Source organism: Candidatus Acidiferrales bacterium, assembly GCA_035515795.1.
Classification (GTDB): Bacteria; Bacteroidota; Ignavibacteria; order Kryptoniales; family JAKASW01; genus JAKASW01.
On record DATJAY010000011.1, the window covers coordinates 1 to 115,343 of the forward strand.

93 protein-coding genes (1 of these 93 running past the window's edge) are annotated in these 115,343 nt (G+C 46.5%); 70 read left to right on the forward strand and 23 right to left on the reverse strand.

What is annotated here, in order from left to right; genetic code table 11:
- Positions 1 to 485 precede the first annotated feature (485 nt).
- The 9 genes from VLX91_05375 to VLX91_05415 all read left to right on the forward strand — a co-directional run bounded on the left by VLX91_05375 (position 486) and on the right by VLX91_05415 (position 16,579).
- Complete coding sequence (locus VLX91_05375) at positions 486 to 2,867, forward strand: ABC transporter permease (protein ID HUI29625.1); 2,382 nt, start codon at positions 486 to 488, stop codon at positions 2,865 to 2,867.
- Positions 2,868 to 2,937: 70 nt separating this feature from the next.
- Positions 2,938 to 3,171 carry a hypothetical protein gene (locus VLX91_05380; GenBank protein HUI29626.1) on the forward strand — a complete coding sequence of 78 codons (234 nt, stop codon included), beginning with the start codon at positions 2,938 to 2,940 and terminating at the stop codon, positions 3,169 to 3,171.
- A gap of 87 nt (positions 3,172 to 3,258) precedes the next feature.
- Positions 3,259 to 5,625 (forward strand): ABC transporter permease, encoded by a 2,367-nt coding sequence (locus VLX91_05385; protein HUI29627.1) that lies wholly within the window; start codon positions 3,259 to 3,261, stop codon positions 5,623 to 5,625.
- A gap of 107 nt (positions 5,626 to 5,732) precedes the next feature.
- Positions 5,733 to 8,093, forward strand: coding sequence for an ABC transporter permease (locus VLX91_05390; GenBank protein HUI29628.1), 2,361 nt, complete (start codon positions 5,733 to 5,735; stop codon positions 8,091 to 8,093).
- Between the two features lie 81 nt (positions 8,094 to 8,174).
- Positions 8,175 to 10,589, forward strand: coding sequence for an ABC transporter permease (locus VLX91_05395; GenBank protein HUI29629.1), 2,415 nt, complete (start codon positions 8,175 to 8,177; stop codon positions 10,587 to 10,589).
- A 149-nt stretch (positions 10,590 to 10,738) separates the two neighbouring features.
- On the forward strand, positions 10,739 to 11,425 hold the full coding sequence (locus VLX91_05400) for a nitroreductase family protein (GenBank protein ID HUI29630.1): 687 nt from the start codon (positions 10,739 to 10,741) through the stop codon (positions 11,423 to 11,425).
- A 174-nt stretch (positions 11,426 to 11,599) separates the two neighbouring features.
- Entirely contained in the window at positions 11,600 to 13,618 is a 2,019-nt protein-coding gene (locus VLX91_05405; GenBank protein ID HUI29631.1) for a hypothetical protein, read from the forward strand.
- Between the two features lie 96 nt (positions 13,619 to 13,714).
- The gene (locus tag VLX91_05410) at positions 13,715 to 16,105 is read left to right on the forward strand and encodes an ABC transporter permease (protein ID HUI29632.1); all 2,391 of its coding nucleotides are present in this window, start codon (positions 13,715 to 13,717) and stop codon (positions 16,103 to 16,105) included.
- A gap of 24 nt (positions 16,106 to 16,129) precedes the next feature.
- Positions 16,130 to 16,579 carry a DUF2141 domain-containing protein gene (locus VLX91_05415; GenBank protein ID HUI29633.1) on the forward strand — a complete coding sequence of 150 codons (450 nt, stop codon included), beginning with the start codon at positions 16,130 to 16,132 and terminating at the stop codon, positions 16,577 to 16,579.
- A gap of 26 nt (positions 16,580 to 16,605) precedes the next feature.
- Here VLX91_05415 and VLX91_05420 read toward each other — a convergent pair whose 3' ends face one another.
- Entirely contained in the window at positions 16,606 to 18,519 is a 1,914-nt protein-coding gene (locus VLX91_05420) for a GDSL-type esterase/lipase family protein (protein HUI29634.1), read from the reverse strand.
- A 341-nt stretch (positions 18,520 to 18,860) separates the two neighbouring features.
- Between VLX91_05420 and VLX91_05425 the strand changes: the two genes are divergently transcribed.
- The 6 genes from VLX91_05425 (at position 18,861) to VLX91_05450 (ending at position 26,190) form a co-directional block, all read left to right on the forward strand.
- Positions 18,861 to 19,931, forward strand: a complete 1,071-nt coding sequence (locus VLX91_05425; GenBank protein ID HUI29635.1) for a beta galactosidase jelly roll domain-containing protein — start codon at positions 18,861 to 18,863, stop codon at positions 19,929 to 19,931.
- A 447-nt stretch (positions 19,932 to 20,378) separates the two neighbouring features.
- Positions 20,379 to 22,616: a TonB-dependent receptor gene (locus VLX91_05430; GenBank protein ID HUI29636.1), complete on the forward strand. Its 2,238-nt coding sequence runs from the start codon at positions 20,379 to 20,381 to the stop codon at positions 22,614 to 22,616.
- 30 nt (positions 22,617 to 22,646) lie between these two features.
- Positions 22,647 to 23,432: a hypothetical protein gene (locus VLX91_05435; GenBank protein HUI29637.1), complete on the forward strand. Its 786-nt coding sequence runs from the start codon at positions 22,647 to 22,649 to the stop codon at positions 23,430 to 23,432.
- Positions 23,433 to 23,530: 98 nt separating this feature from the next.
- Positions 23,531 to 24,097 (forward strand): isoprenylcysteine carboxylmethyltransferase family protein, encoded by a 567-nt coding sequence (locus VLX91_05440; protein HUI29638.1) that lies wholly within the window; start codon positions 23,531 to 23,533, stop codon positions 24,095 to 24,097.
- A gap of 237 nt (positions 24,098 to 24,334) precedes the next feature.
- On the forward strand, positions 24,335 to 25,441 hold the full coding sequence (locus tag VLX91_05445; GenBank protein ID HUI29639.1) for a sensor histidine kinase: 1,107 nt from the start codon (positions 24,335 to 24,337) through the stop codon (positions 25,439 to 25,441).
- Positions 25,438 to 26,190, forward strand: a complete 753-nt coding sequence (locus tag VLX91_05450) for a LytTR family DNA-binding domain-containing protein (protein ID HUI29640.1) — start codon at positions 25,438 to 25,440, stop codon at positions 26,188 to 26,190. The genes VLX91_05445 and VLX91_05450 overlap by 4 nt, the downstream gene beginning before the upstream one ends.
- Positions 26,191 to 26,326: 136 nt before the next feature.
- Here VLX91_05450 and VLX91_05455 read toward each other — a convergent pair whose 3' ends face one another.
- Positions 26,327 to 28,468: a prolyl oligopeptidase family serine peptidase gene (locus VLX91_05455; protein HUI29641.1), complete on the reverse strand. Its 2,142-nt coding sequence runs from the start codon at positions 28,466 to 28,468 to the stop codon at positions 26,327 to 26,329.
- 164 nt (positions 28,469 to 28,632) lie between these two features.
- Here VLX91_05455 and VLX91_05460 point away from each other — a divergent pair, with 164 nt between their 5' ends.
- From VLX91_05460 to VLX91_05555, 20 genes are all read left to right on the forward strand, one after another.
- Positions 28,633 to 29,277, forward strand: coding sequence for an NAD(P)-dependent oxidoreductase (locus tag VLX91_05460; GenBank protein ID HUI29642.1), 645 nt, complete (start codon positions 28,633 to 28,635; stop codon positions 29,275 to 29,277).
- A 31-nt stretch (positions 29,278 to 29,308) separates the two neighbouring features.
- Complete coding sequence (locus tag VLX91_05465; protein ID HUI29643.1) at positions 29,309 to 29,716, forward strand: DoxX family protein; 408 nt, start codon at positions 29,309 to 29,311, stop codon at positions 29,714 to 29,716.
- A 78-nt stretch (positions 29,717 to 29,794) separates the two neighbouring features.
- On the forward strand, positions 29,795 to 30,727 hold the full coding sequence (locus tag VLX91_05470; protein HUI29644.1) for an ABC transporter ATP-binding protein: 933 nt from the start codon (positions 29,795 to 29,797) through the stop codon (positions 30,725 to 30,727).
- Positions 30,724 to 32,037, forward strand: coding sequence for an ABC transporter permease (locus VLX91_05475; protein HUI29645.1), 1,314 nt, complete (start codon positions 30,724 to 30,726; stop codon positions 32,035 to 32,037). Before VLX91_05470 ends, VLX91_05475 begins: the two co-directional genes overlap by 4 nt.
- A gap of 117 nt (positions 32,038 to 32,154) precedes the next feature.
- Entirely contained in the window at positions 32,155 to 32,937 is a 783-nt protein-coding gene (locus VLX91_05480) for a PhzF family phenazine biosynthesis protein (GenBank protein ID HUI29646.1), read from the forward strand.
- Between the two features lie 15 nt (positions 32,938 to 32,952).
- Positions 32,953 to 33,645, forward strand: coding sequence for a GNAT family N-acetyltransferase (locus tag VLX91_05485; GenBank protein ID HUI29647.1), 693 nt, complete (start codon positions 32,953 to 32,955; stop codon positions 33,643 to 33,645).
- Positions 33,646 to 33,690: 45 nt separating this feature from the next.
- Positions 33,691 to 33,888, forward strand: a complete 198-nt coding sequence (locus VLX91_05490; protein HUI29648.1) for a YqaE/Pmp3 family membrane protein — start codon at positions 33,691 to 33,693, stop codon at positions 33,886 to 33,888.
- 22 nt (positions 33,889 to 33,910) lie between these two features.
- Positions 33,911 to 34,375, forward strand: a complete 465-nt coding sequence (locus VLX91_05495) for a hypothetical protein (protein ID HUI29649.1) — start codon at positions 33,911 to 33,913, stop codon at positions 34,373 to 34,375.
- Positions 34,376 to 34,655: 280 nt separating this feature from the next.
- A complete protein-coding gene (locus tag VLX91_05500) occupies positions 34,656 to 35,306 on the forward strand; it encodes a TetR/AcrR family transcriptional regulator (protein ID HUI29650.1) in 651 nt (216 codons plus the stop codon).
- Positions 35,307 to 35,500: 194 nt separating this feature from the next.
- Complete coding sequence (locus tag VLX91_05505; GenBank protein HUI29651.1) at positions 35,501 to 36,550, forward strand: efflux RND transporter periplasmic adaptor subunit; 1,050 nt, start codon at positions 35,501 to 35,503, stop codon at positions 36,548 to 36,550.
- Positions 36,551 to 36,599: 49 nt separating this feature from the next.
- The gene (locus VLX91_05510; protein ID HUI29652.1) at positions 36,600 to 39,743 is read left to right on the forward strand and encodes an efflux RND transporter permease subunit; all 3,144 of its coding nucleotides are present in this window, start codon (positions 36,600 to 36,602) and stop codon (positions 39,741 to 39,743) included.
- Positions 39,744 to 40,146: 403 nt separating this feature from the next.
- Entirely contained in the window at positions 40,147 to 41,178 is a 1,032-nt protein-coding gene (locus VLX91_05515; protein ID HUI29653.1) for a LacI family DNA-binding transcriptional regulator, read from the forward strand.
- Between the two features lie 152 nt (positions 41,179 to 41,330).
- A complete protein-coding gene (bioB, locus tag VLX91_05520; GenBank protein HUI29654.1) occupies positions 41,331 to 42,323 on the forward strand; it encodes a biotin synthase BioB in 993 nt (330 codons plus the stop codon).
- A gap of 42 nt (positions 42,324 to 42,365) precedes the next feature.
- Positions 42,366 to 43,925: a hypothetical protein gene (locus VLX91_05525; GenBank protein ID HUI29655.1), complete on the forward strand. Its 1,560-nt coding sequence runs from the start codon at positions 42,366 to 42,368 to the stop codon at positions 43,923 to 43,925.
- A 1-nt stretch (position 43,926) separates the two neighbouring features.
- Complete coding sequence (locus tag VLX91_05530; protein ID HUI29656.1) at positions 43,927 to 45,078, forward strand: 8-amino-7-oxononanoate synthase; 1,152 nt, start codon at positions 43,927 to 43,929, stop codon at positions 45,076 to 45,078.
- Positions 45,075 to 45,701, forward strand: coding sequence for a dethiobiotin synthase (gene bioD, locus VLX91_05535; GenBank protein ID HUI29657.1), 627 nt, complete (start codon positions 45,075 to 45,077; stop codon positions 45,699 to 45,701). The genes VLX91_05530 and bioD overlap by 4 nt, the downstream gene beginning before the upstream one ends.
- Complete coding sequence (gene bioA, locus VLX91_05540) at positions 45,702 to 46,985, forward strand: adenosylmethionine--8-amino-7-oxononanoate transaminase (protein ID HUI29658.1); 1,284 nt, start codon at positions 45,702 to 45,704, stop codon at positions 46,983 to 46,985.
- A gap of 48 nt (positions 46,986 to 47,033) precedes the next feature.
- Complete coding sequence (locus VLX91_05545; GenBank protein HUI29659.1) at positions 47,034 to 47,690, forward strand: hypothetical protein; 657 nt, start codon at positions 47,034 to 47,036, stop codon at positions 47,688 to 47,690.
- A 39-nt stretch (positions 47,691 to 47,729) separates the two neighbouring features.
- Positions 47,730 to 48,245: a hypothetical protein gene (locus tag VLX91_05550; GenBank protein ID HUI29660.1), complete on the forward strand. Its 516-nt coding sequence runs from the start codon at positions 47,730 to 47,732 to the stop codon at positions 48,243 to 48,245.
- 60 nt (positions 48,246 to 48,305) lie between these two features.
- The gene (locus VLX91_05555; GenBank protein HUI29661.1) at positions 48,306 to 49,511 is read left to right on the forward strand and encodes a beta-ketoacyl synthase N-terminal-like domain-containing protein; all 1,206 of its coding nucleotides are present in this window, start codon (positions 48,306 to 48,308) and stop codon (positions 49,509 to 49,511) included.
- 124 nt (positions 49,512 to 49,635) lie between these two features.
- On the opposite strand, the gene VLX91_05560 is transcribed toward VLX91_05555, so the two are convergent.
- The 5 genes from VLX91_05560 to VLX91_05580 form a co-directional block, all read right to left on the reverse strand.
- A complete protein-coding gene (locus tag VLX91_05560; protein HUI29662.1) occupies positions 49,636 to 50,196 on the reverse strand; it encodes a cytochrome c family protein in 561 nt (186 codons plus the stop codon).
- Positions 50,193 to 51,659: a cytochrome c3 family protein gene (locus VLX91_05565; GenBank protein HUI29663.1), complete on the reverse strand. Its 1,467-nt coding sequence runs from the start codon at positions 51,657 to 51,659 to the stop codon at positions 50,193 to 50,195. The genes VLX91_05560 and VLX91_05565 overlap by 4 nt, the downstream gene beginning before the upstream one ends.
- A 2-nt stretch (positions 51,660 to 51,661) precedes the next feature.
- Entirely contained in the window at positions 51,662 to 52,735 is a 1,074-nt protein-coding gene (locus VLX91_05570; GenBank protein HUI29664.1) for a cytochrome bc complex cytochrome b subunit, read from the reverse strand.
- 9 nt (positions 52,736 to 52,744) lie between these two features.
- Positions 52,745 to 53,191, reverse strand: coding sequence for a Rieske (2Fe-2S) protein (locus VLX91_05575; GenBank protein HUI29665.1), 447 nt, complete (start codon positions 53,189 to 53,191; stop codon positions 52,745 to 52,747).
- Positions 53,192 to 53,508: 317 nt separating this feature from the next.
- Complete coding sequence (locus tag VLX91_05580) at positions 53,509 to 55,146, reverse strand: hypothetical protein (protein ID HUI29666.1); 1,638 nt, start codon at positions 55,144 to 55,146, stop codon at positions 53,509 to 53,511.
- A 516-nt stretch (positions 55,147 to 55,662) separates the two neighbouring features.
- On the opposite strand from VLX91_05580, the gene VLX91_05585 reads away from it, so the two are divergent.
- From VLX91_05585 to VLX91_05650, 14 genes are all read left to right on the forward strand, one after another.
- On the forward strand, positions 55,663 to 56,856 hold the full coding sequence (locus VLX91_05585; GenBank protein ID HUI29667.1) for a radical SAM protein: 1,194 nt from the start codon (positions 55,663 to 55,665) through the stop codon (positions 56,854 to 56,856).
- Between the two features lie 7 nt (positions 56,857 to 56,863).
- Positions 56,864 to 57,274: a hypothetical protein gene (locus VLX91_05590; GenBank protein HUI29668.1), complete on the forward strand. Its 411-nt coding sequence runs from the start codon at positions 56,864 to 56,866 to the stop codon at positions 57,272 to 57,274.
- Positions 57,271 to 57,816, forward strand: a complete 546-nt coding sequence (locus VLX91_05595; GenBank protein HUI29669.1) for a hypothetical protein — start codon at positions 57,271 to 57,273, stop codon at positions 57,814 to 57,816. Before VLX91_05590 ends, VLX91_05595 begins: the two co-directional genes overlap by 4 nt.
- A gap of 2 nt (positions 57,817 to 57,818) precedes the next feature.
- The gene (locus VLX91_05600; GenBank protein ID HUI29670.1) at positions 57,819 to 59,111 is read left to right on the forward strand and encodes a GMC family oxidoreductase N-terminal domain-containing protein; all 1,293 of its coding nucleotides are present in this window, start codon (positions 57,819 to 57,821) and stop codon (positions 59,109 to 59,111) included.
- A 178-nt stretch (positions 59,112 to 59,289) separates the two neighbouring features.
- The gene (locus VLX91_05605) at positions 59,290 to 61,365 is read left to right on the forward strand and encodes a T9SS type A sorting domain-containing protein (GenBank protein HUI29671.1); all 2,076 of its coding nucleotides are present in this window, start codon (positions 59,290 to 59,292) and stop codon (positions 61,363 to 61,365) included.
- Positions 61,366 to 61,420: 55 nt separating this feature from the next.
- Complete coding sequence (locus VLX91_05610) at positions 61,421 to 63,622, forward strand: T9SS type A sorting domain-containing protein (GenBank protein HUI29672.1); 2,202 nt, start codon at positions 61,421 to 61,423, stop codon at positions 63,620 to 63,622.
- Positions 63,623 to 63,932: 310 nt separating this feature from the next.
- Positions 63,933 to 64,628 (forward strand): hypothetical protein, encoded by a 696-nt coding sequence (locus VLX91_05615; GenBank protein HUI29673.1) that lies wholly within the window; start codon positions 63,933 to 63,935, stop codon positions 64,626 to 64,628.
- On the forward strand, positions 64,625 to 64,765 hold the full coding sequence (locus tag VLX91_05620; protein ID HUI29674.1) for a hypothetical protein: 141 nt from the start codon (positions 64,625 to 64,627) through the stop codon (positions 64,763 to 64,765). Before VLX91_05615 ends, VLX91_05620 begins: the two co-directional genes overlap by 4 nt.
- Before the next feature lie 103 nt (positions 64,766 to 64,868).
- Complete coding sequence (locus VLX91_05625; GenBank protein ID HUI29675.1) at positions 64,869 to 65,249, forward strand: endonuclease domain-containing protein; 381 nt, start codon at positions 64,869 to 64,871, stop codon at positions 65,247 to 65,249.
- Positions 65,250 to 65,485: 236 nt separating this feature from the next.
- On the forward strand, positions 65,486 to 66,400 hold the full coding sequence (locus VLX91_05630; GenBank protein ID HUI29676.1) for a hypothetical protein: 915 nt from the start codon (positions 65,486 to 65,488) through the stop codon (positions 66,398 to 66,400).
- 177 nt (positions 66,401 to 66,577) lie between these two features.
- Complete coding sequence (locus VLX91_05635) at positions 66,578 to 67,378, forward strand: DUF3825 domain-containing protein (GenBank protein HUI29677.1); 801 nt, start codon at positions 66,578 to 66,580, stop codon at positions 67,376 to 67,378.
- A gap of 140 nt (positions 67,379 to 67,518) precedes the next feature.
- A complete protein-coding gene (locus VLX91_05640; GenBank protein ID HUI29678.1) occupies positions 67,519 to 69,069 on the forward strand; it encodes a DUF262 domain-containing protein in 1,551 nt (516 codons plus the stop codon).
- Positions 69,070 to 69,308: 239 nt separating this feature from the next.
- Positions 69,309 to 69,560 carry a hypothetical protein gene (locus tag VLX91_05645; GenBank protein ID HUI29679.1) on the forward strand — a complete coding sequence of 84 codons (252 nt, stop codon included), beginning with the start codon at positions 69,309 to 69,311 and terminating at the stop codon, positions 69,558 to 69,560.
- A gap of 337 nt (positions 69,561 to 69,897) precedes the next feature.
- A complete protein-coding gene (locus tag VLX91_05650; GenBank protein ID HUI29680.1) occupies positions 69,898 to 70,605 on the forward strand; it encodes a hypothetical protein in 708 nt (235 codons plus the stop codon).
- Positions 70,606 to 71,407: 802 nt separating this feature from the next.
- On the opposite strand, the gene VLX91_05655 is transcribed toward VLX91_05650, so the two are convergent.
- Complete coding sequence (locus VLX91_05655; GenBank protein ID HUI29681.1) at positions 71,408 to 71,722, reverse strand: hypothetical protein; 315 nt, start codon at positions 71,720 to 71,722, stop codon at positions 71,408 to 71,410.
- A gap of 99 nt (positions 71,723 to 71,821) precedes the next feature.
- Positions 71,822 to 74,911, reverse strand: a complete 3,090-nt coding sequence (locus VLX91_05660) for a hypothetical protein (GenBank protein ID HUI29682.1) — start codon at positions 74,909 to 74,911, stop codon at positions 71,822 to 71,824.
- A 210-nt stretch (positions 74,912 to 75,121) separates the two neighbouring features.
- Here VLX91_05660 and VLX91_05665 point away from each other — a divergent pair, with 210 nt between their 5' ends.
- The 3 genes from VLX91_05665 (at position 75,122) to VLX91_05675 (ending at position 80,611) form a co-directional block, all read left to right on the forward strand.
- The gene (locus VLX91_05665; GenBank protein HUI29683.1) at positions 75,122 to 76,684 is read left to right on the forward strand and encodes a T9SS type A sorting domain-containing protein; all 1,563 of its coding nucleotides are present in this window, start codon (positions 75,122 to 75,124) and stop codon (positions 76,682 to 76,684) included.
- Between the two features lie 70 nt (positions 76,685 to 76,754).
- On the forward strand, positions 76,755 to 79,250 hold the full coding sequence (locus tag VLX91_05670; GenBank protein HUI29684.1) for a T9SS type A sorting domain-containing protein: 2,496 nt from the start codon (positions 76,755 to 76,757) through the stop codon (positions 79,248 to 79,250).
- A 71-nt stretch (positions 79,251 to 79,321) separates the two neighbouring features.
- Positions 79,322 to 80,611: a hypothetical protein gene (locus VLX91_05675; protein HUI29685.1), complete on the forward strand. Its 1,290-nt coding sequence runs from the start codon at positions 79,322 to 79,324 to the stop codon at positions 80,609 to 80,611.
- Here VLX91_05675 and VLX91_05680 read toward each other — a convergent pair.
- Entirely contained in the window at positions 80,566 to 82,062 is a 1,497-nt protein-coding gene (locus VLX91_05680; protein HUI29686.1) for a recombinase family protein, read from the reverse strand. The genes VLX91_05675 and VLX91_05680 overlap by 46 nt on opposite strands.
- A gap of 170 nt (positions 82,063 to 82,232) precedes the next feature.
- Here VLX91_05680 and VLX91_05685 point away from each other — a divergent pair, with 170 nt between their 5' ends.
- From VLX91_05685 to VLX91_05700, 4 genes are all read left to right on the forward strand, one after another.
- Entirely contained in the window at positions 82,233 to 82,661 is a 429-nt protein-coding gene (locus VLX91_05685; GenBank protein HUI29687.1) for a hypothetical protein, read from the forward strand.
- A gap of 266 nt (positions 82,662 to 82,927) precedes the next feature.
- Positions 82,928 to 83,122 (forward strand): hypothetical protein, encoded by a 195-nt coding sequence (locus tag VLX91_05690; GenBank protein ID HUI29688.1) that lies wholly within the window; start codon positions 82,928 to 82,930, stop codon positions 83,120 to 83,122.
- On the forward strand, positions 83,112 to 83,567 hold the full coding sequence (locus VLX91_05695) for a PIN domain-containing protein (GenBank protein HUI29689.1): 456 nt from the start codon (positions 83,112 to 83,114) through the stop codon (positions 83,565 to 83,567). Before VLX91_05690 ends, VLX91_05695 begins: the two co-directional genes overlap by 11 nt.
- A 282-nt stretch (positions 83,568 to 83,849) precedes the next feature.
- On the forward strand, positions 83,850 to 84,563 hold the full coding sequence (locus VLX91_05700; GenBank protein ID HUI29690.1) for a hypothetical protein: 714 nt from the start codon (positions 83,850 to 83,852) through the stop codon (positions 84,561 to 84,563).
- Between the two features lie 239 nt (positions 84,564 to 84,802).
- Here VLX91_05700 and radC read toward each other — a convergent pair whose 3' ends face one another.
- Positions 84,803 to 85,261: a DNA repair protein RadC gene (radC, locus tag VLX91_05705; protein ID HUI29691.1), complete on the reverse strand. Its 459-nt coding sequence runs from the start codon at positions 85,259 to 85,261 to the stop codon at positions 84,803 to 84,805.
- 176 nt (positions 85,262 to 85,437) lie between these two features.
- On the opposite strand from radC, the gene VLX91_05710 reads away from it, so the two are divergent.
- The 3 genes from VLX91_05710 to VLX91_05720 all read left to right on the forward strand — a co-directional run bounded on the left by VLX91_05710 (position 85,438) and on the right by VLX91_05720 (position 88,049).
- On the forward strand, positions 85,438 to 86,151 hold the full coding sequence (locus VLX91_05710; GenBank protein HUI29692.1) for a hypothetical protein: 714 nt from the start codon (positions 85,438 to 85,440) through the stop codon (positions 86,149 to 86,151).
- Between the two features lie 309 nt (positions 86,152 to 86,460).
- A complete protein-coding gene (locus VLX91_05715) occupies positions 86,461 to 87,243 on the forward strand; it encodes a hypothetical protein (protein ID HUI29693.1) in 783 nt (260 codons plus the stop codon).
- Positions 87,244 to 87,377: 134 nt separating this feature from the next.
- Positions 87,378 to 88,049: a hypothetical protein gene (locus VLX91_05720; GenBank protein ID HUI29694.1), complete on the forward strand. Its 672-nt coding sequence runs from the start codon at positions 87,378 to 87,380 to the stop codon at positions 88,047 to 88,049.
- 97 nt (positions 88,050 to 88,146) lie between these two features.
- Here VLX91_05720 and VLX91_05725 read toward each other — a convergent pair whose 3' ends face one another.
- From VLX91_05725 to VLX91_05735, 3 genes are all read right to left on the reverse strand, one after another.
- Positions 88,147 to 88,716 carry a hypothetical protein gene (locus VLX91_05725; protein ID HUI29695.1) on the reverse strand — a complete coding sequence of 190 codons (570 nt, stop codon included), beginning with the start codon at positions 88,714 to 88,716 and terminating at the stop codon, positions 88,147 to 88,149.
- 193 nt (positions 88,717 to 88,909) lie between these two features.
- Complete coding sequence (locus VLX91_05730) at positions 88,910 to 89,803, reverse strand: site-specific DNA-methyltransferase (protein HUI29696.1); 894 nt, start codon at positions 89,801 to 89,803, stop codon at positions 88,910 to 88,912.
- Between the two features lie 9 nt (positions 89,804 to 89,812).
- Positions 89,813 to 91,156 (reverse strand): type IV secretion system DNA-binding domain-containing protein, encoded by a 1,344-nt coding sequence (locus VLX91_05735; GenBank protein HUI29697.1) that lies wholly within the window; start codon positions 91,154 to 91,156, stop codon positions 89,813 to 89,815.
- A 137-nt stretch (positions 91,157 to 91,293) separates the two neighbouring features.
- On the opposite strand from VLX91_05735, the gene VLX91_05740 reads away from it, so the two are divergent.
- The 5 genes from VLX91_05740 (at position 91,294) to VLX91_05760 (ending at position 94,120) form a co-directional block, all read left to right on the forward strand.
- Complete coding sequence (locus VLX91_05740; GenBank protein ID HUI29698.1) at positions 91,294 to 91,731, forward strand: hypothetical protein; 438 nt, start codon at positions 91,294 to 91,296, stop codon at positions 91,729 to 91,731.
- Positions 91,715 to 92,524: a PD-(D/E)XK nuclease family protein gene (locus VLX91_05745; protein HUI29699.1), complete on the forward strand. Its 810-nt coding sequence runs from the start codon at positions 91,715 to 91,717 to the stop codon at positions 92,522 to 92,524. The genes VLX91_05740 and VLX91_05745 overlap by 17 nt, the downstream gene beginning before the upstream one ends.
- Positions 92,514 to 92,765, forward strand: coding sequence for a SymE family type I addiction module toxin (locus VLX91_05750; GenBank protein HUI29700.1), 252 nt, complete (start codon positions 92,514 to 92,516; stop codon positions 92,763 to 92,765). The genes VLX91_05745 and VLX91_05750 overlap by 11 nt, the downstream gene beginning before the upstream one ends.
- Before the next feature lie 53 nt (positions 92,766 to 92,818).
- On the forward strand, positions 92,819 to 93,040 hold the full coding sequence (locus VLX91_05755; protein HUI29701.1) for a DUF3276 family protein: 222 nt from the start codon (positions 92,819 to 92,821) through the stop codon (positions 93,038 to 93,040).
- 69 nt (positions 93,041 to 93,109) lie between these two features.
- Positions 93,110 to 94,120 (forward strand): DUF932 domain-containing protein, encoded by a 1,011-nt coding sequence (locus VLX91_05760; protein HUI29702.1) that lies wholly within the window; start codon positions 93,110 to 93,112, stop codon positions 94,118 to 94,120.
- A gap of 482 nt (positions 94,121 to 94,602) precedes the next feature.
- Here VLX91_05760 and VLX91_05765 read toward each other — a convergent pair whose 3' ends face one another.
- The 5 genes from VLX91_05765 to VLX91_05785 all read right to left on the reverse strand — a co-directional run bounded on the left by VLX91_05765 (position 94,603) and on the right by VLX91_05785 (position 100,402).
- Positions 94,603 to 96,261: a hypothetical protein gene (locus VLX91_05765; protein ID HUI29703.1), complete on the reverse strand. Its 1,659-nt coding sequence runs from the start codon at positions 96,259 to 96,261 to the stop codon at positions 94,603 to 94,605.
- On the reverse strand, positions 96,258 to 96,824 hold the full coding sequence (locus VLX91_05770) for a hypothetical protein (protein HUI29704.1): 567 nt from the start codon (positions 96,822 to 96,824) through the stop codon (positions 96,258 to 96,260). Before VLX91_05770 ends, VLX91_05765 begins: the two co-directional genes overlap by 4 nt.
- Positions 96,808 to 98,358 carry a hypothetical protein gene (locus tag VLX91_05775; protein ID HUI29705.1) on the reverse strand — a complete coding sequence of 517 codons (1,551 nt, stop codon included), beginning with the start codon at positions 98,356 to 98,358 and terminating at the stop codon, positions 96,808 to 96,810. Before VLX91_05775 ends, VLX91_05770 begins: the two co-directional genes overlap by 17 nt.
- Positions 98,359 to 98,572: 214 nt before the next feature.
- Entirely contained in the window at positions 98,573 to 100,204 is a 1,632-nt protein-coding gene (locus VLX91_05780) for a recombinase family protein (GenBank protein ID HUI29706.1), read from the reverse strand.
- A gap of 21 nt (positions 100,205 to 100,225) precedes the next feature.
- Positions 100,226 to 100,402: a hypothetical protein gene (locus VLX91_05785; protein HUI29707.1), complete on the reverse strand. Its 177-nt coding sequence runs from the start codon at positions 100,400 to 100,402 to the stop codon at positions 100,226 to 100,228.
- Positions 100,403 to 100,674: 272 nt separating this feature from the next.
- Here VLX91_05785 and VLX91_05790 point away from each other — a divergent pair, with 272 nt between their 5' ends.
- The 3 genes from VLX91_05790 to VLX91_05800 all read left to right on the forward strand — a co-directional run bounded on the left by VLX91_05790 (position 100,675) and on the right by VLX91_05800 (position 109,399).
- The gene (locus VLX91_05790; protein ID HUI29708.1) at positions 100,675 to 101,865 is read left to right on the forward strand and encodes a toll/interleukin-1 receptor domain-containing protein; all 1,191 of its coding nucleotides are present in this window, start codon (positions 100,675 to 100,677) and stop codon (positions 101,863 to 101,865) included.
- A 503-nt stretch (positions 101,866 to 102,368) separates the two neighbouring features.
- Complete coding sequence (locus VLX91_05795) at positions 102,369 to 104,693, forward strand: hypothetical protein (GenBank protein HUI29709.1); 2,325 nt, start codon at positions 102,369 to 102,371, stop codon at positions 104,691 to 104,693.
- Between the two features lie 14 nt (positions 104,694 to 104,707).
- Positions 104,708 to 109,399 carry a DEAD/DEAH box helicase gene (locus VLX91_05800; GenBank protein ID HUI29710.1) on the forward strand — a complete coding sequence of 1,564 codons (4,692 nt, stop codon included), beginning with the start codon at positions 104,708 to 104,710 and terminating at the stop codon, positions 109,397 to 109,399.
- Between the two features lie 2 nt (positions 109,400 to 109,401).
- Here VLX91_05800 and VLX91_05805 read toward each other — a convergent pair whose 3' ends face one another.
- From VLX91_05805 to VLX91_05820, 4 genes are read right to left on the reverse strand one after another with little or no spacing between them, the layout of a single operon-like run.
- The gene (locus tag VLX91_05805) at positions 109,402 to 109,626 is read right to left on the reverse strand and encodes a hypothetical protein (GenBank protein ID HUI29711.1); all 225 of its coding nucleotides are present in this window, start codon (positions 109,624 to 109,626) and stop codon (positions 109,402 to 109,404) included.
- A 13-nt stretch (positions 109,627 to 109,639) separates the two neighbouring features.
- Positions 109,640 to 110,035 carry a hypothetical protein gene (locus tag VLX91_05810; GenBank protein ID HUI29712.1) on the reverse strand — a complete coding sequence of 132 codons (396 nt, stop codon included), beginning with the start codon at positions 110,033 to 110,035 and terminating at the stop codon, positions 109,640 to 109,642.
- A gap of 9 nt (positions 110,036 to 110,044) precedes the next feature.
- A complete protein-coding gene (locus VLX91_05815; protein ID HUI29713.1) occupies positions 110,045 to 110,764 on the reverse strand; it encodes an ImmA/IrrE family metallo-endopeptidase in 720 nt (239 codons plus the stop codon).
- The gene (locus VLX91_05820) at positions 110,761 to 111,327 is read right to left on the reverse strand and encodes a hypothetical protein (protein ID HUI29714.1); all 567 of its coding nucleotides are present in this window, start codon (positions 111,325 to 111,327) and stop codon (positions 110,761 to 110,763) included. Before VLX91_05820 ends, VLX91_05815 begins: the two co-directional genes overlap by 4 nt.
- Positions 111,328 to 111,407: 80 nt before the next feature.
- On the opposite strand from VLX91_05820, the gene VLX91_05825 reads away from it, so the two are divergent.
- From VLX91_05825 to VLX91_05835, 3 genes are all read left to right on the forward strand, one after another.
- Entirely contained in the window at positions 111,408 to 113,252 is a 1,845-nt protein-coding gene (locus tag VLX91_05825) for an N-6 DNA methylase (protein HUI29715.1), read from the forward strand.
- An 89-nt stretch (positions 113,253 to 113,341) separates the two neighbouring features.
- A complete protein-coding gene (locus VLX91_05830; GenBank protein ID HUI29716.1) occupies positions 113,342 to 114,493 on the forward strand; it encodes a restriction endonuclease subunit S in 1,152 nt (383 codons plus the stop codon).
- Positions 114,474 to 115,343, forward strand: partial view of a hypothetical protein gene (locus tag VLX91_05835; GenBank protein ID HUI29717.1) — the 5' portion only. It continues 39 nt past the right edge of the window; only the first 870 of its 909 coding nucleotides appear in the window; its start codon is at positions 114,474 to 114,476; its stop codon lies beyond the right edge, outside the window. Before VLX91_05830 ends, VLX91_05835 begins: the two co-directional genes overlap by 20 nt.

Sequence of the window (115,343 nt, forward strand, 5' to 3'; positions counted from 1 at the left end):
AGATGCTTCAAAATGGTCTGGAAGAGTACGACAAATCATGGGAATTGATCCAGATATTTAGCCCGAAGGAGAACTCGAAATTCATACAGGTACTTTATAGGCAGAGACAATCGTCGAGTCTCAACGATGAACTATCGGCCGAGGCTTACTGATGACAACCCACTTTTGCATCGTGGAACACGGCGTGACGTATGGTCCTAGGAAGTTTGATCGAAAAGACGGGAGCCCGAAAGTGATTGTTCAACTTTCTCAGTGGTTGTGGCCTCGCATCCATGGCTGTGCGGAAATGAACACTCTCGTCCGAAATCGAACGTTCAAAAAATCGTCAAATACTGGAAAGGCTTGAAAGAGGCGATTGTAGAACAGTTCTGACGGTATGTTTCTTGTACTTCATGGAATTGATCGGTTGAGACAAGTTTGTTAGTAACCCGTGAACGTGTAGAAACGGTCATTGCCGATTAGTAAATGAGAATTGGAGGAATAGTATGCTGAAGAATTATTTTAAAATCGCCTTTAGAAATCTTTCACGTCACAAAGCATTTTCATTTATCAACATTGTCGGCTTAGCGGCGGGGATGGCATGTACCATATTGATTCTTCTGTGGGCGCAGGATGAATTGAGCTACGATAAGTTTTTCAAGGACTCCGATCGTATCTATCTTGTGCTTCGAGGCGACCGTGCCGGGATGACGGCGGTTTCGTCCAAAATGCTCGCACCCGCGTTGAAGGAAGAATTACCCGAGATAAGGAAATCAACGAGTTTCATGCAGCTTCCGGCGGGTTTTGAATTTCTGATTCAGAACGGCGACAAAGGCTTTGAAGAGAACGTCTCCTTCGCGAGTTCTAATTTCTTCGACTTTTTTTCTCTGAAGCTCAAGGAAGGGAATCCGTCCACAGCGCTTTCAGATCCGAACTCGATTGTCCTCGACGAGGAAATGGCGAAAAAATATTTTGGGGCTGAAGATGCCGTTGGTCAGTCGCTATATGCTTCCGCTTTTGGGCACAAGACCATGATGAAGGTGACCGGAGTTCTCGCAAAGATCCCACTGCAGTCGCAGATTCGGACTCAGATTATTCTGTCTGAAGGCTGGTTTAAGACTATCGGGATCGACTTCGATTCTTGGTACGACGAGTCTCATTACACCTACATTGAGACCAAAGGCGACTTTGACTTTCAGACCCTCTCATCAAAGATCAGACAATGCGAAATAAGACACTTTCCAAACCAGAACACGGAAAACCTGAGCTACTCACTCCTTCCGCTCACAAAAGTTCATTTGTTCGGCGGCAACGTCAAGTTTCTTCAGGGTACGGGAGACATTGAGTATGTCCGGATATTCGTCGCTATAGCGATCGTCATTCTCCTGATAGCAAGTATCAACTATATGAATTTGTCCACCGCACTCTCTTTGAAGAGAAGGAAGGAAATAGCCGTCAAGAAAACAATTGGAGCAAGCAGAAGAAAATTGGTGGTTCAATTCCTGGGAGAGAGCCTGATTGTTTCTTCCCTTGCATTCGTCGTGGCAGTTCTCTTCGTTGAGTTGTTCCTGCCGGAGTTCAATGCGTTGTCAGGAAAAAGATTAACGATCATGTATCTGGATCCGTCGTTCATCCTGCTGTCGTTGGGAGTTATAATCGTCACCGGTCTCGCGTCGGGGTTCTATCCTGCTCTTTTGCTTTCTTCATTCAGTCCGATCCAGGTCTTGCGAAAACGTCTGACGCTTAAGCCCGGCAGTCTGTTTGCGCGATCAGGTCTTGTCATTTTTCAATTTGCAGCTTCCATCGCCATGATCCTGTGCACGATCGTCGTTTCCAATCAGATGTCTTTTGTCATGAACAGCAATCTCGGTTTTGACAAAGAGAATTTGATATGCGTTCGACTGACGGCTGACGCAAACAAGAATTTTGAGTCAATGAAGAATGAACTGGAGACAAATCCTCAGGTCATTGCAGTGTCACGATCTGAGCCAGTCAGCAGCTCAATAACGAGGACCGAGGGCATTTCATGGGAAGGGAAGCCGGCGAATGAGCAGGTACATTTCTGGGTGCTCCATTCCGATTGCAATCTGGCTGCCACTTATGAATTCCAGGTGGTTCAGGGAAGATTTTTTTCGAAAGAGTACCCGACCGACAGAACAGAAGCATATGTAATCAACGAGGCGGCAGCGAAGACGATGGGATTCAGTTCTCCGCTCAACAGGGAAGTCTACTTGTGGGGTAAGCGAGGCAGGATTGTGGGTGTGGTGAAGGATTTCCACTTCGCCTCTTTCCATACGGCGATCGAGCCTCTGATTTTCAACATTCCCGACAGCAATGATGAGGGTGGCCGCTACCGGGTCATGTCTATTCGGATCAAGCCCGGAAATCCGCAGGATGTTATTTCCTCCATCAACACGACATGGCATGCGGCGATGCCTGGTGTTCCGCTCGATTACTATTTCTATAATGATTTGCTGAACAATCAATATTTTTCCGAAATGCGGATGCGTACCATCTTCCAGTACTTTTCATTCGTGTCCATAATGATCGCATGTCTTGGATTGTTCGGTCTCGCATCAATTTCCGCGGAACAGAGGACGAAAGAAGTTGGCATTCGCAAAGTGTTGGGTGCATCTATGTCTAACATTGTGTCTGCTCTTTCACGGGACTTCCTGGCATGGGTCGTTCTGTCAAACGTCGTTTCGATTCCGATAGCGTGGTACTTCATGAGCAGGTGGCTAGAGGAATTTGCCTACAGGATATCATTGAGTTGGTGGATGTTCATTGGTGCCAGCGGCATTGCACTTTTCATTGCATCACTGACCGTGGGCGTTCAAGCGGTCAAAGCAGCGACGGCAAATCCGGTTGAGGCGCTACGTTATGAGTAGCGCCGAAATCCCGCCTCCGCGGGATGAAAAGTCTACGGAATGAATGCCAAAGGGAGACGAGTGAGATAAGATGAAAGAAGTCAGTATTCCGCTTCCCGATTTTGTCGACAAGCAAATTGCCGAAATAGAAGTAAAAATTAACGGCAAGAAGAGACAGTACAACTTCCGTGTCGAAGCGTTCCGCTGGGAGCCGGATGACAACGAGTGGACGGTCGATGAAAAAATAAAATTACTTCAGAGCGAGCTGGCAAATTATGACAAGTCATGGGAATTGATTCAGATATTCAAGCCGAAGGAGAACTAGAAATTCATACAGGTGCTCTACAGGCAGAAGCAGTCGGCCAACGCCATCAGCGAGTGATTATTGTTAATTGAAAACTGGAGAAAGGGTATGCTGAAAAATTATTTCAAGATAGCTTTCAGAAACATTCGCAGGCACAAGACCTATTCTATTCTCAATCTGACCGGGTTAGGAGTAGGAATGGCATGTGCGATACTAATTATGTTATGGATCGGACATGAGTTGAGTTACGACAGATTCCATGCGAACGCCGCCCAAATATATCGAGTGGTCGGCAACGATGCGATTGTTAAGAAGATCGCTGTGACCTGTGGTCCGTTGGCAGAAACTCTCAAGAACGATTATCCCGATATTGTCAACTCAACGAGATACATGCCCTATTCCGGATCGCCGTTCAAGTACAAAGGTAAAACACTTAACGAAGACAAAGGCGCGTTTGCAGATCCGGCATTCCTTGAGATGTTTTCTTTCAAGTCAATCAATGGAAACCTCCTAACTGCCCTGTCAAATCCTTCCGATATTGTCATTACTCAAACCATGGCGAAGCGGTTTTTCGGTACCGAAGATCCTATCGGAAAAGCTCTCCTCGTCAATGGAAGCAGTCCCATGGTCGTATCTGCCGTGGTCGAAGATCCTCCATCAAATTCACAGCTTCAATTCAATTTTCTCATGAACATTCTGGTCTTGAAGTACATCGGATTTCCATTTGACAATTGGTCCAATGCGGGTCTCCATACGTTTGTACAGGTCAAGAAGAATACCGACATCCGGAAATTGAATGCCCAAATCGCGGATTTGATGCCGAAGCATATCCCGGGATTTGCCAGAAAATTGTTTCTCCAGCCGCTGACTGATATTCACCTGGGCGCGGATTATATCGGCGATCTTCCCGGGCTCGGCGACATGAAATACATCTATATTTTCTCGGCAATTGGATTGTTCCTTATCCTTATCGCCTGCATCAACTATATAAACCTCTCCACTGCACGTGTCCTCGACAGGTCGAGAGAAGTGGGAATGCGCAAGATAGTCGGATCGAGTAAAGCCCAGCTTATCAATTACTTTCTGATTGAATCTGGAATATATGTGCTTGTTGCCGCTCTGATTGCGCTGGCACTTGTAGAATTGTTCTTGCCGGAATTCAGCCGCCTCTCAGGCACAAATCTCGTGACCAGGTATGCGGGCGCAAACTTATGGCTCGGCCTGATTGTGACAGCTTGTATCACATGTCTTCTGGCGGGTGTCTATCCTGCGCTGCGTCTCTCATCCTTGAAGCCCATCGCCGCCCTGAAGGATCATTCAATTCCGGGACGGGGAGGCGTGCTGTCTCGGAAGACACTGGTCGTCGTTCAATTTGGGCTTTCAATAATCTTGATCGCGGGAACGGCAATCGTTTATCAACAACTCAATTACATCAGGAACAAGAAACTCGGCTTCGACAAGAGCAACATCATCTATTTTCAGGCGAAAGGAAAATTCCTCCGGAATTATGACATGATGAAGAGTGACCTTCTCAGCCATTCGTCTATCGCCGATGTCACTGCAGAAGACAAATTGCTATTGAATGCCGCCAACTCGACGGAGAATCTAGATTGGGAGGGGAAGAGCAACAAAACTTACGTCAATGCGGAATATTCTTTCGTGGATCGCAATTACTTTAAGATGCTCGACGTCAGGATGAAGGAGGGAAGAAATTTCTCTCCGAATGCAGGGGCAGATCGCGACGCTTATATCCTGAACGAAGAAGCAGTGAAACAGATGGGCATCGAGTCTCCGCTCGGCAAAAGATTTTCGCTGAACAACAAGCCCGGTGTGATAATCGGGGTTATCAAGGATGTAAATTTCAAATCTCTGCATCAAAGGATAACACCTAGTGTGTACAGTGTCCTCGGCGATTATTCCGGTCTCTCTTTTACATATAATGGTACAATTTTGGTAAAAACGGCGGCGGGGAAGAACGGCGACGCAATTGCTTCGATAAGTAAGATATGGAAAGAAGTCAACCCTGATCTCCCCTTCGAATATCATTTCCTCGATGAGTCTATCGACAAGCAGTACTTGAAGGAGAACCAGACGGGAGAAATTTTCGGCGTGTTTTCTGCGATGGCAATATTGATTTCCTGTCTCGGTCTGTATGGACTTACTTCTTACGTCACGGAAAACCGTACCAAAGAAATTGGCATACGCAAAGTTTTAGGAGCATCTGTGCTGAACATCGTGACGATGTTATACGGAGATTTTGCCAAATGGATATTGCTCTCGAATATAATCGCATGGCCGGTTGCATGGTACGCAATGAACAAGTGGCTGCAGGCTTTTGCCTATCATATAGATCTTGGTCTGTGGGTGTTCGGGTTGGCAGGAATAATTGCTCTCGTCATAGCCATCGGAACTGTGAGCGTCCGCGCCATCCGCGCTGCGACGGCAAATCCGGTTGAAAGCTTACGCTATGAGTAAGTTTGCGATCCCGACTTTGCGGGATCGAGGGTCTGAGATATGAATGAATCCAATGAACAATCATCAATGATCATTGATAATTGGAGACCGAAAACTAGAGGAAGGGTATGCTGAAGAATTATTTCAAGATTGCATTGAGGAACATTTCAAAGAACAAACTATTTTCGTTTATAAATATCGTAGGGCTTGCGATCGGGATGGCGTGTTTTATTCTCATTATGTTGTGGGTAAAGGATGAGTTGAACTACGAGCGCTATAATAAAAATGCCGATCGTATCTGCCGCGTAATTTGGGACATGGATGGTACTCAAATCTTTGCAACACCCGGTCCATTTGCCAACTGGTTGAAAGAAACCGTCCCAGGTATCCAGGAGGTAACCAGGGTGAACCATGATGGCAAAAAGCTTCAGTATAAGGACAAGCGACTTGATGCAGCTGCCCGCTATATTGAGCCGCGCTTTTTCGACATTTTCCCGTTCCAATTCATAAAGGGCGATCCTAAAGCAGCTTTAAACGATGTCGGCTCGATAGTTATTACTGAGAGTATTGCACAAACACTCTTTGGCGGGGAAGAGGCCATGGGCAAAACCATCACCCAGGCAGACGATCCACGTCCGCTAATAGTCACCGGAGTTGTGAAAGACATTCCCCGGCTTACACACGAATACATCAGGAAGACAGATTGCTTTCTTTCATTCGCACTCCTCCGGACTTCGCGGGACCCCGATAGCTGGTACGCGCCAAACGCGGACTATAAAACTTACGTCCTCTTGAACAAGGGGGCTTCTTATTCGACGGTGAGCGAAAGAATGAACGCGGAGTTCAAAATATTTCTGGATAAGTATAACCCGGCCTTAAGCAGCCATATAAAGTTTTTTCTGCAGCCGATAACTAGAACACACCTATACTCCGATTTCAAGTTTGAAAATAAGGAAGGCAATATTCAATATGTGATTTTCTTTACGCTCATCGCAGCCTTCATATTGTTCATGGCATGCATCAATTTTATGAACTTGGCGACTGCGCGTTCTATAAAACGTACCAAGGAAGTCGGGTTGCGGAAGGTCATCGGTGCAAGTCGCTCTCAACTCATAAAGCAATTTCTTGGAGAATCGATCCTCATTTCCGCCATTGCTTTTGTGGTTGCCCTGGCTATCGTCGAATTGTTTCTTCCAGCATTTAGTAATTTTACCGGCAAGCCGTTATCCCTTGACTTTTCAAACATTGAGATATTTATCGGCTTGATTTGTCTCCTCATTTTTACCGGCATCATTTCAGGAAGTTATCCTGCAATATTTCTTTCGTCCTTCACTCCGGTGAAGATTTTGAAAGGACCGGATAACGTACATTCCCGTTCATCGCTGCTCCGGCGGCTGCTCGTAATTAGCCAGTTTGCCATTTCTATCGTGCTCATTATCGGGACGATTATCATATACCAACAGCTCCATTATATGAAAAACAAGGATTTGGGATTTGACAAGGAAAATCTGATCTATCTGGAGACGGAAGATTTTTCCGGCAAATACGAAGCCATAAAAAATGAATTGCTCCAGCATCCGGAGATCATTAGCGTGGCGGCCTCAGGAGATATGCTTTTGAATATCGGTACTAATAACGTTCCTGATTGGGAAGGAATGGATAAGAATGCGAAGTGGATTAGTTTCCCAAGTCTATATGTTACCGAAGATTTTGCGCAAACGTTTAAGTTAAGAATGGCGGAGGGGAGATTCTTCTCAAAGGAGTATCCATCCGACGAGGCGGAAGGTTTTGTCATAAATGAAGCAGCCGTAAAAGCTATGCATATGCAGAATCCTGTCGGTAAACGACTGCACGCCGGTGGAAAGGAAGGCAAGATTATCGGAGTGGTAAAGAACTTTAATTTCAGGTCGCTGCGGAGTGAAGTTGAGCCCTTAATGTTATCTCTCTACGGATTTCGGCATTTGTATCTGCGCGTAAAATCCAATGATATCGGGGAGACCATTGGAATGGTGGAACAGATTTATCATAAACAATATCCTGAACACCAATTCACCGTGCATTTCTTCGATGAAGAGATTGACAAGCTGTATCAATCGGAAGGAAGAATGGAAAACATATTCGGATATTTTTCAATTCTGGCAATATTTATCGCCTGTCTCGGTTTGTTTGGGTTGGTGTCATTTGTTTCCGAGAATAAAACCAAAGAAATGGGAATCCGAAAGGTGTTGGGCGCATCTGTTGCGAATGTAGTATCGACACTCACAAAAGATTTTGTCATTTGGGCATTGTTAGCCAATACCATCGCATGGCCAATTGCGTACTTCGCTATGAATAAATGGCTGCAGGGCTTTGCTTATCGCATCGATGAAAGCCTATGGGCGTTTATTTTAGCAGGAGGACTAACTCTTTTGATCGTACTCATTACTGTGGGCTATCAGGCCATCAAAGCTGCGACGGCAAATCCGGTTGAGAGTCTACGATATGAGTAAACTTGAAATCCCGCCTTCGCAGGAGGGAGTCCATGAGATATGAGTAGGAAATACGAGGAGCACTGAAAACAGGAGAACGGTATGCTGAAAAATTATTTGAAGATGGCATTTAGGAATCTACTTAGACACAAGACCTTCTCTGTCATCAACATCGTCGGTCTTTCCATCGGTATCGCTGCATTCTTTTTGATAATTCAATACGTCACATACGAACTCAGTTATGACAGTTTCAATAAAAATGGGAATAGAATTTATCGAATAAGAGATGATCGCATTTACACCGACAAGCATGACAAGAGCGCTGGCTGTCCACCGGCACTCGGTCCGACACTCAAGAAGGAATTCCCTGAGATTCTCGAGTCTGCAAGACTGCGTGGCACAACCGTTGTGTTTGTGGACAAGGATAAAAGAATTTCCGAGAATGTGGATAAGATATACTATGCCGAACCATCTTTTCTCAGAATATTTACATTCACTATGTTGGAGGGTGACGCGCGATCTGCCCTGGAGGACCCCTATTCTGTGATTGTCTCCAAATCGGTGGCAGAAAAATACTTTGGAGATGAGAACCCCGTCGGCAAGGTAGCCACGTTGGAGGACGACTATGGAACGCATGGCTACAAAGTTACAGGGGTATTCAAAGATGTGCCGCATAATTCCCACATTAAGTTCGATATGCTGCTTTCCTATAAAACGCTTGTTGCCCAGAATAGTCAGGCCGAGTACTATTGGGGTTGGAACGCGTTTAACACCTACGTTCTGCTTTCTCCTAATACTGATGCCGCAGCGCTCCAGGCAAAATTTCCCGCGATGGTGGAGAAGTACAAAGACTACGGAGATTCCTACAAGCGCGAATATCTTCTTCAGCCATTGAAGGATATACATCTCCATTCCAACCTGCGCTTCGAACCTGAAGTAAATGGAGATGCAAGAACCGTACAGTTTTTGTCGATCATAGCGGCATTTGTTCTCATCCTTGCATGGGTGAACTATGTCAATCTATCGACTTGCAGATCGATGACTCGTGCAAGGGAAGTCGGTGTCAGGAAGGTATTGGGTTCTAATCGCTTCCAACTTGTCAAGCAATTCATGACCGAATCCATTCTGCTAAATACTATTGCGGTAGTCATGGCAGTCGGCATAGATGAGATCGCGTTGCCTTTCTTCAGCAGAATGACGGGAGACCCTCTGTCTCTTGGTTTGTTGAAGAGCAATTTGACCCTCCTCGTTTCGGTGTTTGCACTTGGAACCTTTTTGTCAGGACTTTATCCTGCATTCATACTTTCATCATTTAGTCCCCTTGCCGCTTTTAGGATCGTGCGCGGAAGGTTATCAAGAGGGATCGATTTGCGGAAAGGGCTCGTCATTTTCCAGTTTGCCATCTCTATTATCCTAATTGCATCAACCGCCATCGTGTATCGACAGGTCATGTTCATGCGCAATCAGGACTTGGGTGCAAACATAGACCAGGTGTTGGTATTGAAGGCACCAAGGATAACGGGCAACTATATTTCAAGCTGCAATAGTTTCAAAGATGCACTAATGACATTCCCTTCGGTGAGAAACGTGTCCTCGTCGTCGACCATACCGGGAAGAGATTATTCAAATTTTGCCAGTGACATACGGAGTCAAAGCAGTCAACCCGGTATGGGGACACAGGGCGTGTTCATAGATGTGGACGAGAATTATTTCAGTTTATATCAAATACCGTTGGTTGCAGGCGAGAATTTTTCCCGTGAGTCGAGGCTGAGTAGAGAAGTCATTCTGAACGAGGAGGCAGTAGAAACATACGGGTTTCAAAATCCCAAAGACGCTGTCGACAAAAACCTGGTGCTAGGTGGGATTGACGGTCGGATAGTGAAAATAATCGGCGTGACCAAAGATTACCACCAGAGATCGCTCAAGAGCGCATTGCAGCCTGTCATTTTTGATCCAATCTATGCATCGGATATCAACCTTGCGAGATATTTTTCCATCAAGGTCGCTGGTGGGAATATCAAACAGACTATGGACCAGATCAAAGCCAAGTGGGACGAGTTGTACCCGGACCAACCGTTCGAATATTATTTCCTCGACGATCTTTTCGACTCTCAGTATGAATCCGATCAACAGTTTGGGGAGGTCTTTGGTTTGTTTGCTTTTTTGGCAATCCTGATCAGCTGCATAGGGTTATTGGGAATGGCCTCCTATGCCAATGCTCAAAGGACAAAAGAAATTGGGATTCGAAAAGTGGTGGGCGCATCCATCGGAGATATCATGGTTATGCTTATCACAGACTTTGCCAAGTGGGTAATGCTGGCAAACGTTATCGCGTGGCCCGTGGCCTACTACGCGATGAAAGTGTGGCTGCAAGGATTTGCATACAAGGCTGATCTGAGTCCCTGGATATTCATCGTTTCAGGACTGATCGCTTTGATGATTTCGATGCTGACTGTCGGCTTCAATACGGTCAAAGCCGCGACGGCAAATCCGGTCGAGAGTCTGCGGTATGAGTAACGTCGACGTCCGCCCCGGCGGGATTGAGTTCTTACATTATGCATATATATGACGCTTGCGGCATGGAGAAGTCGAGATATGAGCAGGGTGGATACTATAATAGAAACATCTTCAAAACACAAAATGCGGTAGTCAAAGGAGGTATACAAATGAAATCGCTAATTCTTTTTTTCTGTATCACATCATATTCGTGTGCATTCGCTCAAACGAATTCAGATACTCCAGGCACTCGGATTAAAGTAGAGAGTCTGAAAAAGGGTGAATTAAGTATCTGGGACGTCTTTCAACAAAGGCGTTCAGTAAGAAAATATAAACCTGATCCTATCCCGCCTGAAGATATATTAAAAATAATCGATGCGGCACGCATGGCTCCTACATCGGGGAATCAGCAGCCATGGAAATTTTTGATCATAACGGATAAAAACAAGATAAATGAGATGAAGGATGCCTGCATTAAAGAGACAATAGAGTATTTAAAGAAAAACAACGAAGAGATAGACACTTCTAAAAAAGAAGAGATTACAAATGTGTTCAACGATTATTTCTCCGCCCCGGTTTATATAATTGTTTTGACGGATAATAATTCAATCTATTCATCTTATAACCACTGGGATGGACCGTTGGCTGCCGGATACCTGTTGCTTGCTGCAAGAGCTTTAGGGTATGGAACGGTCTTCATAACAGATTCGGTCCCTGAGAGTGTCACAAAAGAAGTTTTCAATATACCGGATAATTATATAAGAGTCTGTATTACTCCCGTCGGTATTCCTGTTGAATGGCCGCCGACACCTAAAAAGAAACCACTGAAAGAATTTATCATAAATGAAACCTTTTGAGGATTTATCGTTAATAGCCTTTGTTCTCAAGAAATACTTTAGACTTGAGTGTTCGGGTATCTGCAGTGTAGGGTCTCATAGCGTTTGTCATTGCACCGTTGACCGCCGGCTCACACACGATCAAGGCTGCGACGGCAAATCCCATAGAGTCATTACGTTATGAGTAGGATATAGATGGTGTTGACCTTCGACCACGATGGAGCAAAGGGCAACAGAGAAGGCTTGGATTTGCAGACGTTGGGTAATTCCAACGACATCTGCATCGATAATAGCAAACAAGGAGACAACATGAATTCTTTGTCGAAGTCAATTGTTTCGATCATTTTCCCTATTTGCTTGTGTGTAAATCTGACCCTGTTCGCTCAGTCAAGAAATATCGAGTTTGATTCCACTTCATGGAATTTTGTGAACGCTAAGGTGACGGATTTTCAAGGGAAAAGAGCAATGACAGGTGCCGCATTACTAAAAGATGTTGTTTTCACAAACGGCATCATCGAGACTGATTTGTGGGTTGATGGTTCCCGCTCATATCCGACTATTGCATTCAGATTTCAATCGATTGATGAGTACGAACATGTGTATGTCAGGCCTCATCGGGCTGGTCTGTATGACGATGCAATTCAATATGCTCCCGCGTTCAATGGCCAGGCTTGTTGGCAATTGTACTATGGAAAAGGCTGTACAGCAGGGTCGGATTTCTCGCCTCATAAATGGCTCCATCTAAAATTAGTTGTAAAAGATACGGCAGCACAATTTTTTATCGACGACATGACAAAGCCTGCTCTGGACATTAACACACTTGCTCATGGAATAAGTAGAGGAGCGATCGGATTATCGACTAACGGTTCAAATAATTACTTCTCAAATTTCAAATTGGATATCACCGATTCGGTTGAGTTGAGCATTAAAGATAGATCGATGCCTGTCATGGGAAATATCACTGACTGGGAAATCTCGAAGAGTTTCTCGAAGAAAATCATGTTCCAGACATATCCATATTTCTACAGCATCTATTATGCGGGATGGGAGAAAATAGAAGCAGAAGAAAATGGGCTTGTCAATATTTCAAGGTACAGGAGACTCGATGAAAAAAATCCACAGTTTATCTGGGCCAGGTCATACATAACCTCCGATGCTGACAGAATAATTAAAGTGGCGTTCGCATATAGTGATCAAGTCAAGGTATTCTTGAATCAAATGCCCGTATATTCCGGCGATTATGGATATCGCAGTCGAGGCAATGCCTTTACGGGGGCGCTTACGTTGAGTGATACGCTGTACCTGAATTTACGAAGAGGGCTGAACGAGATTTTTCTTTTCTCATCAGACGCTTTTGGTGGATGGGGCTTTGCCTTCGAGAGTGTCCCCGTGGTGCCGGGTGTACGTGTAAGCGACAAATATCCCGTAAAACTCTGGGAGACAGCCCAAAGTGATTTTCAGCCGGAATCGGTTCTTTACGATTCAACGGAAAACATGATATACTATTCACAATTCGACAACACTTTTTCCAGAAGGGGCGGGCCGACAGGATACATCACGAAAGTCAACATGAAGGGCGAAATCGTAAACCTGAAATGGGCCGATAGCCTTTACGCGCCCACAGGAATGTGTAAGTACAAAGACAAGATCTATGTTGCTGAGAGAAAATATTTGACGGCTATATCCGTTAAGACCGGGAAGATTATCAAACGATATCCGTTCCCTGATAACGTGGCATTCCCGAATGACGTCGATGTGGACGGTAAAGGAAATGTTTATATTACAAACTCAGCATCCGCAGATGATGCAACCGACATATACGTATTTAAAAGGAATCATATTGAAAGCTGGATGAAGTCAAAAGAATTATCGGGTCTTAACGGTATTCTCCTCAGGAGAAGTGAACTCATCGTTGGAAACCAGGGCAAAGGATTGCTGGAGGCAATAGATATTAATACGAAGACTATCAGAACGATCGCGTCGATTGGCTCCGAGGTTGTCGATGGCATTGAAATGACCGAAAAGGGTGATTATCTGGTTTCGAATTGGTACGGAAGCTTGTATAAAGTAACTGAATCAGGAGATGTCGTTGAGTTGTTAAATTCCAACGGGAAATTTAATATCGCCAATTTTGCATACATCTCGAACAAAAAGCTTTTACTTGTCCCAAATTTCTTAGGTGGAACTCTCCAGGCATACGAAATTGAGCAATGATAGTTTCCCGCTCTATCGGGATAGGATGCCGGAATCCTTCGATTCCAAATAATGAGTGACCATTGACAACCGATAATTGATAATTGGAGAAAGGGTATGCTGAAAAATTATTTTAAGATCACTATAAGAAACCTTCTCAAGCACAAGGTCTTCTCTTTGGTGAACATCCTCGGACTTGTTGCCGGGTTGACTTGCAGTTTCTTGATAATAATCTATGTCATCTACGAGTTCAGTTACGATCGTTTCAATAAGAATGCGGACAATATATACCGGCTGGGAAGGGAGTTGACGACCGCCGAGGGAACGGTTCGGGAACCTCTTTCATGTGCGCCGGCGGCACTCGCGCTGGAAAAAGATTTGCCGGGAGTCTCGAAGGTGGTACGGTTCCACAACGCCGGGAAGACAATCGTCAGATATGAAGACAAACAGTTCTACGAGGACCATGTTTATTACGCGGATTCTTCGGTGTTCGACATATTTTCTTTCCCGATGCTCAACGGCGATCCTAAAACGGCTTTACAAAAGCCATACGCGGCGGTCATTACACAAGACATGGCGGCAAAATATTTCGGCGGTGCTGATCCTGTGGGAAGAACTCTGAGGATTGACAATGACCACGACTATGTAGTAACCGGCGTAATTAAGAACATACCGGATAATTCGCACATCGAGATCAATATCCTCTTTTCCTTCCAAACGCTTGTCGCGGAAAAATATTACAATCTGGAAAATTGGCTGTCGTTTGAAAATCTGACGTATGTACTTCTGAAGGACAATGTTGACCGCAGGGAGATAGAGAAGAATTTCCCTGCACTCATCGATAAATATGTCGGCGACCAGCTCAAGGTCCAGGGGAAATCGATAAGATTCTTCCTCTTCCCGCTGACGAAAATCCATCTGTATTCCAACCTCGAAGGATATCCGCCCGGCCGCATTACTCAGGTGTACTTCTTCTTGCTCTTTGCCGTGTGCATAATCCTGATTGCGTGCCTCAACTTCATTAACCTTACTACTGCTCGCTCGACAAGTCGTGCGAAGGAAGTCGGCATAAGGAAAGTCGTTGGCGCGGGAAGGAGTAAACTAATTTTCCAATTCCTCGGTGAGGCTCTGATTCTGAGTCTGATCTCGTTTGTGGTTGCACTGGTTCTGGTCGAGCTTGCCCTCCCGGCATTCAGCACCATCATAGGGCAAAACCTGAAGTTCAGTTTTTCCGGAGAGCCGCTCCTTCTCCTCGGATTTTTCGGGCTTGCCCTGTTGGTGGGTGGAGCAGCGGGAAGTTATCCTGCGTTTTACCTCTCCAGGTTCAGGCCGGTTCAGGTAATGAAAGGGGAACTGACGGTCGGCAAAACGAAGACAAACCTTCGCAGCATATTTGTAGTCCTTCAATTCTTTACATCTACCGTATTTATTATTCAGACAATCGTTTTCGGATATCAAATAAGTTACATGCGCAACAAAGACCTTGGATTTAATAAAAACCATGTGGTCGTCCTGCCGGTTGCCGATTCGGAGGTGAGGAAATCGATCCAATCATTGAAGAAAGAGTTGAGAAATTATTCTGGCGTAATCGACGTCGGAGCCGCCTCGACTCTGCCGGGATGGAACATACCGCGGACATTTGAAGTCCCGCAAGGTTACACGAAAGAGCAAATGCAGCTCATGGACGTCCTAAATGTTGATTGCGGTTTCATTCCGACTTTGAAGATCAATCTTGCCGAAGGGAGAAATTTCTCAGAGAGCTTCCCGGCGGACACGATTGGTGCACTCATCATAAACGAGACCGCAGCAAGAAAATTCGGCTGGAGCGATCCAATCGGGAAGACCATCCGTTACAGCACGGGGGAAGGTGAATTTGCGACCGGGACAGTATGCGGAGTCGTGAAGGACTTTCATCTGGCGTCGCTGTACCGTGTCATCGAGCCGCTTTGCATAAGCGATAGGCCCGCTGAACTCAACTACATTCTCGTTCGGATATCGCCGCAGAACACCGATCGGACACTCGGCTTTATCAGCGGCAAATGGAAAGAGATTTATCCGGATCATCCTTTCGAATATTCATTCCTAGAGCAAACGTTCGATCATTACTTTCATGTCGTGGAGAAGGTACTGCAGATTTGCACCTATTTTACTCTTGTGGCGATTATCATCGCCTGCCTCGGTATTTATGCACTCGCCGCTTACGCCGCCGAACACAGGATAAAGGAAATTGGAATTCGTAAAGTGCTCGGGGCCACCACGTTCGGAATCTTCCTCAAACTGAACAAGGAGACGGCAAAGCTCGTCGTCATCTCGATAGTCCTCGCGCTAATTTTCGTCCGGCTGCCATTAATAGATCTCCACGAATTCCTTCCGTATTATGTGAAAACTGGCTTCATGGTCTATGTGGAATCTGCTTTGCTTGTGATTGTCGTTGCGATTGCCACAATCTCTTATCAATCTATAAAGACTGCCCTGGCGAATCCGGCCGGGAGTTTACGATATGAGTGAAAGAAATCTTGTCAGGAGGATATCATGAAAATATTTACTGTTCTTGTCTTCGTATTATCAGTCGTTCAACCCCGCGTTTTGTTCGCGCAGGCAAAGCAAGATTCAATCACAACCGGCAGCCTGACAATTGTCGTTCAGGGACTGCGCAGCGACAAAGGGACGGTGCAAATCGGATTGTTTAACTCGGAAGAGACATGGAAATCGGGAAAGGCGAAATTCAGAGGAGCGAAGGTCGGTATAAATGGCGGGAAAGCCATATGGGTCGTGGAAGACATTCCATACGGGATTTATGCCGTCAGACTGTTCCATGATGAGAACGGCAACGATAAGTTAGATGCGAATTTGTTTGGTATGCCATCTGAGGATTATGGTTTTTCCAACAATGCAAAAGGGATGTTCGGGCCGCCAGGATTTGACAAAGCCAAGTTCAGTTTTGACGAAGGACATAATGAGATCATAATAACCATCAGCTGAAGAGATATTCGATGGTGAGAAACAGCCTATTTCTCACCGACGGTTGCTCTTAATTGCTTCTCAAGCTCTGCCGCTACGGGAAAATTTGATTGCAGCTGGAGAGCTCTTTCTATTGCCTGAAGAGCCATCTGGTAATCCTTTTCACCAACGTAAGCTTCTGCAAGGTAATACCAGACCTGGGCATCACCATCATTGTAATTTAAAGATGCGGCGAGATGGCCCTTTGCTGAGTCAACCCTGTTCTCTACAAGATCGATGATGCCGAGCCACTTTTCGCAATATGCATTGGCCTGTAATTGGTTTCTTTTCGTTAAAAAGTAATATGCTCCGTCGTAGTCTTTCGCCTTCAGAAGCATAGAGATAGCAAAATCGTAGTTGACCGGGGTGTACGGAAATTGAGTTATCAGCACGTTCATAATTCGAACGAATGAATCCATGTCTCCTCTTGAATAGTACCATAACGATGCATCCTTGTGAGCAGTCTCCCAACCGATTCTGTCCATGACTACACTATACGCAAGTGAATCGATGTAATCTTTTGGAGCAAACAATTTACAGGACGGAATTCTTTTTGACTCGCTTACGTAAGGCCAATCGTTTTTTAAATCTTTTATTCTATAATCACTTATTACGGAATCGAGCCTCGAGAATGGGAAATTAGCAACTGTAATGCTGTCCTGCTGCTGATCTATAAGACCGAGAGGCTTCGTTTTGGGTAGGAGTTTCGCTTTTTCCATCTCGCTATAGAAAAGACTACCAATGATCTGATAGCCGCGGAGAGTCGGATGAAGGTGGTCTGTCATGAGATTGTCGCCAACAATGTTGTCGGGACTGATTGCTTCGAAAGCCGAATCTACATTTACCACCGGACAATTAAATTCGTTCCCCAATTTACAAATTACTTTGTTGATCGCGGTCGGCGCTCTAAATCTCAGCGCATCAAGATCTTTTGCATATCTAAATAGTGAATCGGCTGTATGGTAATCTCCTTTTGCCAGCTCCCTTTTTGCCTGCATGAAAACCGTGTCGGCACGGGGTAGGCCATCCTCGCTAATTGAAACGAATGGATACTGATCCTTCAGATTGCAGGCAAGAGTTCCTAGGATGACCGGAACATTTTGTCTCTTCGCCATGTCAAGAATGTCGGTCATGTTTCCCTTAAATTGAGCGATCCCCTCTTCATAAACTTTAGAGCCGAGGGCAATATACTGGTCTCGAGCCATGTAGGACATCAGGGTTGCTGTTGGAAGCTGCTTCTTTTCGAAGATCCCGGTCAATCCTTTAATTGCATTTCTTAATAACTGGAACGTTCTGAACTGTTCAAGATATATGACAAGGTTGACAATGCTCGGCGACGTCCCGAATGACTCCATGGAGCCCACTCCAAGAGCACCATAGTATTCGTTATTTCCGGCATAAATAATTATCAAATCCGGGTTCTCTTCAAGAATTCCGAACATGAAGTCTCGCAATGTATAACTGTTTATCGCTGAAATGCCACAATCGACGACCTCTATTTTGGAATCCGGATATTCAAGACTCAATCGCTGTTCAAGATATCGTGAGAATGACCCGTTCGGAATGAATGGATAACCGGCGGCAGCGCTTTCCCCGAGAACGAAAATCCGGAACGCGTTGGGCATCTTCATTTCCTCGAAAACGTCGCCGTCCGAGCGCGGAATATTCTGGACATCATGAAAATACTTGGAGGCAATGTCGGGGTTCAACGTGAATACTTTCTTGACGGGAGTTACTTCCGTTGTATAGTCGTAGCCATTCAGCTTCAGTTCTCCTTCGACGGGATTTACCCACATTGGGTAGCTGTAACCGTAGTTGAAAATCCGCAGCGCAACTTCAAGAAGCACAAAGAAAAGAATCGGAGTCAGGAGGATGACAAGATAGAAAAGTTTCCTCGTCGGATGCTGATCGCCGGCTGTCATTGCCGCATTTGATTTTTCAGGAGATTGTTTATTCTTTTTCAGCTTATTATTAGGCTTGCGCATCTTAGTGTTCAGCTGCGTCAACCAGACATGGTGGTAAATATCCGGCGAGCCATTTATCGTTGTGCTTGAAGTATTCCACTAGACTGCTCGATTAAACATACCCGCCTGGTTAAGAATAATCAAGCGCGGTATAGTCCAAAGAATTTTGCCTCAGGTAATATTTGATGGAACAATTTCGTAGTATTACCGTAGGTATGAAAGGTTTGTGGTGTGCAGATTTTATTATGCGAGACCACGCGGTTGCTTTTGTTCCTTTTCTAAACAGTGGAGGTTGTGAAATGAAATCATTAATGCTTGGAAGCTTCCTTGCAGTTTTCTTGTCGTCGAGTGTTTACTCGGTGGCGATTGCTCGAACGGACGAGAATCATCGATTATATAATTTGCGAGGCGAGTGGAAATTTCAACTGGGAGATAATCCGCATTGGGCCGAACCTAATCTCAACGACGACCGATGGGACGAAATATATGTCCCATCAACCTGGGAAGACGAAGGTTACCCCGGATATGACGGTTTTGCGTGGTACAGGAAACACTTTGATGCTTCTTCCCGCTGGATGTCGAAAGACCTGATCCTCGACGTCGGGATGATCGACGATGCGGACGAGGTATACGTTAACGGCGAGCTCGTCGGGTCAATGGGTTCGTTCCCTCCGAACTTTGTCACCGCCTATAATGTTCGGCGAAGTTATCCAATCCCTCAAGGCTTGCTCAAGCCGGATGGTGATAACGTAATAGCCGTGCGGGTCTATGACGACCATGGAGTCGGAGGCATTACCGATGGGCCAGTGGGTATCTACGAGCGCGAATATCTTGTGCATCCCGACATCAGCCTGCCGTCGATGTGGAAATTCAGAACAGGGGACAACATGGAATGGAAAGGAGTCGCTTACGATGACAGCGATTGGAAGAACGTCAGCGTCCCTGCATATTGGGAAACTCAAGGCTTCAAGGATTATGACGGTTATGCCTGGTACCGCGTAAAGTTCAACGTTCCGGCAGACTTTCAGGACGAGGATCTCATTTTACTTGTTGGAAAGGTCGACGATTTTGACGAAACGTACTTAAACGGGGAGCGTGTGGGAAGAACAGGGCCGATGCCGAAATATGAAATGGACCGTCCGGACGGCGATGAGTACGACCAGATGAGAGCTTATATGATTCCTGCGGGTTTGCTGCAGCCGGGGAAAGACAATGTATTGGCTGTCCGTGTTTACGATTGCTGGCTGGGAGGTGGAATATACGACGGGCCGATTGGTATCACCACCAGACACCACTATCAGAGAGACAGGCATTGGTACAGACGCGTGGAGAATTGGTTCGATCGCATTATTGAAGACATATTTAATTAGGAGCTTTTCCCCTATGTCTGGCGTTACGATTTCAGAACGCTGGTGCAATAAATTTCATCGTTGACAAACGCAGGCAAGTATTTTTCTCTGAGTGAGCAACGGCGTGATCGATAAATAAAGTTGCTTATTAAGAAAGGATTTGTCCGTTGTCATAGTCTTTCTTTTGTTTTGATAACACCTCCGAGAAACAGAAGGAATCCAACCGATTCCTTCTGTTTTATTCCCGCCTATCACTCGATTAACTCTCTGTATTTGTAGCTTACTGGCTGGTGATATTCTCTTCACGCGCAAGAGTGATTATTCCCCATTAAATAACCGCGGGTTGGCGATTCATTCCGCACTTCACAGGAATTCACTCCACATACACGAAATTATCCCGTATCATATCTCAGTAAGACATGTTGAACTTGATCAGCTAACAAATGAGATGAAAGCGAGATGCAATTAATGAAGGTCAGAATGCTCGTTCAACTTTTATTGTTTCTCTCAGGAGATCTTTTTGGTCAAACGAAGTGGACAGTCATCACAGGAGCCGTCCACGATGAGAATGAATCGCCTCTTGAAATGGTAAATGTGCAGGTGGTTGGTACATATGATGGGGACGTTACGGACTCTTGCGGGAAATTTCTATTCAGAACGAGTAAGCTAAGAAATGGCGTGCTTCGAGCATCGCTGATAGGTTATGAGTCGGTGAACCTCAAGTTGTCATTTTTAGAAAAAGACACCTTGGTTCTCAGCATGGAAATGAACGAGTTGGTCGTGAAGCTGAAGGATGTTATTGTTGCCGGAAATGCTTTCACAACAGGCGATGAGCCGAAAGCATTAACCCTTCACTCCCTGGATGTTTTTACCACAGCAGGGGCAGCGGCTGATATCTTTCGAGCGATACAAACATTTCCAGGAGTGGCCGCGATTGATGAGGGTTCGGGGCTATTTGTGCGCGGCGGCGATGTAAATGAGACAACGATACTTCTTGACCAAGCAACGGTGGTTCATCCGTACAAGTTTGAATCACCGACGGGTGGTTTTTTCGGTACTATACCGCCGTTTCTAATCGGAGGGACGTTCTTCTCCTCGGGCGGTTTTTCTGCCCGCTATGGTAACGCACTCTCGGGAGTGTTAGCAATGGAAAGTCTGAATATGCCGTCGAAGTTGTCTTATTCTGTGGGCATCGGGCTTGCTGCCGGGTCCATCTCCGCCAATATTCCTTTGGATTCCAACTCATTCGGGATTCGTATTTCAGGCAATAAAAGTTTTACGGATGCAATGCTTCGACTAAACGGTTTTCGCAACAGGTTCACGACTCCACCGGATGGAATCGATGGCAATGTTAGTTTGATATGGAAATACTCGCCCACTGCTCAGATAAAGTTCTTCAATTTTGTCAGCTCCGATCAAATTGGTGTTCAAGTGGATGAACCTTCCTTTGCAGGCGTGTATGCTTCACGAGAGACCAATTGGTTTCAAAATCTTCAGTGGGCCGAAGCAACCGGGCAATGGCTCTTGAAAGGGAGCCTGTCTCTCAATCGGTTTCTTACCGAGCAGGAGCTGGGAAGTTTAGACCTGAAGCCTTCGGACATTACCTACAAAGCCCGTTTCGATGCGGATGCTGATCTTGATGATGATCATCGGTTGTCGTTCGGAGCCGAGACCGAGAAAATGATCAATAGGTATGATGGAACGGTTCCCCAAAATCCGCTCGTGCTTGATCCACAGGCAAGCGTCTATACTTTAAACGAAGACTATAGCGCTGTCAGGGTGGGAGTGTACTCAGAGGTAGAATCTGCAGTGGCGAAGAGAATAATGACAAGCGTTGGCATCAGGAGCGATTACTATACTTTGTCGAAGGAAGCCGTGGTAGATCCGCGAGTCTCGCTTCGTTACAACTTCTCGAACGAAATACATGCTCAGGCAAGTTGGGGGATTTATCATCAATTCGCTGAGCCTTACTTGTACAATCAAGTGAATGGGAATCCACAATTATCAGCACAGTCCGCACGACATTTCACTGCGGGTGCCGAATACTCTACCGAACTTCTCATGTGTCGGGTTGAAATGTATCTCAAGAGATATTCCAATCTCGTTCTTCAGACGGAGTCAACTCACTACGCGAACCTAGGTGATGGGAGTGCATCGGGGCTAGATTTCTTTTTAAAGTATGGTGGATTTCTCATAACTCCGGTGAGCGGCTGGATATCATACAGCTATTTGCATTCTCGCCGGCTACAAGCTCGCAACCTCTCGGAAACCATCGTCTATGAGGAGGCACCATCGTCGTTTGATATCACACATAACCTGACAGTCGTGGGAAAAATTCAGCTGATACAATTTTTAAGCTGCGGCTTGACGTTTCGATACGCGACCGGCAGACCGGTAACGCCGATTATCGGTGCTATCCAAATTCCAGGAGAAAATTATTTTGAACCTATTCAAGGTCATATAAATTCCGAACGACTCCCTGACTTTGTCCGGCTGGACGCGAGTTTAGGTTACTTTATGCCGTTCGGCGATTCCAACTCTGCGACGTTTTACTTCGCCGTTTCCAATCTTATGAATAGAGACAATCCGATCGACTATGAATACTCGCCGGATTATTCGCAGAAACATTTAAGGACAACAGACTACTTGCGCTCCATTTATTTCGGAGTTGTGCTCTCATTTGGTTCGTATGGTATTGATAATTAATTATCTAATCATTTCAACAGGAGAATAACGATGAAGAAAATTCGATCAAGTATCATTATCAGTTTCATCATTTTTTTATTAGCTGATATTGGATTTTGTCAAGTGAGGACAGCGGCACAAGCCATATATGAAGCGAAGGAATTAATACGGCAGGGTTCCAATTCCGCTTCAGCGGATAAACTTGAACAAGCGAGGAATATTCTCGCTCCGTTTGCCTCTGTAGGAGATCGCCAGGAACTGGCAGAATATTATCTCGGATACATAGACTATCAAATGGCAGTCGTCATAAACCAGATGGATAAAGAAAAAGCACCTGCCTACCTAGACAGTGCAGTTGACCACCTCAAAAGGGCAATTGAAAAAGATGATACCCTGGCTGAAGCTCATGCACTCCTTTCGAGTTGTTACGGCATACAGATATCTTTTTCTCCGATGAGTGGTATCTGGCGGGGGCCAAAATCCGGATCTGAAATGAGTAAAGCAAAATCGCTTTCCCCGGAAAACCCGAGAGTAGCTTTGCTTGGGGCGATAGGCACATACAATACTCCTGTGCTATTCGGAGGAGGAAAAGAAAAAGGGTTTGAAGCATTAAAAAAAGCGGCGGAGCTTTTCGATCGATGGAGAACATCGGATTCGCTCCAACCGGATTGGGGAAGAGAACAAGTCTACGCGTGGATAGGTCTGGTACATCTTGACAGGAACGAGACAATCCTCGCGTGGAAGGCTTTCGAGAAAGCACTTGAGATCAATCCAGATTATGGATGGGTAAAGTATGTCCTTATGAAAAAAGTGACATCAGATGCCGATTCACAATGATGCAGGGTGTGCTCAATTGCAATATCAAAAACAAAATAGGATTACGTAATTATGAACGTTAGCCGAAAAGCCTTCAACAAACACAAGAAAGCATGAATATGAATTTTGGCATCATTCTAATCACCGTTTCCATCCTTTGGGCAGCATTGGAAATCATCTTAGCCCGAAGGAAACACTCTCAATTGACGGATAAGCGGATTGATAAATCTTCGCTCCATGTACTATGGGTCACCATTGCTATCTCCGTTAATCTTGGTATCATTGTCAGCTTTCAGCGCATCGGATATTTTGGAAATGGATCTCGAATCTTTCCGATTGCCGGTCTCACTTTTATTGTCTGTGGTCTGCTTGTTCGTTGGCTTGCCATCTTTTCTCTGAAGCATCAATTCACTGTGGACGTTTCAATCACGAAAGATCATCGCATCATCAGGAATAGAATTTATCGCTACGTGCGCCATCCGGCATATGCGGGCAGTTTGCTTTCGTTCTTTGGGCTTGGGCTGTTCTTCGCCGACTATGTCAGCATGCTCGTCATCTTTCTTCCGATATGTTTAGCTTTTCTCTACCGGATCCGTATTGAAGAGAAATTTCTTATTGATAATTTTGGTGAAGAGTATTTAACCTACTGTGCCCTAACTAAGCGACTCATACCTGGAATCATTTAAACTGGTAGCACTTTGGCTAATAGCACCCCCCCCAAAGCTCACCTTATTAAATATGCGTGTGTGAAGTCTCGGCCACGAACACAAAAGTGTTCGCTCAGTCCCATCCGCTGTTGGAAAGGGATTATTCTTTGATGGCAGAACGGTGGTGCGTTTCTAGTGTAGACTATTGATTAATTTAGTAATTGAACCATGGCTTGTGTTATCTTTAGTATCAGGCGAATGGAAAAACAAGAAACGATGGATAATAGAATAAGAGATACTCAAATCTCTTCTTTTCAAACCACATCAGGTGAATCTTCGAAGCCTCGCATCACCAGACGTGGCGTTGGAATTGTCTTAGTTATCTGGTGTGTCTATACATTGCTCGCTGCGATTCCGTTAGCCGAATCTTATCATGTCCCATTTTTGAGGGCATTGTATTGGCAGACATTTCAAAGCGCCGTGATGCTTGTCTTGAGTATACCGGTCTGGTTCATCGTCGTTCGTAGGATGTATGCCGCTCGGTGGTATTGGAAGGCGCTGGTGCATCTCTTTCTTGCTCCCACATACGTTATAGTGAACTACGAATATCTTTATTATTCGGTTTTTTTGTTCGGAGGAAAAGAAGCCGCCGACCCGTTGAAGACTGGTGCTGGTTGGCTTTTGTACTTCAATTTTCTCATTTATGTTTTACAGTTCGCCTTGTATCATAGCTACGAAATACTCAGAAAGCTGCGTGTTAAAGAGAAGGCGACTTTGGAATTGCTGGCTCTCCAGAAAGAACAGGAGCTTGCAACATTAAAAGCGCAGCTCAATCCCCATTTCCTCTTCAATACGCTCAACAGCATCAGCGCCATGGCGGCGACTGATACCGAAGAAACGCGAACAATGATTGCGCAGCTTGGCGACCTCCTTCGATATGCTATAGAAAGCTCGCAGAAAGATTTCGTGTCCTTGAAAGATGAACTTCAATTTATCCAAGATTATGTTGCTTTAGAATCAAAAAGATTAGAAGACAGGCTTGAAATAGAATTTCAGGTTGACCACTCCCTTGATTCCTTGCTGATTCCTCCGATGATTCTCCAGCCGCTGGTTGAGAACGCGATCAAACATGGAATCGCGCCCGCCGAGGATGGTGGAAAAGTATGCCTCCGCATCGGCAGACAAAAGGATCGAATAGTTTTCCAAATCTCCGACACGGGGGTCGGCATTTCCTGCGTCAATCCGCTCGCGACCACAAATGGTGTCGGCTTGAAAAATATAGATGCCCGCCTGCGGAAAATGTACGGCGATGCGGCGCGGTTGGAGATACAGCCGCGTGTCGGGGGAGGATGCGAAGTCATGTTTGTTTTACCTTTGTCATGAAGAAAAACATTACCGCTATACTCGTTGATGATGAACCCCTTGCGCGAAAGCTCGTAAAAGAATACCTCTTGGATTTTCCTGCCATCAGGGTCATTGGAGAATGCAAGAATGGCAGACAGGCCATCAAAGCGATCAATGAGTGCAAGCCCGATCTTATGTTTCTCGATATTCGTATGCCCGGCATGGATGGATTCGAAGTTTTGGAACACCTCGATCACTTGCCTCGTATCATTTTCACAACTGCCTATGGCGACTATGCATTGAAAGCTTTTGAAATGAACGCTGTCGACTATCTTCTCAAGCCGTATGACCGTAAAAGATTTTCACGGGCAATTCACAAAGTTCTTGACAGAAACTTAAGAGCCGGCGATGAGATAGAGCGAATCGTCGCCATGCTGCAGCATACGAAATTGCACGAGGGATATCCTGCATGCATCTTTGTGCGTGTCGGTAGAAAAATTGTTTCCGTCCAGTTGAGCGATATTGCGTGGATCGAAGCCGATGGTGATTATTCCCAGCTCCATACTGCAGGCGGTACTCATCTATGTAATTTAAGCTTGAACGCTCTTGAACGGCGGCTGGATCGTTCGCGCTTTTTACGGGTGCACCGTTCTTATATTATTGCAAGTAATTCCATTGAACACTTAGCCGGTGACGGTGAAGGGGGATACATCGCACTATTGAAAGATAAATCCAGGGTTAAAATAAGCCGGACGTACGCGGCGAAGATACGTCAGTATATTTGGTAGTAGAAACTCGGCGGCGGTGTCGGATTTACTGATTTTTTTCTTACCGTGTAAACCTCACTCTTAGGAGTGAGGTTTACACAGAATGTCTGTTACAAAATCGTCTTAGCAGCTTCACGTCTTTGCTTTCGTCAAGACATTAATGACGCAATGCAGCAGGCGGGTCCTTTATTCCGAGATTGTGTGCCATGAAAGCCAGCACGTCTGCAGCCTGCGCGATCCGTTTGTCTGTCGGCATATAGCCATGACTTGTCTTTGTTTCAACCCTGATCAGCACCGGATTGTTGCAGGCTTGATTATGCTGCATTTGTGCAATGAACTTGTACGAGTGACTCGGAACGACTCTGTCATCATGGTCTGCAGTCGTGACGATTGTCGGTGGATAACATATACCTGGCCTGACGTTCTGGACCGGGGAATACTTTATCAAGTACTGGAAATCGGTCGAGTCATCCGACGAGCCGTATTCAGGTACCCAGCCGACACCTGCGGAAAATTTCTGGTAGCGTAACATGTCCATTACTCCTGCTCCGGCGTATGCGGCGCCGTAAAGATCGGGTCGCTGGGTTTCGCAGGACCCGACTAGCAGACCGCCGTTGGAATAGCCTTCAATGCCTAATTTGGGAGTTGAAGTATATTTCTCCTTTATCAGAAACTCTGCCGCAGCGATGAAATCGTCGAATACGTTTTGTTTCTTCTCAAGCATCCCGGCGTGATGCCATGTTTCGCCGTATTCTCCGCCGCCCCGAAGATTCGCTACAGCGTAAACTCCTCCCATTTCGAGCCATGTAACATTTGTAATGCTGAAGGCCGGCGTTATGCTGATGTTGAAACCTCCGTAAGCATAAAGAAGCGTTGGGTTGGTCCCATCTAACTTGATTCCTTTCTTTGCCGTGATGAACATCGGAATTCTTGTACCATCTTTCGACTGGTAGAAAACCTGTTTTGTCTCATACCCCTTCGGGTCAAAGTCGACGTGAGGCGGCTGGAATGTGACATCCTTGCCGGTCTTGAAATCATGACGAAATACTGTGGTCGGATAGAGAAACGATGTGTAAGCATAGAAGAGCTCCGGAGTATCATAACGCCCGGTCAATCCATCGACTGTACCGATGCCCGGAAACTTCAGTGTCCCATCATGTTTTCCGTTGAGCGAGTAAAATTCCACCTCACTTTTTGCATCGACAAGATACCTCACTACTATTTTACCCCCCGCGAGAAGCGATTGCTCTATAACATTCTTGGCTTCGGCGATAACCATCTTCCATCCTATTGAATCCGGTTTACCGATGTCAAATGAGACAATTCGACGATTGGGTGCGTCGAGTGTCGTCTGCATGATTATTTTTGTTCCCACATTTCCCAGGGGATAATATTCGGCATTATCGATTCCGAACAAAGGTTTTACCGGTGAGGAAAGATCGGGATGCTTCGGATCTTTGAGATCGACATAGAAGACCTTATTCTTTGATTCGGTCCCTTTGTTCAAATAGATGAACAGAAATCTGCCATCGTCTGTAACGCCTCCGCTTACATACCAGCCCGGGTAATCCTTCAAATCGTAGAACATTTTATCTTCGGTTTGAGGAGTCCCGACCTTGTGATAAAAAAGCTGCTGTCCGACCGCCTCGGTGGTCAAGACCTCGCCATTTTTCGGTTCAGGAAATCTGGAGTAGAAAAAACCTCCGTTGTCATTTGTCCATGATAACCCTGAGAATTTTACCCAGTGAACGGTGTCTGGAAGATCCTTCCCGCTTGCCAGATCTCTGACGTGAAGTTCCTCCCAATCTGATCCACCTTGTGAGATTGCGTAACAAAGGAGTTTGCCATTCGGCGAGGCCTGGTAATCCAGCAAAGCTAACGAGCCATCGGGCGAAAGTTTGTTCGGATCAAGAATCATTTCCGGCTTTGAGGCCAAGGATTTCTGTCTGAAGACCGGACTTTGATTTTGAAGTCCGGAGTTTTTGCTGTAGAAAAGTAATCCGCCTTCCCGGTTAGGCACGCCGACTTTCTCGTAATTCCAAAGTTTGGTAATGCGGGCGCGTATTGAATCTCGAATCGAAATTTTGTCCAGATAGTCGAAGGTTATCTTATTTTCTGCCTCAACCCACGCGTCGACAGCGGGGCTTTCCTGGTCTTCCATCCATTGATATGGCGCCGGAACTTTCGTCCCGAAATAGTTCTCGACAAGAGTATCCCTTCGTGTGACGGGATAGTTCAGAGGTTGACTTTTGATCAGTAGGGGGAACATGGTAATGGCCACAGTTGTTGCTAGTTTCACTTGGGTTGTTGAAAAATTAAAGAACAAAAACCTGTTGAACTTTTGCAAATGTTTGCTGACATTGTGGAACGATGGAACCGGCATCTGAATCTCCTTTTTCTTATCAATAGACATAATATGGTCTGCAAAAATTGATGTTGCAAGGTTAGGAGGTAAAATAATCAGTGAAAATTGCATTATTTGCGGCAACGGGTAGGATTGGATCCAAAATTCTTATGGAAGCTCTGAACCGCAGACACAAAATCACTGCGATTGTTCGTCGTCCTGAAAAGTTGACGCTGTTGCATCCTAACCTGACGGTCGTGCAGGGAGATGTCCTCGATGAAAACGTGGTGGCGAATCTTGTCAAAGGACATGACGTAGTAGTCAGCGCATACGGACTGGGATCTTCAAGTCCGGCCGACTTTTCGCTGTTCAGCAAAGCAGCGCAGTCGTTGATCAACGGTACCAAGAAAGCCGGAGTGAAGCGGCTGATCAATGTCGGCGGAGCAGGGAGTCTTTACGTCGCACCCGGCAAACAATTAGTAGATATGCAAGGATTTCCGGAATCATTAAAGGAAGCCGCCTCTGCCCAGCGCGATTCTCTTGAGGTTTTTAGGAAGGAGAAAGAGCTCAATTGGACGTTCTTCAGTCCGGCAATAATCGTGGAGAATGGCGATCGTACGGGAAAATTCCGCATTGGTAAGGATGAGCCAATTTTTGATTCCAAAGGTGAAAGCAGGATATCGATCGAGGACTACGCGGTCGCCTTGGTTGACGAAATTGAAAATCCGCATTTTATTCGTCAGCGGTTCACGGTTGGCTACTAACTGGACTAAATCACAAGCTAGAGGTATTGACATGAACGAACTCGGTCAGAGTTTCGGCGGACTGCTCCTTAGAATTACAGTGGGAGGATTACTGCTGTTCCATGGTGTATCAAAGCTCACGCATGGCGTGGCATGGATGGCTGGCCCGCTTGAGGCATTCCATCTTCCTTTTTTTGTAGCTTACGGAGTTTTCGTGGGCGAAATCGTTGCGCCTATTCTGATAATACTTGGTATCTGGACTCGTCCGGCTGCGCTCGTGATCGCCTTCGATTTGTTCATGGCCGTCATACTCGTTGCTCGTCATGGAGTGGCTCATCTCAGCCCGGGCGGCGGGTGGGGGATAGAATTAGAAGCGCTCTATTTGCTCACTGCGTTGACGCTTTTCTTCCTCGGCGCTGGGAAGTTTAGCGTGGCAGGTGCAAACGGAAAATGGAATTGAAACACGCGTACCTGTAACTTGTTTGCATGTTCCCCCGTACGGTTCTCCGGGTGCATATTGAGATAATGAAATGAGAAGATGAACCGGGTAAATGTGATTACCGTCCAGCAAGTTACAAAAAAATTTCCCTCCGTTGTCGCTCTCGACAAAATAACTCTTGAAATCAACGAGCAGGAATTTTTCGGGCTGCTCGGACCGAATGGTGCAGGTAAGACGACATTGATGAGCCTGCTCGCAGGGTATCTTAGCGCCGATGAGGGTACAATTGTAGTTAGTGATCAGGTGATATCGCAGGCCAATCTTGAATTGAAGAAAGAGATCGGTTTTGTACCACAATCGATTGCGCTGTACGATGAGCTCAGTGCCCAAGACAATCTTGAGATGTTCGGGGGTCTTTATGATGTGGAGTCCGGAATTCTGACTGAGCGCATCAGGGAGAAGCTGAATGCCGTCGGATTGTATGAAAGACGCAAAGACAAGGTCAAGACATTTTCGGGAGGTATGAAGCGACGGTTGAACATAATAGCAAGCCTGCTCCATGATCCCAGAATTCTGCTGTGCGACGAGCCGACAGTCGGTGTGGATCCGCAATCGCGCAACGCAATCTTTGATTACCTTGAAACCCTTAACCGGCAAGGTAAAACGATCATTTATACTACTCATTACATGGAAGAGGCCGAAAGACTTTGCAGTAGAATTGCAATCATCGATCATGGAACCATCATAGCGATCGGAACTACGGATGAACTATTAGAGAAGCTCCCCTATGATGAGACGATCGTGATAGCGAAAAACCCTTCGACTCTTAAGCACCTGGAGCTGTTCCATGAGTTTGGTGAACTTCTCGAAGAAGACGACCATTTTGAATTGAAACCGACAAATGGGTTCACCCTTTCAAGGTTTTTCGCCAAGGTTGAAGAAAAAGGCTTGAAGTACAGCTGGATCGAGTTGCATCGCCCGACACTTGAAGCTCTTTTCTTGCAGCTTACCGGCAGGAGTCTTCGAGATTGAAACCGGTAATTCAACTTTTCAAGAATTCGTATCGAGTTTTCCTGAACGACCGGGTGGCAGTCCTGCTGACATTCATCGTCCCCTTGGTTCTAATGTTTATCTTTGGCTCGATTTTCAACGGCGGTGGTGAGGGGCCGCAGGGAATACCAATTGCTGTTCTAAGCCAGAGTAATTCCGATGTCGTAAACAGAATCATTTCTACTCTGGATACCATGAAGGCCTTCCGAGTTGTCGACTCGGTGAAGAATAATCAAGGAAAGTTGATCCCGTTCGATACGACTTCGATCAAAGAATACGTCAAAAACGGGAAGGCCACCGCCGGCATTCTCTTTCCCGCCGATGCTTACACCGATACATCTTCCGCTCTTCAGCTCAAATTTTACTATGATCCCAAAAATGACATGGAGATGCAGACAGTCGAGGGATTGCTCCAGGAGGCGGTCTTCAGCCACTTCCCATCGATCATTGCTCAAAGCGGCTTTCGTCAGGCAAGAAAGTTTCTCGGCACGGACTCGGGTCAGGCATTCAACAAGAAAATAGCATCTGTTGTCGGGAAATATTTTAAAATCGACACTGGCATTTTTCTTCATCCAGACCGATGGATCGCCGCCCGATCCGACAGCGACACCTCTAAGACGAATTCAAATTTTATGAACAACATCGTAAGGATCGACAAGGAACAGGTGGTCGGCGAAAAGCTGAAAAACCAATGGGCAACGAGGACCATCGGAGGATGGGCGCTGACTTTCCTTCTATTTGCCCTTACCGCCTCTTCGTCATCTCTCTTTGATGAAAGAAAGTCAGGACTGATGCTGAGGATACTCACGTCGCCCGTATCGCGTGTTCATATTCTCTGGAGCAAATATTTATTCAATATGTCACTCGCGATCGTTCAGTTGCTTCTCATGTTTGTCGTGGGGTGGTTGATGTTTCAGGTCGACATATTTTCTAATTTCCTGAATCTTATGTTGATAATTATCTCTGCTTCAACAGCATGCACGGCGTTCGGAATGCTTCTCGCCGCTGTCTCCAAGACTCGCCAGCAGGCTAACGGACTGGGGACTCTGTTGATTCTGACAATGAGTGCGATCGGCGGTGCATGGTTCCCGACATTCCTAATGCCATCCGGAATTCAATTCATCAGCAAACTCACCTTCGTCTACTGGGCAATGGACGGATTTCTTGAAGTGCTTTGGAGGGGAGTTGGTACCGTCGATATCCTACCACACATCGGAATACTCTTGGGCATTGGTGCCGTGGTCAATGCTGCAAGCGTGTGGCAATTCAAGAGAGGAGACATATTCTCATAGGTTGGTCAGGATGACTCGTTGCTTTGATCTGTGAAATAAAAATTTGATTTGCCAGGGTTCGTTGATCTTTTTTGAAGGTTTGTTCATATTAACAATGACTCCATTGGATAACAAAACATGAAAATTCCGATTTATCAAGTCGATGCGTTTACAGACGAGAAGTTTCACGGTAACCCGGCGGCCGTTTGTATCCTGCAAGAATGGATTTCCGACGGCAGCATGCAGAAAATTGCCGCAGAGAATAATCTCGCGGAGACTGCATTTGTGGTGGAGAAGAATCGAAACTTTGAACTAAGATGGTTCACCCCTGCGGTGGAAGTTGACCTATGTGGACATGCTACCCTTGCGACCGCATATGTTTTCAAGGAGCACCTGGGCTACCAGCCTGAAGAGATCGCTTTCAAAACAAAGAGCGGAATCCTCAAGGTCATTTTTGGAGGGAACATCATGTCAATGATTTTCCCGAGTCGACCGGGTATCGTTGTAGAGGCGCCTCAAGAGCTTCTTGAAGGCATAAAAATTAAGCCGTCGGAAGTATTAAAATCAGTGGAAGATTTCATGGTTGTTCTGAGAAGTGAAGACGAAGTGAGTGAGCTCAGACCTGACCTCGACCTGCTCAAAAAATTGGATTGCCGCGGGACAATTGTGACCTCACGAGGGAACGAAGTCGACTTTGTTTCACGCTTCTTTGCCCCACAAGCAGGAATACCAGAAGACCCGGTCACGGGTTCTTCTCACACGACGCTTATTCCTTATTGGTCCAGGAAATTGAACAAGAAGAGCATGACAGCGCTGCAGATTTCACAAAGAAGAGGAAAGCTTTTCTGTGAAGACCTTGGCGATAAAGTGAAGATTGCAGGCAAAGCGTTGACGTATATGATAGGGGAAATAAATTTATAACCCAGCTGAGGCAGCGTGAGAAAAAGAAAAGGAAAGGCGAAACACAGGGCTGAACCCACAGAAAAGAAAGAGTGCTTTGCAGATCAGAACCTAACAGAAGACTTCACACGCCATCTTTTTTTTGAACCGGTTACCAAGGGGAACTGGGATAAGTTCGTGGATCTTTTCGGGGAAAAGGGTGCTTGCGGGAATTGCTGGTGCATGTATTACCGCGCAAAGAAAACAGATTTTGTCAAGGGGAAAATCAAGAATGGAAACCGGGATGCAATGAAAAAGATTGTCTGGTCTGGCAGACCGGTCGGACTCCTCGCGATTTACGGGCACAAGGCGATTGCGTGGCTTGCGCTTGCTCCACGGGAAGATTTCCTCAAACTTGAGAGTTCACGGGTCCACAAACGAATTGACCAAAATCCTGTTTGGGCGATACCATGTACTTTCATTCACAAAGACTATAGGCGACACGGAGTGTCTGTAGCGCTTCTTAAAGGCGCGATTGAGTACGCAAAGAGCGTTGGAATAAAAATACTCGAAGCGTATCCAGTCATCCCAACACAGAAAAAATGGCCCGACTCGTTTTTGTGGGTAGGGATTCAAAAGTCATTCGCGCGCGCAGGTTTCGAGATTGTCGATACGACTTCGAGGTCGAGGCCAATGATGAGGTACTACGTCGATAAACGGGTGAAGAAGTCTGCAAAGAGAGACTCTTGAGTCTCGCTATCTTTCATGAGTGTTTACTAGGGTAAAAGGAATACTATGCTGTACATTTTGGCATTTTTTCTTCCGCCGGTCGCGGTTCTCTTCAGCGGGAAACCGATACAGGCGCTATTGAATTTCTTCCTATGCTTTCTATTGTGGATTCCTGCCGTGATACATGCCCTCCTTGTTGTGCATGATCATTACGAGGATAGGCGAGCAAGAAAAATCATCAGAGCAATCGAACGTAATTATTAAAGCAAATCAGGAGGCCGACAAAATGAAAACTGCAAAACAGTTGTTAGCGACGGCGGCCGGACTTAGTTTCGCTGTCGCGTTGTTTCAACTCGTCGTGACATTCTCAATACCATGGAGTTTATATTTCGGTGCGCCGCCGTCCGTGGTTTCCAAACCCCTCGTGCTTTATGCAAGCGGGACTATTGTGGCTATTATCTTTTTTATCTTCGGTTTATATGCGCTTTCGGGGGCACACATGATTCGCCGCGTTCCGTTACTGCGCACGGGACTTGTGACGATCATGGCCTTGTACACAATACGTGGACTCCTCTTGGTCCCTGAAGTGTTAACATATATCTACAATCCGAGAGGAGCCGCCATTTTTCCAAAACCTGCACTGTGGTCATCTGCAGTTTCCCTGATCATCGGGATTATATATTTGGTCGGTATGATAACCGGCTGGGGTGAGTTACCGACGAAGCGGCAGTCAGCTCTGCCAAAGGCGTAATAAAAACTGGAGACACAGATTTTCTAAAATATTGTTCCGCTTCATTCGTCTTTAGAAATAGATGCGCCAGGAAGGACCGGTTCAGGGGAGCGACGATAGTTCTTTAAGAATTTGTTGATGAATATTCTGCTTGACAAAATCATGCGAAACAGTTAATTTGGAAACGGATTATACGAATATCGTTTTCCGCGTGGAAAGTGCAGCAAAAAGCTGCATTTTTTTGGCTGTGAAAGGAAACGACATAAACACGAACCGTTTCGTTCGTAGAGAAAGGATGACAATGTCAAGCGACGAAATAGAGAGAAGGGAAAGAATCATTGCGAAGGCGGAAGAGATGTTCCTTGAACATGGGTATTCAAGGGTGACAATGGAGGAGATAGCTTCCAGCCTCGGAATGAGCAAGAAAACTCTGTACAAATTCTTCCCGAATAAGGAAGCGATATTGCGCGAGCTAGTCTCTCAGAGGCAGTGTGAGTTCACGGAGCGGATCGATGAAATATGGCAACAGGCAGACATAGATTTCGTCGGGAAGTTAAGAAAGACTCTTGATTTTTTTGCCGAGCGGACTTCACGGGTCAATCGTTTTCACGATCTGCAGAAACAGATCCCTGATCTCTGGAAAGAAATCTGTGCCTTCAAGAATGAAAAAGGCACGGAGAAAATTCGTCAGCTCCTGTCAATAGGATTTGAAAGCGGCATCATCAGGAATGACCTGGGACGTGACATCATAATTCTGCTTTATACGAACGCCGTCGAATCGATGATGAATCCCGAACTGTTGTCGGAACTACCTTACAGCGGCCCGCAGATTTTCGAAGCTATTTCCAAGATAGTCTTCGAGGGAATCCTATCAGAGGAAGGAAGAAAGAAATATGTTTCATACGGAACCGACGAGAAACAAAGCCAAGTGAATAATGCCGTCGAAAATTGAGTGGAAGAATATTCCGAGTTTCTCTTCATTAAACGGTCTGCGCGAAGAATTTGAGAACAAATTAGATAGATAAAGTCAGATACGGAAAGAGAAAGCCGGGGATAAGTACAAAGGTTTTCTATCCGCTTTACATCGTCCCGTAGGTACAGAGAGAGGTCAAGATAATTCTGAAGATTAAAAGGTCGAGGTGACAAATGAATAAAATAAAAATATATTCGGTCGTTACGGTTGTGTTCGCTCTTATCGTGGTCGTATTGTTGCACAACCGCTCCCAAATAAAAGCGGAGACAAAGAAGTCGACGCTTGATGCATACACTGTCAGCGTTGCGACGGTCGACAAGAGAGAAATCGCAGACAGCATCGATATCGTCGGGACCATAGATGCCAACAACGATGTCGCCATAGTTTCCGAAGCACAGGGAAAGGTAACAAAAGTTTTTGCCGATGTAGGTGATTACAGAGCCGCCGGTTCTGTACTAATACAGATTGACGACGAGCTTGCTTTGGCTGCAATGAATGCCGCAAAAGTTAATTTTGAAAAAGCAAAGAAAGATCATGAAAGATTCCAGGAACTATATAAAGACAAAGCGGTCACAGATGCCCAGCTCGAAAACGCGGAGCTCGCCTACGAAACCGCCGACGATCAATATGTAGTGGCACGACGTCAGTATGAAAATACAAGAGTTACGGCGCCTATCTCCGGAATCGTTACCTCACGGGTAGTCGATGTCGGCACTTATGTAAACAGCAAGACGGTTGTCGCTGACATCGTGGACATTTCAAAATTGAAGACCACCGTCAATGTGGACGAGCACGACGTTTTTGGACTCAAGGTTGGCGACAGAGTGGAGATTTCGACGGGAATTTATCCGGGGGTAAGGTTCTCAGGCTTCATAAAAACCATCAGCGTGAAGGGGGATGCATCTCACACTTATCCTGTTGAGGTGGATTTCTCGAACGGCAAAGAACATCCGCTGAAGGCGGGTATGTTTGCTCACGTATTGTTTGCCAAAAGATTCGACGGTCAATGCCTCACGATTCCGCGTCAAGCTTTGGTAGGGAGCGTTGAAGAGCCGCAAGTATATACCGTTGAAAACGGGATCGCAAGATTAAGAAACGTCGTAATCGGTTCGGCTTATGACAATTACCTTGAAGTATTGGACGGGCTTCACGAGGGAGAAACCGTTGTTATCAACGGGCAGAACAATCTCCAGGATGGGAGCAAGGTAAGCATTGTCGAATGATCGACACTTATGAAAATGAAAATGAATAAGTTGAAAAGGGATTCTTGACATGACGATAACTGAATTAGCGATAAAGAGGCCGACCTTGATCGTGGTGATATTCGGCGCGCTCGCGTTGCTCGGACTGTTCAGCCTGACGAGATTGAATTACGAGCTTCTTCCGAAAATCACGCCGCCCGTACTGACGATCTCAACGATTTATCCGGGAGCTTCTCCAAATGAAGTGGAAAACTCCGTGACGAAGCCGGTGGAGGATGCGGTTTCTTCATTGGACCAGATCGACGACATCACCTCGCGGTCTAATGAGGGAGTTTCTTTTGTGATGATTCAATTCCGGCAATCTGCCGACGTAAACACGCAGATGCAGCTGGCACAACAGAAGATCGATCAGATCGTAAGCACGCTTCCGGCGGGAGTAAAGACCCCGACAATTTCGAAGTTTGAGCTTGATGCAATTCCGGTGTTGAGAATGGGGGTCACGAGCAATATGCCCTCCACGCAGTTTTACCAGTTCATAATCGACAGGATTCAACCGAGACTTTCGGAAGTCCCCGGCGTAGGTCAGGTCACGCTGGTCGGCGGGGATGAAAGGGAAATCCGCATCAACCTGAATGCCGATAAGCTGAAGGCATATGGATTATCTATTTTACAGGTGTTGAATGTAATTCAAAATTCCAACGTTGATTTTCCCACCGGCAAACTTGAGAACAATAGCAATCAGTTGGTTGTCCGTCTTGCGGGAAAATTTTCCTCGGTGGATGCTATTAGAAATCTTATTATTGAAAAATCAAATGGTGGAGGTGATGTAAAGCTTTCAGATGTTGCTGACGTTGAGGATGGTCATAAAGAATACACCACCATCAATAGAATTAACGGCGTGACGTCTGTCGGCATTCTTGTACAAAAACAAACAGATGCAAACGCCGTGGATGTCAGCAGAATGGTGCGCGCCGAGTTGGGCAGGATCGAAAAAGACTACCGTGCGCAAAATATCAGGTTTAATATTTCCCAGGACGCTTCTCAGTTTACGATAGATGCGGCAAACGGCGTGAAGTTCGATCTCATGCTCGCCGTCGTTCTGGTCGCAGTAGTCATGCTTTTGTTTCTCCATAGCGTTCGCAACTCATTTATAGTGATGCTTGCCATTCCGGCGTCGATACTTTCCACTTTCGTGGTCATGTACGCTCTCGGGTACACCCTCAATTTGATGACTCTGTTAGGGCTATCTCTCGTCGTCGGCATTCTTGTGGATGACTCGATCGTCGTCATAGAGAATATTCACCATCATCTCGAAAAGGGGGAAGAGCCGAGAGTCGCGGCAGTCAAAGGAAGGAATGAAATTGGATTTGCCGCATTATCGATAACCATGGTCGACGTGGTGATATATGTTCCGCTTGCGCTGACCAGCGGATTAATCGGCAACATAATCCGTGAGTTTTCTGTCGTCGTGGTAATCTCGACTCTGCTCAGTCTTTTCGTCTCGTTCACCGTAACCCCGCTCCTCGCTTCGAGGATCAGTAAAATCGAAGAGATGACAGATGGAACTCTCATCGGGAGGTTTGCACTGCAATTTGAAAAATATTTCCGCAGGATCATTGCGAATTATCTTCAGGTATTGAAATGGAGTTTGAACAACCGATGGAAAGTTGTGACGATCTCAGCCGTGCTGTTTTTCGCAGCGCTTTCACTCGCTCCGCTTGGATTCATAGGAGCGGAATTCATTACCCAGTCCGATAGAGGTGAGTTTGCCGTTACTCTTGAGACCCCGTCAGATTACTCGCTCGACAATACAAACTTTGTAACCGAGAAAGTAGAAAAATATATCAACAACCTTCCGGAAGTGAAAAGCGATTTTGTGCAGGTGGGCGCATCAAACGAAGGATTGATAGGACAAACGTCAAATAACAGCTCAGAGCTTGATGTTGAGTTGGTTCCAAAAGAAGAACGCAAAAAGTCTACTGACGAGGTAGGAGAGGAAATTAAAAACTTTGCCTACCAAATTCCCGGAGTGAAAGTACGTGTTAATCCCATCGGACTTTTCGGAACCGCAAATCAGACACCGATTCAATTAATAGTCAACAGTTCCAATCGCGAAGACGTCTTGAAATCCGCCGAGATACTCGAGAGAGTTGTCAAATCGATTCCTGGAACAGCGGACGTTCGCCTGTCCACCGAGGCCGGGAATCCCGAAATGAGAGTAGATATAGACCGCCAGAAACTTGCGAACTTCGGGCTCTCGATCGTCGACGTCGGCGCGGCTCTGCAGGTAGCAATGCAGGGAAATGATGATGCTAAATTCCGGGACGGAAACGACGATTACAATATTCTTGTCTCCCTGGACAAATTTGACAGATCGAAGATTTCCGACTTGAAGCAGATGACATTCATAAACAATCGCGGACAGTCTATCCAGCTTCAACAATTCGCCGGCGTCTACCAATCGACGGGTCCGACTTCATTGCAAAGGTTTGACCGGGTGAATGCGGTTACAGTTTATTCTCAGGTTATCGGCCGGCCCACCGGAAGTGTCGGAGAGGATATTAAGAATGCGATGGCCAAAGAAAAGATTCCTTCCGGCGTTGATATTGCTTATTGGGGAGACCTCAAGAACCAGTCGGATGCCTTCGGGAGTCTCGGGCTGGCACTCGTTGCGGCAATCATCTTTGTCTATTTGGTAATGGTCGCTTTGTACGATTCTTACATCGATCCGTTTGTGATCCTTTTTTCCATACCGGTAGCCATGGTGGGGGCGTTCCTTGCACTTGCATTGACGATGAAATCCTTAAACATATTTTCCATCCTGGGAATAATAATGTTGGTCGGACTGGTAGGCAAAAATGCGATTCTGCTTGTTGACCGTACGAACCAGAAGAGACGAGAAGATGGACTCTCAATTTATGATGCACTGATCGAGGCGGGCGAGAGTCGAATAAGGCCGATCTTAATGACAACGACCGCGATGGTAATCGGAATGCTGCCGCTTGCTCTTTCGACAGATTCGGGTTCGGAGTGGAAGACCGGACTCGCATGGGGAATTATCGGCGGACTTCTCAGCTCAATGTTTTTAACATTGATCCTCGTTCCTGTGGTGTATGTAATAGTTGAACGAGTGCAGTTGAGAATCAAAGTGCTATTCGCGGGGAGGAAGAAAGAAACTGTCCGTGAGCTTCAACCGGAGGTCGTGAAAGGCTAATGCATGTAAAGGAAAGCGTGCGGTGAGGTTAGGCGTCATCGAAAAGGTCGACGGCGGCATTCAATAGTTATGATTCGACTGCCACTCTGACTCTCGTGTCCTAATTTGAATCCTATTTCGGATTGGAATCAAATTAACCACAAGGACCGTCAGGCGTCACTGAGGTTTTGATAACTCCAGACTGCCTTGCACCGCTTTGCCTTACTGGCGATCAACGTAACTCTTCATGTTTGGACTAAATCAAAATTGGATACTATCGGGGGGTATCTTCGCTTGAATATTAGCTATCGCTGCTATAATTTCTCGTGTATGATCCCGTCCATGAGAGTCTAGAAGTCTTCGCGGCGCTACAGGTTGGTTTCGGGAAAGCATTTTCAGACTTAGAATGTTGGGAAGGAGTTTTATGGGCTCAAGAGTTACTATATTGGATGTCATGCGTGAGGCCGGAGTGGGCATCGGCACAGTCTCCCGCGTGCTGAACAACTCTCCGCACGTCAGTCAGGAAAAGAGGAAGCGCGTTATGGAGGTTGCAAAGAGGCTAAATTATCAGCCGCATACTTATGCTCAGCGGCTTGCGCGCCGCCAGGCTGAAACAATTTCTGCTATCATTCCCTTTTTCTCTACCTATTTCTTTGCGACCGTGCTTCATGGAGTACAGGATAGAAGCTCAGAGTTTGGCTATGACCTGGTGCTTTACGGCGTCAACCATGTGGATCAAATGGAGTCTCACATAAGCTCTGCGCTTCAGCGGGGAAAAGTTGATGGCCTCCTTTTTTTCTCGATGAAGCTCCCGCCTAAGACTGTACCACGATTGAAGGAATCCAAACTCCCGGTTGTGCTGGTTGACACCTCTCTTCCGGAATTTGATTCTATATCAGTTGCTAACGCCGAAGGCGCCTATACGGCGGTCAGACATCTGATACAGCTTGGTCATCGTTCGATCGGTATGATTGGTGCCCGATCGGTGAGCACTCCCGCGACTGAGAGACTCGATGGTTATAAACGGGCTCTCAATGAACAGGGGCTCGTTTTCTGCGAAGACTTGGTGAAGGTTGGAAATACTATAAAGTTTGACGGCTTCAACCGCGAAGCGGGTTATGAGGCCATGGTCGAGTTTATTAAGATGGGTAGTGACATGCCGAGAGCTTTTTTTATTTCGTCTGACATACAGGCGATGGGCGCCATTGCCGCGCTCACCGAAAACGGTTTCAGCGTGCCGGAAGACGTCGCAATCGTGGGGTTTGACGACATCGAACTCGCTGAATACTTCAAGTTAACTACCATGCGCCAGCCGATGTACCAGATGGGAGCACTTGCTGTTGAACGTCTCGTGAAGAGGATGTCGTCCCCCGACATGGAAATTCTTCACACCACATTTTCGCCAACATTGGTTGTCAGAGACAGCTGTGGTGCCTTGAACAGGAGCCGCGATTAGTTTTTCCCCACCTTTTGCCGATAACCGGCAAATGTCGGGGGATGCTTTAGGCACAGGCAGACGGCTGACTCTCTTTAAGAATCCATCCCCAGGGATTATATTCCCATTCAAGGAATTTCTACGAATTATTCAACAGACAGAGAGTTATACTGATGGAATCAATAAATGGAGAGCTTGCTGAAGTCCGTTATGATTGGACGAACGGTGAAATAAAAAGTATTTATAATCTTCCGCTGCTTGAATTGATTTACGCCGCAGCGACTGTCCACAGACAATACCATAATCCCTCTGAGATCCAGGTTTGTTCACTTCTATCGATAAAGACGGGCGGGTGCACGGAAGATTGTGCCTACTGTTCACAATCCGTGCATTATAATACGGGCGTAGAGGTACAGTCGCTTCTTTCGTTCGATGAGGTTTTAAGGAAAGCGGAAAGCGCAAAGTACGCGGGCGCGACTAGATTCTGCATGGGGGCGGCATGGCGCGAGGTTCGTGACAATAAGGATTTCGACCGCGTATTGGAAATGGTAAGAGCAGTGAACGATCTCGGGCTCGAAGTGTGTGCCACTCTCGGAATGATTACTGAAGCTCAAGCACTGAAGCTCAAAGAAGCAGGATTGTATGCTTACAATCATAACATTGACACTTCGGACGCGCATTATAAAAAGATAATTACGACTCGGACGTACCAGGATCGTCTGGACACAATTAAAAATACGCGGAAGGCGGCTATCACTGTCTGTTGCGGCGGCATCATCGGAATGGGAGAATCTATGGACGACCGCATCGCCATGCTGATGACGCTTGCCAATCTCAATCCGCATCCGGAATCGGTTCCTATAAATGCACTAGTTCCAATCGAAGGGACGCCGCTGGAAGGTCAGGAACGGGTAAATGCGTGGGAATTTGCCAGGATGATTGCGACGGCAAGAATTGTCATGCCCAGATCTATCGTTAGACTTTCGGCAGGAAGACTTCAGCTTTCCCAGGAGGCTCAGGCGCTTTGTTTCCTTGCGGGAGCGAATTCCATTTTTGCCGGCGACAAGCTGCTGACTACTTCAAACCCCGCTCTCGATGAAGATGCAAAATTATTATCTGTGCTGGGGGTAAGACCGAGGAAACCATTTGAGTCCATTAACGGATGACGAAACGGTGGATAAGTAAATTATTTATCGTGGAACGAACCGGTGGCTGAAAAGAACGGGATGACATCATCAAACAAAAATGAGCGACTGGACATCCGGATCTCTTTCGTTTTGTTGATGCTCGCTGGCGTGTGCATATTCATGACGGAGAATCGTGACGGGGAGTTCGTCGCCGGAGGAGGGCTGTACGGCGGTAATTCTTTTCACTGCCTCGCCATCTCTAATAACCTCATGACCGGTGATCATCCTCTATTCATGTATGCAAGCAAGGAGCTGCATCATGGTACGCCCGTCTATGATGCTTACAACAGATTTCCAATATTCCCTTTTCTACTTACCGGGTTACTGACGCATCCTTTTGAGCACAGCTTGGCACTGCAAACCTATGCAGCGCGCCAGTTGATGAATGTCTTTTTCTTCCTGACTATCGTAGCGGTGTTCCTGTTGGTGCAAAGGCTTGTGGGGAACAAGTACGCGGCGCTCGTAGTTACACTAGTGGCACTCTCATCATACTATATGCTTTCCTATCATGACATGATCTTCAATGACATCCCGGCGCTCTTGGGTTTTGTTGTGGCGCTGCATGGAGTGGTGATGGTACAAAAATCGAGTTTAAGAATCTCGAATGTTTTGTTTTATTCTTTGCTCCCCGTAAGTTTCGGATGGCAACCATACGCAGTTTATGCCACATGGCTTTTGATAGATGGAACAGAGCTTTTGTTTGGCGGGACGGGTCCGGTAAAGAAGAGATTTTCGACATTTGTTAAGCGGCCTTCGTTTGTCATTACAGGTGTAGCATTGCTCTGGGGTGCGCTGGTGCTTGGGCTGCAATTGTTCAACGAATGGAGAATTGTAGGCGGATCATTTGCAGATTTGCCAAGCGTAAACAGTGCACTCTGGAGAACAGGAATCGCCTCGGCACAGGGACACACACAGTTCTTATGGACATTTGACTGGGCCAGCTACCTTCCGGCGCAGGCACATGCGATGGCGTTAATGCTTATTCCATTCTGGCCGGTTCTGCAGGTCGAACCGGGCACGAATGCTTCAGCCCTCCTCGTGATATCACTGGTTGCTTACAGTGTGCTGAGGTACATGAAGGACAAATCTGCCGCGAATAAAGTTCACGTCGTGATGATTTTTTCGGGTTTGTTGTGGACATTTCCGATGAAGAACTTTGTGGCTCTCCACGAATTCCAATCTATTTTCTACGTAGGGTTTGCAGTTAGCGTGTATACGACGCTTCTCTCGCTATTGCATTTTAATTTGTCCTCGTGGCGACTTCTTGCGGTAGATATCTCTCTGGCTTTTCTTATCGCGCTCTCTATGTTCAATCATCTTCAAACTCAGTCTTCGGACATGAATCGGATTACGGCCGAATTTCAGAACATTCGTGAGTTCTTGCCACAAAATGGAAAAGTCTACGTCGATGGCGATCGCCAGCGAATGTTAGCATCCCATGCAATTGATTTTTTTCTCGCCGGCTGCTGGCTCACGCCGCCTCAGGAGGCTGACTACGTCGTTTCTCAGAGATCCGATTATGGTGGAGAGAAGCTGACTTTTAATTCTGAATTCAACTTGTTTAAAGCATCAGGCAAGTGACATGACTGATATAGAGGAAAAGCTTCAGAAGGCACTTGAACAGAGGGAGAGCGATCATTCACTCCGGAGTCTTCCTGACGAACATAGGGGTACACCAAGCGACAGACTTATAGATTTCTGTTCCAATGACTACCTGGGATTTTCCCGTTCTGAAATTCTCCGCGAAAAAATTTTGCAGGCAGAGAGGCTATATGACGATGCACGGATCGGCTCGACGGGCTCGCGACTCATATCGGGAAATACTCGGTTATGTGAAGAACTTGAGGATCAAATTGCAAAATTTCACCACGCTGAAGCGGGGTTGATCTTCAATTCCGGTTATGATGCGAATGTCGGGATTTTTTCCAGCATGCCGGAAAGAACCGACACGATTCTCTACGACCAACTTGTTCATGCTTCGATCAGGGACGGAATAAGATTGAGTTACGCACGCAGTTTTTCATTCAGACACAATGACCTCGCAGAACTGGAAAGGAGACTCAACGCGGCGACTGGAAATATTTTTGTCGCTCTCGAGTCCGTATACTCGATGGATGGCGACTGTGCGCCGCTCGTCGAGATATCGGAATTGTGCGGTCGGTTTGATGCAAATCTGATCGTAGATGAAGCGCACGCAACCGGCGTGTTCGGGGAAAAAGGCGAAGGAAAAGTTGTTGAGCTTGGAATAGAAGAAAAGATTTTTGCGCGGCTTCATACATTTGGGAAGGCACTCGGCTGTCATGGTTCCATCGTGGTGGGTTCTGAGATTCTTCGCTCATATCTCATTAATTTTGCGCGCTCATTTATCTACACAACCGCTTTGCCTTTCCATAGCCTGGTTGCCGTCAAGTGCGCATACGAAATGTTGGGCTCGGACCCCCGCCCACTCCATTGCCTAAGAAATCGCATCTCTTACTTCAAGAAGAAGACTCCCAAATCATTGGCAGAGAGAATGATCCAAAGCGACAGTGCGATTCAATCCCTTATCATCCCTGGCAATCCCGTCGTCAGAGAATTCGCCGATCAGATCCAAAAAGCGGGCTTCGATGTCCGCCCGATATTGCACCCGACTGTTCCGAGCGGGTCAGAGCGGCTGCGGATTTGTCTCCATTCATTCAATCAAGAATCGGAAATCGACGGATTGATCGAGACTCTATCTTCACAATCGTCATGAGCAGGATTTTTGTAACCGGGATTGGAACGGGGATAGGAAAGACGTTTGTATCTGCCATACTTGTGGAGGCTCTGCATGCGGATTACTGGAAACCAGTTCAGTCGGGGGACCTGGATAATTCGGATACGATGACGGTGCGGCGACTGATCTCGAATCCGGTTTCCGTTCTTCATCCGGAAGCTTATCGCCTGACGCACGCGCTCTCCCCGCATGTAGCTGCCGAGATGGACGGCATTGAGATAGACCTGGAGAAAATTCGCTCTTTGATTCCTATCGTCAAAGATCGCCATCTTATCATCGAAGGCGCCGGTGGCGCAATGTCGCCGGTCAATGGTTCTTCGGTAGTACTTGATCTAATCGAGCTTCTCGAAGCTGAAACCGTTATCGTTTCAAGGAACTATCTTGGGAGTATCAATCATACGCTTCTTACCATAGACGCAATAAAACGAAGAAGAATATCCATTCGAGGTTTGATCTTTAACGGAAAGGAAGAAAAAGCCTCGGTTGATTTTATCTTGAAACATTCCGGCGCGAGTCTTCTCGGATCCGTCGGTGAAGAAAGGGTCTTAGACAAGAATGCCGTGAGCAAATATGCTGGCACATTCAAGGGAATATTTAAATAGATGAACCTTTCCGAGCGCGACAGCAAAGTCATTTGGCATCCTTACACGCAGATGCAAACTGCGGAACTTCCGGTTGCGATCGTTCGCGGTGAAGGCGCGCGCTTGTATGATGAGGACGGAAAAGAGTACATTGATGCCATCTCGTCATGGTGGGTGAACGTTCATGGCCATGCAAATCGGTATATCGGGCAGAAAATCCACGAGCAGCTTCAGGTTTTAGAGCATGTTATATTCGCCGGGTTCACACATCAACCTGCAGTCGAGCTTGCGGAGCGTTTGATAAAAGTCCTACCTCAAAATCAGTCGAGGATTTTTTATTCCGACGATGGCTCAACGGCGGTCGAAGTCGCGGTGAAGATGGCATTGCAATACTGGTACAATCAGGGAATAAACAAAAAGACAATTGTTGCTTTTCGAAACTCATATCATGGAGACACGTTCGGCGCGATGTCGGTAAGTGAGCGTGATATTTTTACCGCGCCATTCCGGGATTTGTTGTTTGATGTGGCCTTTATTGACGCACCGCTAAAAGGGATTGAAAGAGAATCTCTTGATCAGCTGGAACGTGAACTGCAAAAGGAAAATGTAGCTGCATTTATTTTCGAGCCGCTTCTGCAGGGTGCCGGCGGGATGATTGTCTACGAAGCTCCGCCTTTGGACGAGCTCATTTATTTTTGCCGCGAAAAAGGAATACCGACAATTGCCGACGAAGTTCTGACGGGATTCGGCAGGACAGGAAAATTTTTTGCATCCGATTATCTAAAAAACAAACCGGACATCATTTGTATGTCGAAGGGTATTACAGGCGGCACGATGCCTTTTGGTGCGACTTCATGTACGGAAAAAGTCTATGAAGCCTTTCTGTCCGATGACAGGAAAAAGACTTTCTTCCACGGCCATTCTTACACGGGGAATCCTGCAGCATGTGCCGCGGCCCTTGCAAGTCTCGATCTGTTCGAGAAACCCGGGACGTGGGACAATATCCGGAGAATCGAATCGAGCCACCGGGAATTCCTTTCAAGAATTCGTAATCATCCCATTGTGGAGAAACCACGACAGATCGGAACGATCATGGCATTCGACGCGAAATGCGGAGAGCAGACATCATATCTGCACTCATTGAGGGACAGGATGAGTCATTTCTGCTTGACCCACGGCGTTATCATCCGGCCTCTCGGAAATATTATTTATTTTATGCCGCCATACTGTATTACGGATGAGGAGTTGAGCAGAGTTTATTCCACGATACAAGCCATGTTGCTTGAGATTGACAACTTGAAATGATTATTTTTTCAGAGCGTTTGATCTGAGTTATGAACAGGGAGATTTAAAATGAATATCTCATTTGCCGGTAAACTAGAGGCTGTTTTGCTTCTGATGGTTTCGTTCGTTGCCCTGTCCTGCAAATCTGACAATACTCTCGTCGCTCCAACTTTAACGACGTCGATTGTAACAGGATTGTGGATCACCAACTCGTCTGGCCCAACTCCGATTGCGGTATGGGGAAATCCGTCGGATGGTTCCGGGTCTGGAAGTGGGGGATTCGGATTCAATGGGGGCATCAATGAGAGATCTGACAGTATTGTGGCGGGGATCCCAAGGTATTTTGTATTTCATATTCCCTATCCAAATCCTGCTCCGGGTGTGACAGAGTTTGTGTTTGATTTGCCAATTCAATCGGTCGTTGATCTCTGGATTGTAAAGGCTCGTTGGGTCGGTGAGCAAAGTTCTGATGAGACGCTCGAAGGAAGTGCTACGACAATTACACCGGAGAGGAACACGGTAAAGATCTTTCTTCGCAGCAATCTAATGTATGCGGGCCAGCATACTGAAACGTGGAGCGGCACTGACGATAACGGGAGGCCAGTGCCCGCCGGCTTTTATAGAGTGTATTGGCGCGTCAATGGGTTCTTAGCATTTCACGACATCTTTTTATATCGGCAGTTGTCGGACTTACCTATTGATCTTCGAAAAATCACGGATGTTTGATTTACGCATATAATTGTTGTAACTCGAAAGGAGAATTGAATGAAAAAGTATTATTTGTTCTTCTGCACGATTGCTCTTCAATGTATTCTTGCGGTGAGTACGTTCGCTCAAGACAGTAGTTCGACTCCGACTTATGGACTGACCGCTTCATTTCAAAGCAGCCAGCTTGACATACTTGTTCCTATCTGGGTCAGCAAAATGGTTTCGCTTGCCCCTGCCGTGGGACTGGCGTGGGAAGATGGCACAGGTGCCGACCTTCACATAGGAATTGTCCCGCGTTTCTACCTGACAAAGAAAAAAGTTTCACCATATCTGGGGCTACAAATCGCAATGCTTAAGATCATCCCTGCAGGAGGAGCGGGAGTTGCGTCGACTACCGATTGGCTCGCCGGACTGGCATTTGGCGGAGAATATTTCTTTGATGAGCATTTAAGTTTTGGCGTGGAGTCTCAAGCTAATTTCACTTATTCTGATCAGAACTCATCTCGATTCGGAAACCCGGGAAAAACGAATCTCAACACTGCAGCTGCAGTCTTTGCGACGGTATATTTCTAAAAAATATTCGAGTATCTTCGCGGCTCGTGATCTCCATGTGGTCGATTGAGATGGCGGATAATGAAAAACTCTGACAAACATATTGCGATTACCGGCATGGGATCGATCTCTCCGCTCGGCGCGTGCCGCGATGATGTGTGGAAAACCTACGAACGGCGGAAAAGCATGATTAAGCCGAAGGTCTTCAACGGTGAGCAAGTGCCCGTTGGAAGTCTTTGCGATGGATCGGAAGAAATCATCGAATCGATTCGGCATGAGAATCCAGACTATAGAAACCTTGATAGGACTGTCATCATGGCGATCTATGCGGCACGTGAAGCCGTCAGACAAGAGGGTTGGGATAAATCTGATCCGTCGCGCACCGGCATAAATATCGGCTCTTCCAGAGGAGCAACAGAACTTCTTGAGAAGAGACACTCAGAGTATCTTACCAATCCATCTCAACGCCTGTTCCCCCTCACTTCGCCGACCACCACACTCGGTAATATCTCAAGCAGTGTTGCCCATGATATTGAAGTCGACGGTCCGACGATCAGCCATTCTGTTACATGCAGCACTGCACTTCATGCGGTATTCAATGGAATAGCGTGGATGCGCGCGGGAATGGCCGATAGGTTCATTGTCGGGGGAGCGGAGGCACCGCTCACGGGGTTTACTATCGCGCAGATGAAGTCTCTCAGGATTTACACGAATGAAGTCGACGCGGTCTACCCATGCAGACCATGCTCATCCGAATCTCCGCTCCATGATACATTAACGCTTGGAGAAGGGGCCGCTCTTTTTACACTCGAAATGCTGAACGATGGCGAATTGGTAGATAAAAAAGTACTTGGAGTCATTGACTCGGTTGGTTATGCCCAGGAAAATTCAAAGACGCCGACTGCGATTACAGAGGAGGGGAGCGCATTGCGGAGATCGATGAAGATGGCACTGGAAAACATGGCGACCACGTCTTCTGTCGACATGGTAATTCTTCATGCGCCCGGTACCGTGAAGGGCGACGCCAGCGAGCTGACAGCTGTCAAGACGATATTTGGAGATAACTTGCCAGTTCTCGTCTCGAACAAGTGGCTTATTGGGCACACCTTCGGAGCATCGGGAGCGTTAAGTCTTGAATTTGCGCTTCTCATGCTGGCAGGGAATTGCTACGTCGATTTTCCTTATCCGGTTGTCTTTAAGAATGAAAGCAAGCTGATCAAAAAAATTATGATTAACGCTGCAGGCTTCGGGGGAAATGCAGCGAGCTTAATCGTATCACTGGTTTAACGGAAACAATTAATTTCTGTGCTACCTGTTCTGCCCGTACACCGAGTAGCTTCAGCGCGAAGTCCTGCCAACGCGATTACCGTATCTTTGTGGAAAAATCTAAAGTCGACAAGCTGCTCGAAGCTCATTCTTCTTTCAAAGGATGAGCGATCTTTTCACTGTACGTCTTGAAATCGAAGCCGTGGAAGAATGGGCTTTCCTGATTGTGACACTTTGTGCAGGTTTCCTCAGCCGGCATGAGTAGCCCGACTTGAGCTCCATCTGTTTTCTTGGTGTGAATGTCTTTCATGGTCGACATCTTCCAGTAGTCGCTTCCTGCACCATGACATGTCTCGCATTGAACACCTTGCGTCGGGTCGAAGGAAGCCTCGAACGCACTTGCGGTCAGGCCGTATCCTGTTTCATGACATTTCAAACACTGCGGTGCTTTCTGTGGATCATCTATGCCGCGCGCCTTTGCAACACTTTTTGCCGTGTCGGATGCAAGATCAATGAAAGCATGTGCGTGCTTCGATGCTTCCCAGATCTTAAACTGTGCGCCGATCTTATCAGCACTGTGACACAGTTTGCATTTTCCCGCTCCGACAAATTTGTGCGTGCTGTCAGGGGTCGGTTGTGCAAATGAAAGACTTACTCCAAGCATAAACATGAATGCGAGAATCAACAGAGCTATGATTCGTTTCATCGATTAGATTTCCTTTCTATTTGTCTAATCTTCAGATATAAAAGTATTACTAAGAAGGTGATTGCTAGCGTGGCGACGCCGAGGCCCTGCCGCCTGAAATAATATTCGTTAATGGCACTCAGGGCGCTTTTCTGTGCTTCGGCAACTATTTTCAGCCCCGGCTTTGCGGCATCTTTCAAAGGTGCCAGTTCAAATGCGTGAACCTGAACCCGAGATTCGACCAGCGATTGGTTCGCGTCTTTCAAAGAATAACTTGCATCTGAAACATCCATCCCTAAATTCTCAGCGCGCGAGATAAGATTTAAGGCACTGTTCTGGCCCATCGTTACACTGTCCAATATCGTCTTTATTGCTGAGATATCGGCAGCGGCGGAGTCTGAAGGCTTGTGGCATTGAGAACACACCGCTCCGCCTGTCAAGCCGATCATATCGTCGCTTGGCGGTTTCACGAGATGGTTGCTATGGCACACCACGCAACCCGGAAGCTTCGCCTTGGTGAACACGGCGAAGTGCGGACTCTTGTCAAACAGGTCTGCATTTGTTGGATGGCATGTCCCGCATACGGATGCGACGGAAGAGAAACCGGGCGGAACTGCTCCGTGATTTCCATGGCATGAGTTGCATGCGGGCGCACTCAAATTAGAATTCTGAAGCAATGCCACACCGTGAACGCTCCTTTTGTAATTATCGTATTGATCCGTGGGAATATTATACCGGGCCATGTATGATTTGTTGCTATGGCACTTTGCGCAAGTTTGTGGAATGTTAGTCGGGTAGACCGGAGAGCGTGGATCTTTCACCGATCTGATAAGGTGATTGGAATGGCAGCTCACGCAAGTTGCGGGCTTCGGATCGCCGGCCTTGTTCCTTTCACCGTGAACGCTGGTCAGATATTTTTCATATTGATCGACCGGGAGCCCCGGATTGAACTTCCGCATGTAATCGGAATTGCTGTGACACTTTGCGCAGGTGGCCGTGACCTTAGTCGGGTAAACGGGCGAGTGAGTATCACTGATTTTCGATATGTTGTGGATGCCGTGGCAGGAGGTGCATTGAGGGCCATCGCTGCTTTGCGTCAGTGCTCTGCCGTGTATGCTCGACATGAAATCATCCATCACATCGTCCAGGTGAAACTTGGTCTTGAAAATTGTCTTCTCGGGTCCGTGGCATTTCCCGCACATCTGTGGGATGCCGGATTGCTTTGGGACTCCGACATATCCCTTTGACGGGCTCATGGCCGCGTCCTGGTCATCGAGAGCCGGGTCGCCGCCGTGACAATCTGCGCATGTGACACCGGCTTTGTAGTGAACGTCGTTCATGTATGACGCAGCTTCACTGCTGCCGATGTCATTGTGGCAGCTAAGACATTTGTCAACTACCTGTTTTTCCTGACTGTACGTCGTCGAGTGAAGAGGAATCACAATCAGAGTGAAGAAAACAAAAAGGACTGCGATACTTTTCATCTTCATCTCGCTCCTATAGTTGTCATAATGATTACATACAGAATTACGGCTATCCCCGCGTAGTTTATGATTCTGTTTCGATTCCCCTTTGGTGTCTTAGAGTCCCAAAACGGAACCAGAAACCAAAGAAGCCCGGCGGCACCGAAAAGAGTAATGCCCACGACCTCGCCGTCAAGTGCGAGAATCTTGCCAGGAAAGAATTTCAACGACTGAAACATAAAGAGGAAATACCACTCCGGCCTTATGCCAAGCGGCGCCGGAGCGAACGGATCTGCTTTGTTGCCGATCTCCCATGGAAAATAGACTGCGAGTATGGCGAGGACGTTTAGAACAATAAGCCAGAGAAGAACGTCGCGCAAGACAAAGTTCGGGAAAAACGGTATGTACTTTTTCTTTGAATCCGGGTGAGCCTTCCATGATTCGGGCTCGCTTATTCCCTGCACTTGTATGAACAGCAAATGAACCCCCAGAACGATGGCAAATATTGCAGGGAAGACGGCGACATGTAAACCGAAGAAACGCGTCAAAGTCGCTGTCGTGACATCCGATCCATTTCGAAGCAGTTCCATCATCGGCTCGCCGATAATCGGTGCAACGCCCACGATTTCTGTTCCCACTTTTGTCGCAAAAAAAGAGAGCGTGTTCCACGGCAGGAGATAACCGCTGAATCCGAACGCCAACGAAAGCGCAAGAAGAAGAAACCCAGTGTACCATGTCAGCTCCCTGGGCGCCCGGAATGCTTTCGTGAAGTAAACTGAAAACATGTGGATGAAGATCGACAGGATCATCAGATTGGCTGACCAACTGTGAATCGATCTGATGAGCCAACCGAATTGAACTTTTGTCACGATAAAACGGACGCTTTCGTAAGCCGTCTGTGCGCCCGGTTGATAATACATGAGGAGGAGAATCCCGGTAATCACCTGGACGATGAAAAGGAAAAGACTGACCCCGCCGAAATAATACCAGAATGAGCCTTTGAAACTTGGGACTTTCTTTTCCCTTGAGAAATGCTGGAGTATGCTGAGGTTGTAACGCTCATTGAGCCAATGCCATATTTTAGATTCTTTGTCCATCGCCTCTCCTCAACTCTTAGTCACGATGACATCATCGCCTTTAACTGCCACCTTGTATTCCTGCAGCGGCCTTGGCGGCGGACCGGCGACGTTTCGGCCGTTGAGATCATATACTCCGCCATGGCACGCACAGAATATTTTACCCATATCCGGGCGGTACTGTACTGTGCACTGGAGGTGGGTACAGACGGCGCTGAAAGCCTCCAGCTTGCCGTCGGGAGTATTGATGAGGATAGCTGGCTCGTTGCCGAATCTAAATACTTTTCCCTGGTTCGGCTTCAAATCTTTGACAGAGCCGGCAGTAACACTCGTCGGAGTGGCTTCCGTCTGTTCCGGCACTCTGAAATAAGCAATAATCGGATAGAGAACCGAGCCGAGCCATGCAATGACTCCGAGTCCGAGTAAATAATCAAGGAATGTTCGCCGCGATATCTTCTCATTTCCAGGACCATCCATCCTTTAGAATTTCCTTTTTGAATTGTTAATCCAGCGGAACAAGCTGGTACAGTGTGTTGATTCCTTCAAACGAATGCCAAAGCGAAAACTTGCTGATCCGGGACAGGGCGACATGATCCGGAACGAACAAAGGGGATCATCGTGAACGATTGTTCTTCTATTTGCATCTCATACCGAACTTGGAGTCGTTTAATCAACGAACGTGCCGATGAAAGGTAATAAATTCATTCGCATTGCGCAACCTTAGATTTTGCTTGCGGCATATTGTCGCCGGGTCGGAAAACAACGAGGAGAATCTCCACGAACGAATTCTGCGTCTAGTCTTTTTTAATGTTCGACTTCATCTTGACACGCGCGTATATAAACGAAACGACGAGCAAGACAATGCCGAGTACCATGAAAGATACAATACGAAAGACGGGTTCGAGTTTCGTCGTTCCTATCACAAGCAGATAGAGCGCCGTTCCGAGAAAAGTCAACAGCGCCATCCATCTATATTTTATGTTCTTCAATATCAGGCTGATAATGTAATAGATTATCGCCACACCGAGCCATGATAGACTCACAAATTCTGTCGGGACAGTGTGGTATAAAGCGTAAGGGATGATCAAGAAGGCAGATACAAGATAAGCATTCCGCATCAGATCCGTCTTGAGCTCTAATCTGTGCCTTTGCCAGTTAAGGACGCGTGCGCTGAGGAGCGCCACGACACCGAAGCTGATACCCGTGATGCTGACGGTGCCCGCCAGGGTTAGGTAGGCAAGAAAGATCAACACGTATATGATGAAATTGGTTACCACTATGAATTTGGATCTAAACCAAACTGCCGTGGATACGACGAGAAGACTTTGCCAGCAAAGCCAGATGAAGAAATCGGGAGTTTTGAAGCCTGCCACTATTGCTACGCTAAGCGCGGCATAACCCGTCATCGCGTAGAAGAAAGTCCGGAACCTGCTGTTCAGCTGTGTCCAATATGTCGCGGCAAGAATGATAAACAAGGTAGAGGCGATCAAGTTAGAGGAGGGAAGTCGATCTTGGAATTTTGTTACCGTGATGATGAAATAAAGACCATATCCTCCGAGGCAATTGAGAATCGAACTCAGGAGTATTACGCTGTCCTCTTTGATGTTTTTCCCGCGCAGGTAACTCGCAGTTGCGAAGATCAGTATCCAGAGAAGAACAAGGAGAGCTGCGACGAAAGATGATCCGCGAAGCTCAACTCGATTGCCAATCAGCGGATTGTTGATGAACCAGATGAAATGAGCCAGGTATGTCGATACAATTCCATAGACGACAAGACTGTGCCATCCATTTTTGACCGCTAGGTAAACCGTCACCGCAGCCACAACAGCTGTAATCATGAAAAAAGGAAGATCCATGTTTGCCAATAGCGCGGTTACATATCCCATAGTTAGACTGACGGCGGCGAGATAGATAGACTTTCTGGAAAGTGAAATGGTCAGGCTAACCGCACAGACGAAAAGGAGCAGAGCGATCTCGACAATCAGGGCCTTTAGTGCGGGGTCGTTCGTCAGAAAATGAAGCCGTAGTGTCGCGAAGAACAAGAGAACGAGTCCGCTTCCGAGGAGGTAGCCCGCAATGAATGGAGATGACCTGCTAAGATATCGGCACAGAAGAAGCACAGCCATGGCGAGGGCACACCCTAGTGCCGGGGCAAACAGCGGACTAATGCTTCGATACGGTTGAAGGAGGAGAAAGACCGCGCCCGTTATTAAAGCAACAATCCCAACCTTCGCGAACCAATAGAGACCGATCTGCAGCTCAAGTGTTTCTTTCAATGGCGTGTTGTCGGCAGTCGGTGCGTCGAGTTTCTGCTCGAGTCCGATGGGCTGCAGGTTGAGGCGCTGCTCGATGCGGGAGATTCTCTCCTCAAGATTTGCGAGAATCTGGCTCAACAACTCAAAGCTTTCCGGTTTTGTTTCTTGATCGCTCATTTGTGCTTCTCCAATCATTCTGCCCCGTCTTTAATATGCCCGAACTTTCACCGTCGGGATGTCAGGATTCACGAGTGAGGAACTTTGCCAGTCAAACAGGCATAAGAACCGGCGAGTTTAGTTTAGATGATAATAGAAGTGACGCATCGGATTTTTGCGTTAGCAAAGGCCGGTATCCTCCAATCTTGATGGTTCGCTGCAAATCGGACTGACGTTGAAAATATTAGTGAACGATTGAGCAATTGTCAAGGTTTCCATGGTGGTTAGACTTCGACTAAATCTGTGGTACTAATGACCGACCGCATATTGATTGGCGAGGTCATTCCGATTAAATTTCATCTGGATTTGATTGACCCCTGCTTGCGGGATATTTGAGAGAAGAATATTTTTTGGCGTAAGAATTTTCTCATGATCAATTATGCGGGCTGTAACTTTGATCCTTTTTCCACGTTCAATATAAATGAAACTTTGGGCTGCTAAAACTAATGTGTGACTTTCCGAAATCCAGATGAATTCATGATTAAAAGGGCCAGCACTTTTTCCGTCATCCGTGCGCTTGCTTCAAATGTAAACCAGATACGTGTGAAGCCATCCATCAATTGGTTTTTCATTAAGTATCTCCGCAAGTTCAATATCATCAACGTAGGCGGGAAACTCATCATTCATTCGCATCTACCGCCGATCAATAGTAGAGCCTACAAACGGTTCATCGCCGAACATCTGCTCAACAAAAATGCCGGCCCATCGCACGCGCAAATCGGAGTGACCAACGCGTGTCCGCAGGATTGCGAATACTGTTACAGCAAAAACAAAAAAGGGAAGGTGATGGAAACCGGGACGATCATCCGGCTGATAAACGATCTGAAGGAGATGGGCGTCTTCTGGATCGGATTCACCGGCGGCGAGCCGCTTCTCAACAAGGACATCGTGCGAATTGTGGAAAGCGCAAGCGATCGGTGCGCCGTGAAACTTTTCACAACCGGAAGCACGCTGACGGAACGACTCGCTCGCGATCTGAAGAACGCAGGTCTCTCTTCGGTTTCCGTCAGCTTAGATCATTGGAAAGAATCGGAGCACGATAAGGTGAGACGATATCCGGGTGCATTCAAGATTGCGTTGAATGCATTGGAGGTGTTCAAGAGCATCGGAGATATCCATGTCGGTATTTCGGCGGTACTTTCAAAAGAAATGGTACGACGGCGGCAGGTCGAGGAATTTCTGGGATTTCTTGAGAAACTCGAAATCCACGAAGCATGGCTGAGCGAATCCAAGCCTGCAATCCCACAGATGTGGAATGACAATTTTGTAATAAATGAAGAAGAACGCCTCGAGCTCTGCAAGTTGCAAAATGAGTATAACAAAAGAGGACGGATGACTGTCAATTATCTCGGCCACTTTGAATGCAAGGAACATTTCGGCTGCGCGGCAGCAAACAAGATGATCTATATAGATGCGTGCGGCAATGTGAGTCCATGCGTGTTCATGCCGGTCTCCTTCGGGAATGTGAACCAAGAATCAGTTCGGGACATCTATAGTGATATGAAGCGTCGATTCCCCACAGAGAATCGGTGTTTTGTCAATGCTAATTATCCTCTCCTCCGGAAAAATTATCATGACCGGCTGCCGTTGAGCGAAGAGGAGACGCTGGCCATGATGGAAGAAGCCAGGTTCGCTCCCATGGCGAAGTTTTTTCAACTTCATTACACGTGAGGGAGACATGACACTGGCAATCTATAGGTACGTCAGCATCATCATGGCGATAATCTTTGGCGTCGTAGGAATTCTTTTCTTGTTCATGAGCAGCGACGTTCTCGTCTTTTTTAATCGGATGTCGGGTTTGCTCGGCATGGAGCAGGGCGAATCCGCCGGAGAACACTTCTATGTCATCCTCGCGGTTGCATACATGTATGTCGTGGCGCTCCTTGCATTTCTGATGTACCACGACCCGAGAAATGCCTCGTTTCCTTTTATTCTTTTCAACGCGAAGGTTGCGAGTTCGATCGTGTCGGCAGCTACTTTTCTGTTCGGCAGGCATTTGCTCATATATATTACAAATTGCATCGTCGATGGATTAATCGGTCTAATGGTATTTGCGATGTACCGATGCGTAAGGAGAGTTTGTCAATGAACTTTCGACTTTATTTGATGAAACTTTTTCTGCCGGTAAATTTGAAGAAAGAAAAACTGCATGAATTGTTTGGAGTGACCGCCGCGGCATTTCAGACGACTCCTCCTGTCGTAGAAGGGCTGCGTTTCAATGATCTTCTTCAAGAGTACGCTACATTTACGCGCGCAGCCGCAATGCAACAAATCATCAAGGGGGAAGATGTGAGTCTGGTGATGCAGCGATTATATGATGGAGCGTACCGCATCGGCGAGGAACTGCGCGAGGAGATGAGAATTCGTTCGAGGAAGGACGCGATGAAGGCAGCAAGACTGCTGTATCGCGCCATGGGAATAGATTTTCACTGCAGCGGCTCGGGTGAAGTGGGAATCGCGCGTTGCTATTTTAGCACCTTCTACCCGCCCGAGGTATGCTGGATAATTTCATCTCTGGATGAAGGGATTATTGCCGGTCTGACAGATGGCGGAAGGCTATGGTTTGTCTCGCGAATCACGGAGGGAAATAACTCGTGCGTTGGACAAATTGAGTTTTTAAAGAACCCATAGGCATGAAGAAGGCAATAGTCGTCGGTACCGGTGCAGGGGGTGCCACGGCGGCAAAAGAGCTATGCGGCAAATTCGATGTGACGATCATAGAGGCTGGAGGAAAATTTCATCCCTTCGGAGTTAGCCTGGAGTTTCTCGGAAAAGCGAGACATACGGGACTCTTCTTCGATGAACGGGAAATCCAGTTCATGTTTCCGGCGATGAGGATTCAAAAGACCGCGGATCGGATGTCTCTCGTGAAAGGAATCGGGTTAGGAGGAACAACGACACTTGCTACGGCAAATGCTGTAAGATGCGACGGCGAACTTAAAGCGATAGGCATTTGCCTTGATGAAGAATTTGAGGAGCTCAAGAATGAAATCCCGATAACTACGGAGCACAGTGAAATCTGGAGAAGGTCGACCCGCCGGCTCTTTGAAATCTGCGAGGAGATGAACCTTGATCCGCAGGTGATGCCGAAAATGATCGACTATAAAAAATGCAAACGGTGCGGCCATTGCGTCCTCGGTTGCCCGGAGGGCGCGAAGTGGGACACACGACAGTTCATCGATGAAGTCGTCTCACGCGGCGCGCTTCTTGAGACGAACTGCAGAGTTAAACAGGTGGTGATTTCACACGGCAAAGCGACCGGCGTCATGGTACAGCAGGGATGGCTCAAGAAATTCCTGCCTGCGGATCTGGTCGTACTTGCTGCCGGAGGATTCGGCACTCCGATTATCCTTTCAAACTCCGGAATCGAGATCGAACCGAGACTTTTCGTTGATCCTGTTTTATGCGTGGCCGCGGAAAGCAAGGGAGTATTCCAAAACAAAGAAGTCCTTATGCCGTTTGTAGTTCAACGGGAGCATTTTATCATTTCTCCGTATTTCGATCAGCTGAGTTTCTTCTTTAACCGTGATTGGAGAATCCCCGCTGAAAATATCGCCTCGTTGATGGTAAAACTCGCAGATGAGAATGTCGGACGCTTAAATGATGGAGCCTTCGAAAAGAATCTGACCTCTCTTGATAAGGAGAGGCTCCGCGGGGGAGTCGAGATTTGTGCGGAGATACTCTCGAGATTTGGAGTCTCGAAAGAAAATATATTTTTAGGAACCTTGAACGCCGGTCATCCCGGTGGCATGCTGCCGTTGACGTCACTTGAAGCGGAAACATTTCATCATGGTCGTCTGCCGGAAAACCTGTACATTGCCGATGCGACTCTCTTCCCGCGCTCGCTCGGCAATCCGCCGATCCTTACGATCATGGCCATGGCAAAGCGTGTCAGCAGGCTCTGCGTCGAAAAATTCGCGGCATAAATTCCCTCTTCTTGGAATTACAACATGGAACATCTATATTTGTGGAGTGAGATAATTCCCAAACGAATTGTTTGTAAGCCCCAATTCATCTCACTGGGTAAAGAAAGTTGGCTGCTCACGGGTCAGGTGCGAATGCGGGATCCTCCGGAAGGGCGAGAATCATTGAAAGGAAATTATCATGGCATCACTTCGTTCGTTTCTTATTATTGCTTCGCTGTCTCTCGTGTTTACAAGTTCTTTGTTCGCGCAATGGGTTCAGACTAATGGACCTTACGGCGGCGAAATCAAATGTTACGCTTTAAGCGGGACGAATATCTTTGCCGGGTCCTGGGGCGGCGGCGTTTTTTTGTCAACCAACAGCGGCACAAGCTGGACCGCTGTCAGCTCCGGGTTGACGAGCCGTGATATCTGCGCGCTTGCCATCTCGGGAACAAACCTGTTCGCAGGAACCTCGGATGGCGGCGTCTTCTTGTCGACAAACAACGGTGCGAGCTGGAGCGCTGTGAATTCGGGATTGACGAACCTTAATGTTCGCACACTTGCCGTCTCAGGCACGGATCTCTTTGCGGGGACTGCCGACGGCGTCTTTCTCTCTACCGATGGCGGCACAAGCTGGACGTCAGCTGGGCTGACGAGTCGCAGCGTTACCGGTCTTGTCGTCAGCGGTTCGTATTTAATTGCGGGAACCGATGGAGGCATTTTCAGATCAACCGATGGTGGAACAAGCTGGACCCTTCAGACCTCAGCTACATATTCTTATGTCTCCGCATTCGCGGTTTCCGGCGCGAAAATTTTCGCAGGGTACCAGAGCGGTACGGTTCTTCTCTCTACAGATAATGGATTAAGCTGGACTCAATTAGATACGGGCTTCACATGGAATCCCTATTTTCCGCCGCAAGTCTCCGCGCTTGCAGTGAGCGGAGCCAATATTTTTGCCGGACTTTCGACGGGCGGACTTATCTCATCCACCGACAACGGGACAACATGGGCCCTTACCGGCGCAGGTCTGCCGGACGCCGGTATCAATGCTATCACCATATCAGGACCAAATATTTTTGCAGGAACAGACGACGGTGCCTTCCTTTCCACCGATAGCGGGGCAAACTGGATCCGAATCGACAGAGGCTTGATGAACGCTACCGTGAGTGCGCTGGCCGCCGCAGGGGATTATCTTTTCGCCGGAACTTATCCCGAGGAAACAGGCGTTTTTTGCACATCGGATGGCGGCACAACATGGACTTCAACCTGCACAACTTCTTCACATGTGAATGCTCTTGCTGTTTCGGGGAAGAATCTATTTGTCGGCACCGATGGAGGCATGCTGAGTTCCACCGACAACGGGACGAGTTGGACTGACATAACCGCGGGATTAACCAGCAGTGCTATCTTCAGTCTCGCCGTCGAGGGCACGAATCTATTCGTCGGAACCGACGGCGGAGTCTTTCTTTCCACCGACAATGGCACAAGCTGGACTGCAGTTAATTCAGGCTTGTCGAACGTTTCTGTCAACGCTTTTGCTGTACGCGACTTGACTCTCTTTGCGGGATCTTCAAGCGGAGGCGTTTTCCGGTTGACCAACGGCAGCGCAGGCTGGGTTGCCGTCGATTCAGGCCTTACGAATCAGTATGTTTATGCGCTTGCAGTTTTAGGTTCAAATGTTTTTGCGGGGACTTGTGGCGGTGGTGTTTATCTCACGGCTAACGGCGGCAAGAGCTGGACGCCAGTTCGTTCAGGCTTGACTAACGGTGTCGTGTTGTGCTTTGCCGTCTCAGGCACGAATCTCTTCGCGGGAACCTGCGGAAGCGGAGTGTTCCTCACGACGAACGGAGGCGCTAGCTGGTCCGCAGTCGATTCAGGATTGACTAGCAGTTTCGTCTATTCGCTTGCAGTCTCCGGTTCGAATCTCTTCGCAGGGACTGAAGGTGGAGTCTGGAGGAGGCCGCTGTCTGAGATGATTACCGATGTCAAGGTCAATGGAGACAATGTTCCGCTGCAATTCTCACTCCGCCAGAATTATCCTAACCCGTTCAATCCTTCAACCACCATCGGCTATGACCTGCCTTCCAACAGCTTCGTCTCATTGAAAGTTTACGATGTGCTCGGAAGGGAAATCGAGACATTGGTGAATGAGCACCAGGTTGCAGGAACTCATTCGGTGACGTTCAACGCAAGCAGCTTGCCTAGCGGAGTGTACTTCTATAGACTGCGAGCGGGGAACGAAATTGAAAGCAAGAAATTAGTCCTGATCAAGTGAGACGGTGGGTTTGAACTTCTATTTCAATTAAATTCTTAAGAAAGGAGAAGAGGGTATGTGGACAGCTCGTTGGATTTTGTTTGTTTGCCTTGCCACGATGCTGCAACCGAAGTTGCACGCTCAATGGTTTTCAACAACGGGGAGCTTTGGTTCTATAATCACCTGTTTAGCGATCAGCGATACGGATATCTTTGTCGGAACACAAACCGGTGTTTTTCTTTCAACCAACGATGGACTGACATGGACCGCGGAAAATTCTGGATTGCCGACAAATTTCGATTCCGGAATTCTTGCCGTAAGCGGCGATACCCTGTTTGTCTCAGAATATACCGACATTTTTCGCTCCAGCAATAGCGGCTCAAGCTGGAACGCTATCAACTTTTCGTTCACTACCGGCGCCAGCTCGATTGCCTTTAGCGGAAAAAATATTTTTGTTGGGACGTGGGGGGGCGGCGGTATTTATCGTTCAACCGACAACGGAGAAAACTGGGCCCCAATCAATAACGGAATAGTCATAGATACCACGGCTCCTCAACAGAGTGTAAACGTGCTGACGATCTGTGGCGCAAACCTCTACGCCGGAACTTCCTGGGGTGGCGTTTACAAATCAACAGACAACGGCGACACCTGGACTGCTACAGGGTTAACAAAAGCAAATGTACTAACCATGATTGCAGCCCCGAACGGAAGTATCTACGCGATAACGGATTTCACGAATCTCGATGGCATTCATGTTGGAGGCAACATTCTTCTTTCTACTGACGCTGGCGCCACATGGACCGAGATTGATTCCGGACTGGGAAGCAACTATGCAATGTCGCTTGCAGCGGTCCGGACCACTCCGGGCGGAATGGATCTTTTTGTCGGGACGGGCAGCAGAGGCGTTTTTCTTTCTACAGATAATGGCGGATCATGGATACAATCTGGATTGCCAAACACATGGATTACTGCCCTCGCTGCAAGTTCCGATGTAACAGGAGGCACGAAGTTGATTGCCGGTGATTTTAGCGGCGCCATAATGGGAGGCAGCGGTGATGTCTTTCTCACGACAGATAACGGGAGAAATTGGAGGACGAGCACCGTCAACACTCCTGTCAGCGCTCTCACTATGAGCCCCAATGGTGTGGGTGGAGCCGATCTCTACGCTGACGCAGCGATGCTTTTTCTCCATAGTTCAGATAATGGTACAAGCTGGACAGCCACCGGATTTCCTAAGATGGCATTCACTCCACCATTGGCTATCTTTCCTTCGTCGGATGGGTCGGGCGGGGCCGCTATTTTTGTTGGGATCGACAGCGTTTTCCATTCGACCGATAACGGTACGAGCTGGAGAGCAACCGCTGATTCTGGTCTGAATATCTTAACAGGCTCAAGCATTTCTTCCCTAGCAGCCTGCGGAACGAGCCTTTTTGCGGGTCTTAGCGGTAATGGCGGAATTTTCCTTTCGACAAACTACGGTGGAAGCTGGTCACCTGTCCCCGGACTGCCGAGGTGTGACGTAGCTTCGTTTGTCTCATGTAGCGGTAACCAGTTTGTGGCCACAGACTCGGGCGTTTATCTCTCGACGGACAGCGGCAACAATTGGTTAGCGGTCAATTCCGGATTAAAGAATCTGGATGTCAACGCTCTTGCAGTGATTGGTGGTAATATCTTTGCCGGCACTAACGGCAACGGCGTTTTCCGCAGTACTAATGACGGGGCCAATTGGATTGCCGCAGGCTTGAAGACTTTGGACGTCTGCGCTTTTGCTGCGGTCGACTCGAGCCTTTTCGCCGGAACTTCCACAGGCGGTGTTTATCTCAGTACGGACATGGGAGCACATTGGAATCCGGTGAATAGCGGGTTGACTAACAGTGTCATCAACGCTCTCATCCAAAATGGCAAGAATATTTTTGCCGGGACGGGAAGCGGAATATGGCGGCGGCCCCTTTCGGAGATGATAACCAGCGTCAATGAACGTACACAGCTTCCCGCGAGTTTTGCACTCTTTCAAAATTATCCTAACCCATTCAATCCTTCAACCACCATCGGCTATGACCTGCCTTCCAACAGCTTCGTCTCATTGAAGATTTATGATGTGCTTGGAAGAGAAGTCGAAACGTTGGTGAATGAACGCCAGGCAGCAGGGAGTCATTCAGTCACGTTCAACGCTTCCAATTTACCTAGCGGAGTGTACTTCTATCGCTTGCAGGTCATAGATCCCGTTCGCGGGACCGGGAGCTACACAGCGACAAAGAAACTTTTACTGCTGAAATAGGAAAGAGTACTCACCCCCATAGACCCCCTCTCTACATGGTAGAGAGGGGGTCGGGAGGGTGAGTTAGCTTGTTCTCTTCTTGACATTGCATCATGGAACATCTATACTCACAATAGTTGGTTTACCGCCCACACGTCAGTACAGGCGGGATTTTCCAGAAGGGCGGGAAGAAACCAGAGAAGGAAAATGTAATTGAAAAGTCAGGGAATTGGCAGAAACCAATAGACTTACAAGAGTCCGGTTGTTATTACGGAACAGAGTACGTGCTCGGAATATGCCGCATTCGATCAACATTCTAAGGAGATTTAAATTGCAAAGAATAATCGCGTATTTAGCCGTCTTCTTAATGATAGTTGTCTTTGGATCGTGCAACAAAAGCAATCCCACCGGTCCCAACCAATCTTCCGCTTATCTAAATGGTACGGTAGTCGACAGCCAGGGAAATCCGATTGACAGCGTAAACTTTCATTATATACCGACTCTCGTTCATCTATCGCTACAAAAGAGTGGTCCGGACAGGATATGTCCTGCAACCATGATCAAATACTCGATTCCTCGCAACTCGTTCGTGAACCTCTCGATCTATAGATGGTTTACGCGAGACCTAATAGCAACTCTGGTTAACGAAAATCAGAATGCAGGGACCTATGCGGTTACTCTTGACGCATCGAGCGTGACCAATGGAGTTTACATTTTCCGTCTTGCTGTGGATAGTTTGGTCACCGAACATAATATGCTCCTCATCCAGGACACGACAACGCTGACATCGACGATTCCCCTTGCAACCACCAACTCATCGGGACAGTTTTCTGAGCCGATAGGTGTTTTCGGAATCGGCCTGCCGTTCTACATTAGTTCCTCATCGGGGCCGACTGTAATTGACACTGAATACATATCGAGCACTATTCAAGTCGTCCTCTGCAAAGCGGGATACAAGACTCTGGTTCAGTCTGTAACCATCGATACTACAAAATCTCTCAGTCAACGGTTTACACTGGAAAAATGAGGAAAGGAAGTCATTCACTACAGTTCAACGGAGGGAGCTTGCCGAGCGGAGTTTATTTCTACCGTCTGCAGGTCATAGATCCCGTTCGCGGGACCGGAAGCTACACTACAACGAAGAAACTTTTGCTATTGAAATAGAAAATGCAATCACCCTCTTTCTCGCCCTCTCTACTTAGTAGAGAGGGGGTTGGGCCTGTCCCGCAATGCTCCTATGCGGGAGGGTGAGTAATAGTTAATTGGCATGAAACAAATCTCCATCATTGAGAGAGCGAGAGAACTCAGGAAAAATCGGACTCCTTCCGAAGAGAAACTCTGGGTTGCGCTCCGTAACAGGAAATTACATGGGCTGAAATTCCTGCGGCAGCATCCGATTACTTACGAGGTCAATTGCGTTGGACATTTCTTTATTGCCGATTTCTATTGTGCTGAAAAAAGGTTGGTCGTCGAACTCGATGGCAAAATCCATGATTATCAGAAGGATCGCGATGCGGAGAGAGAATTAATCATAAGAAGCCTCGGACTCAGAACGCTGCACATAAAGAACGAAGAACTTGATAACATAGAGCAGGTCAAACAGAGAATAGAAAATGCACTCACCCTTTTTCTCCCCCTCTCTACTTAGTAGAGAGGGGGTTGGGGGTGAGTTAGCTCATCCTCTTCTTGACATTACATCATGGAACATCTATATTCACAATAGTTGGTTTACCGCCCACGGGTCAGGGAAGTGGGATCCTCCGGAAGGGCGGAAAAGGATCGAAAGAAAGTATAACTGAAAAGTCAGGAGGGACTCAAGAAGATGGGTCTACACAACTCTGTTACAAAAGGATCGGGGCATTCTTAAGATAATGGGAGATACTTATGTCGCTTCTCAAAGAAATTCAAAATGATGCGGTTAATCAAAATGTTGATCTTCCAACTCTACTTAGGAAATGTAAATTATTAGCGACTAAGCTAAAGAACGATGATTTTAAGCAATGGGATGACAAAGAATTGAATGGCTACAATTCAAAAGAGAAGTTGCCTGACTATCGAATCCTAAATGTTCAGTCTTACGGGCATTTTGTTGGTCCATTCGGTAGACAACTTAAGAATGCTCCTATTTCACGAACCTCTTTGCCAAAGGAACTAAGAGATCTTGTCACCAAGGCACACATATATGAGGGCGTTGGGAGCCTGTCATCACTCGTGAAGGACAAGAAATCAGATGTGTTATCTTCGTTTTGGCCCGCTGAGGTTGTCGCGAAGTATGGTCAGCAGATGTATGAGGACATGAATTGCATTGGCGCTTGGCGAGCTATAGGTCGCAACCAAATCGAAGGTATTCTTGATACTATTCGGAACCGAGTCTTGAGTTTCGTTCTAGAGATAGAGTCAATCGTCCCAGATGTGGGTGAGGTTCAATCCGGGGATCAAAGGATATCGAAAGGCCGAATAACACAGATATACAAAACCGTTATACACGGCAATGTCGGCAATGTTTCTTCAGGTAGCGCAAATGTTTCTCAGACCGCTCAATTTGAGATAATAGAAAATGATTTTGCAACTTTGGAGAAGTACCTAGCGGGAGTGGGAATATCTAAGGAAGATATTGCCGAATTGAAAGAGGCTATTAAGATAGATCCCCCGGCAAGCTCTCAGAACTTCGGTAAGAGGGTCGCTGGTTGGGTGGGAAAAATGGTGACAAAGGCCGCGTCGGGAGCGTGGGGGGTTTCCACCTCAGTTGCTGCAGACATAATTTCCAAAGCCCTTTGCAACTATTATGGAATACACTAATGTTCAAACGACGATACAAATTTCCCTTATTAAAGTGTTCGATCAATGTATGCATGGGGCAGTCACTTGATGGCTCGCGTCATTCACTAAGAGAGTTACCTCTGCATAGTACGGCGAAACGCTATCAGCTATGTTCGCTAATGACAATCCAATAAAAATCTTGTGGGAGGAAGCGAAATGAAAAACAGATATTTGCCACCGCTATTCAATTTCTCATTCAATCCAGACGGATGGCTTGAAGATGTCGCAAAAGATGCAAAACGGGAACCGTGGGGTAAAGATTATAAAGTCCTTGAGATTTATCTTAGAGCATCTTTTGAAATTGCCAAACAGCAAAACAAGGTCTATGAAAATAGAGATGACGGGTTTGCTTTTTGGAAAGCTGGATATTTAGTTAATGAAATGTCAGACCCCATTTGGCTTACCTACCAAACTAATAGAAGAGCCGACAAGCAGCAATGGGTTTTCAAGAAAGTCCACTCTGGGAACTGCCCCATTCCTGAAAGAAGTGTTGATGATTTTCAAATTAAGATTAGCCCCCCAGAATTTAATTCCTCCTGGAGCATTCACATTAGTCAGTCCAACATTGATCATATTTATAAAGATACTGAAAATGTCAAACGGCTTAAACTTGTGTTTGGCAATCTAGCCGAAAACGCTCACTTAATTTTTAGAACAGTACTAGGTGAAATAGAACTTAACCGCAAATCTGAAACAGTCATTCCGCAATGGTATTACGGAGATTATCAATTCCTGATGCCATTGTTTCTTACACAATCTGAAAAAGTAGAGTTGGCCGCGGCCCTCACGCCAAATCCTATAATGAAGCGATATGAGATACACACACTCTTGCTACCGCACTATTCTTACGCGTACGCAAGAGCTTTGGTTAAGAGTAGAGCATCCTTCGCAAACTGGATGTTACTTTCTCCAGAGGAATTGAATAACAGTTACTCTGAAGAGCAAGAAGTAGATTGACCTCAAGTCGCTACCGAGGTCTCCGCAGTAACAAAGAGAGTGGTGCTCCGCGCGACTTTGCAGATTGCTAGGTGATCCGAAACATAGGCAAATATGTTCCCATTGACATCGTAGGGTCAAGGAAATAAGGAGTAAATGAAATGGCTAGAGTAAATTTGGATGCTCTCATACCACGTGAAGATTTTGAAGTGTCGGAGTCCGTGAGTCCGGGGAGAAAGAAAGAGACGATCTCAATTGAAGATCTGAAGAGTGATTCATTCTTTCTGCCACTTGTCAGGAAGCCGGATTTTCAGCGTGAGACAAACGAGTGGGATGCAGACAAAATTGTTCAATTTATTGAGAGTTTCGTGAGTGGAGACCTGATACCTGCGCTCATCTTATGGAGAAGCCCAAGTGGGCTACTCTTCGTGATCGATGGTTCACATCGTCTTAGTTCTTTGCTGGCATGGATCAACGATGACTACGGGGATGGCAACGTATCAAAATCCTTCTATGATCTAAGCATACCAGATGAACAAATCTACGCTGCTGAAGAAGCAAGGAAACTTGTCAGGAAACGAATCGGGACCTACTCTGATCTTAGGCAGGCATCCATTAAACCCGAAAAGGTACCACCTGAGATCTTAAGTAGAGCGAAAAATCTCGGTGCGTTAGCGATACAACTTCAATGGGTAGAGGGAGACGTCAAAACCGCCGAGAAATCCTTTTTCAAGATCAATCAAGAGGCTGTGCCAATTGATCCTACGGAGTTGAAGCTTCTTGAGTCAAGAAAAAAGCCCAATTGCATCGCTGCAAGAGCCATCATTCGCGCTGGCACTGGGCATAAATACTGGTCTAAATTTGCTGGGGAAAACCAAGCAAAGATACAGGAACTTGCAAAGGAAATAAACGACATTCTCTTCTCGCCAAAGCTAGAGACACCAGTAAAGACTCTTGATATTCCAATTGGCGGAAAACTCTATTCTGCGCAGACCCTACCCCTCGTATTGGAATTCGTCAACATGACGAACAACGTACCTTCTGATTTCAAGGAGAATCTACCCGACGATGACGATGGGTCTGAAACTATAAAAATGTTGGTAAATGCTAGAAAAGTTGCACAGCAGATTAACAGTATGCACCCCAGTTCACTCGGCCTCCATCCAATAGTATATTTTTATTCTCAAGATGGCCGCCACAAGGTTGCTTCATTCTACGCCACAGTATCCTTTGTGATGGAACTGTATGAGCGTAAAAAAATCAACGACTTCATCAAGGTTCGGGCACTATTTGAGAAAGCTATCATTGAAAATGACTACCTCATTCAACAAATCAATCGAAGGTTTAGACTTGCACAAGCAAGTTATCCACATATCAGAGATTTCTTTTTTGCTCTTATTGACTTGCTTAATGGGGGTACGAAACCAGAAGAATTGATTACACGGATAATTCAAAATACTAAGTTCGATTATCTAACTCTTCAGCAAGATACAGCAGAAGTCACGTCACCAGATTTCAGCTCACAAAGAAAGAGTGCTGCGTTTATTCGCGACGCTGTTAGGCATGCGCCAAAATGCAAAATTTGTGGAGGGTACATGCACAAGAACTCTATCACCATAGATCACATTCAACGCAAGGAAGATAAAGGTGTAGGTTCCATTGATAACGCTCAGTTGGCACATCCTTATTGTAACACAACTTTTAAAAATTGAATGATGAGGATAGACTGCGGTGTTCTTTCACACTAATTAATCGCCAACGGGGCAGTACCTGTGCGCCTCTGGCGCAGAGAGCGTCCCTGAAGATCCCGCTTCGCGGGATAGGTACGTGCATGCTATCGCATTCATTATGCAAAATAGACTGGCTTGATAAGTCGTAAGCCAACAGTGGTTTTCTAAAGAGTATTTCATTAATCTTTTTAAGATTAACAACGGTTGAGGAGGAGATTTTCATGGCGAAAATAAAGGAGCAACAAGGTGTGTACAGGGCAAAGCGAGATATGTCAGAATCCGAAATGATATCAAACGCAAAAGCGTCGGCGCTTCATGCGCTGGAAAAACTTCCCGGCGATGCGACTTACGATGACATCATGTATGAGCTTTATGTCCTGCAAAAGATCGAGCGCGGACAGGACGATGTAAGGAAAAGAAGAACCGTGGCTCATAAAGAAGTCAAGAAGCGTCTGCATCGATGGCTAAAGTAATATGGACGGCAAATGCCATGGACTTGTCATTGCGAGGAGCGTAGCGACGTGGCAATCTCCAGTTCCGAATTGATTTCAAACCTGAGATTGCTTCGCTTTGCTCGCAATGACGATTAGGCGATCCGATCAACAAGATGGTCGTCAGAATCTTTTCTCTTTTGAGCGTTCTTTAATAGTATAATAAACATCAACGGGGCAGTAGAGAGCGTCCCTGAAGTTCCCGCACACCCGTCCTAACCTCCGCGGGAGGGGGCCCCTTTATCGCCTCCATTTTCCCGACAAAAGCATTCGGGAATGACAAACCACACAAAAGCCAACAGAAAGGAGGTGAAACATTATGGCACACGCAACACCCGAAGGATTAACACAGGAACAAGGCGCACTGTGCATCCTCGCGACAACCCACCTTGCCGACCTGCAGAAGCGCGGCGTCACCGCCGACTTTCTTACGGCCTACGCCGCCAAGCTGAAAACAATGCAGGACGCGTTCGCTGCCCACACAGGCATGACTTCCGATAAGGAGCAGCTGACCGTCAGTGAACAGGTCGCGAAGGACCAATTGCTCGCAGACGTCCGCAGGATGCAGCATGGCGCAAGGCGCACGTTCCCCAAAGGGAGCCCGCAGCTGAAGGAATTCCATGTCGGCGAAGACTACAATCGCTCGACCGGACTTCTCGGCAAGTGGGCAGGCGAAATCGCGACGGCATGGGACAAGTACAAAATGAACCTGATTGCCAACGGCAACCTGATACAGGACGACTTCGACTCCATGGTTGCAAACGCGGCGGTATTAAAAAATACCGACGCCGCACAGGAGAACGCCAAGCACGTCGACTCGCCCGGAGCCACCGTCGCTGCACTCAGCGCGATGGCCGCCGTCGAAAAAGCCGCAGACTTCATTTACGGAGCGGCTGAAGCGGCGTATGCGAAAGATCCGGCGATGCTCGGCGAGTTCGAGAAGCTGAAGCCGCTGCGCTATGCAGTACCGCCGCGCCCGAAAGCGGCGCCCCAGCCGCCTCAACCATCGGCAGGGACAAAGAAGTAATAAGGGCAAACCGCCCAATTGTCAGGAGGGACCAGACTGACCGTCGGTCATGGAGATGATTGTAGCCGCCCCTCTCCTCCCCGCGATCATGACGCGGGCTTCGGCTTGTTACCGGAGCGATTGTCCATGGAGGGGCGGCCATTATATCTTTCCCAAACTTGGCCTCGAGCATCACTTTCCTTCCCAAATCTCTTGTCTCAACGGCATTAGAAAAAATGGCGTGAAAAAAATTTCGGAGCTGAGCGTCAAGTCCCGCCTTGCGGGACGCCGCATCAATTCATGAAACTTTGATGACGGGGTGGCAAAACAAATATTGGTTTCCTTTGCTATTTGGAGTTGAGAGGTGTTTCATTTGTTTTAGCGAAGCGGAGAAATTTTTAGCCATTTTTTCTCCAGCCTTGATTTTTCTCCCGCTCAATTATCGTATACGAGAATGCGGGATGGCGCATACTGCGCTCACTTTGGTTCTTTCCGGCGCCTGTCCCGATAACTATCGGGATATCAAGACAAAGGAAAGAACAGTCTGAAACAACGATGAAGACGAATACGGGGAGAGGATATGTCTTAAAAGGTTGTTCATTTTCTTTTGCTCGCCCAAAAGAATGTGAACAGTGGAGAATCAACAAACGTTGTGAGGATTTATAGTACTTTCTCTTGTCTTGGCACAAGAGAAAGTACGAAAGAGAAAGTCAAGGCTTACGGAAAAAATGGCTGGAAATTCCCCCTCGGAAGAAACGAATAAACTAGGCGCCTTCGGCGCCGTCGGACAGTATTCGTTTCTTAAACCAAAGAAGGGAATTTCCTAATCGCCATTTTTTCCTGATGCCATACCCCACACTCTTCCATTCCGATTCAAACTGAACCACCTAAAGGCAAATTGAGCCAATACCAGGAATCGCACAAATACTTGCATCTCTTTCCGAACTACCTGCATCTTCGTCCCAACTACCTGCATCTCTTTCCCGACTACCTGCATCTTCGTCCCAACCACTTGCATCTCTTTCCCGACTACCTGCATCTTCGTCCCAACCACTTGCATCTCTCTCCGAACCACCTGCATCTCCGTCCCGACGACTTGCATCTCTTTCCCGACCACCTGCATCTCTTTCCCAACCACTTGCATCTCCGTCCGAACTACTTGCATCTCTGTCCCGACGAGTGTCGCCCTCTTCCGAATTACCGTCGCCTTTGTCCGAACTCTAAGACTTTCAGAGCATCACCTATTCGTCTCTTGAATTCTCTTCAACCTCGCCAGGAGCTCATCTAGCTTCTGCTTGTAATCCTTGTAAACGTCCTTCTCGCCCTGTGTCGGGGCGGCGTCGGCTCCTTCGACCGCAGTCACCAGATTCGCCATGACTGCTGCGACAGCCGATAGACTCGGCCTGTCCTTGTCCGCAATCGCCGAGACGGAATCAGCCGGAGCGCCGGTTATTTTCTTATCCTTGAGAGCCTCCTCAGCGCCTTTATAAGCCGATACTCCTTCTTGAAGAGCGGCATAGATCGACTGTGCAAGAGTCAACTGTTCCTGAAGCGCGGTCTGACTGGCGTGGATGCGTGGATCGAGCCGTACCGTGAAAGGCTCCGTATAGTCTTTGCCGTCGACCGTCAGCGTCGCGGTGTATTTGCCGGGCACGGCGAGCGGTCCTTCCGGGTCGAGCGGCGTACCGCCGTTGTCTTCATCCCATACGGCGGCAATATCGAAATCGTATTCGAGTGCGGGCGGTCTCGGATATTTCAAATCCCAGACGAACCGGTGTGCGCCTGCAGCTGCCTGGAGCTCCTTTTCAGGTCTGACCCATCCTTTCTGGAAATATCTGAACTCGGTCGGAAGCTCCTCGGGTTTTTCATCGCTTGAGAATTTCTCCACGATGCTTCCTTTCGAGTCGCGGATAGTCAATGTGATCGGACTTCTCGAATCGTTCTTCAGCCAGTAATCTATGACCGCACCTGTCGGAGGATTCTGTCCGAGCGGAGTTTCGGGCGGCCATGGTGTGTCCTTGTTTTCGTTTGCGCGGACTCGAATTGCGTCTACGGGCTGGAATAGATGAACATCTTCCGATTTCAGTATTGTAATCCCGGCGCGCTCATGACGCGAATCGGGAGTAAGCTCTCTCAGCGGCTCGATGTCGTCTAATGTCCAGATGCCACGGCCCTCCGTGCAGACTATCAGATCGTTGTCGTGCACAAGCATGTCGCGCACTGTAGTTGTGGGAAAACCGAGCGTGATCGGCTGCCAGTGTTCGCCATCGTCAAAAGACGTATAAACGCTCCGGTTTGTGCCGGCGAACAAAAGTCCTTTCCTTACGTTATCTGTCCTCACGACGTACGTATGTTCATCCTGAGGGAGCCCGCCTGTAATTGTTGCCCATGTCCTTCCGTCGTCGCTTGTCTTGAGTACGATCGGCTTCGAGTAACCGAGTCTTTCCGTGTTCACGGAAACGTATGCCGCGCTTGCGGAGAAGGGCGAAGCGTCGATTGAGCTTATCATTCCCCATAACGGAACATTTGTGGGGGTAACATTTTTCCAATGGCTTCCGCCGTCGGTCGTGAGTTGAATCAGGCCATCGTCGGTTCCGACCCAGATTACTTTCTCTGACACCGGGGAAGGCGCGATGCTGTAGATGACGCCATAGCCGCCATCTTTTGCCTGGAAGAGGTCGGGATCGTTATTGTCTTTCGCGCCCGCCATCGCTCCGCTGAGGTCGGGACTGATCTTCTCCCAATTATCTCCGTCATCGGTCGACTTAAATAAGAATTGATTGCCGAGGTAAAGAGCGTGCTTCCCGATCGGAGAAAATACAAGCGGCGTGAGCCATGTGTAGCGATACTTCACCTCAGTTTGTCTTTGACCGTAGCTCGAGACAGGCCACGGCGATATTTCTGCGACCTGCCGCGTGACTTCATCGAAGCGCGAGACATGACCGCCGAGTCCGCTTCCGAAAACCAGGTTCGGATTGCCAGGCTTCGGAACCATGTAGTCGCGCTCGTCGCCGCCGACCGGATGCCAATCGCGGTCTTCGATGACTCCGTAAGGTCCGCGGCTGAGTATTCCGACTGTGCCATTGTCCTGCTGGCCGCTGTAGATTTTATATGGGAACTGATCGTCGACAGCGACATGATAAAATTGTCCGGTTGGCTGGTTGTACCAGCTTGACCAGCTCTTGCCGCTGTCGACACTGACGACGCATCCCTGGTCAACACCCGTGATCATGTAAGCGGCATTGGAAGGATTTATCCAGAGGAAATGATAATCATCGCCTCCCGGCGCACCCTTGAACATCTCAAAATTCTTTCCGCCGTCAGCTGAGCGGTGGATCGAGCGGTCCATGACGTAAACGATATCCGAGTCCTTCGGATCCACGGTGACCCGGCTGAAATATGCATTTGCAAGGTCGGCATCTTTGTTCACGAAGTCCCATGTCTTGCCGCCGTCGTTCGAACGGTATAATCCGCTTTTCCCATCCGAAGCAATGATGGTCGCGTATATAATGTTCCCGCTGCTGCCGCGTGCAACTCCGAGTCCGATTCTGCCGATCGGGCCATCCGGAAGCCCGCCGCCTGAAAGTTTTTCCCAGTGAGATCCTCCATCCGTACTTTTATAAATCCCCGAGCCTTGTCCCGTCTGCGGCATGAAGTAATCCAGCCACGGGTGCATCTCCATTTGCCAGAGAGCAGCATATACCACTGAAGGATGGAGCGGGTCGCACGCGAGATCGACTCCGCCCGTACTGTCGTTCACGTACAGAACCTTCTGCCAGTTTCCTCCGCCGTCCGTTGTCAAATAAACTCCGCGATCGGAGTTCGGTGCAAAGACATTTCCCAGCGCTGCAACCAAAACTTTCTGAGGATCGTTCGGGTCGATGAGGATTCTGCCGATGTGCAGTGTCTCCTTCAGTCCGACATTTGACCATGTTTCTCCGCCATCGCTGGATCGATAGACGCCGTCGCCGGATGAGATATCCCATCTGAAATCCACCTGGCCTGTTCCAACGTAGATGACGTTCGGATTTGATGGAGCGATGTCGATTGCCCCGACCGACGATGACTTCTCGTGCTGCATGAGGCCTTCCCATGTTTGTCCTGCGTCCGTGGTCTTCCAGACTCCGCCGCCTGCTGCACCGAAGTAGAAAACTTCCGGTTGATCCGCAATTCCGACGGCCATGGTTGCCCAGCCGGCGCGATACGGACCGACCAAACGCCAGTGCAGGTCGGCAGGCACTTGCGCATCGGCAATAGCGCAAAAGCCTACGCAGAAAATTGATATTGAAAAGCAACTGCGTCTGAGAAACATCGAAAGGTCCTTCATGGTGTGTCCTTCATTTGTTGAGTGTGCACGCCTGCGTACCGAAACTTCTCCGACAGCACTTCGGCGTGCAGGCACGTGATAAAAACGTCTTTCGTAGTGGAACGGTTCCGGGTTCTTCGATTTGCTTCTTTCCTGGTGAAATCCTAATATTATACAGGGATAAGGGATGACACTTCCGCGTCGTTTCAAGCAATAAGTTAGGAGGTAGGTATGAAAAAGTCGATATGCCTGCTGGTGACATTCTTTATTGCACTTTCATCGGGTAAAGCTCAACAATTTTCGTGTAACTTTCTAACCAGCCATGCGAATGCCACGCTGAACAGAGTTCGGCATTCGAATCCACTTCTCTTTCCGAATTCCGATAATGGCTTTCTTCTTGTCTGGGACGACTACCGAAATGATAGCCTGGCATACTATGCACAGCTATTCGATTCACTCGGAAATGCCATTGGGAAGAACTTCCCGATCTTCTCAAATACACTGATTGCATTCGCTCCGGATAGTTCGTTTTTCACCGAGAAGTATAATGACGTTGACATCGGCGGCCCGTATTTCGAAATCAATTTTATTGGTTACCTGTGCAAACTCGATGGGACATGGTCGCTGTCTTTCTTTAACCGCGGTGACCCGGAGACGGGCACGGACTGCGTGGGGATCTGTGCAGGAGGTCAGGACGACTTGCTCGGCTCAGCAAATGGCTACATCAACTTATCAAGCGATAACGGAAGACTTTCAGTGTCCGCGAGTGATTGGACGAATAAGGGCCTCTGGAATTGGTTTACGGGATACGACATGGTGATTTACGTGACTAACTATTCCGCCACGAATGATTCAGAAGGTAATTTTGCAGTCGCCTGGCTTAACGCCAGATTTCAGGGTTCTTCTAACATTCCGATCTATGAGATCATGGGCTCTTTCTTCGACAAGAATGGCGATACTCTCGCGACGAACGTCCTATTAAGATCGGATACTTTGTCCAACCTCGACCTGGGTTGGTGGCAGGATGAGAGACTCACGATCGTTCCTTTAGCTGATTCTCTTTACGAACTCTTTGATTATGATCCTTATTCTTTTGCTTTGAGCTATTGGAAGGTCGATCCCTTCGGGCATACTGTCGGAAAGATCAATACGTTCGAAGTGTATCATGATACAAGCGCAAACAATGTCTCAGCGGAGCACGCCGCGAATCTTGCCTTAACACCCTTGATAAAAGATAGATTTTCTTCGGTGATAACTGTATACGAGTCTGGCACTAGCGCTCCACGGAACTACAATTCGGTTCTCAACTTTGATGGGAATGGTGATCCGACAGGAATGATGTTGGAGGATACAACCATCAATTTCCTAAATCAGAAATATTTGTTTGTGACTCCCGACTCAGTTCTGTTGGTTCCAGCTGTCAAAGATAGTGACATTTACCTGATCGCTTATCAGGGGCTTACACTTAAGTGGAGCAAGAAGATCAACGATGATATCGTTGGAGTCAAAGAAACAGGGTCAACCCTTCCAACTAGTTTCATGTTGTCACAGAACTATCCGAATCCCTTCAATCCTTCGACGACGATCAGTTATCAAATACCAGAGATGAGTCACGTTACAATGAAAATTTTTGATGTGCTCGGCAGGGAAGTGGCGACAATCGTGGATGAAAGGAAGATGCCCGGAACATACGAAGTGAAATTCGACGGGAGCAGATTCGCAAGCGGAGTTTATTTCTGTCGGATGAACGCGGGGAATTACCTAGCTACAAAGAAATTGATGCTTCTGAAATGAACTCTGATTTTAAATAGGGTCACGGGACGACGCTCAAACTTCTAATCACTATCAAAGTTAGGAGGTAGGTATGAAAAAGTCGATATGCCTGCTGATATCTTTTATCATGGCAGCTGCATCGGGTCAGGCGCAGCAAAGCCCGCAAAACTTTCCAATAAGCCAGGAGGACACTTCCTGTCGCTTCAATCACAGTTACCCGCTTATCTTCCCCGATGGGGATAAAAGGTTCCTTGTTATCTGGCAGGATTACAGAAATGGACCTGTCGAATATTACGCTCAACTGTTCGATTCCGTTGGGAACTCCGTTGGAAACAATTTTCACATTTACTCGGACGCCGACGTCGCTTTTGCTCCGGACAATTCCTTCCTTGTGCTTGGTGAGGAAGACATGAGCTACGATCCGTACTTCGATGACGAGCAGCTTTACCTCGTCGCGAGGTTGTGTAAATCAGATGGGAGCTGGAGTGACTCGGTCACACTGGGACAGACTTACATCCCCTGGTGTGGGACCGGTTGGCTCGGCATTTCTTACGACTTGAAACCTTTTTCCGGCGGATACCTGGACGCATTTGACGCAGACGGAAATCTGTCATTGGCAAAACGAGAATGGACCGGCGACACGCTCTGGACCTGGAACTTGGGCGGAGTATATCCGCCCCCCGATTCCATCGCTCCTGTAAATGTTTCTGCTTGTTTCAATTCGAGGGAAGATTTCGCCGTGGTTTATTATGCAGTCGATCCTCGTGCCGACACGATCCGTGGCATCGCAGGGACTTTTTTTAATTCGAACGATTCCGTGCTGGGAAGAAATGTAATTCTGAAGAATCGAGATTTCTTTGGAGCAAGTCACCGCTGGCAATATGATGATCTGACCGGCGTTCCCGTATCAGATTCTCTGTACGAGGTTTTCGCGCTCGACAGAGATTCTAGTGCGATAAGATATTGGAAGGTTGATCGCCTCGGCTCCGCAGTTGGGACTACTAGCGTGACTGCTCTTGCCTCGCGCACGCCGACATCAGTAAATTCATATTCATGGATCAGAAATTTTGCTCGAAGTCCAGTCGTTGATGGAAGGTTCTCCATCTTTGTCTCTATCGGAAGAGGCGACGGAGGTGCAACCGTCCTTTACAATTCCGTTTTGAATTTTGATAGGGATGGGAATTTGAGCGGCGATGTCGTTCATGATACCACAACCGATTTGAGCTTTACTCTGGGAAAATGGTTCGCGACGATGTCCGATCAGTCATTTCTTCTTCCCACCACTGTTGGCGGCGAGATATACTTAAATGACTACCGTGATTTTTCGCTTCAGTGGCTCAAGAAGGTGAGTGACAATCTTGCCGGCGGCAATGATCTCGTGTCAAATTCGGCGAGTTACGACGACAACTCCTTTTTCATAACATGGAACAACGAAAAGCATGTTCTAGGGAGGCGGATAAGCAATGACGGAATTCCTGTGACGAATTCAGTTATGGTCCCGGGAGATAACCTCCTCTTTCTTCCGGGCGGGCACTCCATTCAACTCGTAGCTTTCAACCCGAGCGACACAGCGGTCGCATATGGATACAAAGTCTACGACTCTAATTTCTCGCTCGAGAGAACGGACACCGTTATCAGGAGTGGGTATTCGGAAGTGGCAATGGTGATGAAAGATACTTCTTTCCTCATTCTTTCCACGGACGGCAACATTCTAAAGTTGAGGCGGGTTTTGCCGAATTGGAAGTACAATGAGATCAGCATACCTACGACAAGCAAACCGTCTTACCTGCAGATCATAGAAGACACCGATAGTTCCTTTTGGGTCGGATACAATAATGAGATCAGACTGGTAACGAAGTCGCTCAATCTGGTCGGTGGTGAGGCAGTTGCTCCGTCAGGGACCTACCTGGGCAACAACCGGTTCCTTCTGCTTTCAGAGAGTACATACACCTCTGATTTCTACCATGGCACAATTGTTTCTCCGACGGGCGACACTCTCGTCGGAACATTTCCAATTTCTGATTTTGTCAATTTCATTTCCTGCAGAAGGCTGTCGGATGATTATTTCTTAGTTCTGACCCGGAAAGGGAATCAGATATATGTGAGAACCTTCAATAGTCAGGGACTCCCGAGAATTGATCCTCTTCTCGTCTCATCAGGAGACGATATTCCACGGCTTGATCCGATTTCATGTCAAAACGGGAACAAGCTCCTTGTTTCCTGGTCGGAATCCCGCACACCCGGCAATGGGTTCGACGTCTACGGGACAATGTTGGATATCGACAAAATCACGTCCGTCGGAGATATGAAGCCTGATGCTCCGAGCAGTTTCACGTTATTCCAGAACTATCCGAATCCCTTCAACCCATCGACGACGATCAGTTATCGAATACCGGCCATGAGCCACGTTACATTGAAGATTTATGATGTGCTTGGGAGGGAAGTGGCGACAATCGTAGATGAGAAGAAGATGCCCGGAACATACGAAGTGAAATTCGACGGAAGCAAATTCGCAAGCGGAGTTTATTTCTGTCGGATGAACGCGGGGAATTACCTAGCTACAAAGAAATTGATGCTCCTGAAATAAATTCTGATTTTACCTAGGGCGATGGGACGATACAAATGGTTCCGGTTAAATGACAAAGCTAGGAGGAAGTCATGAGAAAGTCGATGTGTTTGCCGGTATTAATGTTATTGATCCTTACCATGCCCGCACTTGGCCAGTGGCTGAAGATTGATACCGTGACATCTGGAGTTTACGATGATCATTCACCACAAGTTGACCACGGCGGAATTGGGGGAACTTCGTTTTTTGATCCAACGTTCGGATGGGTAATCTTTGAAAGAAACCAAGGCCATGGAAATTCCATAGCCGCAATCAGGTATTGGAGCAGCCGTGAGGCATGGGATTCATCTGCCACGACAATATCCCCTGCATCTCTGGATACAGAGCAGGAATCTCCCGACGTTTGTTCGTTGTCGACATATGAAGGAGGAAATTACGTTACAACTACCCTGGCGGCATGGCAGAAGAAACTAAGTGGAATTTGGAATATATGGTACTGCATATCGGACAACGACAGCGCCGGTTGGTCTCAACCACAAGCACTTACTTCAGATTCACTGAGCAACAGGAGTGTGAAGATTCGGACTTTGTCGGGCTCGGAACTTATAGCAATGTGGAGAAAGAGCAATGCCGTTCTCTACTCAATATTTGATGGAGAACATCTGACAAGACCCGAAACTCTGGTTGTGTCCAATTTTGATTCCGTTGAATATGACGTAAGCAAGAATAACAAATTCGTTTGGACGACTTTGGATTCTGCCACGGGTAAGGTTTGTCTCGCGACAGGTAAGATAACATCTGTCGTGCCACCGTCAATGCTTTGTGGAGACACAATAAGATTTGACGGAAATATTCGTGACGTAGCCTCGATGTACGACTGGTACAATCCGTTTTTCACATTTGATGTTGAATCATTAGGCATTTCAAAGGCACATTTTCTGTCTTGCGACCCTTGGTCAGATTCCTGGACCACCGACTCAATTAACAATTTTAGTTATGATGTGTCAACAGTCCATCCCTCTTACTTTGGTCCTTTTTCCGGTCCCGGTGAGTTCTGGATCTGGGAAACGCAAACATCAAAAGATACTTCTATTGTATTTACCGTCCATGATACAGCAAGTACGTTTGCAAGTGGACACAATCCATCGATGGGGATACTTTTTTTATGTGATTCCATCGTTGCAGAAACGACTTGGAATTTTACCTCCAGCGTCGCTGTTTGGGAATCCGTGTCCGGAGGATACTCACACATCTGTGGGAGAGCTTTTCTTTTCTCCATAATTGATGAAGGGGTGAAACCACGTACCGAAATACACGAATTTAACTTGTCCCAAAACTATCCTAAAGGATACGTTACCAATGATGCCGAATTGAGGGCTTGAGGAAGCGTAGATAAATGAATGGAAACCTCGTCAGAGGATACGATTATCTTTTCAGTGATAGTTTCAACGATTATTCTTTTCTCGTTGAAGGTCATATCCTTCCAGTGGCTTTGTAGGTCCTTCGCTTCATACACCACTTCGTCCCGGGAAATCTTCTCTATTTTTATAAAATCAATTTCCGCTTGAATCTTCGGTATTTCATCGGCTATTGATTTAGCACGTTCTTCCAGGGGACGGTAATGGGAGCCGACCGCCTCTTGGCTCATCGTATGGTCAAGGTACAATCTCACAATTTGGTTCATTTCTTCCCTCAGCCTTTTCGATTCATCTTCGAGGGATTTCAAAAGCTTCTCTTTTTCCTTCATTGCCTCATCGGTTTTTTCAAAATATTCCTTTATGTCTTTTTCCGAGAACACGAAAGATTTGAGCTGCTCTTGAAAGATGGTTTCAAGGTCGTCGATATTGATCCGATTCTTGCATTTCTTGCAGGTATAGCTCTTTGATTTGGATGGTACTTTCATCCTTTCCCCGCAAACACAAGAGATGAATCCGGTGAAAAGGTACAAGGATGGTTTTGATTTCGGGACGACCTTCTTTTGCTGCTCGTCGAGGATGCGGTTGCATTCATCCCATATTTCTGGGGAGACAATGGGTTCGACTTCGGTATATATCCATTCCGTTTCGGGCTTGAACTCCCATTTATTACCTTTCCCCAAGGTATGGGTGTAATTGGCACGGTACTGACCTTTCGCGCTCGGATCGCGGAGGATGCGCTTCACCGTTGCATGGGTGAACTTCTTCCCGACACGGGTACGGTATCCGCGGTTATTGAGTTCTCTTGCAACGACCTTGATTCTTCTTTTCTCGATGAAAAGGTCATAAACGAGTTTCCGGATGGGGGCCCACTTGGAATCTATGACAAGCTTATTTTCGACCCATTGGTATCCTAAGGGGGAGGCACCTCCTAATCGCTTGCCAAGCTTTGCCCTGATAGGCACAGATGCCGCAACCCTGTCGGCAATTTCTTCTCTTTCCCATTGAGCCATGGCGGCGATCATGGTATAGAAAAACCTTCCCGATGGTGAAGAGGTGTCAATTGATTCCTGCAAGGATATGAGATCAGCATCGTGGTCACGGAAAAAGTCCGCGAACTCAAGAAGTTCCTTAGTGTTCCGGGCAAGGCGGGCCAATTTGGAAAATATCAACCCCGTTACATGTCCCGACTTGATGTCGCTTAGCATTCTCTGTGCTTCGGGATGCTCTTTGACTGATTTACCCGACACCGCTTCAAGATGGTACACCTCAAGGACATTCCAGCCTTTGGAATCGGCATAATATCGGGCACGTTTCTCGTGATGTTCGGGGCTTTCGCCTTTAGCCTGGTCCTCGGTTGAGACCCGAATCCAGATTCCGACGTTCTTTGCTTGGCCATTTGATTTTCCATTGTTCATTTCATATCCCTCCAGAAGAAGTTACGGAAAAATATAGAGACCAATTTTGACCGATACAAGTATCAAAAATGGAGGTTGCCGCTTTAGCAGAATTTGCCCATCTTATTATGTTCACCAACCACTTGATAAGATGGATACCAGCTCATTAAAAGAAAGGAAGTTGAATTGCCATGAACATTTCAAGTGATAATATTACTGAGTTGCAAGCGAACGAGATATTTGTTTTCGGTTCCAATGAGGGTGGACGGCACGGAAAAGGTGCGGCAAAAACTGCTTTCAAGTGGGGAGCAGTTTACGGACGAGCAAGCGGGTTGCAAGGACAGACCTATGCCATCCCTACCATGAACGCGAACATTACGAGAAAGCTTTCAATTCGTGAAGTGAACCAGTATGTTGAGAGGTTCTATGAATTTGCCAAGAAGCACCCGGAATTGAAATTTCTCGTGACTGAGATCGGATGTGGTCTCGCTGGATTTACACCGAGTGAGATCGCACCGTTATTTGAGAATTGCAGCGGATTGGAGAACGTTTATCTTCCTCGCAGTTTCTGGAATATTATTATGCCATTGCCGAATCAGAAAGAGGAGACTAAAGGATAAATATTTTCGGATCGGAGCGTTATTGAATACGCCTTCTCGCCAGCCTTGACCAAACGGCTGGTTTTTGTTTTGGCTGTTTCCAATCTCACATCAAGAAATTCAGACAGTTGCTTCCTAATTTGTTGGACCGGTTTACTTTCAAAAAGTTGACATAGGTGTCTTGAGTTGCTATCGTGGGTATGGTAAATTGAAATAAAGGCCATAATATTTGGCATGCATATATGAGTAAAAATTCTATAACCAAACCTATAAAAGGAGGAACGGAAATGACCACCAACATTGACGTTCACGATCTGCCGGAGGAAAAAGTCAATATTATCCAGAAGATCGTGGAACTCTTCCGCCGAGATGAGGAAACAAAGCGAGAGAAAGATGAAGGACCGGAGAATATCGATTTCCTGAGCAAGCCGATGGGCAAGATCAAGGGTACGCTTAGCCGAAAGGAAATGTATGACTTCTGAAACTGCTCTACTCGACACAAACGTTCTTATCTATGCCGCAAACGACAGCTCGCCATTCCATAAAGCAGCGGTCGCACTTCGGGACAAAGGGTTGAGGGGAGAATTATCGCTTTGCATTACACCTCAGGTGCTTCACGAATTCTATGCCAACGTGACGAACCCGAAACAAATAGAATCTCCGTTTACCCAGGCAGAAGCGAGGCTCGAAATGGAGAAGTATTTTCATTCGGGAAGGATATTGAAAATACATCCTCAGCTGGATACCGAACTCACTGTCTTGGATTTCCTCAAGCGATACAACGTCGTTCGCCAAGAAATCTATGACCTGCAAATCGTAGCTACCATGCTTTCCAATGGCATAAGACGGATATACACCTACAACGCAGACGACTTTTCAAAGTACCCTGACATTGAAGTTCTAACCCCCGACGCAGTACTTGGATAGTACGTTCTGACCAGCCTAACCAACAGGCTGGTTTTTATTCGTCTCACCCCCCAATCTCATTCAACCAATCCAATCAATTTCCCTCATGATGTTCCATCTTGCTCGCTGCTGTGCCAGCTTATTAGATCCAACAAAACACAAGACTAACTAGCTATTCACGATTTGCCAAGAGCAAAGCGGCGGATAAGCGAGTTGTCACTTTCGTAAAATTCGCCCACCTTACGTGCCCTTATCTCACTTGGTACGATGGACTTCAGTTCATCAAAAAAAGGAGATAAGATTATGGGAATTACTATCCATTACGCCGGTAAGGCAAAGAGCCTCGCCGCAATCGGCGAACTCATAAATGCAATGACAGGACGGGCAAGGATCATGGGCTGGCGAACATCGCTGGTCAACCGTGATGTCATCGGGAGGTTCTACCCTAACTGGGGAATCGGCTACGGATTCATCCCGTCGGAGGACATGATCAAGGAGAGCAAGATCGAATTCTTCCCGAACATGGTTTCATCCGACTGTAACGGCTATTTCAGGATCATCGACACGCCGTTCGCAGAGAGCTACCGTGAGGCGTTCAGGAAGGGACGATACCCGACATTCAAGATTGACACCCACGTCAAAGGGATAATTCTCTATCCTCACGAAAAGTGCGAACCCTTGGAGTTCGTGTTCGACCTGAATTCACTTGAGCTTGCGAGCTATCAAATCGCTGACGACAAACCAGGAGTCATATATGGTTACAACTCATGCTGGTCGAAGACTCAGTGTGCCGGATTCAAGACCCACGTCTTGGTCTGCGAGACAATCAGACTTGCCGAGAAGTATGTCGATTTCTCTAAGATCAAGGACGAAGCCGAGTACTACCACACCAGAGACCTTCTGGTCGGAATCAAGAACTTCAACGAACTGAAGTTCAGCATCAGGAACTTCGGAAAACTTCTCAACGATGTCGCTAAGAAGCACGGATTGTCGGCCAAATCGGGAGACGAGATATGATGGTATATAGCCTTACCGATTGGTAAGGCTTTTAATTTGAAAACGAATGATCTTTCATTACGATTGTCTCGCAATAACGTAACAGGAATCCATCATTGCTTTGTTCTCGCTCAGACGTGTCACTCCGCTCGACACTCAAGGAAAGTTCACAGATTTGTTCGATAGCCGGTGAGATATGTTTTGGGGAGGATATACCATTTCAAAAATAAAAACCTGAATGAATGGTGTCATTCAGGTTTTCAGATTAGTCCCCGCTCTTTGAAGCTCATGTAACCGCACCCATCGGAAACAACAAGATGGTCACGGAGTTCAATGTCGAGAATCTTTCCTGCATCCTTCAACTGTTTGGTTATATCGATATCTTCCCGTGACGGTTCTAAATTTCCTGACGGGTGGTTGTGCGCAACGATAACCGAGTCGGCATTCACCATGATCGCCATCTTGAAGACCTCTCTTGGATGGACGAGCGAAGCGTTGAGGATTCCGATGGAGATCGTGTGGATCGCGATGAGCTTATTCGCTGTACTGAGGTAGAGTCCGACAAGGTGTTCCCGGTCGGCACCCTTCAGATACTCGGTCGCAATCCCTGCGGCATCTTCAGGCTTCCTGATTATTTTCTCTTGCACCGGAACATTCTTTTCCCGAATGAGCATCACTTTGTAGAGCGGAGTCTGGCAGATAAGTTTCACTTTTGCCATGACTATATACCTTGGGGATTTGTTTGTGAAAGAACTATTCCCCTTAAGCGTAGGACATATCGAACATGAACATAAGGAGGGCGAATTTGCCGCTTCAGTAAGATTCGCCCACCTTACGTAGCACTATCTCACTCGTTACACTGGATTCCAGTTCACCAAAAGAAAGGAGATTGGAAATGGGAATCAAGATTTTCTACGCAGGCAAGGCGAAAAGTCCTGAGTCGATCAGTGAACTCGTGAGGGCTTTGCTTGATCGGGCCACTGCCCTTCGTTGGCGATTAAAGCTGGTCGATGAAGACCTGAAAGGGAACTTCTATCCAAGTTGGGGAGAGATTTGCAGCCGCATCCCCACAGAGGAGGAAAAGGAAAGGTTTCACATCGAATTCTTCCCCGCCATGGTCTCTGCCAATTCCAACGGATATTACAGGATCATCGATTCGCCCTTTGCGAACCCGGTACGAGAATTCTTCAGGAGGGGAGAATATCCGCATTTCACTTTGGACACTCACGTCAAAGGAATAATCCTTTATCCTCACAAGAATTGTGATCCTCTGGATTTCGTCTTTGACCTAAAAACAAAGGAACTCTTCTGCTACGAATTCGACGAAAAATATCCCGATGTGATACACGGGTATCCTGCATGTAGCTGCAAGACACAGTTCGCCGGGTTCAAGAATCATGTCCTCGTCTGCAAGACGGTCAAGCTTGCCGAAAACTTCGTTGACTTTTCCCTGATTGACGACGAGGCCTTGTACTATCACTCGAAGGATTTGTCAACCGGTTTGAAGAACTTCAATGAGAAACTGCAGGCGATACGGGAAGAAGTGAATCGAATGAACGAGCGTGGTGGGCCATCCGGATGGGTGACCTTCGCAGGAGATGAGATCTGATCACATTAGCCTCACCATGATGGTGGGGCTATTACTTTGAGGCTTGTTGCCAAGTTCAAAGACTCGATTCCTTTTTCAAACGACACTATATTGAAACAGTTTGTGATGCACTCTCGTTCATCTCAAGTGGACTTGATTTCATATAGCTGATTTGTCCTTCATGGGTAAAAGAAATAGGTTTGGAGAAAAATGGGCGACGTGGAAAGAGATAAGAAGAATAAAAACGTAATACAGTTTTACAGCCAGATTGGAAGTAAGAACGTAGTGGGTGATTATGGTAGTTAGCCGCCATTTGCGGGAGGAATTCATATGATAGGAGACGCTGCGATCCCTTTCGTCCGAAGGAAATCATCTACCTATGAGAATTTCTATGTCGATTGTCCGTACTGTGGCTTTCCCAACACCTTCAACCGTGCCACCGATTTCCAGTCATTCGAGCCGATCGCGCGGCTACAAGTGACCTGCCAGAAAGCAGATTGCGCGAAGTCCTTCTTCATCGGAGGTGATCTCGTCAACCCCGCTTGGCAAATGCTTATCGTTGACTGCCACGCCCTCAAGTCCCAGAAACATTATGCTTACTGCATTCTCAACCTTGCTCAGGCGTTCGAGGTGTACTTGAGCCTGTTCTTGCGGGTCGAACTCCTGTATAAACCTTATGCTAAAGAGGGAACCCATGACCTGGACCACCTCAATCGCTTGTTTGAGCTCCTCTACTGCAAGACCAAAAAGTTTACCTTCAATCCACTATCAAACGTGTTTATGAACATGATCGTTGGCCCCCCGAACTTGAGAGACTTATCCGAAGCTGAAGTTTTTATTAACTGTCTTCCAAGCAAAACCACATGTCCCTCCGACGACTCAATCGGAACGCTGTCTGACAAAGCCCTTTCGCAACTCCTGGTCGATCTGAAGAACCCGTTTGTTATGACGTTCCGACACCAAGTTGTCCACAAGCGAGCTTACCGTCCGACCCTCCAAGAAGTTGAATCGTCAATGGACGAAACGCAGCGTCTCCTTTACGGACTAGATCATAAGCTCGGGCTTTTAAACGACGATCTTAATTACTATGTGGGACTCGCAAACGGGGGCTAACATGCAGAAGAAAGACGCTCATCATTTCTATGTTTGGAGTTCGCTTCATGGCGCGCACATTAGATGAAGAAGGAGAACGCCACGACTTTCTTCTGCAATACGTTCTACGCCATTTGCGCTGAGGGGTGAATAATATGTCAGTCAAAATCATACGACAACCAACAAACTACCTACTTACCGGCGCGAGTAGGGGGCTGCTCCTCACGGTTGATTGTTGTGAGCAGCTGTCACGCTACAACCGAAGTAACAAACTCTTAAACGTTGACCTCAACCTCCTCAATGCCTTCACGGCTGCAAATAATATTCAATCCCTGGCCCATGCAATAGACACATTGATTCAAAGCTATCGTTTGCATCGAAAGCCGCCCTTCAACGGCGACGAGTTCGCTCCAATACTCTTTCAACATTTGGAGGAAATTCATGGCCTACCTGAGGCGACAATCCAAACTGTAGACCAAATAGCAAACTCATTTCAAGAGTTGCGACAACACTTTTCCGAGCAGATGAACCGAGACTTGCTGTTGCCCAACGTTACGCTTTCCAAGCTTCTCCACTTTGTTCAGCCAATTTCATTTTGGATTCTCGACAGCCGAGTTAAGACAGTCATGGATATATGGGGGTACGCTACCACGTTCGTTGGTTTCGGAGAGATGCTGCGGGATCTGTTTTCTGCCCCCGATTTCGGCGACTTCAGAACATTTGTTGAAAACAGGAATGCCGAACTTGTCGCTGAGCACCCAATTCACACCCTTCCTTGTTCGTTCCTTAAACTCGTTGATAAGATATTATGGTTCACTAAAGACTGACAGGTCAAACGGCGTGAAAAAGATGCTCAGTTTCTGTATGTCATGAAGCTAAAACGAAATATAAAAATGACGAGCGTCTTTGTCGGGCTTCCTGTTATCAGCCGTTCTTGCCTGGCGGTTGTTTTAGATTCTTCGCAAGGTTTGGGTTTCCATGCTTCTCGTCGACGAGCCACTGTACAGCACTCATGTCTGTGGTTTGGAGACCGCTGGAAGAGCGATTTTCTGCCACTGTCATACCCACGCCGAGTTGAATCTGTTCATCCTCCAACTTCCTGATTTGCGCGTTAATGGCATCAATGATCTGCTGGTATTCGATGGCTATTTGAAGGACTTGATCGGTGGTAATTTCGCTGATGATGTATGTGTGTACCACTTTGTTTCTTCTTGCGTAGAGATCTTCCAATTGATCGAATTGATCCTGAGGTATGACGTTATTTTCAAGAGCTTGCTTATAGATGGCTCGCTCTGCGATGATACGGTCATCGTCGCCTTGGTAGACGAACTGAGTTGGAATGTCGTTGGTCTTGGAGGCTAGTTGATGCTTGAGGACTAAACCTGTCCTTAAGAGTGCATCAACAACGGATGTAGCAAGACATACGAACTCAACAAAGTAGCCGTTATCGCCCGCCCTGTTCATGAGTTGAACGGCGGCGTAAAAACCTTTCATGAAATCTATGAACTTCCAGCCATTCAATGACAATCCCTTTGTCTATAGTCTTGGAGTATAAATGGCAACTACTGAACTCTGACATTATGTCATTTTTCCCGAAATACAACCATGATATACGACATATGTTGTTTATTTCCTTTTTGAATGTTGCCCATTTTCATCCAAAGTTATCCACCTTCCTTATTGAGAATCAAGCCGTCTCTGGCACTGAAGGCATAATGAGTTCCTTGATGTATCGTTCGTTTAGTTCAATCCCAAGCGGGACTCTATCTAGCCTTGCAGCTGTTTCCAAAGTCGTTCCCGATCCGGCAAACGGATCGAGTACGATGTCGCCGGTCTTGCTTCCGGCCTTGATGCAGGTTTCGGGGATTTGATGCGGGAACGTCGCTGAGTGGTTTCCCCTGAAGCCACGCTTCGGAATAGTCCACACCGACCGCTTGTTTCGCCCCAAAGGATGGCACATGCGGTCGGGGTTCCGATAATGTGGGAGAGATGAAAGTGACTTTGCCTTTCGGTAGCCTTGATACTTGTATGTCATCCGCTTTAGACTCACCAGTTTGTGCGGTTCCCTGATCTCATCGGGGTTGTAATAATAATTCCTGCTTTTGGTCAGGAGAAAAATATATTCGTGGGCCCTGGTCGGTCTGTCGTTTACGCCTTCCGGCATCGCATCGGGCTTGTGCCATATTATGTCGGAGCGGAGATACCAGCCCCCTTTGTGGAGCGCAAAGGCCACTCTCCAGGGAATCCCCACAAGTTCTTTCGGCCTCAGTCCGCAGCTCTTTCCGCCCCGACAATAAGTGTCACCAAGATTGAGCCACAATGTACCGTCGTCTTTCATCACGCGCCGCACTTCATGGAGCACATAAGCAAGCTTTTCGATGTATTCCTCTGGTGATTTCTCAAGCCCGATCTGACCCGGTACCCCATAATCTTTCATTGACCAATATGGAGGGCTTGTAATGCAGCATTGAACAATCCTGTCGGGCAACCTCCTCAGTACCTCCAAGGCATCGCCATGGAACACGCCCCCGGCACCAACGGGAAAGAAATCTTTCCTGAGTTTGTCAGGAATCTTGAACATACGCCATGGCTAAAAGAGTCGATGCTGAGCCGATCCAGAAGTTCCTTTCGGCTTTTCTTCATCGTCGATTCTGTATCTGGAAAGTATCTCATGTTCGACCAACTGTCTCGGTTTTCCGTATCTCTGTTTTGATTCATTTACGATTTCTGCCTCATGCGAAGTTGTGCTGTTCTCGAACGGCAATGTGGTTGCACTGAACGGTTGGGAAGTCACCCCATCTACCATGAGCTTTAGATAAATGTGGTAGTTGGGGAGGTTCAAAAGGTCTGACTCCTCAAATGTCGGACGGAGTTCCCTTGCAAGGTACTTAGCATCCTCCGCCCCGACCCTGAACATTATCATAGAGGCTACATTACCGAATACCGCATCTCTTATTTTTTCGTGGAGCTGGTTTATATACTGGTGGGCGAGCACCAAGTTCAAACCATACTTGCGGCATTCGCTAAGAATATCCGCGAACGAGGTGGTCACGAAGTTGTGGAACTCATCGACATAGAGATAGAAAGACCTGCGCTTGTCTTCAGATGTGTTGACGCGACTCAATGCCGAGAGGAATATCTCCGTGACTATCATTGAACCCAAGAGCGACGAGCAGTCTTCTCCGACCTTCCCTTTGGCAAGATTCACGATAAGGATTTTTCCCGTATCCATCACGTCTTTGAGACCGAACGTGTTCTTGCTTTGTCCCACAACATTCCGCAAGGGGAGGCTTGTCAGGAACTGTCCCACCTTATTCAAGATGGGAGCTACAGCTTCCGACCTAAGCCATTGGCTGTATTTATCGAACTCGTAAGTCCAGAAAGCCCGTATCTCAGGACGCTTAACGTAGCCCAATACCTTGTTCCTGAACCCAACTTCGGTGAGGAGCCTCGTGATGTCGAGAAGCGTGGCACCAGGGTATTCCAAGAGAGTGAATAGTGAGTAACGAAGTATGTGTTCCAGCCTCGGCCCCCAGAATTCAGACCATATCTTTTTGAAAACAGAAATAAGCCCCGATACAACGAGGTGATGAAAATCCTTTGAAATATCTTCTAGAGGATTAAAAGCTATCGGATACTCAAGCTCTCCAGGATTGAAATATATGACATCTCTAATCCGTTCCTTCGGAACATGATGGAGCAATGATTCAGCTAGGTCTCCATGGGGATCAAGAATGGCGAGTCCATTTCCTTGAGCTATGTCAGAGGCGGCCATGTTAGCTATGAGGCTCGACTTTCCAGTGCCCGTCTTCCCAATGATATACATGTGCCCCCTCCGGTTCTTCTGTTTGATTCCGAATTTCTTCCTTATGTCACGCCAATTCGTGACAGCGACGGGGGTGACCTGCTGTTTGGTTGAATCTTTTTCATCCATGTTTGGATGATAGAGCCTCGGTTAACCCTCACATAAGAGAGGCATAATTGACGGGTGAAGCAAAATTGCCCGCCTTATGGGCCTTGTGCCATGACGGTACGATTCATATCAGAATAATTAACAAAAGGAGAACTGATATGAAAAAGACGACTAAGCTCATCGAGGTTCAGACCCCGAAAGGAGAGCCGTTATTCCAACTCAGGATTGTTGAGAGCCTACTCTCGGAAGGCGAAGACACGGTGAAGTCACAACCGTCGGCAAATCCTTCCACATCAAAGTCGCCGGTTCCCTCAGGTGGAAACGGAATGAAGCCTCGGAACGGTAACGGGAAAACGACGACCGAAGAGATGATGACGGAACCTCAGAAGAAATATCTCTTCCGAATTATGGCCATGCGCGAAAAGACTGGAGAAGCGGCTCATGACGAACTGAAGAATCTTTTTAAGGTCAAGACTTTGAAAGAGGTCACTAAGCTCGAAGCAAGCCGAATGATCGAGGACCTTCTGAAGGAGGAAAATGACGGAGAATCCACTAAGGTTCCCGGAAATGGAGGGGAAGATGGATCATCTTTCTAGCAGCCAGATCAACCTCTTTCTTCTCTGCGGTCTCAAGTACAGGTACTCGTACGTTGATAAACTTCCCAAGCCTTTCAAATCGTCCGGGTTGGCATTTGGAACTGCTCTTCACTCAACCATTTCTTGGTTACACAAGCAGGAAATGAAGGGGAAGAAGGTATCACCCGACCTGGTTTTGAGGATCTTCGATGCCGACTGGTACAGCCAGAAGACCGACATGGAGATACGTTTCAAGGATAGCGAGAGAGAATTAGGACTCATCATTCTTGCTAAGCAGATGCTCCAGATGTTCCTCGAAGAACCAAGGAATCCGGTGAAAGGGACGGAAGTTCCGTTTACGGTTCCTCTTGTGAATCCAAGAACCAAGGAAAACCTTGGGATCACCTTCGAGGGGTTCTTCGATGTCATTGAATCTGACGATACGATAACCGACTACAAGACTTCCGCTTCAACCATGAACCAGGACGATGTCGATAATCATCTTCAGCTGACCGCCTACGGTTATGCCTACGAGCAGCTTTTCCACAAGCCGCCGAAAGGGTTCAGAATCGTGAACTTCGTGAAGAACAAGAAGCCGAAGATCGCGACGTTCGAGACCGTACGGAGTAGTGTCAACTACGAGGCTTTCTTCTTCCTTGTCAAGGAAGTCCTGAAGGCCATCAAGGTAGGCACATTCCATCCGAGACCAGGGTACTGGTGCAAGGATTGCGAATATCGAGACGTCTGTCCGTTAACCAGAGGAATGAAACCAAAAGCTGAAAAGCTGGAAGAGGTTGAAGCCAATGGACAATAACGGAGGGATGAGAAAACTTCGGAAGGTCCAGTATGCTTTTTACGAGGACAAGTTAGCTAAGCCTCATCCGGTCATTCGGATCGCCGGGAAGTATCTTGAACGGTTTGGATTCAGGATAGGGGATACCGTCGAAGTCGAGATCGCAGATGGCAGGATCATGGTGCAGAAGTTATCCGAACCGGATGGCAATTACACCACCGCGAAAGGGAATCCCAGAGAGTCAAGCAGCGAGAAGCGATGACCAGCTTATCTTGCTGATTCAATTCATCCACCAAAAACCAAAGGAGAAAAGCCATGGCAAACGAGAATGGCCTCTATTCCTCTGTGATCAAGTCGGGAAAGAACACGTACTTCGTGGACGTGAAGGAAGCGAAGAACGGGAACAAGTACCTCGCGATTACCGAGAGCCAGGCCGGTGACCCTCAGAGGAAGACCATAAGGATCTTCGGAGAGGCAATCGGCAAGTTCAGGGATGCAGTAGCGGAAGCATCTGCCACTATTCCTGAGCAGCAATAACCAGCATGTCCGCCCATATTTTCATGGACGGACATTTCTTTAACGACTAAATACAAAGGAGAATTAATTATGCCACATAATCTAAACATTACAAACGGTGACCCTTCAATGATGTATGTCGGAGAACCACCGTGGCACAGCTTAGGTACCAAGCTTGACAAGCCTGCAACCGCTGAGGAAGCAATCCAAGCAGCAGGTCTCGATTTCACAGTTAGTAAGTTCCCTCTCTTAGCGTCAACGAATGGTCTTTCACCTGAGAGTCACTTCCTTCCTGTCGATAGTCACTTTGCTATCGTGAGAACGGACACAAAGGAGGTCTTGGGAGTTGTCGGTTCACGTTATGAACCTATACAAAACAAGGATGCATTTACGACATTCGATGCGCTGGTCGGAGAAGGTGAAGCGATTTACCACACCGCTGGAGCGCTCGGCAAAGGTGAGCGCATCTGGATTCTTGCGAAGCTCCCGGATTACATAAGGGTCAACGGTAATGACATCGTGGAGAAGTACCTGCTTCTCGTGAACTCACATGATGGAAGCAGCACGGTGAGAGTAAAGCTCACGCCGATCAGAGTCGTGTGTGAAAATACTCTATGGTTGGCTTTGAGTGGATCGGAACAAGAAGTCCATGTCCGGCATACTTTGAATGCAAAGGAGAAACTGAAGGAAGCCCATGAAATACTCGGCCTCACGAACAAGCTTTATGCACAGCTTGATGCGATATTCAATCGCATGGGCGAGACCATGATACATGGAAAGACTCTAACGGACTATATAGAAGCTGTTTTCCCAAACAAGCCCGAATCCCAGGATAACTTTTGGGTCGCGAAGGTTCGCCACAAGATCGTGGAGCTTACCGAATCCGGACAAGGTTCGGAAATGGCAAAAGGCAGTCTTTGGGGAGCGTACAACGCCGTTACCGAGTATGTTGATCACTATCGGAATCCGAATGGAGATGAAACACAGCGGTTGAAGTCGATGTGGTTCGGCTCCGGTGAGAGGATCAAAAAGAATGCCTTTCGATCCGCCGTCAACATACTGGAACGGGAACGCGTGGTGCCGACCGGAACTTATCGGTGATGGCACAAAGACATAAAGGGAGTAATTTTACTCCCTTTTAAAATTGCAAAAAGAAATAAGAGACCACGGGTGGGTCTCTTAATTTAAATGGGAGGGCAGGTGCCCTTTCCGATTTTCAGTTGGTCCAATTCCTGGGATATATATAGGATCCCAGCAAAGACTGAAAATACGGAAAGGTTCGAGAATTATTTGAATAAATAAAAAAATAATGTAATGATAATTCTCGAATTTGTGAGCTAGTACTGCCGCAACCTTTACCTTTCTATGTGAAAGAGCATTTGAAAGTCCATGTCTTGGGTTTCCAAGTCCTACACTTTTTAAGAAGTAGGGAGGGCCTTCCAGAAAGGATGTATCATATTCCTTCTACTTTAATTGTACTACGGACAGTTTCGCTTGTCGACTGTTGTCATTAGATCGTATTTTAAAAAAAACATGACAGCGATGACCATTACTCTGCTGTACTGTCTCATTTTTCTGGAGATTTAAATATTATCTCGCATCCATGGCCATTCTGTAGTTGAGCAATCTCTCCACGATTGTTCAAATTCTTGTGTAATGGAACGCAAATCGTGATCCTTCAAAATTCTGTGCAAGTACGTATTCAACAAATAAAGTGCCTGGTTTATGTACGGATTTGGTTTGAAGTCTTCCGAGTCCCAGACCATTGAGTCTCTTTCTGAAATGCGAGTGTAGGGAAATAAAATTGTCTTATGGATCATTTCCAAAAGTTGTTGAATTCTATCCTTCCCTTTCAGAATCTCCTCTTTGTTTGTCAAGTTACAGAACGACAAACTTAAAAGGATGAGCATATCAGATATCTTGCGTGCAGTGAGTTGAGCGGCATTGGAGCCATAGAACAGATCTTCAATCACGTGGAGCAAATCATTACATGCATTTTTCCACTTAGACCAAGTGGACTCCGTGGAATGCAACAGCATATGCAACATGATTGTCAGTGTCAGCTGAGCCTTCGATTCAAATATGTTGGATGGTCCAGCCTCTTTGGGGTAACTCAGCCTTGACACAGATTCCGGAATAATTCTCATCAATTTTGCAATGTAATTCTTGTGAATGTCGCAAATAGATTCGATTACCCAGTCTTCAATGGTCACTTGCATTTTTCGGTCTTGAAACCAGCTGATCCATCCCGCGAAAGCCTCAAAATCTTCGGGCCATTCGAAGCATTGGACATAACCTTTCAGCCTGTCTGCATAATCGTCCACCGTTTCTACAATTCGTCTTATCTCTTTGTCACAACCGATCTCCAGCTTCGATTTCACCTCTGCATTTATTCTTCTGTAATACGATCCGAAGGTTCTTCTGAAGATTAGTCTTCCAGCATCGATCCACGATTTCTTCAATATCCATTCCAATACTTCATTGAGAAACCATCCCGCTTCTGTAGCGTTTCGTGCTTCCATATGATAGAAGTATGCAATCCAAAAATCCGGCTTCTCTCTTCCGTCTTCAAGAAAATTTATTAACCTTTGCTCCTTCAACTTCGCGAATAAAGTCGGTAAGCTGGCAAGCAGAGTTCTGGGCACAGCTTGAAGACTCGATAGAGTTTCAACATAGTCAATATCAGGATTGAACTCTTCGATAAAATCCTCAAATAATTCCACTGGATTTGAAAAGCTGTCGGCGTATTCCACTGCTCTGAATAGACTTTCCCAAGTTTCCAGAGATGTCGGAATGTCTATTTGCGAGTTCGGGAACCAATCTTGCTTGTTCAACCATTCGAGAAAACAGTTAAGCGAATCGACCGGGGTGACATTGCCTGTCGATCTTCTCAGAATATCTAATGGCCGCGATTTGATGTTATCTCCAATTGTGAGCCGTTTAAGAAAACAGAAGGCAGTTACAAGCCCACCATGGTTGGCATGTCCCACATAAAACAGTTCCGATAAGAGGAATTCCAAATCAGCTACTATTTCATTTTGGGCTGCCTCTGGGAGGTTTAACCAACCTAGACTCCTGCCAAGCGGATCCAAATGTCTGTTGTCAAAAAATTGCAACCGCCATTCACCAATATTGATTCCGCTTTTCCGTAAATCTTGCATTATGTCAACATGGCACAACCGATCACTAATTATATTTTCGAACCAATCGACAAACTGGCCCGGTAGCGAACTAAACCTCACCGGCACCTCCGAACGCATGCTAAATGCCAGACCGTTTCAAATCTAGATATCACCTCATCCAGCATACAATCATCAAATTCCGTCATGGTTACATCCTTATCGTAAATATCAGCCAATGATGGCCCCATGTGCACCCCTTTCCTTTCCTCGCCGTTTTCTTTGAGAATCCACCTGTCGTGCAAACTTCTCGGGTAGTTGTTTACGCTTTGAGCATATCTTGCGATCTCAATACTGCAACTAGGGAACTCAGGAATGTGGAAAATCACCGGATAAGCATCTCCGGCCTGATAGTTCAAAGGTTCCTTTGTCAAAATTCTAATCTTAAGGTTCTGAGTTGATTCACAAAGGGACACGATGAATAGTTTCCAAATAAATTTCTCGCTAGATTTCTCTTTGTCACTCATAGGTGCAGTCAATTGTTCGACGGCTGAGAAAAAAGGATCTACAAGCATTAAGCTATCGCCAACATTTACAGAAAGACAGGTCAATAAATGGTAAACGACATCCAAATTTCGATCTTCCGCCAGCGTGTACTCCAAATCAATATCAAGCTTCCCGCTCATACAACTTGTACTTTTTAGAATGTTCCAATCGTTCGATTAACCGAGTTATTGTCCGTTGAGCTTCAGGGGATTGATCGGGAATTATTGACACCTCTCCACTGCTTAGTAGGCCGCTGATACTAGTTGAGACTCTCCAGAGTTCTTCCGTCCCCGACTTCCTCAAAGCCAACCAGTGACGATCATGGAACGGCTTTTCTGAAAAGCAAAGAGTCACTTTTTCAATGCCCATTCGCTCCACTTCCTTGGAGAGCATTCTATACACTTGAACGATCTTGATCTCATCCGATCCAACATCTCTTTTCATGAGGCTCTTCGTGCCGATAATTGTAATTTCTTTCAACCACCCGAATTTTGTCGCGAGCAACATGGCGTTAAGGAAAGGGCGCTGGTTTACTGATGTGGTTCTTACAAGATCATTCTCCACGCGGATACCCCCAAGCGCATACGGATCTGAGACCACGATCATGGGTCCCATATACTTGAAGAGGTCTAACATGTCGTCAGACAAAGAAAGCTCAGCCACATCAGAACTGGAAAAAACATCTGAGTGCCAAATGATAGTCTTAGGATGTTGATGAGGTGCTTCCTCTCCAGCCTGAGATGGCGGTAGGTTGTGTTCGCGACCATACATGTCTTTGATTCTTCCAGAGATCATATGCGTCTGCACATTGATTCTTTTGATCAGATGAAACTCGCTTGAGCACATGAGTTCCCTAGTCGTTTCGTTCTCCAAGTTGATTTTACCTTCGCTCGCGGAGAATGCAGTTCTCAATTTCCAGACTCCGCTCTTCGAATCCACCTTAGCTTCACCCATTGGTCTATCTTCCAAATCTGTCAAGCGAACCTTAACTGAAGATCTGAAATTGTCATTGTCTTGAACAAAACCAACAAATTCTGATGGGTCTTCATCTTCTTTCAGACCTTCTCTTCGACCCCTAAGGGTTGAAAAGCGAACACGTCCTTCATGAATCAGGACAATTTTCTGCTTGAACATTTCATATAATTCACCCTTATCTAATAAGCCGGGTGGATATATGATAGATGGCTTATCTTCCGGCGATAGCTGATGTGGGACTTCATGCCCTTGCAATAGCAGGCAATTATCTTCATCCATTAAAGGGTCTATGCGCCTCCCGATTTCGGTATCCCAATCTTCAATGGTGAAAAAAGCCTTTGATTTATCTGACGTGCACGGCTTGGGCCCGTTAGACTTCTCGGATTTGGAATCCTCAACTTGCTTGAGTGGCTTGCCTATCGGCAGACGAAATTCTTTCCGAATAACATCTGTCTTTCCTTTGAAGCTAATTTCCAACTTGTTTTCTTGAACAAGAATTTGCCACATGTCCCGAATTAAACCATCTTCCCCAGTCACTAGCCATTGGCAGAGATTAGAAACCCGCGGATGCTTGGGCCATATCTTCTTTGCTATGCCATCTCTTCCTAAACCATCGTGCCAATAAATATCGTCAGCTACAGAATCATCCACTTCGCGAAGTAAGCCAAATATGATTTGTTCGTGTGATTTCTCTGACAACGTTAAGAAAGTTAGGAACGATGCATTCGATTGCATGGACGAAACTCGATAAGCGGACGATTAGTGAAAGTAATTTTCAAAATAAATTAATTCTTCTTCATGTAATGAACAATAACATCGCGTACCACTGCTACCTCACAAAACACCTGGGCAAAAAAGGACAATTCGTCAATTTTGTCCGCCTTTAATTGTAGATAGAATTCTTGTACCATGATCACATATTGAGACTAGAGGATTTTTCTTCTCGCATCTTATCCAAGAAAAAAGTTCGAACATCATTCACTAAGGCACCCCAGATGAAAAATTGAGGTTGTGGAGGGTTTAAGAACGTTGTAATGACGGGATTATTTTGAGGTTCGAGGCTTCTATTTTCTTCTTTAGGGCCATGATACATTTCCTGAATGATTTTGAACGGTTTTCCCACATCAATACTGAGTTTTTTATCCCTCAAGAAAAAGTTCGAGCCGAGTTCTCTGATGACCGCTTTCTTCAATTCAAGTGGACTTTTCAAGAAGCGTTCCTTCGCCTCGTGAGCGAAAGTGAAGACTCGTGCAGCTGAAGCGATTGCGCCCTCAGTACCATTTCTTACCCCTTCTAGGCTCTTTTCCAAACGCGTCTTTTCATCGGTAAGTTTTCTTTTTCCTTTCAAGTATTCTTCGTCATCCAGCAGTTCTCGGAGCCTCATCTCATTAAGGTTTTCCAGCTTTCGTTCACAGTCATGCAAGGCCTTCTCAAGTGATTTTTGGGTTATCAATTCTTGCTCGCGATTCTCTACTTGTTCGTTTTCTAACTGGTCCAAAGCGAAATCAAGAAACTCTTTGGAGACTTGTATCCTATCAAGATAATCCAGCATCTGGCGTTCCAGTTCCTGCGCTTGGATATACTCTTGCGAGCACTTCACATCAAGTTTCTTTTTTGTGCAATGGTAATAAATGTAATGAGAACCATAATAGTTCACCCGTTCTTCGGCTGTGATGCCACATCCACACTCGCCGCATTTCATCAGCCCTGTGAAGGCAAACTTGTGGTATTGGGGACGCGGTTTCCCTTTGCTGCCCAAAAGTTCTTGCGCCTTCCAGAACTCTTCCTCTGTGATCATCGGACGGTGTTTCCCTTGATGCAGACTTCCATTGTATTGAATTACGCCGTAATAAAACGGATTGGTGAAAATCCTGTAGATCGAGCTTACGCTTAGCATCTTGCTTATACGCTCGCTGTGCGTTCTCCGCCTTAATCCTAGTTCGTTGGATGCGATATAGTGGATGCGTTTTGGGTTGTATCCTTCGAGCAGCATATCCCACATTTTGCGGACTGTAGAAAATCGATCTGGATCGGGGATAATTGTGTGATCTCTCAATTCATTCAAGTAACCGATTGGAGCGAGGCCCGGCTTCCATCCCTTCTCAAGTTTCATTCTATTGCCTCGCTTCACATTGTCTGAAAGATCGTCAACATATTTTTTTGCCATTCCGAACTCAAGCTGCATGATAAATTTATCATTACTGTTATTATGAAGTTGGTTATAGGGGGTTATAATTTCTTCGATCTTTCCCTGATCGAGTGCCCATACGACCGCCGCTCCATCAAGCGGATTACGTGCTAAGCGATCCAACTTCCAGCAGATAATACCTTTGACATCACCGTGAGAGATTTGTTCCATGACACGACCGAAAACAGGACGACCGGGGTACTTAGCTGATCGAGATTCGGTAAGAACATCCGATGCCGAAATCTTAAGTCTTTCGGAAAGCTCCTTAAGTTCTTTAATCTGTGCTTCGATGGAGAGTACCTGCTTCTCTTCCGACTCAGTTGATTTTCTGCAATAAATGATGTATTTCTGTGCCATAATATTGACAAAGTTTTGGCTTTATGGCCCTAGATTATCACCTTTTTGTGCCGTGTCAAGTCGTCCATATACTACAATTCTAACCACGTTGATAAGCCTTGAGAACCTTTCAAAGGCAGCTTCATCAGTAAGTTCTTCACCGAATTCTTCCTTGTATATTTTCTTGAACCTGTCCAATGCCTCAGGTGATGGTTTCATGTTCCTATGTATCCACGATAGTGGAACATGCTCTTACTCATAAGGAGGGCATTTTTGATACTTGCAGCAAAATCACCATTCATCCTTGGCGCAGAGGGTTTGAAAGGGGATAACTCGTAAAGTAAATTGCGAGAGGTTGAAATGAATTAGCTTTTTGTCATGAATTTTCTTGCGTGATAATAATGATTCCGCCTCTTCTCATAATCTATCTTGTATAGGAGTAATCAATGTGAAAGTGTTTAACAAGACAATTTTTCGATAGTGGTACGATCATGGATGAACAAGAAGAAATGTTCAACCGTGCCCATGATGCTTTAATGACGGAGTTCAATCGATTAATCCGTGAACGAGTAAATCAACAGGCGAAAGAGATGGTCGCGCTTGCCCGTAGTTCCCAATTTCAGAAGTCGGCGACACCGTATGTAGGCAGAAATAAGATCTACGAGGAAACATTAGCGAACGTTGGAAATGATTATATCAATGCCCTGAGAAACATTTTGTTTCCCAATTGCGACCTCGTAACTGAAGTGCAGACCTCGATGTTGGTCAAGGAACTAACAAAGATAATTGAAACAATGATGGAAAATGCGAAAAGAGGAACTGCTCAGTTTGCTGCGAGCATCGGATTAACCAAAAATCTTGGATCGTTCAACGCGCCATTGGAAAATATGTATCGGTCCGCAGCCTCGAGATTTGGCGACCATATTGTATCGGAGGTCAAGCAATCAAATTTGGCAAAAGCTCATGGAAAGGTGACGCTTGCAAGTTCGATGGTCGCTCAATCTAACCACGAGAAAGTGCAAGTTTTCTTCAGCCATTCGACAAAGGACAAGAAGAGAGTGCAGGCGGTAGCCGACTTCTTTGATGATACTTGGTTTGAAGTTTTCGTGGCACATAGAGATATATCCGTATCCTCTTTGTGGCGCGGTGAGATACTAAAGCATCTGAAAGCTTGTGATGTTTTCGTCTCATTCTTAACGACTAATTTTCATAAGTCGGACTGGACAGATCAAGAAGCAGGCATTGCAATAGGTGAAAATAAGGCAGCAATCATAGGGCTCCAATTTAGCAAAAAGCCATATGGGTTCCTTGAGCAGTACCAGTGTATCAACTGCCGAAATGTTAGCCCACGAGATATAGCAGAATCCATAATAGAAGCGGTACTCAAAAAATCTCCAGACGATCAGAAAACAAGGCGCGCGTTTATCGAAAGCCTAATCGAAACCAAATCTTTTGATCAATCAATTATGTTTTCAAATCTACTCTCTGAGATTAAGAATTTCTCCAATGAAGAATTTAAGAAAATTATTGTCGGAGCTTGTAAGAACGATCAAATCAGTAATTCTCCGAGGACGGTTAAAAATATCTCGACAATCCTTGAGCAACACAGAAAACAAATACCCGAGCAATTGATAGCTGACTATGAAAACAAAGTTGCACTTCTCGATCTGCCTAAGGGGTGATTCGTTGCGGTAAGGATAGAGAATAGACTACATGTAGTCAATCAGATTGAAATCTGATATTTGCTGACATAATCTGATATACCTTGTTGGCAGTGTTTTATCTATTGTGCCCAATAAACTAAGTATAGTGGTCAGAAAAGGCTTATTTTGACCACTATGAAATTGAAAAAGCCATTTAGTGGCATCTTTCCGGGAATGTCAACGAAAGCGACCAAAACGTTGACATTGCTATTGTAAACATTGATTGACTTTAATATCACATCCTCGACAAAGAATTTCGGGCTGCGTGTCGTTATGGTCGTAGTACGGCTACTTGATGGAACGGCTAATTTAAATTGGCGACCGAAGCGCGTAGGCCGATGCTGTGAATCAGAGTATGTAAAATTGTAAATTAGAATGCTGCGGACAATAAAAGGTTGAACGGCGTGAGAATAAATCGTTCTGATGGCGATATTGCGTGGTCATTAATGAGCCATAATGGGTATTTACTGGCAAGAGGTTAGATGCCTGAACTCTTTACCATCTTGACGGTCACTTTCGTTGTTGTTGTTGTTGTCATTATCTCGATAGCTGTAGTAATCCACGTTAGAAAGCTTGGAACCGATACACAAGCTGGCACATCTAACGAGCACGCAGCCTCAACAAACCCCATAGACATCACAGAACCGGTGGATTCAGATCGTTTGCCACAACAAACAGTCGATGAGAAAGAACAAGAACCGCTTCGATCAACTAATCCGACACCAAGTTCGTTAATCAACACAGAAGAAGAGGAAGGAACCAAGCAGGCAGCCATTGAAACAGAAATCAATTTTAGGAAAAGCGCTGACCCAACGATCGCTGATTCGAATAAACCCAAAAGTGATGAACCTGCAAACGGTTTAAACGGAATAGGGTCATCAGAACCTTTGACGCAGCTCGAAGGTGGAGAAGCAGAATCTAAGAGCGATCACCAACCAAAACAGGTAAGAAACATTTCACCTGAAAATCGTGGTGGTGCACGTCGCGGGAAACGAACAAACGATGCAAAAGAATCAGACTCAGGAAAGAAGCAACGCGTTAGAAGACCGGAAATAGTTTGTTGGCTACAGTCAAGAAAATGGTTTGTGGGCATTGAGATGCCAACCGATATCGGGGGGATATTTCAGGGTACAGCAACGTTGGGTGGTACTCCGCTAACAAAAGTATCAGATTCACACTGGACCGTTCCATGTTTGTTAGGGAATATAAGAATTTCTGGATTGCGGGGAGTTGATATTGTTGACCTCCCTTTAGGAACAGAGCAAGTGCCGTATCTTTTGTTCAAGCTTTCTGGCGAGACTCTGAATGTTGGAAGGCGCGTTCGTTATACAACATCAGGCATGTACCTCGTGGTGGCACCATTGGAGTGGTCGCGCGATGAAAAACAATCTGGCCTTCCGCGAGTGCCACCGTATCCGTGCCATCTTAGCGGGTTTCAAGCACATTACTTCCATCTGGATTCTGAAAACGATGGACGTATCGCTTTTATCGCGTCAGACGGTGAGATAATCCAAATTCCTAGCAGCAACTCTCACTTTGATTTTGAAGGTTGCAGAATAATAGATGATGCAAATGATGAAATGGGACCTTTATTTGGACAAAACCCACCTTTCTTAGTAGCCAGCGACAAATCGATTTGGAAAAACGTGGAGACCATCGTAATAGGTGAAGAAGGAAAAAGCTCAAGTGGATGGAGAACGGCATTTAAGCTAAATGCTGAAGATGCACGAGTTGATCTTTGTTCGTCTTTGCAAGTCAAAGATGGTGGCTGGTTTTTTGTGAGAATTTATGATTCAAATGATGAGTTGATAGATAGTCTTGATTTCCGTTTCATTAGAAACTTGCGCTCCATAAAAACTGACGAGCATAGTGTCCTTCCAATTGAAACAGGACATCAGCCCACAAAAATAACACTTGAATGTGAAGAAACATCTTCGTTCAAAGTTGTTCCGTTTGCACATAACTTGAAGTCGGGAAGAAGTGATGAGACAAAAATTGAGATAGAAATTCCATCCCAGCCAGAATACGACCGGACAGAATGGACACTTGTGTCATCGACTAAATCGAGGGTGAATGTCTCTTTGCTTGTTGAAAGGGTATGGTGGGCTATTTGCGAGAAAGGTACTTCATTAAAACTATCACAATGGAAAGACAAATATTTGTCACTAACATCTGAGCACCTGAAGGCGTCATCAGATTTGGTTCTTCGCATTCGATTCCCTAAACCGAAATGGGCAAGACAAGTCCAAGTTGGTTTCCACAAAGGGCATGCACGGACATATCCTGTTGAGGTTACTAAGAATACAGTCGATATTCCTCTAAATCATTTTGAAGGAGTGAGTCAGCTTGAGGATCCTTCAAAGGATCATCCCTTATTTCTATCATTAGAAGGTTTTTCGGAACAGGTCATGGCGCTTTTAACATGCAGACGAGAAAAAAAGAAAACGCATCAGCAAAAGAGAAAGACGAAAATTCGTCTGAATGTACCTCGGTTACTTAAATATTTGAATCGCCTTGGACGGTATACTAAAGATGACAAACTATCCTCATTGATAAATGAATGCAAACAGAAATGGTCGTCGCCAGAAGTGCGGGAACGGCGAGATGAATATTTGAGCGAGACAGCGTGCGTGATAGCTCTGTCATGGAAACTTTTGAAAGCGAAGGAATTAAAAGTAATTGGAAAAAGAAAAGGGTGGATCAGGAACTTGGTCAAACTCGCAGACGCCGAACCTTATTCGTTTTCATCGACCATGGAAAAATACAAAATGTTATCAGGCAACGATAAAGTTGCCTCATCAAATTAACGTATGGATGAAAAATGAATCCAGCCGAATTAGCTACCCTCATTGAAGATCGGTACCGACGATACCTTAAGACAACATTCTATTTCCGCGATCCGATTTTTAGGAAATCATTTGAAGATGCGCTCAAAAACGAAGGAAGCCTGAGCAAGGGGCCTTACCTCGAAGCAACACCTATATTCAAGAAAGGCAAAAGTTCGCGAGATTTATTCAAAGAACTACTTGGAACATTGCCCGATGAAGGATTTCTTAAGGCGACAGACAAGGAACTGTACACTCATCAAGAAGAAGCCATTCGCCGGGTTTTGCAGTGTCGCAACGTTGTCATTGCCACCGGCACCGGAAGCGGAAAAACGGAGGCGTTCCTATATCCGATTTTGCTTCACCTCTACAGACAGTTTAAGGAAGGTTCGCTCAATTCTAAAGTCGGGGTTCGCGCTTTGGTTTTGTATCCAATGAACGCGCTTGTAAACGATCAACGCGACCGGCTTGGTTCAAAAGATGATAAGGCGCGTGGCATATGCAACTTGATGGAACACCACCATTCCCCCTTTAGGTTCACTTATGGGCAGTACACAGGCGATACGCCTGAAGATGAGAATGACTCTTCTAGAGGCGCAAAAAATAAGATTGTCAACAGGTATGCTGGAGAACTCTTATTGAGAAAAGAAATGCGGCAAACGCCGCCCCATATTCTCTTGACAAATTATTCAATGCTTGAATATTTGTTGCTCAGGCCTGACGACAGCGAGCTTTTCGATAACGGCAGAGGTGAGCAATGGACATATTTAGTCTTGGACGAAGCGCATCAGTACCGTGGTTCCAAAGGGATCGAAATGGCCATGCTGGTGCGGAGGCTTAAGCAAAGGTTAAGAGAAGGCGGAAAGGCAGGCGAATTTAGATGCATTGCTACGAGTGCGACAATTGCAGGTGGCGAGAAGGACCGTGGAAAAGTCGCTGAGTTTGCCTCCGATCTGTTCGGAGAGCCTTTTGAGGATGACGATGTGATCTTCGGGGAAACCGAACCATTGCCAGTTGAAGGTACGATAGACATACCGACAGATGCCTACGCCGTGTTGAAAGAATCTCTCCCTGGAACCAATTCGACCAATCCAAGTCTTGCACATTTGGTAAATCAATTCGGAATCCCGACACAATCCAACGAACGTGTCGACAGTGTCATAGGAAAGCTATTGCAAAGAGACAAGCGTACACTGAACTTGAGAAATAGAATAACTGCTTCTCCTGTACCAGTAAGCGACTTATCACGTGAACTCTTTGATGAGTTACCGTTCGACAGACAAATAACATCGCTTGTCGATTTAGTTGATCTGTGCTTAAACGGTGTAGACGAAAAGACGAATTCACCATTGATGTCAGCGCGATATCATCTTTTTCTTCGGTCCTTGGAGGGGGCAACGATAGCGTATCAGCCATCGAAAATGGTTTTGCTGAATCGGCAATCAGACTCGGGTGAATTTAAGTTGTTCGAAGTCGCACTTTGTCGGGAATGTGGTCAACATTATTTTGTTGGTAAAAACATTGGAGGCAAACTGGTCGAAGCGGTAAGAGATCCAGGGCGCGATGATTTTGGCGCAGAATATTACCTTCCTATTGAAGGGGACACTTTCGAAATCGGAAATTCAGATGAGGAAGACAACGGCTCGAATTTTCTTCTCCTTGACCTTTGTTTAAGATGCTCTTCGATCTCGCCCGTGAATAATGGCACACCGAAACTCCAATGCGGACATTCGGAAACAATTCGAGTAGTCAAGGTGGAAACCCCTCCGGCGACAAAGGATGAAGATAAAGCGCCGAAGTGCATCGTTTGCGGGTACAGCGGGGCTGATCCTGTTAGGGAAGTCCTTTACGGAACCGATGGACCGCATGCAGTCATAGCTACGACCCTACATCAGAACTTACCTCGTGATAGAAAGAAAGTCCTCGCCTTTGCAGACGGAAGGCAAGAGGCAGCTTTTTTCGCGTGGTATCTTGAACAATCGTATCTTGACATAAGAAACAGGAACCTCATTTATAAAGCAGTCACGAAGGCAGCACCACATGATGGAGATGGGTTATCACTTCGTGATGTTGCCAAAGATCTGCGCGATGTTTTTAAAGAATCAAAGGCTTTTGATGCATCCCGAAGTGAGCGGGACCTCCTAAGAGAATCTTGGATCGCACTCTATCGTGAATTCTTAACAGATGAACCGAGAATATCTCTGGAAGGTGTGGGATTAGTCCGATGGATGATTGCATGGCCCAAAGATTTTGAAGTTCCCAAAATTCTCTTTCAACCACCTTGGTCATTAACTCAAGAGAAAGCAATAAACCTTCTCACTTTGCTCTTCGGTTACATGCGTCGAGAGCGTTGCGTTGAAGTGCAAACAGACAACTCGGTTTCCATTTCTTGGCCCGACCTATCGTTGCAGGTACCTCAGAAATCAACACAGCTTGTCAAAGCTCGCAGTGCAAAGTATATCAATAGCTGGAAAGGCAAAACTACCGCACGTGCTGGATTGTTGAAAAGGATACTCAACACTTCTGTTTCAAAAGAACAAATTGAGTCCCATGTAGATGACACACTAACACAAATCTGGGAATCTGTCAGAATCTGGAACGATGAACATTCTTCCAACGAACGCTTTTGGATTCGTGTTGGTGATGCAGAAAGGTTGAACCCCGACTGGTGGCGAGTTTCCCCGCTCAGAGATTCAGAATCTGTTTTTCAATGCGATACCTGTGGACGCATATCAACTATCTCTGTGCGGAGCGTTTGTCCTCGACATAAATGTCCTGGTACGCTTCAGGAAATAAGAATTGAAGAGACAGACTTACTAAGAAATCATTATCGAGTGCTATACCAAGAAGAATTACCCGCTAGACTAGTGGTAGAAGAACACACCGCACAGATAGATAAAGAGAAAGCGCGCGAGTTCCAAAACGATTTCAAGAAAAACAAAATAGATGTTCTAAGTTGCTCCACGACCTTTGAAGTCGGTGTTGATTTGGGCGACCTCGATGTTATTTTCTTACGGAATGTTCCACCTGAGGCGTTCAACTATGCACAACGCGTTGGAAGAGCCGGTAGGAGGCAAGGTTATCCAGGAATAGCCATAACATACTCGCGGAGGTCACCGCACGATCTCTATCACTTCAACGAACCACTGAAGATGATAAGAGGCATAACAAAAGCCCCTTCTCTCAGTTTGCGGAACGAGAAGATTATCCTTCGACACATCACGGCTATTGCACTTTCCAAGTACTTCCGGGCGAATCAAAGCAGATTTGACTCTGCGCAAACATTTGTTGGAGATTTTCAGTCGCCGACTGGAGTTTCCGACATCATAAAATTTTCTAAAGCCAACAGAGAAGAATTAGAAAAATCTATGTGGCCTATTGTACCAGAGGAATTGAAATCGGGAGTCGGATTAGATGATGGCTCATGGGTCGATAAAATTGCCGGAGAGAGATCTCGACTCTTCCTTGCGGAGGCAGAAGTTTGCAGCGACTATTGCGAACTGAGAAAATTAAGGCAATCAGCGTTTGACTCAGGGAATGACGAAACGGTTAAATGGGCAGGTGCCCGCGCCAAGACCATCGCTGAGGAAGACATCATTTCCTTTCTGTCCCGCAAGACTATCATACCCAAATATGGTTTTCCAGTTGATGTCGTGGAACTTGAAACTCAGTCAATCAGAAACCAGAACCAGAAATCAGCAGAAACATCACTGCAGCGAGACCTCTCGATTGCAATCGCAGAGTTTGCACCCACAAGTAAATTGATTGCAAACAAAAAAGAATGGACATCGGCTGGACTAAAAAGAGTTGCAGGAAAAGAATGGGAGCGGCGGAAATATGTGCGATGCGCGGTTCATAATATTTATAAACAATGGGAAATAAATGAGACGCCGCCGAGTATTCCCTTTTGCGGTTGCAACCAAATGATCCAGAGTGAATACATTGATCCGATGTTCGGTTTCGTCACAAGTAAAGGAGCGCCTGATGAACCGAAAGGGCGACCACAGAAAAGCTTCACTACGCGACCATACTTCGTTGAATTCAATGCAGGCGAACCGGTTGTAACGAAATTCAATGGGATAGAAATATCGAAAGCTGTTCCAGCAAAAATGGTAGTTTTGTGTGAGGGCCGACGGGGCCAAGGATTCTATATCTGTACAGCATGCGGTAAAGGAGAGAAACATCTGACCAAAAAGTTGATAAAAGAACATTTATCGCCGCTCGGCTTGAAGTGTTCCGGTCAATGGACAGGACAGGTTTCGCTAGGTCACGAGTTTGAAACTGATGTCGTTCGAGTCAAGTTTTTGCTCCAGCCAGAGGAGACCGATTTAATTTGGTTTGGATATTCGCTGGCGTACGCTCTCGTTGAAGGGATCGCTGACATTTTAGAAGTTCCCTCATCCGACCTAAACGCGACTGTAGGACATGTTGACGATGTTGGAGCTATTCCTCCGATCATTCTATACGACAACGTTCCGGGAGGTGCTGGTCTTGTGGCTCGAATAGAAGATAAGACGATGCTAGGAGAAGCACTCAGGACTGCATATGAACGGGTCAGCCAATGTACCTGTGGTGAAAATGAAAGTTGCTATACCTGCCTGCGAAATTATCGAAATCAATTTGCACACGAACACCTGCGAAGGGGTCCGGTGGCAAAATATCTGGATCAATTGCTTAGCCAATGGTAATTCTAACTGATTATCGAATATGGATAGTAATGATGATGGGCCATGATCGTGACGGCATACGTAGTTCGCAGAGATAATTCCATTTCCATAATCGTTTTTGTCAGCAAGCAAACGAGTGGTTTCAGAGTTTGAAGCGCATTCCGATAATCGAGCTTTACACCTTTGTCACGGACAGATTGCGGACATTTGTGCAAAAAGTCGGCATTCACCATTTGTATAGCGACCATGGTTTCCTTCTTTCTATCTTTGGCCTTTTCTCTTTTTCCCTTTACTCATGTTGGGGATCGTTTTGTTCAGCAAAACATATACTTGTGTCCCATCATAATCGTCAATATGGCCTTTCCCTGAGAAGTAAACGAGGTCAAAACATAACTTGTAAATCTCAGTATCTTTCAAGTCTTTGACTTTTGCTCTTAGAAGCTGTTCAATTGAGAATTCAGATTTCTTAATAGGTTGTCGCTTTTGATTGTTGTCAAAGGGATGAAGTGACTGGGTCAGAAATTGCTGAACCATTCCCCTCAATATCTCGCCTCGAAGGTCACTGATTTCACTTAAGAGGGTCAGAATAGAATTATCGTTGATCAAACTTATGTCGGTGCGGAGATAATGGTAACGGTGTTCCTCTGAAAGATACATTTTCTTTATTTAAAGAATATCAGCGAAAATTTTTGAGATGTGAACGACGTTCGCCAACCGCATATCATCCAGATAACCCAAATCTTTCAACCTATAGATGACGTTCGTTTTATTGACTTGGTATCTGTAAGCAAGATCCTTCACGATTCTTTTGAAGTCTCTACGGTTCCCTTGTTGCTCATCCAAATAAATATAACCTTTCCGAGTAATGCCCATCTCCTCTTGTATTTTCACAAGTTCGTTGCGGAATGTCGTCGAAGGCATAAGGAATGAGGATGCGAATCTATTTGCCTGCCATTCAGCCCAATCCTCATCGGTTTGCAATATCTTTTTACCTGTTATCACATCGAAAACCTCGTCGGTATCTTCCCACCTGTCCTGTGTATTTTCAAATGCGCATTTTCGATGAAGAACCAAATGGCCGATCTCATGAGCTAATGCGAAATTCAATCTATCAGTACCCACAAGCGATTTGTCAATGTAAATTGCAAATGACTTTGGAAGAAATTGTCCAAGAATCTTGCCGCCCAAAGTGGTACACCCGAGATCGCGATTAAAGTCAAAAGTGATTGGATGAGCCGGAGAAATTGCTTTGAGCCGTTCCACTATGGATATAACTGGCGTTGGCTGTTGTGTAAGCAACACGTTTTCGTCAAAAAGTTTTATGAAACTCTGAGATTTTTCTTCTATGTCATCCGCTCTGAGTCGTCTTAGACCGGCAATATTCATTTCTCTCCGTTATCAGATTTATCCTGAATTACTTGAGGAAGGACAACATTCTGGTCGGGTTTCGTTTCAGAATCCACGGCTTGCATAATTTTGCCTGGTGTGCCTGCAATTTCTTCGTAGTGTTCTTGTATTTTGTCCTGCAAGTTCGGGCCGAGGTTGTGACTAGAGTTAAGATGATTGTAAGCGTCGAACGATTTGAATCCTGCGTTCAATGCGCTCCTGGCATCAGCACTCAGATATAAGGCTCTTGTTCTGAATAGGTCCCAGTACGAGTCCTTTACTTTCTTAATTTCTTCTTGGTTGTCAGACCCAACCGAACGAATCATATCAAGGCTTATCGCATAAGCTTCTTGGTGCGCTTTTAGTCTTTCATCAAGGCAAGCCAGCTTAAATTTATCCTCACGTTCTCTGCGAAATAGTTCCGCTTCAAACTTTTGTCTAAATTCTTGAAGCTTAGTGTCGAACTGATTGCCGATGCTTTTCTCCGTAAGTACTTTGTACCTTATCATCAAGAGAATCAGCAATAGTTGCAGAACGGCGATTATCACCTGCCACCAAATCATGACCATAGCGCTCCAAGAATTAGAAATTGACTCTTCATAACTTGACTTCCTATTTGTTATAGCATAACTTAATAATTGTTATGACAAAATCCAATCCTTTCAGCAAACAACTACACAAATTACGTGAAAAACTAAATCTGAGCCAAGAACAGCTTGCCTCGCGTCTGAATGTCTCATTCGCCACCGTAAATCGTTGGGAGACTGGTAAGTCCAAGCCGCAAAAGGCGCAGATGGAAGCCATTCAAAAGCTCTTTGAGGAAGCCGGAACCGGCCAGATTAGCGCAGAAAGCAACTCAGAAGAAGATACCGGAGCCATTCAAGGAAGGAGGCGGCGAGGTATTTCAAGAAGTGCCGTACTCTCAAATAGGAGTATGGAACAAATGCTCTGGGATGCGGCGTGCTCCATCCGAGGAGAAAAGGACGCGCCGAAGTTCAAGGACTACATTATCCCTCTCCTTTTCATCAAGCGTCTTTCCGATGTCTTTGATGATGAAGTGCAGCGACTCACAGAACGCTTCGGGGAACAGAAAACTGCGCTCGACATTCTTGAACACGATCATTCACTAGTTCGTTTCTATATCCCACCTGAAGCACGATGGCTCGTTGTCAGCAATCGCGAGCCGTTCAAATGGGCAAAAGGAAAAGAGCCAAAATCCCTCGGTGAACAACTGACCACGACCATCCGCGCCATCGTAAAGTACAATCCCTCGCTTGCCGGCGTGATTGATATTGTTGATTACAACGAGACGCGGAATGGCGAACGCGAAATCAGCGACGGGGCACTGCGAGGCGTTATCGAAACTTTTTCCGATCCACGATACAGACTTGGCTTACATGATGTTGAACCGGATTTTCTCGGGCGCTGCTACGAATATCTCTTGCGGAAATTCGCAGAAGGACAGGGACAAAGTGCTGGCGAGTTCTTCACTCCGACAGAAGTTGGTTTCTTGATTGCAGAGATCATGCGTCCGCGGCCTGGCGAAGAATGTTACGACTATGCCTGCGGCTCGTGCGGCTTGCTCATCAAACTTCAACTCGTTTGCCGCGAACTTGATCGACTTTCCAAAGTACCGCTAAAACTTTACGGTCAAGAACTCCAAGCAGATAACTATGCCATCGGCTGCATGAACCGTATTATCCATGACATGGATGCAGAGATACTTCGCGGAGACTCGATGCGTAATCCGAAGTTTAGAGACAGCGATACTCGGCTGAAAAAGTTTGACATCGTGGTCGCCAATCCAATGTGGAATCAAGGGTTCGATCCGGATGTTTATGAGAACGATCCATTTGAGCGTTTTGAGGAGCAAGGTGGTATCACGACCAGCAAAGGTGATTGGGCGTGGCTACAGCATACCATGGCATCGTTAAAAGACAGTGGCCGCGCGGCAGTAGTGCTCGACACGGGCGCAGTGACAAGAGGAAGTGGGAGTAAGAACGAGGACAAAGAACGCAATATTAGAAAATGGTTCGTAGAGCATGACTTTGTTGATGGTGTGATTCTTTTGCCTGATAACCTTTTCTACAACACAACCGCTGCCGGCATCATTATCGTTTTAAGAAAGAACAAGCCTAAAAACCGCAAAGGTAAAATTGGTTTGGTCAATGCGAGCCAACAATTTCTAAAAGGGACTCCGAAAAACTATTTGCCCGATGAAGCGATTAAGAAAATAGCCGATGCGTTCAAGGGAGGCGAGTTGCAGGACGGGTTCGTCAGCACGATCACAAATGAAGAGGCAGCGAAGAATGATTACAATCTTTCGCCGTCGAGGTATCTCACGAGCAACGGATATTCCGAAGTCAAAGACTTGATTACTGCCATCGCTCACTATGAAGCCGCTTTGAAGGAGGAGGCAAAGATTGCGATGGACGTGAATAAGGTCATTGGTCAAATCAAAGCTCTTACAAACCACAACCAAAAATAATGAAGCGCTTTCGTGAACTTTGCAGTTGCATAAATGACCAATGTGATCCGGCGACCAGCGGAGCGTCTGTTTATATCGGTTTGGAGCATATGGACAGCGGCGCGTTTTTCCTGTCTCGGCAGGGTAAGTCAACTGAAGTTAAGAGCGCCAAAAGTCGCTTCAAGAAAGGGGACATCCTTTACGGAAAGCTTCGTCCGTATCTCGACAAAGCGGTGATTGCTCCTACCGACGGCATTTGCTCAACTGATATCTTGGTTTTTCGTCCGGCGCAGGATATTTGCGTTGCATATCTGCTTGGTCTTATACATTCGCCGGAATTCTTGAACCATGCGATTCAGACGACGAACGGTGTCAATCATCCGCGAACATCATGGACAGGATTATCAACCTTTTCTTGGAATGTGCCGCGGGAAGTGGAACAGGAAAAAATCGCAGCGGTGCTTTGGAAGATTCAACGTGCAATTGATATAGAAGAAAAACTCATTGCCACAGCGCGTGAATTGAAGCATTCCACAATGCATCAGCTGTTCGGACGCGGACTTCACGGCGAGAAGCTGAAAGAAACGGAAATAGGAATGATTCCGGATAGTTGGGAGGTCGTGCCCTTGGGTAGGCATCTCCTTTTAGCTCAATACGGATTATCAATCCGTGGCCAACAAGTGGGACGTTATCCTATTCTTCGCATGAATTGCCAACTTGATGGCAAAACAATATTTCGTGATTTGCAATTTGTTGAACTTGATCAAAAGACGTTTGCCGCATTTCAAGTCAAAGACGGAGATCTGCTTTTCAATCGTACTAACAGCTTCGAGCTTGTCGGCAGGACCTCCATTTTCCGATCTAACCGTGAAGCCGTCTTTGCATCATATCTTATCCGCCTCACATTGGACCAGTCTGAGTACTATCCAGAATTTGTAAATTTCTATTTCAATCAGCCGTCAGTTCAGGCCGATCTGAAACGTCTCGCAAGTCGCGGTGTTAGCCAGTCGAACATTAGCGCGAGCAAGTTGAAAGAATATTATATCCCCAAGACATCTTTGGACGAACAGCGTGAGATTTCAGGAATCCTCCAATCTATTGACAGTAAAATAGAAATTCTCGAGCGCAAGCGTGCCACTTTGCAGGACTTATTCAAGACAATGCTCCACAAGTTAATGACTGGAGAAATCCGAGTTGTTGACCTTGATATAGACGTAAGTGAAATCACTGATGGCGCAGACCATGAAACCATTAGAATTTGATATCCCGGCTACGAGAGAGTTTTTCTCTGGCTATTTGATTGACCATTTTCTGTATAAACAATATACGTTGTTCAATGCACTTGAGAAATTGCCAGAGCTGAAGTCCAAAATTCTAGATGGTCTGGTTGAAATCAATGAAGCCGAGTATGCGAAGACCCTTCGTCTCGAAATCAGAGCCACGTATTTCCAAGCAATTGAAACTCTTTTCGAGTTAATTTTCAGCCTTGAGCCAAGAAGCAATGTTATCGACAACAGACAGGTATGGTACTTTTTATCAACATCGCGATGGCGTGAAAACTACAAACGTATTGAATCTATTGCGGCATCTGACACTGCATTCCTCGACCAGGAAATTAATGCAAACGAGAATCTGAAGGTTCCATTTATTCAATATCTTTTCTACTTTGGGGTAACTAATCCTTCAATGCAGGATGCGGTTCGTAGGAGCCTTAATCCTATCAAGAAGTTTTTGATTGAATTCGCGAAAGAATTTTCTGATCGGGATGAGTACAATGCGTTTAAACATTCACTTCGTATTCTTCCTACGTTACAAAAGGTAGAATTTGGCACTTCAGAGTCCGAAAAGCCTGTAATGGCTTTGGACATGAGCAACTCAATGACATATTTGGTCGAAGAGGGAGAATCGATATCCTTCAGAACCAAACCTTTAGATACGTTACGAGATATGCGAATGGGGCTAGTCTGTTCTTATTTGATTTCGAATATTGTTAGAAGCAGACGCGTACACTTTACGAAGAAACCTGAAGGCCATCTGCATACTTTCTCTGATGAAACATTTCCTTCCGCAAACGCACGAAATGTCAACTGGACAAATTTCAGGTTGACAATA

Coding starts and splice junctions, on each gene's coding strand:
- VLX91_05375 (HUI29625.1), top strand. CDS start 486: ATGCTGAAGAATTATTTTAAAATCGCCTTTAGAAATCTTTCACGTCAC.
- VLX91_05380 (HUI29626.1), top strand. CDS start 2,938: ATGAAAGAAGTCAGTATTCCGCTTCCCGATTTTGTCGACAAGCAAATT.
- VLX91_05385 (HUI29627.1), top strand. CDS start 3,259: ATGCTGAAAAATTATTTCAAGATAGCTTTCAGAAACATTCGCAGGCAC.
- VLX91_05390 (HUI29628.1), top strand. CDS start 5,733: ATGCTGAAGAATTATTTCAAGATTGCATTGAGGAACATTTCAAAGAAC.
- VLX91_05395 (HUI29629.1), top strand. CDS start 8,175: ATGCTGAAAAATTATTTGAAGATGGCATTTAGGAATCTACTTAGACAC.
- VLX91_05400 (HUI29630.1), top strand. CDS start 10,739: ATGAAATCGCTAATTCTTTTTTTCTGTATCACATCATATTCGTGTGCA.
- VLX91_05405 (HUI29631.1), top strand. CDS start 11,600: ATGGTGTTGACCTTCGACCACGATGGAGCAAAGGGCAACAGAGAAGGC.
- VLX91_05410 (HUI29632.1), top strand. CDS start 13,715: ATGCTGAAAAATTATTTTAAGATCACTATAAGAAACCTTCTCAAGCAC.
- VLX91_05415 (HUI29633.1), top strand. CDS start 16,130: ATGAAAATATTTACTGTTCTTGTCTTCGTATTATCAGTCGTTCAACCC.
- VLX91_05420 (HUI29634.1), bottom strand. CDS start 18,519: ATGACAGCCGGCGATCAGCATCCGACGAGGAAACTTTTCTATCTTGTC.
- VLX91_05425 (HUI29635.1), top strand. CDS start 18,861: ATGAAATCATTAATGCTTGGAAGCTTCCTTGCAGTTTTCTTGTCGTCG.
- VLX91_05430 (HUI29636.1), top strand. CDS start 20,379: ATGAAGGTCAGAATGCTCGTTCAACTTTTATTGTTTCTCTCAGGAGAT.
- VLX91_05435 (HUI29637.1), top strand. CDS start 22,647: ATGAAGAAAATTCGATCAAGTATCATTATCAGTTTCATCATTTTTTTA.
- VLX91_05440 (HUI29638.1), top strand. CDS start 23,531: ATGAATTTTGGCATCATTCTAATCACCGTTTCCATCCTTTGGGCAGCA.
- VLX91_05445 (HUI29639.1), top strand. CDS start 24,335: ATGGATAATAGAATAAGAGATACTCAAATCTCTTCTTTTCAAACCACA.
- VLX91_05450 (HUI29640.1), top strand. CDS start 25,438: ATGAAGAAAAACATTACCGCTATACTCGTTGATGATGAACCCCTTGCG.
- VLX91_05465 (HUI29643.1), top strand. CDS start 29,309: ATGAACGAACTCGGTCAGAGTTTCGGCGGACTGCTCCTTAGAATTACA.
- VLX91_05470 (HUI29644.1), top strand. CDS start 29,795: ATGAACCGGGTAAATGTGATTACCGTCCAGCAAGTTACAAAAAAATTT.
- VLX91_05480 (HUI29646.1), top strand. CDS start 32,155: ATGAAAATTCCGATTTATCAAGTCGATGCGTTTACAGACGAGAAGTTT.
- VLX91_05490 (HUI29648.1), top strand. CDS start 33,691: ATGCTGTACATTTTGGCATTTTTTCTTCCGCCGGTCGCGGTTCTCTTC.
- VLX91_05495 (HUI29649.1), top strand. CDS start 33,911: ATGAAAACTGCAAAACAGTTGTTAGCGACGGCGGCCGGACTTAGTTTC.
- VLX91_05500 (HUI29650.1), top strand. CDS start 34,656: ATGTCAAGCGACGAAATAGAGAGAAGGGAAAGAATCATTGCGAAGGCG.
- VLX91_05505 (HUI29651.1), top strand. CDS start 35,501: ATGAATAAAATAAAAATATATTCGGTCGTTACGGTTGTGTTCGCTCTT.
- VLX91_05510 (HUI29652.1), top strand. CDS start 36,600: ATGACGATAACTGAATTAGCGATAAAGAGGCCGACCTTGATCGTGGTG.
- VLX91_05515 (HUI29653.1), top strand. CDS start 40,147: ATGGGCTCAAGAGTTACTATATTGGATGTCATGCGTGAGGCCGGAGTG.
- bioB (HUI29654.1), top strand. CDS start 41,331: ATGGAATCAATAAATGGAGAGCTTGCTGAAGTCCGTTATGATTGGACG.
- VLX91_05530 (HUI29656.1), top strand. CDS start 43,927: ATGACTGATATAGAGGAAAAGCTTCAGAAGGCACTTGAACAGAGGGAG.
- bioD (HUI29657.1), top strand. CDS start 45,075: ATGAGCAGGATTTTTGTAACCGGGATTGGAACGGGGATAGGAAAGACG.
- bioA (HUI29658.1), top strand. CDS start 45,702: ATGAACCTTTCCGAGCGCGACAGCAAAGTCATTTGGCATCCTTACACG.
- VLX91_05545 (HUI29659.1), top strand. CDS start 47,034: ATGAATATCTCATTTGCCGGTAAACTAGAGGCTGTTTTGCTTCTGATG.
- VLX91_05550 (HUI29660.1), top strand. CDS start 47,730: ATGAAAAAGTATTATTTGTTCTTCTGCACGATTGCTCTTCAATGTATT.
- VLX91_05555 (HUI29661.1), top strand. CDS start 48,306: ATGAAAAACTCTGACAAACATATTGCGATTACCGGCATGGGATCGATC.
- VLX91_05560 (HUI29662.1), bottom strand. CDS start 50,196: ATGAAACGAATCATAGCTCTGTTGATTCTCGCATTCATGTTTATGCTT.
- VLX91_05565 (HUI29663.1), bottom strand. CDS start 51,659: ATGAAAAGTATCGCAGTCCTTTTTGTTTTCTTCACTCTGATTGTGATT.
- VLX91_05570 (HUI29664.1), bottom strand. CDS start 52,735: ATGGACAAAGAATCTAAAATATGGCATTGGCTCAATGAGCGTTACAAC.
- VLX91_05575 (HUI29665.1), bottom strand. CDS start 53,191: ATGGATGGTCCTGGAAATGAGAAGATATCGCGGCGAACATTCCTTGAT.
- VLX91_05580 (HUI29666.1), bottom strand. CDS start 55,146: ATGAGCGATCAAGAAACAAAACCGGAAAGCTTTGAGTTGTTGAGCCAG.
- VLX91_05585 (HUI29667.1), top strand. CDS start 55,663: ATGATTAAAAGGGCCAGCACTTTTTCCGTCATCCGTGCGCTTGCTTCA.
- VLX91_05590 (HUI29668.1), top strand. CDS start 56,864: ATGACACTGGCAATCTATAGGTACGTCAGCATCATCATGGCGATAATC.
- VLX91_05595 (HUI29669.1), top strand. CDS start 57,271: ATGAACTTTCGACTTTATTTGATGAAACTTTTTCTGCCGGTAAATTTG.
- VLX91_05600 (HUI29670.1), top strand. CDS start 57,819: ATGAAGAAGGCAATAGTCGTCGGTACCGGTGCAGGGGGTGCCACGGCG.
- VLX91_05605 (HUI29671.1), top strand. CDS start 59,290: ATGGCATCACTTCGTTCGTTTCTTATTATTGCTTCGCTGTCTCTCGTG.
- VLX91_05610 (HUI29672.1), top strand. CDS start 61,421: ATGTGGACAGCTCGTTGGATTTTGTTTGTTTGCCTTGCCACGATGCTG.
- VLX91_05620 (HUI29674.1), top strand. CDS start 64,625: ATGAGGAAAGGAAGTCATTCACTACAGTTCAACGGAGGGAGCTTGCCG.
- VLX91_05625 (HUI29675.1), top strand. CDS start 64,869: ATGAAACAAATCTCCATCATTGAGAGAGCGAGAGAACTCAGGAAAAAT.
- VLX91_05630 (HUI29676.1), top strand. CDS start 65,486: ATGTCGCTTCTCAAAGAAATTCAAAATGATGCGGTTAATCAAAATGTT.
- VLX91_05635 (HUI29677.1), top strand. CDS start 66,578: ATGAAAAACAGATATTTGCCACCGCTATTCAATTTCTCATTCAATCCA.
- VLX91_05640 (HUI29678.1), top strand. CDS start 67,519: ATGGCTAGAGTAAATTTGGATGCTCTCATACCACGTGAAGATTTTGAA.
- VLX91_05645 (HUI29679.1), top strand. CDS start 69,309: ATGGCGAAAATAAAGGAGCAACAAGGTGTGTACAGGGCAAAGCGAGAT.
- VLX91_05650 (HUI29680.1), top strand. CDS start 69,898: ATGGCACACGCAACACCCGAAGGATTAACACAGGAACAAGGCGCACTG.
- VLX91_05660 (HUI29682.1), bottom strand. CDS start 74,911: ATGAAGGACCTTTCGATGTTTCTCAGACGCAGTTGCTTTTCAATATCA.
- VLX91_05665 (HUI29683.1), top strand. CDS start 75,122: ATGAAAAAGTCGATATGCCTGCTGGTGACATTCTTTATTGCACTTTCA.
- VLX91_05670 (HUI29684.1), top strand. CDS start 76,755: ATGAAAAAGTCGATATGCCTGCTGATATCTTTTATCATGGCAGCTGCA.
- VLX91_05675 (HUI29685.1), top strand. CDS start 79,322: ATGAGAAAGTCGATGTGTTTGCCGGTATTAATGTTATTGATCCTTACC.
- VLX91_05680 (HUI29686.1), bottom strand. CDS start 82,062: ATGAACAATGGAAAATCAAATGGCCAAGCAAAGAACGTCGGAATCTGG.
- VLX91_05685 (HUI29687.1), top strand. CDS start 82,233: ATGAACATTTCAAGTGATAATATTACTGAGTTGCAAGCGAACGAGATA.
- VLX91_05690 (HUI29688.1), top strand. CDS start 82,928: ATGACCACCAACATTGACGTTCACGATCTGCCGGAGGAAAAAGTCAAT.
- VLX91_05695 (HUI29689.1), top strand. CDS start 83,112: ATGACTTCTGAAACTGCTCTACTCGACACAAACGTTCTTATCTATGCC.
- VLX91_05700 (HUI29690.1), top strand. CDS start 83,850: ATGGGAATTACTATCCATTACGCCGGTAAGGCAAAGAGCCTCGCCGCA.
- radC (HUI29691.1), bottom strand. CDS start 85,261: ATGGCAAAAGTGAAACTTATCTGCCAGACTCCGCTCTACAAAGTGATG.
- VLX91_05710 (HUI29692.1), top strand. CDS start 85,438: ATGGGAATCAAGATTTTCTACGCAGGCAAGGCGAAAAGTCCTGAGTCG.
- VLX91_05715 (HUI29693.1), top strand. CDS start 86,461: ATGATAGGAGACGCTGCGATCCCTTTCGTCCGAAGGAAATCATCTACC.
- VLX91_05720 (HUI29694.1), top strand. CDS start 87,378: ATGTCAGTCAAAATCATACGACAACCAACAAACTACCTACTTACCGGC.
- VLX91_05725 (HUI29695.1), bottom strand. CDS start 88,716: ATGAAAGGTTTTTACGCCGCCGTTCAACTCATGAACAGGGCGGGCGAT.
- VLX91_05730 (HUI29696.1), bottom strand. CDS start 89,803: ATGTTCAAGATTCCTGACAAACTCAGGAAAGATTTCTTTCCCGTTGGT.
- VLX91_05735 (HUI29697.1), bottom strand. CDS start 91,156: ATGGATGAAAAAGATTCAACCAAACAGCAGGTCACCCCCGTCGCTGTC.
- VLX91_05740 (HUI29698.1), top strand. CDS start 91,294: ATGAAAAAGACGACTAAGCTCATCGAGGTTCAGACCCCGAAAGGAGAG.
- VLX91_05745 (HUI29699.1), top strand. CDS start 91,715: ATGGATCATCTTTCTAGCAGCCAGATCAACCTCTTTCTTCTCTGCGGT.
- VLX91_05750 (HUI29700.1), top strand. CDS start 92,514: ATGGACAATAACGGAGGGATGAGAAAACTTCGGAAGGTCCAGTATGCT.
- VLX91_05755 (HUI29701.1), top strand. CDS start 92,819: ATGGCAAACGAGAATGGCCTCTATTCCTCTGTGATCAAGTCGGGAAAG.
- VLX91_05760 (HUI29702.1), top strand. CDS start 93,110: ATGCCACATAATCTAAACATTACAAACGGTGACCCTTCAATGATGTAT.
- VLX91_05770 (HUI29704.1), bottom strand. CDS start 96,824: ATGAGCGGGAAGCTTGATATTGATTTGGAGTACACGCTGGCGGAAGAT.
- VLX91_05780 (HUI29706.1), bottom strand. CDS start 100,204: ATGGCACAGAAATACATCATTTATTGCAGAAAATCAACTGAGTCGGAA.
- VLX91_05785 (HUI29707.1), bottom strand. CDS start 100,402: ATGAAACCATCACCTGAGGCATTGGACAGGTTCAAGAAAATATACAAG.
- VLX91_05790 (HUI29708.1), top strand. CDS start 100,675: ATGGATGAACAAGAAGAAATGTTCAACCGTGCCCATGATGCTTTAATG.
- VLX91_05795 (HUI29709.1), top strand. CDS start 102,369: ATGCCTGAACTCTTTACCATCTTGACGGTCACTTTCGTTGTTGTTGTT.
- VLX91_05800 (HUI29710.1), top strand. CDS start 104,708: ATGAATCCAGCCGAATTAGCTACCCTCATTGAAGATCGGTACCGACGA.
- VLX91_05805 (HUI29711.1), bottom strand. CDS start 109,626: ATGGTCGCTATACAAATGGTGAATGCCGACTTTTTGCACAAATGTCCG.
- VLX91_05810 (HUI29712.1), bottom strand. CDS start 110,035: ATGTATCTTTCAGAGGAACACCGTTACCATTATCTCCGCACCGACATA.
- VLX91_05815 (HUI29713.1), bottom strand. CDS start 110,764: ATGAATATTGCCGGTCTAAGACGACTCAGAGCGGATGACATAGAAGAA.
- VLX91_05820 (HUI29714.1), bottom strand. CDS start 111,327: ATGATTTGGTGGCAGGTGATAATCGCCGTTCTGCAACTATTGCTGATT.
- VLX91_05825 (HUI29715.1), top strand. CDS start 111,408: ATGACAAAATCCAATCCTTTCAGCAAACAACTACACAAATTACGTGAA.
- VLX91_05830 (HUI29716.1), top strand. CDS start 113,342: ATGGACAGCGGCGCGTTTTTCCTGTCTCGGCAGGGTAAGTCAACTGAA.